The organism is Runella aurantiaca (assembly GCF_003339505.1).
Lineage (GTDB): Bacteria > Bacteroidota > Bacteroidia > Cytophagales > Spirosomataceae > Runella > Runella aurantiaca.
In genome coordinates this window covers 1-90,298 of sequence record NZ_QPIW01000028.1, presented here as the reverse complement: position 1 = coordinate 90,298, position 90,298 = coordinate 1, and the positions used below count along the sequence as shown (strand labels likewise).

Genomic DNA, 90,298 nt, shown 5'->3' with positions numbered 1-90,298 from the left:
GATGAAAAATTTGTAAATGTTGTATTATTCTGTGGTAAGTTAATCAAAAGTTAAAAACCCCAGCAATAGTTAGCTGGGGTTTTTAAAGAAAAACAAAGTCCAAAGTAATTTCCAAGGGAAGCCTACAATACCTTATTTTTCATATAGCATCGGCATAAAAAATCCCTGCACATACTTGGGCAGGGATTTTTTGTAAGGGGTTAGTGAGTTTAGGGTACAACCTTTTCGACGGCATGGCCGCCAAATTCATTCCGCAGGGCCGCCACCACTTTGCCCGTGAAGGTGTCGTCTTGCTGCGAACGATAGCGCATAATTAGCGAAAGCGCAATGACAGGAGTAGGAATACCCATGTCAAGGGCGGTTTCAAGCGTCCATTTGCCTTCGCCCGAAGAATGCATTACTCCTTTGATGGTATCTAATTTCGGGTCTTTTGAGAAAGCACTTTCGACCAGTTCCATGAGCCAGCTCCGTACGACCGAGCCGTGGTTGAACACCCGTGCCACCTGTTGCAGGTCGAGGTCGTATTTGGATTGCTCCATCACTTCAAAGCCTTCCGCAATGGCCTGCATCATTCCGTATTCGATGCCGTTATGCACCATTTTTACAAAGTGACCGCTTCCGGGGCCACCTGCGTGCAAATAGCCGTTTTCTACTGAAATATCTCTAAACACAGACGCGCAGTGGTTAAACACTTCATCTTCGCCGCCAATCATGGTACAAGCACCGTACAAAGCGCCCTCAACTCCCCCGCTAGTGCCACAGTCTAAGTAGTCTATGCCTTTGGATTTGAGGTAGTTGTAGCGGCGAACCGAGTCGTTGAAATTAGAGTTTCCACCATCAATGATGATGTCGTGTTGATCGAGATGAGGAACGAGCAATTCGATACAATCGTCAACGGGCTTACCGGCAGGAACCATTAGCCAAATTACTTTTCGACCGTCTAACTGTTGACACATTTCGATGAGGCTGTAAGCAGGTGTTACGCCTTCGAGCGATATATTCTTAATGTTGTCGATTGCAACGTCGTAGGCTACCACTTCATAGCCATGACGATGCAGGTTTAGCGCCAAATTGAAGCCCATTTTGCCAAGGCCAACGAATCCGATTTGCATCTTATAAGTATTGAAAAGTTAGTATTGAGTAGATAGATTGGGTGGATATTGAATCGTTCGAAAAACAAAAATAGAATTCTCAGGACTCAATACCCACTACTCACTACTTAAAATTTATTTATCCCACCATACTTTGGTATCCAAATCATCGGCTCCCTGCCGACTAATGGCCTCTTTGACATTGGCGTTGTTGACCGAAATCTCTGAGTTAGGGTAAGTTAGGCGTCTGATGAAGTCGCCTTTGATGGCTTTTCCGGGAAACGGATTGGGGGTCAATTTCGGAAAACCGCTGCGTCTGAAATTGGCAAATGCTTCTGGCCCGTTGAGAAAAGAAGCAATCCAATATTGGGTATTGATTTGCTCAAGCGCAGTAGCTGCCACCAACGGATTTTCTTTGAGGTACGCATCAATGGCGGCGGTGGGTACGGCGGCATTGGCGTCAAAGGAGGCGAGTTGCTCCATGTGGGCTCTCACGCCATTGTTGAAATAGTCGGCCACCGCACCTGTTGTCCATCCGCGCTGGGCGGCTTCCGCCAGCAACAACTGGGTTTGGCTGGCGGTAACCAAAAACATGGGAGCGGTATTTTTTGCCATGCGGGTGCGGTCAACTTGGCTGAACTCATAGAAGCTCTTCAACCCCAATGTTTTAACTACGGTTGCGATGGAGTTGTTGTCGTAGCCAAAAGGCATTCCGATCTGTACGGCGGGGTCGGTGTTTGCCCGGGCGGCTACTTGTTCGGGGCCTGAAGCCGCGCCTACGTACCGAACGGCGATGGATTTTAAACGCGGGTCGTTGGTTTTAGTGAGATAATCGGCAAAAGGAGCCGCCAGATAAAAGTTGGCTGCCTCGGTAGAGTTCAACATTTGCCCCGGGCCGTTTACGTAATTGGGGTCATGCTTGATGGACGCATTGTCGGCATTTGAAGTAATGACGCCCCCCTGAATGGCTTTTTGTACCACCTGTTGGGCTTGGGCGGGGTCAACTTTGCTCAAACGCATCCCTGCTCTTAACAGGAGCGAATTGCCAAATTTTTTCCATTTAGCCACGTCTCCTGCGTAGAGTACATCCGCTCTTTCGATGGTTTTGGTGGCGTCGAGGCCAGTAGTAGCTTCGGTCAATTCCTTGATGATGTCGGTATAAATTGCCTGCTGGGTGTCGTATTTGGGAAGCACCACTTGGTCGGTAAAGCCTTTGCCCGCCTGAAGATAAGGGACATCGCCGTAGGTATCGGCCAAAACCATAAAGGCATAGGCCTGCGTGATACGCGCCATGTTCAACAAATTGGAACGGGTTGCATTTGCTTTCGTCAATATAATGACGTCGGCGGTATTTCTAACCACATTTCGATAGTAGCGCTGCCACGTTTGTTGGGTGTTGTCGCGGTTGTCTTGGTTAAAATTGGCCCCCGTCAAAACCCCAGAGTTGGGGCTTACCATTTGTTGCACAATCCCCATTTCGTAAATAACCACTCCGGCCGGAAACGATACGTTTACGAGGGCGTTGTTCAGAATAAAGGTCGGGTCAACGGCGGTCGCGGCGGTTTTATTGACATTTAGTTCGTCGAAACCCGAATCGCAGCTCCCGAGTCCCCAAACGGAGAGTGAAAGAACGACTGTTTTTAGTATATTTTTCATTTGCAATCTTAGTTTTTTAGACAATTATTAATCATTGATTGAGTACATTGACACGCAACTCAGGGACTAAAATTTAGCATTTAAGTTAAAGCCCATACTGCGGGTGGTGGGAAGCCCGGTAGATTCCATTCCGACGAGGTTGTCAGATGAATAACCGAAAGACTCAGGGTCAATGTTGTCAATCCATTTTTTCAACAACAAAACGTTGTTGGCGACAAAACTCAATCGGAGGGATTTGACGGGAGAGTTTTTAGGCAAGAACTTCCCAAACTCATACCCTGCCGTAATCTGGCGGAGTTTCCAATAGCCGCCGTCGTAGACCACGGGCTCAATCAGCGCCAATGAGCGCACCACTTCCCAATAGGGCTGTACGTTGGCTTTGACCGTGTTTGTTTCCCCTCTTTCGTTTACGCCTTCTCCTACAATCCCGCCTTCGGCCCGTCCGGCTACGGTCATTTTGTGCAGACCGTGTCTAGTAAGGTTAAAGTTGGTGCCCGAAAGCATCTTGTTGCCCAGTTTGAAATCAACCAAGAAAGCGAGGGTTACGCCCTTATAATTGAAGGCGTTATTGATACCGCCAATCCACTTAGGCAAAGCACTGCCAAAAGAAATTAGGTCGGTGGTTCTTAACGGAATGCCGTTTCCGCCAAAAATCTTTCTTCCCTGCGCGTCTCTGCGGTAGCCAAAACCGTAGATTTGTCCCATTTCCTGACCTACTACCTGACGCAATTCTCCGTTGAATACGTGTGTTCCTACGGTGATTCTTTCGCCGGGCGTGTCGGTGGTTAGGCTCAACACTTTCGTTTTATTGTAAGAAGCATTAAAGGTCAAATCCCACTGAAAATCAGTCGATTTGATGGGGACTAAGTTTAACAGCATTTCAAAACCGTTGTTCTGGCTTTTTCCGCTGTTGATAAGGGTCGACACAAAGCCCGAAGCATCCGAGATTTGGGCCGAAACAATCTGGTCGGTCGTTATTTTCTGGTATACAGCAGCGTCGAGCGACACCCGGTTGTTGAATAACTTCAACTCCAAACCGAGTTCTGTTTCGGCCGTACGCATCGGGCGCAGACCCGCGTTGGGAACCGTAGTGCCTGATGAACCGCCCACGGGCTGCCCACCAAAGAGGTTGGCATTGATGCCATAAAACAGGTTGTTGGAGTACGGAGACACGTCGGTATCGCTACCCACTTGGGCGTAAGCGGCGCGTATTTTGCCAAAACTCAACCAACTCGGTGTGCTATTAAAGGCTTGAGAGAATACAAAACTACCCGATACGGATGGATACAAAATACTTCTGTTTTCAGGAGAAAGGGTTGAGAACCAGTCGTTTCGTGCGGTTACGTTGACAAATAAATAGTTGTTGTACGATAATTCTGCCGAGCCGTATACGGAGTTAACCGCTCTTTCTGACAATCCATAAATGGGGTCTTTTACCCGGCCGTTCATGACGGTGTATAGCCCTCTCACCACAAAATCCTGCACCAATACGCTGTTCAGATCCGAACGGCGGTACATTTGGTTGCCACCCAAGTTGAAGTCTAGGCCGAATTTTCCGAATTTCTGCGTTCCTGAAATGAGGATGTCGGCGTTGGTTTCTCTGAATCTTCTGGATTCTTGGGTGTAGGTTCCGTTGACAAAACCTGCGGGTGCTGCCGCCAATGAAGCATGACCCGTGGGGAAGTTGTTGAAATCCTGATCGCGTGACCAGAAGTCTTGACCTACACGTCCTTGCACAAACAACCAAGGTAAAAGGTTGTATTTGACCGAAATATTGCCAAATATCCGGTCGCGGCGAATGTTCTGGAATTGTTCGGCGATGGTCCAGTAAGGGTTGGTGCGGTTTTGAAAACGAGAATAGATAAACTCATTGCCAGCGGCATTGTACTTCTTGGCCTCCAATAATTCCAAAGGCATGGAATTGGACAGGTTATAAAGTGCCGTGGGAATAGAGTTGTCTTGGTTGGCGATGTTTGGCGGGTTTTTGTTATATTCGTTCGAATAGTTAACGTTTCCTGAAAAACTCAACTTTTTTGATAAGTCATAGGCAAAGCCCAAGTTGATGGTTTTGCGGTTAAAGCTGTTGTTAGACACAATTCCTTTGCTGTCCATGTTGGCAAATGAAAGGTTAAATCCTCCCTTGTCGTTGGCCGACGACAAACTGACGGTATTGGTAAAATTGGAACCGTTGCGGAAAAACTTGCGAATGCGATTGTAAACTGGCTCATACGGAACCGTTACATTGTCAAACAGAACTTGTGTCATGCCGGGCTGAAATTTTTCACCAAAAGACCACTGGCCAGAAGTAGGGTTGGGGGCAGTAGGACGAACCCCGTTTTCTCCTTGCCCGTATTCGTATTGGTAGTCTGTAAAATCCAACGGCGTTTCGTTGGTGTAGTTGCTGTTAAAACTTACGCCAATGCCGCGTCCGGAGCCTTTGGTTTTGGTCGTAATCATCAAAACCCCGTCCTTGGCGCGTGAGCCGTAAAGTGCGGCTGCCGTTGCGCCTTTCAAAACGGTCATGCTTTCGATGTCGTCGGGGTTAATGCTCGAAAGACCATCGCCGCCGTCCGAGGTATTTCCTCCGCCGCGCACCCCGATAGAATTGTCGGCGCCAGCGTTGCCTGGGTTGGTTCCAAAGTTTGTATTATCAATCGGCACCCCGTTGATTACAATCAAAGGATTGTTTTGTCCCGAAATTGACGATTGACCACGAATACGAATTTTGGAGGTTCCGGCAGGGCCAGTACCCAATCCTGAGATGTTTACCCCCGCAATTTTTCCCTGAAGGGTATTCATGAAATTGGGCGTTCGGTTTTCGGTGAGGGCGTCGGAATTAATGGTTGTGGTGGCGTATCCAAGTTTTTTGGATTCTTTCTTAATCCCCAACGCCGTTACGACAACTTCTTGTAGGGCTTCGGCACTTTCGGCCAATGATACATCCACTTTGGTTTGGTTGCCGATGGCCACTTCTTTGGAACCGTAGCCGATAAAACTAAAAACCAATGTGGCACTGGAGGGTGCAGTAATAGCATAGTTTCCGTTTCCGTCGGTAGAAGTACCCGTGTTGGTTCCTTTTACAAGAACAGATACACCCGCCAATGGCGATTTATCGGCGGTGTTGGTAACGGTTCCGGTAACGCGCATTTGTGCCCGGAGCATAGGGGCTAGGGCTAGGAGAGCTGTCAATAGCAGGGTAGCTCGAAGCAAGAGTAATCGTTTTCTCATCTTTCTAAAGTAAGATTGTTTGTTCAGTAAAATTTAAGGGTATTGAACTGACTGCAAAAAAAACACAGAATTGTGCAAAAAGCTTCTACGATTAGACGATGTTGAATTTTGCAATATTTTGATGTTTTATTTAAAAAAATTAATAATGTAAGATTTGGTTAATGAGTTTACTAAACTGGCCCATTTTTTCGATGACTGAATTTCGGCATATCAAGGAATTGATACGGCTTAAAAACCCAACGGTGCGATTGGACGAATGGCCCGTACGGGTCAGGGGAGGGCTACAGATAGTATGTATTCTGGAAGGAAAATTTGAATGGCTGATTGAGCATCAACGCCATGTGCTATACCCAAACGACGTGGTCGTATTGTGCCCGTGGCACGGCTATGGCAGCCCGACCAATACCCTCGAAATTGGCAGTTTGGCGTGGCTTACCATTGAGCCTACGTCTTTCGAGCCATCTAAGGAGCTTTTTTTGGGTGAATGGTCGGCCATTGCAGATGCCGACCAAAAACTGATGGGTAGGTTGTTGGTAACCCAAGCTCCTATGGTTTTAAACAATTTTAAATGGGTCTGTGATTTGCTCCAGCGAATTGAAACGGAAGTAAAGCAGGCCGAATTTGCCTATCAAACCCGGGTGAATCAGCTCTTGGATGAACTTTTGATTACGATTGTGCGACAGCTCAGTCAACAACAAAATCAGCGACGTGATTTTCCGCAGGCTTTTGCCCAGCTGGAGCAACTACTTCGTAATAGCCTTGACCACCCTTGGACGGTCGAAGAAATGGCGGCGGTGGTGGGCTTAGGAAGTACGGCTTTTACGGAAAAAGTAAAAAGCTTTTCGGGCTTTTCTCCGCTCAACTACCTCATTAATATACGAATAGCCGAAGCGATGAAACAATTGAGACAAACGGCCAAAAGCCTGACTGACATCGCCTTGGATACGGGTTTTTATTCCTCACAACATTTTTCAACCACGTTTAAAAAACTCACTGGGTATACGCCTGGGCAGTTTCGGAAACGGGGTAATCAATAGCAAATGCAATAACGACAATGGTTTTTTAATGATTCACCCCCGTGCCTAAACAATGAAAGAGTTCAAATTACTAAATTATTCATTCACAATTCACAGCTTTTAACGAATGGATTGTATTGTAACCATAGATATTGGTACTACCAAAGTAAAAGTATCGGCTTTTGACCAAGCGGCCAATCTCATCGGTTGGCGTCAGGGAACGTACCCCACGTTTCACCCACAGCCCAATTACAGCGAACAAGACCCCGAACAAATTTTTCTGACGGTTTTGTACGCCTTGAAAAGCCTGTTGAACGATGAATTGACCAAAAAGCACAAACCCGTGGCGCTGGTTTTCGGGGCGTCGATGCATAGTGTGTTACCCATTGATAAACAGGGGGTTCCGCTTAGAAATGCCGTTATTTGGGCCGATAATCGGGGCCGTGACGAGGCCAATGCCCTCAAAAACTCCGACGAATGTCGGCTGATTTATGAACAAACAGGCACGCCGGTGCACCCGATGTCGCCGTTGATTAAAATCCGTTGGTTTCGTACCCATACGCCCGCTACGTGGTTTGAAAAAGTCTATAAGTTTATCTCCATCAAGGAATATATTATTTACCAATTGACGGGCCAACTGGTTGTTGATCAGAGTATTGCTTCTTCAACTGGACTGTTCAATATTCATACCCATCGATGGGAAGAGCGGGCGCTGAACTACGCGGGGGTACAACCGCACCAACTGTCGGAATTGGTCCCGATTGATTATTCTGAGTTAAAACTGAAGAAAGAGTATGTGCGCCTTTTTAGACTCACCAGCGCGGCCAAACTCATTATTGGCGCGAGCGATGGGTGCTTTGCCACCTTGGGCGCGGGCGTGGTTACCGAAGGCGATGCCACCATCACCATTGGGTCGAGCGGTGCTATGCGCGTGGCAGGAAAACAAGTTATCAAAGACCCTAAACAGCGGTTTTTCAACTATTTATTGAACGAAGGAACGTATATCTCAGGAGGGCCGACCAATAATGGCGGCGTTGTTTTTGAATGGTTTGTGCAGCAGTTTGGGGCTTCGGGCATTCATTTGGACCTGGAATACACCATTAATCAACTCTTGATTGAAGCCGAGCGCGTGCCTGCTGGCGCGGGAGGAATGCTGTTTTTGCCGTATTTATTGGGAGAACGTGCCCCGCTCTGGAACGCCAACGCCCGAGGGGCGTACATTGGCGTAAATATTACCCACGAGCGCAGGCATTTTATCCGCGCTACCGTTGAAGGAATTATTTATGAAATGCACAGCATCGGTAAGCTTCTCCAACAGTACCGTTCAATTCAAAACCTTTACATCAACGGCGCTTATGCTAGTTTGCCGCTTTTTGCGCAAGTATTGTCGGATGTGTTTGGCAAGAAAGTGTACGTCAATGACAAGCATGATAGTGCCAGTGCGGGTGCGGCTTTGCTGGCGTTGACGCATTTGGGCGTTTATCCTGATTTAGAAGCCGCCGCTAAAACCATTCGTTCGGTAGAATCGTATCAACCCAACCCAGAAAACCACGAACGGTATGCCCGTTTTACGGAAATATTCGACCGTTTAAGCCAAAAACTTGCGGAAGATTTTGATGCGTTGGTTGCCTTGCAATAATTTTGGCATGGTTTATGTGGTAAGGGTATTAATGTGATACTAACCACCTAAAATTATGTTGAGATTTGTGACGTTGTGGATTGTTGTTTTTATGGTTAGCGCTGTTTCATGGGCGCAAAATAGTGAAAATTCGTCGAAAATTTGGCGATTGAATGAGGATGGAAAGGTGCAATTCTCTCATAATGAGGGTAAAACGTGGGAAGGTGCTGACGCCAATGCAGAAGCTCGATTAAACGCCATTCATTTTGTGAATGCAAACGATGGATGGGCCGTAGGACACAACGCCACCATGCTGCATTGGGATGGGGAAAAATGGGGGGAAGTACTTATTTTCAGTACGGCCAATCTTTTATCCGTTTATTTTCAGGATGCTAAAAACGGATGGGCGGCTGGAAGTAACGGAACCTTGCTGTTTTGGGATGGAACAAGTTGGAATGAAGAGGTTTCTCCAACTACCGAAACGCTCATTAATGTAAAACGAGCCACCACTGGAAACCTGCAAATTACTGCGCAAAGCGGTGCTTTTTTTGAAAAAGAAAATGGACAATGGAAGGCGCACGCGTCACCGATAGCTCCTGTACTTTCGGCTTCATTGAGCAAACTGGAAGAATAAAGTCACTTTAAATATGCTCTTATTTCCTTGATAAGCGCCTTGTATTCAGCAAGTTCTTCGGCTTTTTTGTAATACAAGGTAGCTTTGGCACGGTCGCCAGCACGCAGCGCAATTCGAGCCAATCCTGCATAAGCAAATGCGTGGTATTCCTTGGTATATTCAGAATCAAAAGGCTGCCGGAGTGCCGCCTGATAGGCTTTGGACGCCGCGCCGTCGTGTTTGAGGTGTTTCTCTTCCACTATTCCTTCAAACGTGTGGGAGGCAATGGGAAAAAATTTGTCTGTTCTTCGTTTAAATCGTTCCAGAAACGGCTGTGCCTCATCATACTGCCCCAAAAGCAAGAGTGCTTCAATGTTTTTCATCAGAAAAATAGGATTATTGGGGTATTTTTGGGTCAGTGTAGATAAATAATTTGAAGCTTTTTCGTAGCGTAATTCATGTTTTAAAAAGATTCGAGCTAAGTAAAAAGCCGATTCTGTACGCGTAAAGATGCCTTTTCGGGCCGCAATGTCCATTTGGCGAAGTCCTTCTTCGCGGTTGCCATCTTTGAAGAAAAGAATCAGGGGTTTTACAATAGGGTGATCTTCGGGATAGCGAATCACGTAGTAATTATACAGTCCCGATGAAAAATAAAATTCGGGATTTCGCTCCATGTATTTAAACCCATCCATGACGTAGTTATAGGCCTTTTTTCCTTCGGAAGCTGCCTTGATTTTGTCGTCGTTGTAGTTGTGAATCAACGCGATATACCCGTGGCCAGCCATCGAAAAAAACGCCGCTTCGGGGCGCGTTTTTACATCCTTTTCCAGCACTTTTGCTTTATTTAAACACTCTTGCAGATAGCTTTGGTATTGCCCGCTCATGGCTTTATTGTCTTTGACGGGCAGGTATTGCCAATGCAATTGGATGGCCTTCAACAACGGATTGACGGGGTGATTGGGGTATTTTGCCCTGATTTGTCGGGCCAAAGGCTCAACCGCACCAAATTCATAATTGTAAATATGGTCGATGGCTTCCAAAACCAGATTTTGGGTGGGCGCATCGTATAAAAGTTGTGCTTTGGCAAAAGGGGTAATAAGTAAAAATAGAAAAAAAACAATTCGTTTCATGTAGCTGTTAACGGACAAACAAATAGATAGAATCGGCTAATTTTTGGCATTCAACTTGAAACCATTAGCTTTGTTCTTAACGTTAAATCACCAATAAAGAGTTTATTGATTTTTGTTTTTTCCGGGAAAGATTCACAGATTTTTACTCGATTCATTTATTTTTACCTGACTCCAGTTGCTAGACAATTGACTGTGAACTTATTACACTATGATACATTACGCGCATTTTACCCTTGACAACGGGCTGGAAGTTTACGTTCATGAAGACCATTCTACGCCGATGGCGGCAGTCAATATCCTTTACAACGTTGGTTCTCGCGATGAAGAAGAAAATCGCACGGGTTTTGCTCACCTTTTTGAGCATTTGATGTTTGGCGGTTCCCAAAATATTCCCGCTTATGATGAGCCGCTTCAGAAAGTTGGGGGCGAAAACAACGCCTTCACTTCGCCTGATATCACCAATTATTACATTACCCTTCCTTCGGTCAATCTTGAAACCGCTTTTTGGCTCGAATCCGACCGCATGATGAGTTTGTCGTTTGACCCGAAAGTTTTGGAAGTACAACAAAAGGTGGTCGTTGAGGAGTTTAAACAACGCTATCTCAACCAGCCCTACGGCGATGTATGGCTCAAACTACGCCCTTTGGCTTATGAGGTACATCCTTACCGTTGGGCCACCATCGGCAAGGAAATCAGCCACATTGAAAATGCTACTTTGGATGATGTGCGCCACTTTTTCTATAAATATTACCTGCCAAACAATGCGATTTTGGTGGTAGCGGGAGATGTGACCGTGCCCCAAATCAAAGCGCTGGCCGAAAAATGGTTCGGTCCGATTGCACCTGGAGAAAAATACGTACGAAATTTGCCACAGGAACCTCGTCAAACAACGGCTCGATTTGCCGAAATTGAAGCGAAAGTGCCGCTCAATGCCATCTATAAAGCTTACCATACCTCGGGCCGTTTTGCGGACGATTTTTACACCGTTGATTTAATGACGGATGTGTTGGGACGCGGAAAGTCGGCCCGTTTGTACCAAAAATTATTGAAAGAAAGGCCCTTGTTTGCTAATATCAACGCGTACACTACCTCATCAATTGACCCAGGATTGTTGGTAGTGCAGGGAAATTTAAACGAGGGCGTCACCTTGGAAGAAGCCGACGCGGCCATTGAAGAAGTGTTGCAGGAGTTGGTGGAAATTCAGTTGCCCGCGCAAGAGTTGGCCAAAGTGAAAAATCAGGCCGAGTCTACGTTGGCATTTTCGGAAATTGAGCTGCTCAACCGTGCCATGAATTTGGCCTTTGCGGCCAATGCCGGCAATCCAGAGTTGGTTAATCAAGAAGCGGAAAAAATACAGGCAATTCGGGTGGAAGATATTCAGAACAAAGCGAAAGAATTGCTGCGAAAAGAAAATTGTTCTACCCTGTATTACAGAGCGGCCACGGTTTAGGAAGAGAAATGGGTGAGAATGTAACAGATAATGGTTATAAAGAATGAAATTTAGAGTTGGTTCGGGATACGACGTTCATAAACTAGAAGAAGGTAGAGATTTTTGGTTGGGGGGCATTAAAGTGCCGCACACCCACGGAGCCAAGGGCCATTCAGATGCCGATGTGGTTTGCCATGTGATATGTGATGCACTGTTGGGGGCTGCCAATATGCGCAATATCGGCTATCATTTTTCCGATAAAGACCCGCAATGGAAAGGCGTAGACAGCAAGTTGTTATTGGCAAAAGTGATGGAAATGATTCGCGAGGCGGGCTACGAAGTGGGCAACGTAGATGCCACCGTTGTGTTGCAAGAACCAAAACTCAATCCGCACATTCCTGCCATGAAAGAGTGTTTATCGAGAGTGATGAACATTCCCGAAGAGGATATTTCTATCAAGGCCACAACCTCCGAATGGATGGGTTTTGTGGGCCGGAAAGAGGGCATTGCCGCGCACTGCGTTGCGCTGATTTATAAAGATTAATTCCTATTTATTAACCCTTTCTTAAATTCCATCTTATGAAAATACTGGCAAGCGGTGTTTTGTTTCTCGGAGTGCTGACGGGCATGGCCCAAACGATTGAGCCGCCCCTCGGATTTGAAGAGTACGATCCAGTCTCAACGCTTAAAGTAGCAGAGCACAAAGTTACCCGCTCTAAGTTTCCATTTATTGACGTTCACAACCACCAATACCGGATGAATTCTCAGGATTTGTCAAAGTTGGTGGCCGACATGGATGCCCTTAACATGGGAATCATGGTCAACCTCAGCGGTCGTGGATTTTCGCAAGAGTGGGAGGAAGGCACCGCTACCATCAACGGAGCCCTTGCCAATGCCCGTAAAAACTATCCGAAACGTTTTTTGGTTTTTACGAATCCCGAACTCAAAAACATCGGCTCGCCAGGCTGGGGCGCACGTGCGGCCAAACAAATAGAAGACGATGTAAAAGCGGGGGCCGTCGGTATGAAAGTATATAAAAATCTGGGTTTCAGTGGTGTAAAAGATACCGATGGTAAACGAGTGGCCGTCAGTGACCCGCGCTTAGATCCTCTTTGGGCTAAGTGCGGAGAGTTGGGGATTCCCGTTATTATCCATACCGCCGACCCGAAGTCTTTTTGGGACCCCATGGACCGTTACAACGAGCGTTGGCTCGAACTCAAAACCCACGCTGGACGTAAACGAAGCAATAACGATCCTGTGCCGTTTGACTCATTGATGCGCGAACAGCACGCCGTTTTTGCGCGCCACCCCAAGACTACGTTTATCAATGCCCACATGGGTTGGTATCCCAATGATTTGAAAAAGTTGGATAGCTTGATGCAGAAATTTCCTAACATGAACGTCGAAATCGGGGCGGTAATTGCCGAATTGGGCCGTCAGCCGCGTGCCGCAAATGCTTTTTTTACCAAATGGCAGGACCGAATTTTGTTTGGAAAAGATAGCTGGGTTCCTTCCGAATACGCCACGTATTTCAGGGTGTTGGAAACCGAAGATGAGTATTTCCCTTATCATAAAAAATATCACGCTTTTTGGCGGATGTACGGCATGGGGCTGTCGGATGAGGTGTTGAAAAAAGTCTATTACAAAAATGCCCTTCGGATTATTCCGGGTATTGACAAAACGCAGTTTCCTGAGTAGTTATTTAATGATTCCAGCAGTGATTTTGAGTAATTTTGTGAGAAGCGGTTCGAAATAAATACTAAAAATGGAAAATAGAATTTATAGGGTAGTAATGACCAAAGATGAGTCAGGAGGCTATTTGGCTGATATTCCAACGTTGAATCATTGCATCGCTTATGGTAGTACAATGGAGGAAGCAATGCAAAATATTAGAGAGGCCTTGGAAGGAGTTCTTTTAGTAATGGAAGGCGAAGGGCTACCTATCCCTGACGATAGTAATACGGTGGAGTATTCTATTTCGGTTCCTATTAATTCAGACGCTAATCCTTCTAAGCTCCTAATAGCATAACTTGATGAATCAGTCACCAAAGAATTTAATCAAGGTTTTAGAAGCAAAAGGTTGGATACTGAAACGGATTAACGGAAGCCATCATTTGATGTACCATCCTGAACGCAAACAAACAATGCCTATCCCTGTTCACGGAAATAAAGACATTCCTTTGGGATTGTTTTTGACCATACTTAAGCGAACAGATACGACTGCGGAAGAATTGTAATTTAATTTACGAATAGCTTAATTCTCATAAACCCAAAGAATGCCCCATTCACTTCCCTCCGTTCAGACCCTGCTTCAATCTCGTGGCTACATTGCCGACGAATACGTGGCTATGTCGGTGTATTTGGCAATGCAGCTCAATAAACCGCTCTTGATTGAAGGCCCTGCGGGGGTGGGTAAGACCGAGATTGCCAAAGTGATGGCTCAAGCGCTCAACACCGACCTGATTCGGCTGCAATGCTATGAAGGGCTAGATGCACACCACGCCATTTATGAATGGAACTATCAGCATCAATTGCTTTTCCTGAAAATGGGCGAGAATGATAAAGAAGGGCGTAATCAAGAAGCGTTGGAGAAGACGATATTTAGTGAAAAGTTTTTGTTGAAAAGGCCTCTTTTGCAAGCACTTACGCATTCTAAGTCGCCCGTGTTGTTGATTGATGAAGTGGACCGGGCCGATGAAGAATTTGAAAGTTTTTTGCTTGAAATGCTCTCCGATTGGCAAATTACCATTCCCGAATTAGGAACCATCAAAGCTACGCATGTGCCGCACGTGATTTTGACGGGCAACCGCACCCGCGAACTTTCGGAAGCCTTGCGCCGCCGATGTTTGTACCTGTGGATTGATTATCCGCCTTTTGAAAAAGAGCTCGCCATTGTCAAGTCGAAAGTGGAACAAATTGATGCAACTTTGGCGCGGCAAATCACGGCTTTTATGCAGGCATTGCGTGAACAACGACTCAATAAGGTACCGGGCATTGCCGAAACGCTCGATTGGGCGCAAGCCTTGGCGGGGATGCACATTACCCATTTGGAAAAATCATTGGTAGAATCAACACTCGGGGTTATCCTCAAAGATTGGCAAGACATCCGGGAAACCCAACTCAGTCTTTCGGAGCTGTTTGACAAAGTGGGCATAAAATCAAAATGGGAAGACGCCTAAAACAATGCACAGGAATTGTGCCTTTGTGTCGAACTGCTTACCATAAAGTTTGAAGTTGTTTGTAAAAAAGGCAATTTTGCACTCATATCTCACTTTTATGAAGTTGTCAAAGAAGCATATTCGCCAAATTCAAGATTATTTTAAGACCCAACCCGTCTTAAAAGCCTATCTGTTTGGCTCTTACGTGCGTGGGGAAGCGACCAAAGAAAGCGACGTAGATTTGTTGGTGGAGTTAGACTATTCTCAACGAATCGGCCTTCACTATGTCCAAATGATTTTTGATTTAGAAGAATTACTGCAAAAAAAAGTGGATTTGATTTCTGAAGGGGGGATGTCAAAATACATTCGTCCTTACATAGAAGCAGAAAAAAAACTTATTTATGAAAGGTCAATTGGGGGATAAAGCAAGGCTTCAACATATTTATGATGCCATTCTAGAGATAGAAACTTACACAAAAATGTTGATATAGAAGATTTTCTTAACAATTCTATGATGCGTTTTGCCTGTATCAAACAAATTGAAATTATTGGAGAAGCTGGTAATCATGTCACAAAAACAACACAACTGCAATTTAGTGAAATAGAGTGGCGGAAAATTGTTGGACTACGAAATATTGTCATTCACGAATACTTTGGGATTGACTTTGATGTGATTTGGGGAATAATTTTGAGTGACATCCCCGATTTGAAAGTAAAAATTGAAAACATATTGAATCAACTATAAGAAATGCAACAAAAGAAAATCGTTCGCGTAGGCGATATTGAATGTGGTTCCGACGAATTGTTCCTGATTTCGGGGCCATGTGTGATTGAAGACGAAAAAATCATGATGACCGTAGCCGAACGGCTGAAAGAAATTTCGGAGCGGCTGGGCATCAAAATCATTTATAAGTCTTCGTTTATGAAAGACAACCGCAGCAGCCTTGACTATTACATGGGCCCGGGTTTAGAAGCGGGTATTAAGATTTTGGCCAAAGTGAAAGAACAATTTGGTTTTACGCTTTTGACCGATGTGCATTATCCAGAGCAGTGCGCTCCCGTGGCAGAAGTGGTGGATGTATTACAAATTCCTGCCTATCTGTGTATGCAGACTACCTTGGTGGTAGCCGCCGCAAAAACAGGCCGCGTGGTGAATTTGAAACACGGGCAGTTTTTGGCCCCCGAAAACATGAAACACCCCGTCAAGAAAATTGAAGATAGTGGAAATGAGCAGATTATCCTGACCGAGCGTGGTTATACGTTTGGATACAATGACCTCATCGTAGACCCGCGCAGTTTTTATCACATGAACAAAACGGGTTATCCCGTCGTTTTCGACGTGACGCACGCGATTCGCAAATACGGAATCCCTTCCAAAGACAGCAAAGGCGGTGCGCGTGAATACTTGCCAGTACTAGCCCGTGCGGGCGTAGCGGCGGGCGTAGACGGACTGTTTGTAGAAGCCCATACTTGCCCGTCCGAAGCGTTGTGTGATGCCGCGAGTCAGTTGGATATCAACTACTTGGAAGAGTTTTTGAAGCCATTGATTGAACTCCACAACGTGGAAGTAAAATACCGCGCTACTGCTCAGGAATTGGGGTAGCAACGAGTTTTCCTAAAAAAAATAATATAAAAACCTCCTGCCTTTTGTGGTCATTCAACCACAAAACAGGAGGTTTTTCGGTGTATTTTATACTGGATAAACTTCTTCCAAAAACTGAATGACGGCGTGGGTGAAAGCGTGATTTGAATCTCCCGCCACCATGTGACCTGCTCCCGAAACCGTTAGACTTCTGACATGGGGCACGGCATCCAGAAACTCAGCCATCACGCGGTCGCTAACCACGTCACTCATGCCGCCGCGCACAATTAACGTCGGTGCTTTGAGGTTTTGGGCGGCTACAAAGAGACGCTCTTCATAGGCAATCTGCTGGTCGGGGGTGGCATCTTTCCACACTTTGAGCATGGTTGGGTCCCAATGCCAGTAATATCGTCCGTCGCGAAAACGCAGATTTTTTTCTAAACGAGAATAATTATCCTTTCTGGAACGTTGCGGAAGATAAGCGGCAACGGCATTGGCGGCTTCTTCCAACGATGCAAACCCACTTTCCAGGTGCGAACTCATAAAAGCAAAAATCCGCTCGATTCCTTTTTGCTCGGCTTTGGGAGCAATATCTACCAAAATGATGGCGGAGGTAAGTGATTCTATCGATTCTCCCTCTAAAACCAAGGCAGTTATTCCTCCCATCGAGGCACCGATGATGGCGGGTTTGCCGCCTACTTGATGAATGATGGCTTTTAAATCACTGACCAGCGCATCGACCAAATACGCTCCTTTCGACGACCAACTGCTGTTGCCATGTCCGCGCGCATCGTAGGTGATGGCGTACCAACCCCGCTCCGCGAGCCGCTGGGCGGTATCGCCCCAAGAGTGGTGGGTTTGGCCACCGCCGTGCAACAAAAGAATGGGTGGGGCGCTTGAATCACCCCACCCTTCGGCATGAATAAAAAAATCTGGCTCCGTTTCAAAACGAATGATGGAAGATTGCATCGTTGATTACAGCGCTGGAACGAGCTCAAGATAGACATTAAAAGTTAGCCCGTTGTAAGTGATTTTGTTTAACAAAACCATGCGCGAACGTTCTAACTTATTGATGGGAAATTGTCCTTTCAAATCTTTAATGTCAATGTCAAGGGTTTTTTCATTGTCCAGGAAACTCCAAGTGCCGCCGTTGATAACGGTTCGCGCAATGGGGTCAATAGCACGAACGGTTTTGTCATCGCTGAATTGGATATTGATGCCAAAAAGCGCCTTTGATTGTTCTGGTAATGAAGCGGTATTGATGACATTGCCGTTCAAATCCGTAATTTTGTCCACTTTCCAGGGGTTGGTCGTCAGTACCCTGACCGTTGCCTCATTCGTGGGTTCGTCGGTTGTTGTACGGTCGCAGCTCACCAAAAAGAAAGTAAGAAATAGAGAATAAATGAACGTCAGTTTTTTCATAGCTTGTGTTACGAATTAAATTTGTACTCAAAATTAGTATTTTTATTATTTCATGTCCTAATTTATCAGCCCTAAAGTTAAGCGTTATGAAAAAGGGAGTGGTTCTTTAGTGGTTGATTATTAACGAATAATGTATTTTTTTATGCGACAAAATTGGTGTTGGTTGACGGGGTTGATTGTCTTATTTTTTAGTTCGTCCTTTGCGCAAGAGTGCGTTGCTCCTTTACAATGGACGCCCGTGCAGAGAAATAACGCGATTGAGTGGGAAAAATTTCCAGATTTTTCACTTCCTTTTACGATTATTTATGAAGGGCCGCGTTTTGGCGACACAGAATCTTGGCCATTACGACGCGGATTTAGCCATTTGGCCAGTTTTTCAGGCAATGAAAGTGCCACTCTTCCCGTAAACAAAAGGGCCATCACTTGGTATCATATTGCCACCGACGCCAATACCCAACCTTGGTCAGAACGAAATCTGGAAAGCCCTTGGGCCAATGATTTGGGACTCTATCGGGATACTTGGAACAATCAATTGCGAAACATGGCGGGATTGTTCGACGATTCTCGGGGCAGTGACCGACCTGCTTATGATATTATAGCCCTTGATATTGAGCGAATTCACGATACAGATCGCGAAATCCTGACCATTAAAAACAATCCGCGTGTTCCTGAAAATTATCGTAATCTAAGTGATGCCCAGTTTGTTGAACGCTACAAACGAGATATTCAGCGCCTGTACGCGGCACCCGCCGATTACGTCAGGGAGCGCACGAGCGAATCAACCCAATTTGGGAGTTACAGTGATGTGTTGATTCGGGGGAGTTTCAATAATTGGCTTGGAATGACGCTCACGCCATGGAGTGATTGGACTACCGACCCCAGTCTGATTTTGCACGTAATGCGGGATACCCTTTCGGGAAAAGTGGGCGGCCCGTTTCATAACAACCTCAACTTTCTGACGCCTTCGTGCTATTATTACTACGATTACAATACTTCTCCTTTTGGTAAAGATTATTTGGCCTATATATTATTTGTCATCGAGGTGAATCGAGCGTGGTCTACCAAGCCCATTATTCCTTTCGTTTGGTTGCGTTACCACGACGCTTTTAACCCTACGGTTCCGTTTGTACCCAATTTCGTGGCCGAAGCCACCGCGATATTTCCTTTTTTCTCAGGGGCCAAAGGTTTATGGTTGTGGGATGGGCCAGTTGACCTCGGGCGACAGGATAACTTTGGAACGTATGAATATTTTATTGCGGGACTGCACCGGTTGTCACAATTTAAAGACTTCTTTGAAGGTGATAATGAGTTGGTTATCCCGCAGCCAGCCGTTGAGTCTGCCAAAAATAAATCTCCTATTTGGCGCGGTGTAATTAAAGGAAATGAGATTCTAATTGCCGCCCAGAATCCCTATGCCACCTCCGATACCCAAGAGACCGAAGTGAGGATGACGCACCAAAACTGGCAAAAAACCATTACGTTGAAAGGACGCGAGGTATTTTTGTGCAAGTTTGACTACAACACCATTTCGTCAATTCCAAATGTATCTTCTCTGTTGAATCTCAAAGTGACGCCCAATCCTGCCACCGACAAAATTGTGTATAGCTTTGAAAGTATCACGGGCATGTTGGGCCATGCTCAATTGGTGGATATGACTGGGCGTACATTGGCGCAGGAGGAATTCAACGTGAATGTAGGCCTTCAAAAGCACGAATTTAAAGTCAACCACCTCCCGTCGGGGTCGTATATATTACAGGTACAGGCGGGTAAATATCGAATGAGTGAACGGGTGGTTGTTGTTAGATAACCCATGAAAAAGGGGCTGTTGATGCAGCCCTTTTTTTACGATTTGTTACACCTTACCACCAAAGGGTTGCCCCGTGCGGACGAGTGCCTCAAAAACTGCTTGTTGACGAAGTGCAAAGGCTTCAAACTTATTATACAAATTTTTGGGTTGAGCGCCTTGAAAATAAGTGATAATATATTCAAAATTGATAGTGTTCATGGTCTTAGTTTGTTGATGAATCTAATGCAAAGTTCGGAATAATACAACATATCGCCAAATGCACAATAAGAATAGTACAATTTATGGTGGAGGTAATCCCAGAAACACCCTAAAGTTGTTGTGTGGGTACAGCAAGTTCTTGAAATAATTACACGCTATATTGTCTCAAAAATGACTTAAAACAAGGGTTTGTATGGTAATATTGAATTAAAAATTCGCTAAATTTTGCCTTTAAAATGGATGAAATGCGTCTTGCTTGGGGATATGTTTGATTAAATTCCGAAAAGTACACAGTAAGAATCCTACCAATACTCGTTTGTTTTCCAAAAAACTATCCTTCATCTCCACTTATCACGTATGCAAAGTTTAAAATCAGGTCCTTTCGAAATCGGTTATCAAAATGGGTTTCTACGTCAAATCAAACATCAGGGCGTCGAAGTGCTGCGCATGATGTATTTCGCCCTACGCGACCATAATTGGGGCACTTTTGCTCAATTAATTACAAATGAAGTTATTGATAGTCAAGAAGATAGTTTTTCGGTTTCGTATACTTGTACCAATATTGACGAAGCACAGAGACCCATTTTTGAGTGGAATGTGCGCATTCATGGAGATAACGACGGGACAATCACCTTCGAAATTCAAGGTGAGACGTTGCAGGCAGTTCGGCGAAACAGGGCTGGTTTTTGTATTCTGCACCCTATTCAGGGAACGGCGGAGCAACCCGTTACGATTTTTCACGAAGAGAATGCTAAAACTGAAACGTACTTTCCGCGCTATATTGCCGCGCAGGACCCTTTCTTGGATATTCGGGCCATGCAATGGCAGGCGGGCAACGGTGGTGAATATCGTCTTGATTTTGAGGGAGATATATTTCAAACGGAAGACCAACGCAATTGGGGTGATGCATCGTATAAGACGTTTTGTACGCCGCTGTCACGGCCTTTTCCCGTGCAATTGAAGCCAGGAGATAAGGTTTGGCAGCGCGTTACGTTGCGCCCGATTTCAATTCCTGCGGCTTCTTCGTTACAGAAGTCGGAAGAGAAATCATCTCGCAAGAAATTTCAATTGGGAGTTGCTGCTTCGGTCGAAACCGAGCGTTTGTCTGAAAAAGCCGTGGTATTGCTCAAATCACTGAATTTGGGTCACTACCGCATCGACTTGGCCCTTTTAGACCCAAATTGGATTACAAAATTTTCAAATCACTGTGAAAAGGCCGCCTTGCTGAATTTGCCACTCGAAATTGCGCTTTTTTTAGCCGATGCTTTTGAGGTTCAATTGGCCGATTTTATGGGTGTTTGTGAGCAGAATGGCCTTAAAATCAAACACCTACTTTTATTCTCCGCCCAACAGTTAGTGACGCCGCAGCCGTTGATTGACTATATCCCAAGCCTAAAGCAGCAATTGCCCAATACGAAAATTGGCGTTGGTACCGACTATAATTTTACTGAGCTTAACCGAAACCGATTTGACGTTGGCGAGGCCGATTTTGTAAGTTTTTCGTTTGACCCGCAAGAACACGCCTTTGATGATTTGTCGCTATTAGAAAACACCGAAACCGTGCAGTACTCGGTAGCAAGTGCCGAAAATCTATATGGTAAACCAGTACATTTGTCATTTATTGCGTTACGCAAACGCTCGAATCCTTACGCGACCAATCCAGCCGATTTTGTGTTACCACTTGAAAAACAAATAGATAGCCGCCAAAAAAACAACTTCGCAAAGGAGTGGACCGCAAAAGTGTTAACGCATTTATCCCAAACCAATGTTGTATCGGTCACGATGTTTAGAACGGTGGGTGAATTGGGAATTATGAATGAAAGTGCGGAGGCGTATCCTGTTTTGGAGGCGTTGATGCAGCGCTAAAAAAACTGACCCCACGCTTGATATTTCTAGGAAACATCTTCGCTACAAACCTCTGGCGTGGGGTCAATTATTTTCTTTTGGTTTTTTAGGAGATTTGAACCTCGTGTTTTTTGCTTCGCAACCATTCTGGGCGATTGGTCCGAACGCGGGCGCCGAGTTCGTTGAGCATCGAATAAAGACCAAAGTAGGTACGGTTGATGTACAAACCGTCTTTTGAGCCCCGCGCTACTTTAGAATTACGGATTTCTTCGACTTTGGCCAATTCATCGGCAAAAGCATATACGGTATCAAAATAAGAATGATCGCCAAAATCAAATTCTTCGGAGGCGAAGGGCTGTCCTAGCAACCGAATCATCTGTTTGAATAAATCGGTGAACAACGCTTTTTCGCGTGGGCCGTCTTCTTTTACCAAAAATTCGAGGTTATAAAAAATCTTTTCGATGAGCGCGTCATCATCAACCGTATCTGGATTGATGAGCGTAAAATAATTGTCGTAGAAATAGTCAGGAATAACCTTAACGCAGCCAAAATCAATCACGCCCATCGTACCGTCGGCCCGCATCAGGAAATTTCCAGGGTGGGGGTCGGCGTGAACCTGCCGCAGTTGGTGCACTTGATGGTCATAAAAATCCCACAATAATTGCCCGATTCGGTCACGTGCTTCCTGCGTTGGGTTGGTTTGTAAGAAATCCTTCAAGTGAAGCCCTTCGAGCCAATCCATGGTCAAAATGCGCTTTGAGGACAATCGAGGGTAGTATTTTGGGAAAATAAGTCCCTCGATGTGGCTACATGCTTCCGAAATCTCGACGGAGCGGCGCAGTTCCAGCTCATAGTCAGTTTCTTCCAATAGCTTGGTTTCTACTTCTTCGGTGTAGCGCTCTACATCTTTTTCATTTAATCCAAACAAGGTGACTGCCAATGGTTTAACCATTTTTAGGTCAGAGCTGATACTTTCGGCTACGCCCGGATATTGGATTTTGACGGCCAATCGCTTACCGTCTTTTTGCGCCTCGTGTACTTGTCCGATAGAAGCGGCATTGATGGCGTTGATGTCAAAGCTGTCGTATAGTTCATGCGGCGCTTTTCCAAAATAACCGCGAAATGTTTTGACCACCAATGGACCCGAAAGAGGTGGTGCGGAGTATTGCGACATCTGAAACTTATCAACGTATTGACGCGGCAACACGCTGCGGTCCATGCTCAACATTTGGGCTACTTTGAGGGCGGAGCCTTTCAGTTCACTCAATGATTCATAGACATCGGTAGCGTTGTCCTGATGTAGTTCGTCGCGCGTCATGGAGGGATCCATTATTTTTTTGACGTTGTATTTCAGGTAGTTGCCGCCAATTTTGGCGCCCGTTTTCAAAAATTGGGTGGCCCGTGCTACTTTGGAGGTGGGGATACTGTTTTGTTGTTTCATATTACAGAATACGAATACTTATCTATTTTGATAGACAAATTTGGCTAAGTCAACGACCGTATCAACGAGGGATCTTCCCATGAGGTCAAAGGCGGTGTTAACGGTTTTTTCGATGGCGGTGTCGGTCAATTCAAAATTGCGGCTTGTATCTTTTACCCAAAAGTCCAAAAGATATAATGTATTGAGCCAAACGGCTTCCGGATAACGGTTTGATACGTAGGGGCGGACCACAATCTCGCGACTTTCGCGGCCTTCATACATCAAATCGTGGGCGTAAGTGATAAAAGCTTCCTTAAAAGGACGTAATTCTGGTGGGTTTTTGGTGGCGATGGGCTGCGGAAGTTTGCGATAACTGTAGGTCACAAAACTGCGGTTTGATTTTAGCACTTCTACCCAGGTGTAATAAAAGGCCAATAGTTTTTCGCGTACTGAATAGCCCTGATACGTAGGGTCATTTTCGGCGTTGGTGCGGGCTTGTTGAAAGAAAGAAACCCACAAATCCATGTCGATGGACTCAAACGAAGTATAAAATTCGTACAATTCCCCCTCGGTCATTTTGAGTTTTTTGGCAAAGGCATAAAAAGAGGCGGGAGGTTGACCGTGGTCGAGCACGTACTCAACGTATGTTTTTCGGATTTTTTCGGCTTTTTCCATGAAAAATGAAGTCTGTTGTCGTGGAGAAGGATTAACCACACTGTTTTGTTGAATGATCAATCTATTTAACTTAAACAACGAACTGTGCCTAAAAAAGGTTTGTAAAAAACTGGATTTTCGTCCTTTATTGATGGATAAACGGAAATCAACTTTTGGTTTTTTTGCGTGGAAAAATGAGCAACAAAAAACCCCGCCCAAAAGGAGCGGGGTTTGGGTTTAAAATGGAATGTTTTTTTTAGCTGCATTGTCCCAATACATACCAAAGTACAATGAAAATGAGGACAGTACTGAAACAACCGCCGCCTAATTTTTTTGCGCCGTACCCGGCCAGTAACCCCCTGAAGATATTATTCATTTTGCGTATAGATTGATAGTGAAAGATACTCAAAGATTTGTAAAAAAGCAATCCATTCGCTCTTTCGAAGTCATTGGGGAATAAAGTACGCAAAGTGGGGATTGTCGAAAGGCCCATTTGCGCGGCATTACCCAGTTTGCTATCTTTAGAAATATGTGCTGTTCAAAACGTTGGCTTTGTTCATAATTTGGCTATGTTAGAACTTTCTTTGTTTTATTCTTGCAAAAACGCCCAGTGATTATTACCAATTTATAGCCTATATGATTCAGGAAAATCTATTGTTGATTGTTTCGCTTCTTTTTGCGGTTTCGATGCTCTCGATGTTGAGCGAGAAACTTAAAATTTCGTACCCCATTTTCTTAGTTATTATGGGTTTGCTGATTGGTGTTATTCCTGGCATACCTCACGTAAGCCTTCATCCCGATATTGTTTTTCTGCTTTTTTTACCGCCTATTTTATACGCGGCGGCTTGGAACACCTCATGGCGAGATTTTTGGGCGGCACGTAGGTCCATCAGTATGTTGGCCTTTGGATTGGTGTTTTTTACATCGACGGCCGTTGCGTTGATAGCACACTGGCTTATTCCTAACTTCCCTCTCGCTTTGGGCTTTTTATTGGGCGGTATTATTTCGCCGCCCGATGCCGTGGCGGCTACGTCGGTTTTGCAAGGCATCAAGGTTCCTAAGCGGGTAGTAACGATTTTGGAAGGCGAAAGTCTGATTAATGACGCCTCGTCGCTCATTGTTTTCCGTTTTGCCCTCGCTGCTGCGCTGACGGGGCAGTTTACGTTTGCCAAAGCCACCACTGATTTTTTTATGGTGGCTGGGCTGGGCATCGCCATTGGTCTCGGCATTGCTAACGTACTGTATTTTGTCCATAAATATTTGCCTACTACGCCAAGTATCGACACCGCTCTCACGATTATTTCTCCTTATTTGATGTACATCGCCGCCGAACATTATCATTTTTCGGGGGTGATGGCGGTGGTGAGTGGTGGGTTATTTCTGAGCTTTCGTTCCCACGAAATTTTTACGTATAACAGTCGTATTCAGGCGTACTCCGTTTGGGAAGCGCTGATTTTTATGCTCAATGGGCTGGTATTCATTCTGATTGGCCTGCAACTCCCCCAAATCATCACTGGTCTGGAACAGTATACCATCATTGAGCTGGTTTTCTATGCCTTGATTATCAGTGTTGTAACCGTCATCGTGCGGATAGTTTGGGTGTTTTCTGGGGCTTATCTATCTTGTCGTTTGTCTAAAAAAGAGAAAAGGATGAAGTGGGAAAACGAATTTCTGATTGCTTGGAGTGGTATGCGGGGGGTAGTTTCTCTGGCGTCGGCGCTTGCCGTGCCGTTGACATTGACCAATGGATTAGCGTTTCCCCACCGTGACTTGCTCCTGTTTATCACCTTTGTGGTTATTTTGTTTACGTTGGTATTTCAGGGGTTAAGTCTCACTTCCATTATTAAATGGCTGGATATCAAGGAGGAAGAAGGCGATGATAAAGAGCAAGAAATCGTGATACGTTTGCGTTTGGCCGAAGCCGCGTTAAACCATCTTCAAACCAATTACCCCGACGAGCTCAATTCCATTGACGCCTACACCCGCATCAAAGACCGCTACGAACGCATGGTCGAAATTGCCAACCGCAAGCTGTTGAAGGAAGAAAAAGAATTAGCAACTCCGCATTTTTTGCCCAAATACCGTCGGATGTTACTGGAGCTCGTCGCCATTCGCAGAAGCGAACTCTATAAACTACGCAATGAAAAACACTACTCCGATGAGTTGCTCAGGAACAAAGAATACGAACTAGATTTGGAAGAAGCTAGGTTGAATGAGTGAAGTAGATACGCTACCACCAAACTTTCGCTTCGCCGATTATGTCTGTTTTAAAACTTAGTTTTTGTTTTTTAAAATCATATTGAAAAGAGACTTCTTTTCTACCTAAGGTTATCTTTTTAGGTCGCTCAGGAGCATGAATTGTTAATATAGAAGGGAGCTTTTTGCCCTTAAATTGTAAATTTAATACATTGGCTTGTTGGTTTACAATCAGCGTCGTAGGCGTCTGGTCTTTGGTGTCGTAAACCGTAAATTCACTTTTTCCTTTGGGATAAATGAGCCATGTGAGGTAATTGGCCGCGGTAGAATCGCCAATGCCCGTATAGGCGCGTTGGATGTGGAGTGGAATAATGGCTCCTTCTTTTACGTATACAGGAAATTCTTCAAGGGAAAACTTTTTAGTAAACGTTTTTGGCCCCGAGATTACTTCTTTGTCGTCAAACCAATACCGCCATTGCCCTTCTGGCAAATGGATTTCATTTTCTAATTCATCTTTGTAAATCGGTGCAACAAACAGATTATCACCAAATAAGTAGTGGTATTTCCCCTCAATCGGTCGTTGGAGTCGCGTGCCACCGCGATGCGCCGAGACTACGTAGCTGTACATGTAGGGTACTAATTCGGTATGCAGCCATGAAAAACGGCGGATGATTTCGAGTTCTTGAGGGCTTCTTTTCCAAAGCGCCCGTTCGCCATGTCCGCCGTTGAGAAACAATCCGCAAAAGGTGGAAAATTGCGCCCAGCGAATGTACAAGCGGGCGGGGATAGAATCTCCCGAAAAGCCCGCCACGTCAGAACCAATAACACTGTACCCTAACTTGGCGCTTTTTAAGATACTTTCAATCGCCGATTCAAAGCCCTGTACGCCTTCCAACGCAATGTCTTTTTGAGCTTCGCCCTGGGCGGGTGTTTGACTTTTACTTTTCCAATGATGCTTTTGGTCGCCTACCCAATTGACGGGTGAAGCATCAATGGGCGCAAATCCTTCGGGATGAAACCCTCGGTCCATGGCACGGGCCAAGGTCACAAATTCAGGGTTGGTTCGTAGGCCGTTGGCGTATTCTTCGCGGTAGTACAAGTCCATGTATTGGCGCGTAGTCAGCCAACCAGAATGGGCTTTTTGGTATAGAAAAGGAATGGGGCCGAGTTGGTTCCGAAAAAGGGTAGCGGTACCGTCCAATTTCCAACCGTCGATGCCGTATTTTAGGACTTTTTGTTGCATGTTCTGCCACCATTGTTTTGCCTCAGGGTGGGTATAATCAATAAACCCGCCTTTGCCTTTCCACCACTTGATTTCGTTGCCATTTCCCACCAAATAGCCATTCTCTTTGGCAGTTTGGTAAAATTCTCCTGATTCTTGAATTTTAGTGTCTTTGCTGTAACTGTCGACCATAGAAGTCATCCATAACACCACTCGATAGCCTTGGTCTTGCAAGCCCATGAACCATTTTTTGTGATTTGGATAACGGCTTGTATCTGTCTCAAAATCATTGTATCGGAGGCTCCAAGGGCTATCAATCAACAAGGTACGGACAGGAATATCGTATTTGCGGTAGCCCGCAAGTAGCGAATCGGCGTAGGCGGCCGTGTTTTGGTCATCCTCCCACAACCAACATTCCAACGCCCATGCAGGTGTCAGAGGTGGGTTGCCGTGCCGTTGTGCATTGAAAGGCATTCCCCAAAAAGGGAGAATAAAATAGAAATAGCCAAAGACCGCTAAAAAGACCAATGCATAGGCCAAAAATTTGGCGACTTTTTGTAGTACTTTTCTCATTCGTCTATTATTTGTCAAACAAAGGCGCAAAGAAATTAAAAACCCCGCGCCTTTGCCCATTTGCTTCTCTGCGTGATTATCTTAGTTAAATATGAAAAAGAAATTCTGAAGAATTAACCAGTGCATGTACCAACGCCGCATAAAAGACGCTGTTGGTTTTCATGTACGTATACCCATAAGCCCAACCGGCGATGCTGGCCAAGCCCACAAAAAGCAAAGAGCCCGAATGAAAATGAACCAAGCCAAAAAAGATGCTCGTAATGGCCAATGAAGTGTAGAGGCCTTGAATACCAGCTTGTTGCTTCTCAATAAGATACGCTGCTATAAAAACTAACACCGTTATAAGTACGGGAAACCAAGCCATTTTGAGTTGAACAAAATAGCCCGTTACGAACGACAACACGATAAAAAGGGCAAATCCCCACTTCCAGTACATAGGCCATTTTCCGCTTTGTGTTATCTTTTTCGAAAGCATATTTTGAAGTAAACCACGCAGAAACAACTCTTCAAACAACGCCGTACCCACAAAAATACGCACGAAATCTTTGACCCATTCGTAAGCAAATTCAGTGGATAGGAGGTCGTGCCCATCGAGATTTAGAAAATTTCCAAAATAGCCCAAAAGCGCGACCAACCCCACAAAAGCCAACCATACCCAAAGTGCCGTAAAGAGAGATTGCCAACGGAAGCTCGGATAAAAGCCCACATCGGGGAGGTTTCGGATGTAATTGAAACTATACACGGTCGAAATCATAATCACTAAACGCATGGCGTTGCTGAACCCCGAGCCATTGAAAGGCAACGATGTCCCCACTCCAAAGGACATACTTGTGGCGGGGATAACAATCAATAATACAAATACAATGTCGAACCAAGTAACGGGTAGGGCTGTTTTTTGGAAGGCTAAAAACCCCAGCACTGGAAACAACAAATAGAAAATGAACAAACCCGCCGAACCTTTAAAAGGTGTATGTCCATGAACCATTAAATAAGTGTAGAGTACCCCGATTAAAATCAGCGGAAAAATAACCGCCTTTTCGGGCTTTTCTTGGAGCGATTCTTTCCAGTACGTTACAACATTCGGCTTGCCTACGGTAAAAAGCATGAAATAAATGACCAAAAAGTAGGGACTTGAGAGCATCAACTCCTTGACCGAAAGTTTCCAGTTGGTCAATAAAAAAAGCCCGAAAAGCAGCAGTGTTAAGGCAGCACTACGCAAGAGGGCTTTGGGGTAAGAAGCAGAGGTTTCTTTCATGAATTGATTTTCAGACAGTACTAGTACTACTGGAAAATCAATTGGGCTATTGGTTACCTAAAAAATCTCAGCTTTAGCTTATTGCTATTTTGAAGATACCCGTTTCGAGCGTTAGCCCTGGCCCGAAAGCACAGCTGAAAATATGTTTGCCCACCTCTTTTGGGGTGCGTTCCTGAAGCAATTTTTGTAAAACAAATAAAACCGTACACGACGACATATTGCCGTAATCGTTCAAAACCTCGTAGGCATAACGATTGTCTTCTGGGGTGAGTCCGAGCTGGCTTTCGGCGGCTTCCAGAATGGCCCGCCCCCCTGGGTGAATAGCGTAAAAATCAAAGGCGGGTAATGCGGTATTTTTTTGCAGTTGACTCATTAGTTCCCCAAGTCCACCTTTGACCAAACGTGGTATGTACGAACTCAGCACCATTTCAAACCCAAAATCACCGACGTGCCAAGCCATGTCATTGCGGCCTTCAAATAGTAAATCACAATGGAAAGACTGCATCTCTAGCGACAGCTGTTTAGGCTGTCCTTCAATGATAACAGCGGCGGCTCCGTCGGCAAATAGGGCATTGGATAACAGGTAGTTGTCGTCGATTTTTTTCTGAAAATGCAGCGTACACAATTCAATACAGACCAATAAAACTTTGGCTTGCGGGTCGGCCTGCACAATGGTGTTGGCCATTTTGAGCCCGTTAAATGCACCGTAGCAGCCCATGAAATTGATGGAGGTTCGCTGGACTTGTCGAGATAAACCCAATGCATGAACCAACTCAATGTCCAATCCTGGAGCGTATAAACCTGTGCAACTTACGGTAATGAGGTGCGTAAAATCAGGGGTCTTTAAAACTTCATTGCTGTGCGTTAATGCGGCTTTTACGGCTTTCAGGGCCAGCGGCAGGGCATGTTGTCGATAGGCCAACATCCGTTGAGATACACTCGGAAATGGCTCTAAGTCAACGGTATTAGGGTAAAAGTCAAAGTTTTCGGTTTTGCCGTAGTCGTTCAATACGGAATAGCGTTTCCTGATTTTAGTGCTTCGATACAATACCCTGAGTTTACGTGCCTCATTTGCATCTAACTGCGAAGCCCGAACCATAAAGTCAGCAATGGAAGATTGTTCGATGCAGTTTTCAGGGACAGCTGTTCCGATTGATGTGATGTATGATGGCATTCGTAAAAGTGATAATTGTACAAATAAAAAAGAATAATTCCGTGCTAAAAGTCAGCTAACCGACCGTTTGATAACTTTTCAGTAGAACACGTAGTTTTACGCTAAAGAATGTAAAAAAAAGGTGGCTCCTTTGCAGTGCAAAACCCCAAAAAACCATTCCACAGGTTATGAAAACTCAGAAAATCTACCGCATGCCCTCTAATGAGAGGAGAACTCCACTGTTTCGGGACCAGAGTCTTTGGTTAGCCGCTTTAACACTCCTTGTCATGGTGTACATCGTATTTTACTTTATTTATCCAATGTTCAGCAAAGGACTTTTGTTCTAACTTACTAACAGCCGTGAAACTATTCTTAAAAGAGCAGGTGTAAGCCTGCTCTTTTTTATGGTTGAATTTTTTATTGTGCCCATAAAAAAAGTGTTAGAATCGTTTCTAAAATTTAATAAACGACTCAAACACCCTAAAAGATTTTTGTAACCTACCAATAAAACCACTAAAGGGCTTTATTGTTCTAATTTCGTTCCTTCGTCAACCGTAATAATGTACGGAATTCCTCCTTCCCGTCGTATGGCATCGGCTACTTCTTCGGCACAATTGGGTGCGTACATAAACATGCAACCACCACCACCAGAGCCGTTTATTTTTCCTCCCAAAGCGCCAGCGTTCATGGAGGCTTCTACCATTCGATTTATTTTTTCGGTAGAGGTGCGTTTGTGGTCACGGAGGTTTTGGAAATGCCGGTAAAGTAATTGACCAAAAGCCGCATCAATGTCGTTGGTTTCTTGGGTAGAAGTGGCCGATTGTTGGAGTAACTTCTTTCCTTCCACCAACAGGTCACGGTCTTCCAAATTGGCTTTCAACAGCCCAAGTTCATCCGTTGACAGCAAAGAAGCATAGTCGGAAGCCTGAACGAAGGGCGTATGGAAAATTGAAAATGAAGGGTCGTATTCCGTCACTTTTTTGATGATAGCTTCCATCCCAAACCGACAGCGGGCCAAAATACCGAGTGTATCTTTAGGTTGTTGGGAATCTCCCAAAACGAAAGTGCCCAAGGTGGGGTGCAATGCTTCTACGTAAATTTTGGGCGTGGATTCGAGGTAAATCACATGGCCTATGGCTGTTGAATAATGGTCCATCATGCCGCCGGGTTCCCCAAATTCCAACACTTCGGCTTCGTTGGCGATTTCTCCAAGTTCTTTGGAGGAAATAACGGCGGGATTGTCGGCGTTTCGACTTAAGAAATTGGCCCATGAAACGATGAGCGCCGACGAACTCGATGTACCCGAATTGATGGGAATATTGCCGTGAACTTCACATTCTAGCCCTCGGCTGAACACAAACCCACGCCGGCGTAGTACGTTGAGCGTACTGCGAAAATAATCCCGGTCTTTGACGTACGTCGATGCGTTGGAGAGCGTAAAAGTTTCCTGTGCATTGATGTCTGGCAATTGAATGATGATTTGCTCATCCGCACGATGCCTCCCTTCGATGCTGATTCGGCGCGAAATAGCGGCGGCTACCGTTGGCAATCCTAAATAATCTTGATGTTCGCCAAACAAACATATTCGGCCGGGTGTACTGATTTTCATATCTAAAAAAATTCCCTCTCTTTTTGGGAAAGAGAGGGCGGCAAAAGGCCTGTTTAAATGAAATTACCAACTGCGTTTTTTGTAGCCAATAAAAGCATAATAAAGGATAAACAAATAGAGAGGCATCATTACCCAATAAGCTTGTTGGGTGCTGTGGATGGAATCGGCTATGTTACCATAAATCAATGGTAAAACGGCACCTCCCGAAATCCCCATAATGAGCAACGCCGAGCCGATTTTGGTGAATTTGCCCAGCCCGTCCAAAGCCAAAGGCCACATTGCAGGCCACACAAGGGCGTTGGCAAAACCCAAAAAGGCAATAAATAAAACGGAGGTAAACCCATCTGTGGTAACGGCAATGACCGTGCCCACGATACCAAGTATGGCAGAAGCACGTAAACATGTAACTTGAGAAACATATTTGGGAATAAGGACGATGCCCAAGCCGTAAGCGGCAAGCATTGACCAAAGTGTGTAGGTACCAAAGGTACTGGCTTCACTTTCGGGAAAACCCAGTGAGACGCCATAACTGATAATTGTATCTCCTGCAATCACCTCAACTCCTACGTAACAAAACAGCGCAATGACGCCTAATACTAAGTTTGGAAAAGAAAAAACACTGTTACGGGTTACTTTAACTGCGTTACTGGGCACTTCTTCTTGTTCTTCGCTTACCTCAGGTAGCCCTTTTGAGAACCAAATGACCCCCGCTAACACGACCAAGACCGCCGTTAGAATCAAATAAGGAGTTTCTACTTTTTGAAGTTCTTCTTGGGGTGTAGTGGCGGCACCGCCTGCCAATAAAAGCCCACCGAAAAGGCGTTGGCTGAATATTCCCGCTAATTTGTTGGCAATTCCTAAAAAACTAATCCGTTGGGCGGCGCTTTCGCGGGGGCCGAGGATGGTTGCGTAGGGATTGGAAGCGGTTTGCAACAGGGTTAGACCGATACCGATGGTAAAAAGACCGACCAAAAACAAAGGATACGATGCGATTTGTGCGGCAGGGATAAAAATCAGCGTTCCAACGGCCATAATTCCCAATCCAAGCGACATCCCCCGCTTAAAACCTGTACGTTTTAGCACTTCCGAAGAAGGAATGGCCATGACCGTATATGAGATAAAAAAGGCAAACGTTACGAGGTAGGAGCTGGTGTTGTCGAGGTTAAAGGCTTTCTTGAAAAAAGTAATGAGCGTGCCGTTTACCCACGTGACAAATCCGAATACGAAAAATAATAAACCAATGATAATCAATGGTCCAACGTAGCTTTGTTTAGGTTTTGACATGGTTAGTGTTAGGAGTTAGTAGGTCATTTAGAAGCCGAAAAAATGAATTTTTTTTCGCACTTGAAAGTTTTAAGGCGTATTTTTTAAATTTTTTTAAAATTAGCTCAAAATCCATAAACGGCAAAACCGCCATCGACGGTTACAATGTTGCCCGTAATGTAGCTGGCAGCGGGCAAACAAAGAAAGGCGATTGCCGACGCGACCTCTTCGGGCTGCCCGACGCGTTTCATGGGCGTACGCGATAGGATGTAATCGAGGCTTTCTTTGTTGGAAAGTACTGACTCGGTCAAAGGAGTTTCGATGTACCACGGCGCTACGGCGTTGACACGTATGCCGTCGGCGGCCCATTCACAGGCCAAATTGCGGGTCAATTGATTGAGAGCAGCCTTGGTCATGCCGTAAATAGAGCCGCTTTTCAGGGAGGTTAATCCCGCTACCGAGGTAACGTTGACAATGCATCCTTGGGCATTTTTTAACAATGTATATAATGCCTGCGACAATGAAAATGCCGAGGTTAAGTTGGTGGCTATGATTAAATTAAATTCTTCAGCTGTGTAACTAGTGGTAGGTTTTCGGATGTTAGTTCCTACATTATTGACCAAAATGTCTAATTCCCCCCAACGTAGGCTAATGTGTTTGACGAGTTCAGGGATGTTGTCATGGTTGCTCAAATCGGCCACAAAACCCGTTGCTTTCAAACCTTGTGCTTCATAATCGGCAAGCTGACGCTCAATCTCACCTTCATTGCGGGCAACGATGATTACTTCGGCACCCAGTTGCAGTAATGTTTGGGTTGTGGCCTGTCCAATTCCCTTGGTTCCACCCGTCACTAGCGCAACTTTACCCGCTAAATCCCACTTTGGAAGCATATTTTTGATAATTAAAACTATACAATAAAAGAATACGTTAATATAAGCACAAAACAAGCATAACCTAACAAAGATGAATCGCCGTATTTTCATTCGCTCACTTGGAGGAGTAGTATTGGCCGGACTGCCGGCGCTGGCCCAACAGCAAAGCCAGGAATTGAAACGGGTTGTAAAAACGGACGCGGAGTGGAAAAAACTGCTAACCCCGATGCAGTACTACGTGACCCGACAGAAAGGAACAGAACGCGCTTTTACGGGACCTTACTGGAACAACAAAGAAAAGGGAACGTACAAATGTGTATGTTGCAACACTCCGCTTTTTAGTTCCGATACAAAATTTGAATCGGGTACTGGCTGGCCGAGTTTTTACGCTCCGCTCAATAAAAAAGTCTTGAAAGACGAAAAAGACAAAAGCTTTGGCATGGAACGCGATGAGGTCATTTGCGCCGTTTGCGACGCCCATTTAGGCCACGTGTTTGACGATGGCCCGCGCCCTACGGGCTTACGCTACTGTATGAACGGTGCTGCTTTGGCTTTTCAAAAAAAATAACCAAGTAAATGGCAACCAATCTAAACTGTTTGGTTGCCATTTCTTGAAAAGAATTCAATCCAATATCCATCGGGGTCTTGGAGAAATATCTGTCGTACACCATCGGGCCGAAATTTGGGAGGGCGGTAGGTTGTATTTGTTGCCTTAAAATGAGCCTCCCACGCATCCAAATCACTTACTTCCAGCGCAAAATGATTGCTTCGAGAGCCTGATACAACAGGCTCAGTGCGTATGCCTATGATGTGCAACTCTTGCGCGTCTCCGATTTTAAACCAGGCGCCCGGAAAGTCGAAGGCTGGGCGGGCCAAGGAAGTTAATCTTACAATTTTTCCGTAAAATTCAACACTTTGGGCTACATCTGCTACGTAGATGGCTACGTGGTTAATTCCAATGATTGTTAACATTTTTTTAAAAAGATTACAACTAATAAAAATAAGACTGCGTCTTGTGATTGTAGACAGACACGGTGTTTGTCGGATAAAAGTATTATTTATTCTTGCCATGAAAAAAGTAATCTTATTTGCATTTCTAACAGCCATGGGTTGCCAGTCTGAAAAAATTGACGCTGAGCACCAAAAAAACAACGAAAAAGCGGGAGTAAGAGAAGAAATCAGCTTAAAAATCAAACAAAACACGCAAGTGGAGGGGATTAAACTTTCATTTGACGCAGTCGCTGATAGTCGTTGTCCTGCCAATGCGATTTGTATTCGTACGGGGGAAGTAGTCGTTGATTTGGCCGTAAACGACACCCAAAAAATTCAAATGTGCTTGGGGGATTGTCAACAAGTGCAACCCACCAAATACAAAAGCCCTGTGAGTCAGGACTCTCTGGAAGTGACGGTTAAAAATGAGAAATATCTGTTTGTTTTGAAGCAGGTATCGCCTTATCCAGGAACTTTAGAAGATGCCGATGCCCAAAAGAACTATGAAGTAAAAATGGAAGTAGTAAAGAAGTAAACAAATTGTGTTGTTGAAACCTGACAGGAATCCCTGTCAGGTTTTTTGTTGTTAAAACGGTAAATCATCGTCACCACTACCGCCAAGATCTGACGAAATCGGCTCGGCGGGTTTGGGTGCAGGTGCCGGGCGGCTTGCTTGGGTAGCTACGTTGGATTGTGAAGATTGTTCGTTACTATCTCCTCCTCCGCTGTTTCTGCCTCCTACCAACTGCATCGTATTGGCCCGTACGGTTTTTCCTTCACGCTGTTTCCCTTCTTTATCCGTCCAAGTTTCGGTACGCAGTTTTCCTTCAATATAGACGGTATTGCCTTTGCGAAGGTATTGTTCGGCGATTTTGGCCAAATTGTCCCAAAGTTCAATTCGGTGCCACTCCGTTTGCTCTACCCGTTCTCCACTGCGATTGGTGTAGGCTTCCGAAGTAGCAATGTTGAAGCGTGCCACCGCTGAACCATTTTCGAGGTGACGTACTTCTGGGTCGCTGCCCAAATTGCCCAATAGAATTACTTTGTTTACTCCTGCCATTGTATTATATAAATGTTTAAAGTTACGAATTTGAATAAGCTCACCACTAAAATCAGGTAAAGTCTCTAACGAAAAATGAGCATTTTAATTCCCGATTTTGGGTGTTTTTTCGGGATTTTCAATCACAAAAATACTCAAAAAAAATGCTCTTTCCAATAAGACGTAACCAAGACAGGTTTGGGTACATTCTCTATTTCTTCTTCCGTTAAAAAAGCCAATTCGGGGGGTAGATTCAAGGTAACTTCGAGGGGAACTTCAAGTACCCAAAACTGCGCCTGAATACGTTGATGGGTGAGAATATGCGTAAAAATACGGCTTGGGGGACTAATTGTTGTTTGAGAGAAAATAGAACTAATTATCTGATTGTCAGTAAATTCGTCGATGCTTTGAACGGTTGCGTCTGTTTCAATTAGGTAAAAGTCAAACAACTTTTGCCAGACATCTTTGTCGGTTCGTTGTCGCATGGCAATCCGTCCATTTTGGACAATGACAAAATAGTTAAAAAAACGCTCTCGCACCTTGGTTTTCTTGACTTTAACGGGCAATAAATGAATCCTTCCAGTGGCAAAAGCAACACAATGGGGCTGAACAGGACACAACAGGCAGTCAGGGGATGACGGAGTACACTGAACGGCCCCAAACTCCATGATGGCCTGATTGTAGGTTGCGGGTTGCTCACGAGAAATAAGTTCATTGGCCAAATTGGCAAATTGCCGTTGCCCGTCGCCGCTGGTAATATCGGTATCAATCCCAAATACCCTCGACAGTACCCGGTATACGTTGCCATCTACTACCGCTACGGGTTCATCGTAAGCAAAAGATGCAATGGCGGCGGCGGTGTATGGGCCGATTCCTTTTAGTTTAAGCAATCCTGCATAGGTTGTCGGAAACGCACCGTTGAGTTCTTCGACGATGTATTTGGCCGTTTGATGCAGGTTGCGCGCCCGGGAATAGTAACCTAAGCCCTGCCAGAGTCGAATGACCTCTTGCTCAGGAGCATTGGCTAAATCAATGACGGTGGGGTAGGCTTCTACAAAACGTTCATAATATGGTAATCCCTGCGCGATACGGGTTTGTTGAAGAATAATTTCTGAGAGCCAGATATAGTAGGCGTTGCGGGTGCGTCGCCAGGGTAAATCTCGGTGATGATACTCATACCATTTAATGAGCTCGTTGGCAAAAAACTTGTTATTCAATGGTTTTCGAATGTTTGTTTTGAAATTAAGGCGTAAAAGATTTTCGCATTTTGTTGAAATTATACTACTTTTGTGCGCTCAAAATAAGCCGATTGTAAAATAGATTGGCTCCGCAGGATTTTGAAACTAATATTACAAAGAATAACAGTTTTATAACCTTAAAGTTTAAAAAAGTGACGAAAGCAGACTTAATTGCAGCAGTTGCCGATCAAACCGGCATCGAAAAAGCACACGTTTCTGAAACAGTTGAAGCGTTTTTCACAGTAGTAAAAGACTCATTGGCCAAAGGTGAGAACATTTATGTTCGTGGTTTTGGTAGTTTTGTTAACAAAAAACGCGCTAAAAAAGTAGCTCGTAACATCTCTAAGAACACTGCAATCGTCATTGACGAGCATTATGTTCCAAGTTTTAAGCCTGCTAAAGTATTTGTTGAGCAAGTAAAAGGCTCAGAAAAGTAATTTCAACGGCACGAAGGAGCTGCCTGAAAATGTTATGAACCGTTCAATCCTGATTGTTATTTTATTGGCTACTGTACTCATTGGTGGGCTTTATAGTTTGCCAAAAGTTGTTGTTAAAAGCCAAGAACGAGAACTTTCGGAGGGTAAAGACAGCACTCAGGCACCTGCATCGGGCCAAGCCGAAACAACTTCGACCGCTGCGGAAACGCACATTGAGCCATTGACTGCCGAACAGCAAAATTCGGTCGCGGCGCTATCTCAGCAGTTGGTTTCTGCCCGGGATTCAAAGCAAAAGGGAGGAGCGGCACTAAAGCTTTCTGATTTTTATCTGAACATCAGAAAATTTGACAGCGCCGCAAAGTATGCAGAAACGCTTGCTTTGTTGGAGCCTGCCGAGCCTAACTTGCTTCGTGCTGGCGACCGTTATTATGATGCATTTAGTTTTGCAGTTGACACCAAAAAGTCCTCAGCATTAGGTGCTAAGGCGAGAGAATGGTACCAAAAAGCGCTTGATAAGAACCCTGCTCTTCTCAACGCCAAAGCCAACATGGCGATGACCTACGTTTCTACGGAAACACCCATGCAGGGAATCTTGTTGTTGAGAGAAGTTTTGGCAAATGACCCAACCAATGAAGTAGCTTTGTTTAACTTGGGACTTCTATCGATGCGTTCAAACCAGTACGAAAAAGCGGTGGAACGTTTTCGTCAATTGTTGAAAGGAAACCCCATGAATTCAAAAGCTCGTTTTTATTTGGGCGTTTCATTGGCTCAAACGGGAAAGAATAAAGAGGCGTTGGAAGAACTGTCGGTCGTGAAAGGTCAGGAGAAAGACCCTACCATTCAAGCGGCGATTACTGAGTTGGAAAAAGACTTAAAATAAAACCGTTATTCGCGGTACTCACAAACGAATAACATGCGGTACATGACCGCTGTAACATACTAATTAACTTAAAAATTGTAAAGCTATGCCTTGCGGAAAGAAAAGAAAAAGACACAAAATCGCTACTCACAAACGGAAAAAGCGCCTCAGAAAAAATCGTCATAAGAAGAAGTAATTTTATCCCAAAACCAAGGTGCTTTTCAACCTTGGTTTTGGGTTTTATATGCTTCGTCAAATGCCTTTTTGACTATGTAGTTGTTTTGAACCATTCGTAAGGTTTACGGAATGGTTTTCACCTTAGATCCTTACAAAACATTGAGTAGCGAATTAATCATCAGTGCCTCACAAAAAGGGACACGCATAGCGCTTTTGCAACAAAAGCGCCTTGTGGAGTACCATGTGGAGGAGTCGGAAAACAGTTTTACGGTCGGTGATATTTATTTAGGAACTGTTCGGAAACTCGTTACTGGTTTGAACGCTGCTTTTGTTGACATCGGATACGAAAAAGATGCTTTTCTACATTACCATGATTTAGGTGCAAACGTCCAGTCGCTTAACAAATTGACCAAAGAGGTCATTGCGAAGCGAATGAATTCCGGCAAATTGAATAACTTCAAAATGGAGCCGGAAATTGACAAACTTGGAAAAATTGACAAAGTGTTGGGCAAAAATCAGCCCATACTCGTCCAGGTTGTCAAAGAGCCTATTTCTACCAAAGGCCCCCGTCTATCTTGCGACATTTCTATTGCAGGTCGCTACGCGGTGTTAGTTCCCTTTTCAAATTCAGTCAATATCTCTAAAAAAATTACGGATAAGGCTGAACGCACCCGTTTACACCGATTAATGACCTCGGTGAAACCCGCTAACTTCGGGATTATTGTTCGCACCGTAGCGGCCAATAAGGAAGTGGAAGAATTGGATAGAGATATTCAAAACTCCATTCAAAAGTGGGAAAACGGAATGAAAATGCTCACCGAAGCAAAACCCCGTGACCGAATCATCGGGGAGATGAATCGGGCGTCGTCCATTATGCGAGATCTACTAAACGATACTTTTGATAGTATCACGGTGGATACCAAAGAGATGTACGACGACATCAAAGGGTTTATTCACACGATTGCGCCTGATAAAGAGAAAATTCTCAAACTATACAGCGGCAAAAATAAGCTGTTTGAGCAGGTAGGCCTTGAAAAGCAAATTAAATCATTGTTTGGACGCTCGGTAAGCCTTCCGGGAGGTGGGTATCTCATCGTAGAACACACCGAAGCACTCCACGTGATAGATGTCAACAGCGGTAACAAGTCCAATAACGAGGAAAATCAGGAAGACACGGCACTGCACACCAACATCGAAGCGGCGAAAGAAATTGCCCGCCAATTGCGCTTGCGCGATATGGGCGGAATCATTGTGGTAGACTTCATTGATATGAAGAAAGCCGAGCATAAAAAGCAGCTATACGACGAAATGAAAGCCGAAATGAAGGCCGACCGTTCGAAGTTTACGTTGCTCCCGCTGACAAAGTTTGGGTTGATGCAGATTACGCGCCAACGGGTTCGTCCAGAAATTAACATTGTGACCCGCGAAGTGTGTCCAACGTGTAATGGAACTGGTACGATTCAGCCCAGTATCCTGATTTCGGATATTATTGAAAATAACCTTGAATATCTCCTTACCCGTCAAAATGAACAAAAGGTGTCGGTAGCCCTTCACCCGTACTTGCACGCGTACTTTACGGCGGGATTCCCGTCGCCCCGACTCAAGTGGTTGTTTAGATATAAATCGTGGGTTAAACTTTTGAAAGACAGCTCTTTGGCTGTAACTGAGTTTAAATTCTACGATAAATACGGTGAAGAAATAGAAATCGCAGCAACTTGATTTCTTTAAAACATTGATAAAGGGTTAAGAGTTAGAAATTAGGGGTTAATGCAAACCTTTAATTTTTGACTTTTAACCCTTAACTTTTTAACTATGAAATTTACAACTTTAGCCATCCGCACGTGGCGTTTTTTTTCAATGATTGCGGTGTTTGGTACATCTATTTACAGTTATAGTCTTTTTAGTGCTGATGTCGGTGTACACTTTGACGCCTTCGGTAAAGCCGACGAATTCATTGGGAAGTCAGATGTTTTCTATATTCTGGTCGCACTGATTGTGGCCAACAATGTTCTTTTTCCCGCCTTGGGCCGCCAACTCATTAAATTGCCGAGTCATCTACTGCCTATTCCGAACCAAACCGAATGGACCGCCCAACGCGATGACCTCAACGAGCATATTCAAAACTGGATTTTTAGCTTGGTCGCCATGATTAATACCATTATTGCCATGACGGTATTTGTTCTTGCCACGGTCAACAACGAATTTACCTTTAAAATCGGCGATTTTGAAGGGTTGTTCTATCTAATTGTGATTTTGTTGTTAATCATCGTTTTGGCATTGCCCATTCGGTTGATGATAAAACCAAAAGTAGAGGAGCTTTAGTTAGTTGAGGGTCTGTTATGCAAAATCTCCCCGAAATACCACTCGCGGATTATCATTACGACTTACCCGATGAGCGTATTGCCCGCTTTCCTGTTGAACCTCGCGATACTTCAAAACTGCTTATTTTTGACAACGGTCAAATCCAGCACGAGCATTTTTATGATTTATCGCAGTTTTTGCCGCAGCATACTTTTCTGGTTTTTAACAATACCAAAGTAATTCCTGCGCGGGTCTTTTTTCAGAAAGCAACGGGAGCAACCATCGAAATCTTTTTACTGCATCCAGAAGCGCCTTCCCGCATTATCAATGACATCATGCAGCAAACCCAGTTTTGCGTTTGGAGTTGCATGATTGGGAATAAGAAACGTTGGAAAGCGGGAGAAAAACTCAGTATTGAGTGTGTGGTGCAAGGAACAAAGTGCAGTGTAGAGGCCGAACTGATTGATAACGAAAAAAATTGGGTTCATTTCAGTTGGTCGGGGGGCTTGTATTTTGCCGACGTGATTCGCGCATTGGGCGAAATTCCGTTGCCGCCTTATTTGGGGCGTCATGCCGATGCGCATGATTCGGATACGTATCAAACCGTGTATTCAAAAGTAGAGGGAGCCGTAGCGGCCCCCACGGCTGGGCTTCATTTTACGGAAAATGTATTTCAGCAACTTTCCGATAAAGGCATCCACCACGATTTTGTAACCCTGCACGTGGGGGCGGGCACGTTCCAACCCGTAAAGGTTCAGAATGCGGTGGAGCATACCATGCATTCGGAGCAGGTGGTTTTTAAGAAATCCTTTATTGAAAATCTTCTTCTGAACATTGAGCAAGTGGTTGCCGTTGGCACCACCTCCATGCGCTCATTAGAAAGTTTATACTGGATTGGGGTCAAATTGCTGACTTCGTCTTTAGGCCAAAGAAATGACGGTGAGCATTTTTTTATTGAAAAGCTGACTCCTTACTTGGATTATCCCTTCGAACCCACACCTCAAGCGTCTTTAAAGGCTATTTTGGCTTACATGGCGGGTGCTCAGCTAGAAGAATTGGTGGGGGAGACGGAGATAATGATTTTTCCAGGATATCGTTTCAAAATATGTAAAGGACTGATTACGAATTATCACCAACCGGGCTCAACGTTGATGCTGTTAGTGGCGGCGTTTTTGGGTCCACAGTGGCGTAGCGTTTATCAAGCGGCTTTGGCCAACGATTATCGTTTTTTGAGCTACGGAGATTCTTCGCTGTTGTGGAGAGTCGATTAGAAAATTCAAATTTGGTTATACACACAGAAGGGTTGAAAGTCAGACTTTCAACCCTTCTGTATATGAGTGACTTATAAAAGAGTTTATTTCCCGCAAGCTTTTAAGACGTTGGTATGGTTTAGGATGTAGGCCCCATCGTTGGCTTTTTTTGCCAGTTCTAAGCCTTTTTGGGCATCAGCGATGGCTACGTCGCATTTTCCGATTTTAGCGGCAATTTTCCCCCGCAGGTAGTAGGTCCAGTATTCTTTTTCTTTCTCGACCACTTTATTGGCCCATTCGTAGGCTTTGTTCAAATCGCGGTTGGTGTCGTAGTAATAATTTGCGGCGTCTGAGTACGTACCTTCAGTGACCGTAGGCGCGTTTATTTTTTGTTGAATCTCCGCCATGATTTGCGCATCGGGGTCGTGCGAAATGCTGAATTTGGCCTGTAAATTCTCCCAACGAATGGCGATTTTGGCCGAATTGGGCGTAAAGTCGGTAAATTCAATCGTGAAATACTCTTCCGTTTTCGCCGTTTTTTCGGCTTTTACCTTAAACCTGAGGAGGTCGTCGGTTTGTTTATAACCATACGCTCCCCATTGATTGGGGTTTTTGCTCAGAATAATCGTCCATTCGGTCTCGGTCGGGATGGTAAACAAACCATACGTGCCCGCAGGTACTTTTTGTCCTTCGAGGGTCATTTCTTGGGATAAAATCAGGTTAGGCACTTTGTTGGCGCCCGTTCTCCAAACTTGACCGTAAGGGGCCAGAGGGGTGCCGAATAACTTACGGCCTTTCAACGCTGGGCGGCTGTATTCTACGGTTACATTGGCCAAACCGATGCTTTGTACCGCCGTGGCGGAGGGGCTGGCAGCGGGGGTTTTGATTTGGGCGTGCGCCATTCCTAGGCTTAGACAAAGGAGGAGCGTGCTTACGGAGGAGAAAAGTTTCATTGCAAATCGTGTTTTTGAGTTGTTAAAGAGACTGTAAAACAACAAAAACCTTTTTCGTAGAACAACTCCCTCCGACTGAATCGTCAAAAAAACGGCCTGAAAGGTTAATTCCAGCGCGGTTTGGTAATAATGATCATGAGCATAAATAAAGCATACAGTAGCCCGGGTACGGCCAAAATAGCCAGAACGATCTTGGCTATACGGAGATAGTCATTTGATTTTAGCCACAGACTCCCCAGCATAATGGCGCCGATGCCCAATAAAATCATGACCCATAAGCCCATATTGAAGGAGGAGACGGAGCCATCTACTAAGCCAATGAAGAAAAAATACAGCACCACCAGCGATATTACAGCGTCGATGCCCCAAAGAACCCAAAAAAGTGTCATTGTGTCTATTGTCTAGCGGTTGAATGTCAATTTGCTATTCGTGTTGTTATTATACTTTATAGCTAACGGTTGTTGGGGATTGGGGCCTTATTGCCAAACTGCTATTGTGCGTTCGGCTTTCTTTTCTGTCAGACAAGTTTAACAAAGTTGTCTTCGAGTTTTACATTAAAGTTTATCTCTGCTTTTAATGCTTTAAATACTTTCAAAATAGTGCCAACTGTTGCACTGTTTGCACTGCTTTCAAGTTTGGAAATTTGGGCTTTCTGAACTCCTACAAGTCTTCCGAGTTCTTCTTGTGTCAAATGGCGTTCTTGTCTTGCTGTTTTAATCATTTTTCCCAAAACGTCCATACGAAGTTCATATTCGTATTCGTCACGGTCAGCAGTACCAACTTTACCGATATACTTGTCCTTCATTTCGGCAAGCGAATAAGTCTTGATTTCTTTAGTTGCCATTATTGCCTTGTTTAATGCCATAAAGGTAGTAGCCATTGTTTCCAAATATAGAAACAGTGTTATTCGAGTTTGTTACCGATGGCGGCCTTTTATGCTGATGACTAATGTTTCGGGTCTTGGATAAGTGACTGACTTCCATCGCTACTGTTCATTCGAAGCATGTCAGCCCATAATAACGGTTTTGCTTTATTATGGGCTGGTTTTTTATTCTGCTGTCTGTTCTGAATAGTCATATTCAGTTTTGAACAATTCAATTTCTTCGCTTGTAATTACTACATCTATACCTGCAATTATGGCTTCGTCAATAATTGGTGTCTGCTCAATAATGTTTTTTAGGTTATTCTCTAACCAATCAGAATTCCAAATTTGCAATGCAGGAACATTTACCTTTTCACAGAGCTTTTCTGAGTATTGTCTTTGCCTGTCAAGTTTAATTGTAAGTCTTTGAAGCCAAATCTTAATGTGCCCAGTATTTGGTATTTTTTCAAACCGTTGGTAAATAAGATTTAGTAAATCGTTCTTTTTATTGTTGTCAAGAATAAGTGAAAGTAGTTTGCTAAGAATCGCGGAAGCTATTGGGTATGTTCTTGGGTTCTTAAACATTATGTCAACCAAAATGCTTACCAAGACTGTTATATTTTGATAGGTTTCTGATATGCCTTTTATTCTATTGTAAAATTTACTCAAAGCTTTTGATAAACTTCCAGAATTCGGGTGTTCTTCGGATAGCTTGTGAATAATCAATAAATGTTCTTGAATACTTTTTGCGCCCTTTTTTGAAGAAATCCAATATAATTTATCCGACTTTAAAGAGTTTTTAATGACATTGTTTGATACAATAGTTTTTTGTGCGTTCAATCGCATTCCAAGCTCTATCAAAATTTCTGTCAATAGTTTTGTTATGTGTTCAGCAGTCTGTGGATTATTTGAAAAAATCCGATAATCATCTCGATACCTTATTATTTCATAATCCTGTATATTGTCTTGCTGAATTTTGTCCGAAAGTTCTAAATCTGTAAAACCAAGAACCATTTCAGCGATAAAGTCCATCAAAACACTTCCTTGGGGAATTCCATTTGTCTGTCCGTAAGACATATCTTGTAAATGCTTGTCAATTACGTTTCCAACAAGTTGAAAATTTTTCCGTTGTGCTTTAGCTGTTGTTTTCGTATGAATTGCCCAAGGAATGGAATGTGTATAAATAGAACCGTAACAATCCGATATATCAATATGTAAAACGTATTCATATTTTAGTGCCAATTCCAAGGATTGTTGTTCTATTGTTTGCCACCATTGTCCTACCGATGTTGCTTTGTCTGATTGGTCTGTGTCAGAACGAATAGGAATGCTGTAACATCTTATTTTGGGGTTTGCTTGAAATTGAGTAAATCGACTAATGATAGCATTCCAATTTTCTTGCTCCGTGATTTTATTGACGAGTGAAACGTAAAGAGCTGGGTGAATTAGTTGAAATGGTCGCCAAGCAAATTTTCCGTCTTTGTTATTAAGAAACTTGTAGTTTACGTCTTCATATTCTGCTGGGAAATGCCTTGTGGTTTGTCCGCCTTGATGAGTTGTTGAGTAAAAAGTTGAAATGCCTTGCCCGTTGAGTTGATTAGAAACCAATTGAAGTAAATTTCCAAAAACAAAATAGTGGGGTAAGTCAAAGTTGAAATAACTTTCTTCTTTGAGAAAAAACAGCCTTGCGTCTGTATAATTAAGATCTAAAACTTTCGTCATTGGTTACTTTTGGATTTGTCGGGTGTTGTCTTTTAAGCTTGCCACAAACTGAGGGCAGATTGGTCTAGTATGGGCTACAAATCGCTACTTAACTTTGCCAAAATCAGCGGCAATCTGATTGATTTTGTCGTCTGATAGTGTCTCAGAGGCAATCACGGTGCGGTAACGGAAGGTGGTTGACTCGCCGTTTTTGAGTTGGAGGTTCATTTCTTCTTTTCCTTGGCTGAACACCTTCATTCCGAGGGGGTTGGCCGCAAAAAGCCCGTAACCCCGGGCGTGCCAGTAGGTAGGATAACCCGCGTTTTTGGGGTGGTCGAGGATTACTAGGTTAACGGTTTCGTTGCCCATTGTTCCGCGCAAATTACACCAACGGGCGCGTTTGCTCCATACCTCTTCGCCTTCAATGCCCTCGCTGTTGCGGTAACTGCCCGATACGCCAGTGTTGTCCATCACCGGTACTTTTGTGGCCACTCCCGACGCATCCGTAAATACCTCGGGGCTTTTGGAAGGATGCTCCAATTGACGGGCCACCCGAATCGCAAACATCCCATCTTTCACGTCTTTGAAAGTGACAAGGTCAGTTTTGGCCGTGAGGGTGGTGATGCGATCCACGGTGCGGGTGGTGGCGTCGCCGCTGAATACGTAGGTGGTGGTTTCGGTCAGCATCAGGCCGCCGTTTTTGTCAAGCCAGTCGGCCGTTACGGTCAATTCACCCTGTTTTTTGCCACTTTTCAGGCTTTTGATGCCCGTGTGTACTATCGTGCCGTAGGTTCCTTTTGAGCTGGGAGGGGTCAGAGAGTTGTTCCAGAAATCGTGCCCGTTGACGGCTTCATAGTTGAGCCACATGCCTACGTGGTGAGGGTGGTCAACGCGCTCACCCGGACGAGGGTCAAGCGGCCATCCGCGGGTAATGTTGGTGCCTTGGGCCGTGAGTAGAGGATACAATACGGCTTTTTTGAGGACGGAAGGGCCAGGGTAAAAATAATTCGTGAACGGTTTGCCATCAATGGAGACTTCCACTTTTTTATCCGCAGATTTGTCCGTCAGTACAACTCCCTTTTGGGCATAAGCGCCAAGGGATAAAAAGGCTAATGCAGTACAGAAAATAGATTTCATGTAGGTTGTGCAGTGGTTAATTTTCTTTCGTTTGGTAGTATAGTGTACGAACGAACACTAAGAATAGACTACGATTAAAAGCCCATATTCACTTTTTTTACCCGCACTTTTGTAAGTTTGTGGCATGGCTAAAAAACAAAAATATTATGTCGTGTGGGAAGGACGTAAACGAGGTGTGTTTACGGACTGGACCGACTGTGAGGCCCAAATCAAGGGTTTTCCTGAAGCTAAATTTAAGTCATTTGACACCATTAAGGAGGCAGAAGAAGCCCTGAAAGAAAATTATTGGGCTTTTATTTCACCCAAAACGGCCAAAGCACCGCTCAAAGAAGCCCCTGCCAACATTGGCAATCCCAACCTTGAAAGTATTGCGGTAGATGCCGCTTGGAACACCGCAACGGGCGATGTAGAATACCAAGGGGTGTACCTCCGCACGGGACAAAAAATATTTCATCAAGGCCCGTTTCGGGATGGAACGAACAACATCGGGGAGTTTTTGGCGATTGTCCACGGGCTGGCCTATCTACAAAAACACCAAAGTAATCTACCGATTTATTCGGATTCTCGCACTGCTATCAGTTGGATAAAACGTAAACATGCCAACACTAAACTTGAAGTAACCCCCGCCAACAAGCAAATCTTTGAACTGCTCCAACGCGCCGAAGAATGGCTCTCCAAAAATAAATTTACCAATCAGATTTTGAAATGGGAAACGGAATATTGGGGAGAGAATCCGGCAGATTTTGGGCGCAAGTAACCGCCTAATCACCCATGCCAAGAACTCCTGCTCCCTATTTTCGATTTAAACAGTTTACCGTTTGGCACGACCGCAGTGCGTTGAAGGTCTGCACCGAAGCCTGTATTTTGGGTGCATACGTAAAGGTAACGGGGGCGACACGCGCTTTGGACATTGGGACTGGAACTGGTCTGCTGGCGTTGATGGCGGCCCAACGAAACCCTTTGATGCGCATTGACGCGGTAGAAATCGAGGAACAAAACTACTTGCAAGCCGTTGATAATGTGGCGCAAAGCCCTTTTGTAGAGAGAATAGCGGTGCATCATACGGCGATTCAGGATTGGCCGAGGGAAAATGAAAATCTGACTTCAAACTTTTCAGACTACGACCTGATTATCAGCAATCCTCCGTTTTTTGCCAATCATCTACGGTCGCCGTCGGCCGCGCGCAATCGGGCGTTGCATACCGATACGCTTTCTTTAGAGGAGTTGGTGGATTCGGTGGCGCGGTTATTGGCAGTAGAGGGACGTTTTGTGGTACTTTTACCCGCGTATGAAACCCAATTGTTGACGGAGATTGCCGCGAGTGCAGGACTCTGGCCGACCCGTCAATTGCGGGTTTTTCAACGGCCCGATAAGCCGCTTTTTCGAATGATTACTACTTTTGAGCGTCATCATACCGAATCTATTCTCGAATCTCTCTATATTCACCACCTTGATGGGAGCTATTCTGAAGAGTTTCGAACTTTATTGAAAGAATACTACTTGATTTTTTAGGAGTTAATCAAAACCACCCCAATACTACAATTCATGCGCGATACGATTGCCACTTACTTTCAACATTTACAAGATACGATTTGTCAAGCCCTCGAAACCGCCGACGGCTTGGGGAAATTCAAAGAAGATAAATGGGAACACCACAGCGGCGGTGGCGGTCGCTCACGGGTGCTCGAAAATGGAAACATCATCGAAAAAGGAGGCGTTAACTTTTCGGCCGTGCAGGGCCAAACTTCCGAAGCACTCATGCGCCAGATGAACCTGACCGAGCAGGCCGATTACTTTGCCACGGGCGTATCGATTGTGATGCACCCAAATAGTCCGAAAGTGCCGATTATTCACATGAATGTGCGCTATTTTGAAATGTCAAACGGGGTGAGTTGGTTTGGCGGAGGCATTGACCTGACGCCGCATTACGTGGTGGAAGAAGATGCCCGTTGGTTTCACCAACAATTGAAAGCCACTTGCGATAAACATGACCCTCATTACTATCCTCGATTTAAAAAATGGGCGGATGATTATTTCTACATCCCCCACCGTCAGGAAACGCGTGGCGTGGGAGGTATCTTTTTTGATTATCAGAAGTCGGAAGACAAAGAGAGCCTTTTTCGTTTTGTGCAGGCCGTGGGAGAAACCTTTGCTCCGACGTATACGCACCTGATGTTAAAAAATAAAGACATCCCTTTTACCGAAGCCGAAAAAGAATGGCAGTTGGTACGTCGGGGAAGATATGCCGAATTTAATTTGGCATGGGACCGAGGTACAAAATTCGGACTGGAAACGGGCGGCCGTACGGAATCTATTTTGATGAGTTTGCCGCCTTTGGCGCGTTGGATTTACGATTATCACCCACTGCCAGACACTCCTGAGGGGCAAACAATTTTATTGCTTAAAAAGGGGATTGAGTGGGTCTAAATTCAAATTTTAACGCCTTTTTTTTGTATATTTACGTTTTAAATTTTTGTGATTTGCGGGCAATTCCGTGGGGAGAGCGGAAGATAAGAAGCCATTTTTTTGCAAAACCGAAAACCCCAAATCACGCAGTAAAAGACAATGAGCGAAATCAACGAAACCTTACCTGAAGACAAACGCCCTAAGAAAGATGCCCTCCATACTCAGTCGGATGTGGGGGATATGTACCAAAATTGGTTTTTGGATTATGCCTCCTACGTAATTCTGGAGCGCGCAGTGCCCGCAATTGAAGACGGCCTTAAACCGGTTCAGCGGAGAATTTTGCACGCTTTGCGGGAAATGGACGACGGGCGCTTTAACAAAGTGGCCAACGTCATCGGAGCCACCATGCAATACCACCCACACGGCGATGCCTCCATCAACGAGGCCATCGTCAATATGGGTCAAAAAGAATTGATTTTTGACACGCAGGGAAACTGGGGGGATATTCGTACGGGCGACAGTGCCGCCGCTCCTCGTTACATTGAAGTAAGGCTTTCGAAGTTTGGTAATGATGTTATTTTCAACGATGACACGACCGAATGGCAGTTGAGCTACGACGGTCGTAAGCGCGAACCCGTCACGCTACCCGTTAAGTTTCCATTGCTTTTGGCAACGGGGGTGGAAGGAATCGCGGTAGGGCTTTCGACCAAGATTTTACCGCACAACTTTATTGAATTGGTAGAAGCCTCGATTGCGTTGCTCAAAGGCCAACCGATTCAGTTATACCCCGATTTTCCAACGGGTGGGCAAATTGACATTACGAATTACAACGACGGCTTGCGCGGTGGTAAAGTGCGGGTGCGGGCCAAGATTGAAGAGCTGGATAAGAAAACGCTCATTATTCGCGAAATTCCGTTTAGTACGACCACAACCTCCATCAAAGACTCCATCATCAAAGCCAATGATGAAGGGAAGATTAAGATACGGAAAGTAGAAGATTTGACCTCGAAAGACGTTGAAGTATTGGTGCATTTGGCCCCCAACGTCTCGCCCGATATTACCATTGATGCTCTGTACGCATTTACGGAGTGTGAAGTGAGTATTTCACCCAACGCCTGTATCATTATCGCGGATCGACCGCATTTTGTAACGGTATCCGAAATATTAAGTGTTTGTAATGACCAGACCGTAAATCTACTCAAAAGGGAGCTGGAAATCAGGCGCTTTGAGTTGAAAGAAAAGCTGCTTTACAGCTCGCTGGAGAAAATTTTCATTGAAAACCGAATTTATCGTGACATTGAAGAATGCGAGACTTTTGAGGCCGTCATTCAAACCATCGACGCTGGCCTGACGCCTTTTAAAGCCGATTTTTACCGTGAAATAACCGAAGAAGATATTTTGCGGTTGACTGAACTGCGCATCAAGCGGATTTCGAAATATGATGGCTTTAAGGCAGAAGAAGCCATGCGGAAGCTGGAAGAGGAACTGAAAGAAGTAGAGGATAATCTGGCCAATTTGACGCGTTTTGCCATTGCCTATTACAAAGACTTACTGAAGAAACACAGCAAAAACCGCCAACGCCGTACCGAAATCCGTTCGTTCAATACCATTGCCGCGACCGTTGTGGCGGCGGCCAACCAAAAGTTGTACGTAAACCGAGAAGAAGGCTTTGTAGGCTATGGCTTGAAGAAAGATGAGTACGTGATGGATTGCTCCGACATCGACGACGTGATTATCTTCCGTCGCGATGGAAAATACAAGGTCGTACGCATTACCGAAAAAGTGTTTGTCGGAAAAGACATTATCTACGTGGCTGTGTTCAAGAAAAATGATGAGCGCAAAGTATACAATGTCACTTATTTGGACGGAAAATCGGGGGCTAGCTACGCCAAACGTTTTGTGGTGACGGGAATCACCCGCGACAAAGAATATGACGTGACCCTCGGAACGCCTAAATCTAAGATTACCTATTTTACGGCCAATGACAACGGCGAAGCAGAGGTGATTACGGTCAGCCTGACGGCGCAAAGTACGGCGCGTATCAAACTTTTTGATTTTAATTTTTCCCAACTGGCGATTAAAAACCGCTCGGCCATGGGAAATGTGTTGACAAAGTACCCCGTTCGTAAAATAGCCTTTAAATCGGCGGGAGCATCAACCCTTGGTGGCGTAGATTTATGGTACGACAGCGTGTTGGGACGCCTGAATCGCGACGACCGAGGTCGGTATTTGGGCAATTTTGACAACGGAGATTTGATTTTGGTTTTATACAAGGAAGGGACGTACGAGCTGACGACCTATGACCTGACCAACCGGTACGAACCCAAAGACATTCTCCAAATTGAGAAGTTTTTGCCCGACCGTCCCATCACGGCGGTTTATTTTGAAGCAACCCAAAAAAGCTATTTTGCCAAAAGGTTTAAAATTGAAACGAGTACCGTTGACAAGAAGTTTTCTTTTATTGGAGATACCAAGGGCTCGAAGCTTATTTTTGTTTCGCTCGATGCCCATCCGCGGATGGAATTGCTGATTGAAAAAAGCAAAACCGAAACCCAAAAGGAGATTGTGGTACTTGATGCCTTTGTGGACGTGAGGGGGTGGAAAGCATTGGGTAACAAAGTGTCGGGCCTAAAAGTAAAAGAAGTAAAACAAATCGACTCATTGCCAGAAGCTGAAAAAGCGACTATTACGATTTTAGAACCTAAGAATGAGCTTGAAGAAGAAACTGATGCCCCTGACGAGGCATCTTCGACCGACGAAAATGGACAGTTAGGTTTATTCTAACCAATCAAATGAAAGAAGGATTGCTGCATATTAACGCGATACGACGCTCCAAAAAGCTGCAAGTCTCACTGGTGAAACAACTCATCAAGGGGGGCTTCTGGAGTGTGTTTTCCGTCGTTGTGTTAATATTGTTATGCAACTGGATTGTAGTAGATACGACGCGTTCGAAAGTCTTTTTTGATATAAACACCTTGCCTTCCAACGATGTAGGTTTGGTGCTCGGTACAAGCAAGTACGTAGCCCGTGGCAAAGAAAACCTCTTTTTTCGGTATCGTATGGAGGCTTCGGCGCGCTTATTTAAAGAGGGGAAAGTAAAATACCTGATTTTGAGCGGCAACAAAGAGGCCGAAACCTACGACGAACCCAAAGCCATGAAACAAGCCCTGACCAAACTTGGGGTGCCCGAAGATGCCATGCTGTTGGATACGGCGGGGTATCGTACCTACGATTCGGTGATTCGCTGTCGGGAAGTTTATGGCCAAGAACGCGTAACGGTTATTTCGCAAAACTTCCACAATGCCCGCGCTCTTTACCTCGCCGATCATGAAGGATTGAATGCCGTTGGGTTTGCCGCGCAGGATGTCCCCAATGGCTATTCTATTAAGACCTTAATCCGTGAATACTTGGCGCGTCCAAAAGCTATGTTGGACGTGTACATTTTGAAACCAGAAGCAGGGGTCAGAGAAGGGGCTTCCCAAAAAGAATGAATGGCTATTCGTTTTTGAAGTTGAATGGATAAATACCAAAAAGCGCGAAAAGGACAATCCTCTTCGCGCTTTTCTCTTTTAGTAATAAGTCCTTAGATGGAAAGTTTCTTCATCCATTCGGCATCTACTTTCATGCTTTCGATGGAGGAAACGGGATATTCTTCCTGCTCTACGATATAATACTTGATACCAGCCTTTTTGGCGGCCTTGAGGATGGTTGGATAATCGACGGAGCCTTTTCCGAAATCTTTTTGAACTACTTTGCCACCTTCTTTGACCATGTCTTTGATGTGAACGAGTTCATAGCGATTTGCATACTTGTTGAGGTGAGCAACGGCATCTTGGCCCGAAGCGATAACCCAGCACAAATCCAACTCAAACATCACTTTTTTAGGGTCGGTGTTGGCGAGTAAAACTTCGTGTGGAATTTGTCCTTCGAGGGGTTTAAACGAATAATCGTGGTTGTGGTAGCCAAATTTCATGCCTGCTTTGGTGACTTTTTCGCCCACTTCGTTGAACAAGTCGGCTTTTTTCTTCCAAGCATCGATGGTTTTTTGCGCACCGATATACGGGCAAAGCATGTATTTGAGCCCTGCCTCGGCACCCCGCTCAATATTTTTGTCCAAATCTTTGTTGATGTCAAAGTGAGTACTGATCATTTTGACACCCAAGTCGCCCAAATAGGTTTTGCACTCCGATGGACTCATGCCCCACAAGAAATCAGGCCCTCCGTAGCTTTCAAATTGCGTGTAGCCCAGTTCGGCGAGTTTTTTCATTGTCCCTTTCGGGTCTTTTGGCATCAGGTCGCGGACGCTGTATAGTTGAACCCCAAAGTTTTTTAGTTTTTTAGCTTCGGCAAAAAGGCTTGGTGCCAGTACCAAACCAGTACCCAAAACGGCAGATTGTTTAATAAAATCCCGACGATTCATGAAATTAATATGGTTAGTTGTTTCCAAGATAAAAACGAAAAGCCCTCTTTCTACTTGTTTTGGGGGACGTATATTTATGCAAAATGATGCAGAAAGATGCTTTAATTATTCTTATATCCCCCATCTTTGCGTAAAATTCCCCGTAATGATAGGCAAATGGTGCTTTCATCCGAGGGTGTACATTAAATTAAATCAATGATTTTTCCGCAAATAGTTCTCAAATCAAACCGTGACGAAGCCGTTCGTCGTTTTCATCCGTGGGTATTTTCAGGGGCCATTGGCTCAATGAAAGGTCAACCAGCCGACGGCGACATCGTAGAAGTAGTAGATAATCGCAATAAATATTTGGCTACGGGCCATTATCACAATGGTAATATTGCGGTGAAGATTTTTAGTTATGAAAAAATACTGCCTGATGTGGCTTTCTGGAAGCAAAAACTCCAAAATGCGTTAACTGTTCGGAAAGTCATTTTTGCGAATCAACCCGACAATCTAACCAATTGCTACCGGTTAATCCACGGCGAAGGGGATGGGCTTCCGGGTTTAATTATTGATTATTACGATGGTGTTTTGGTGATTCAGGCCCATTCTATTGGAATGTATCGCGTGCTGGAAGATATTTCGTTGGCGTTACAGGAGGTTTATGGCGGCGACTTAAAAGCCATTTACCACAAAAGTGCAGATACTTTGCCCGAAAATTTTGCCAAAAACGTGCAAAATGGCTATTTGTACGGCAGCTGTGCCGTACCTCATCCCGTCAAAGAAAATGGACATACATTTTTGATTGATTGGGAAACGGGTCAAAAAACGGGCTTCTTCTTAGATCAGCGCAACAACCGTGATTTGTTGGCGTATTATGCCAAAGGCAAAAAAGTCCTCAATGCGTTCTGTTATTCGGGAGGTTTTTCGATTTATGCACTGGCGGCTGGTGCCGAAAGGGTAGATTCTGTGGATGTTTCTAAAAAAGCCATTGACCTGACCAATCAAAACGTACAAGCCAATTTTGGCGATATTGCTACTCACCAGTCGTACGCCGAAGATGTCATGGCATTTTTAAAACAAACTTCCGATACCTACGATGTAATGGTACTCGACCCTCCTGCCTTTGCCAAAAGTATGGCCGCCCGTCACCGGGCTGTTCAGGGCTATAAACGACTGAACGCCGACGGCATCCGACATTTAAAATCGAACGGGATTTTGTTTACTTTTTCGTGCTCTCAGGTTGTTGACCGCGAGTTGTTTTATAATACCATTGTCGCCGCCGCGATTGAAGCAGGACGGCAGGTTCGGGTATTGCACCAAATCACGCAACCACCCGATCACCCAGTAAATTTGTTTCATCCTGAAGGAAGCTATCTGAAAGGACTGGTGCTTTGGGTAGAATAGCAAAAAAAACAGGGGCAAGTAATTTTGCCCCTGTTAACCTTCAACTATCCAACCTCTATGGTAATCTATCTCAATAGTTTACCACCCTCTTACTGGATAGCTGAATACTATTTACCTACAATTTGTCCCTTTAGTCCACCCAATACTCCTAAAAGCTCTCCTTTTTCGGTGGCGGGTACTTTGAATTTGTCTAGTGCAAGTACCAGGTCATTAACCAACGAATTGAATTCAGTTTCGGTAATGTTCATGCCTGCATGAGCAGTTACCATGTCTTTGCCTTTGTACATTTGAGGCCCACCGCTGGCTTGGCCAATTTGGTCGATTAAGTTGTTACGAAGCGCAGTCACGCGGGCAGTATTTCCTTTGCCTACATCGTCCAACAATGGTTTGAAGGTGCGCACCATGTTGGGGTCAGCGGCTACGTTTGCAATAAATTGGTCAACCACGGCTGAGATGGCGGTTACTCCGCCCAAACGGTCATACAACGAAGGCGCTGGTGTTTCTTCCTCTTTTTTACAACCGCTCAAAACTGAAATAAGGGCGAATGATAGGACAAGAATTCTCTTTTTCATGTGTGTGTAATTGATTTAATTGATATATAAAATAGATTAAAATTGCTCTTTAATGTTCAAAGTAGGAGTGTGTTGCTGTTCAAGGGGGTTATTTTAGCGGAAGCAAAGCGCGTATTTTACTTTTTCAAACGCCATGATGTATTCTTGCGGAACAGGGCATTGGGGACTTGGTGGCCCATCGGTTTTAAACACCGCTGCTTGTACTGGCCGACCTGTGATATTGCCTACCAATTTACGAAGTGAACCTTCCGAAGTTTGGTCGGGGTCAAAGGTGATGCTGACCAGTTCACTCACAGGGTTTGCCCCGCAGGCGGTTACCCCGTCGTGTAGCGACACTTTTTCTTTTACTGAATTTACCTGCTCAGGGCTGGTCAGTCCGTCCACCTTAAAAATGGTCATGCTGATGGGCTTAACGTACGAGTGCATAGGGGCAGGTTCAAGATTTGCATATACCACAAAGGCCAAAAAGAGCCCCAGGAGAGTATATCCAATCCGCTTGGTTGCTTTTATGAATGTGTTTTCCATAATTGAAGTTGGTTTTGCTTCTACTTACGGGAAAAGGATTTACAATAGATTTAGATAGTTCTTATTTTTTTTTGATATTGCAATCATTAAAAAAAGTAAAACCTAAGTCCATTTTCGCAAGTTGAGTGTATATACTCGAAATATTAATAAGGTCTTAACCGTACTATATGGGATTAAAATTGCCTAAATACGATGAAGGCGAACTCGTTGAAATGCTTCGACAACAAGATCGAAAAGCATTCAGCTACCTCTATGATAACTATTCCGATGCTTTGTACGGGGTAGTACTCAAAGTAGTTCGCTCAGAAGAAACGGCGCAGGATTTGCTACAGGAAATCTTCGTTAAAATCTGGAAGAATATTGCTCAATACGATGTAGGTAAGGGGAGGTTGTTTACGTGGATGCTCAACATTGCACGCAATACGTCCATTGATTATCTACGCGTCAATCGGCCGGAAATCCAAGACATTGAATCCGCCGTATATTGGGTTGAAGAGCATCAGGAGATTTATAACGAACTGGATGCCAAAGAACTGAGAGAGGTGGTCTCTCAGCTCAAACCGGAGCAGCAAACGCTGATTGAAATGGTATATTGGGGAGGTTATACCCACGAAGAAACGGCTCAGCGGCTAGAGATGCCGCTTGGTACCGTCAAAACCCGTGTGAGAAGCGCCCTTAGGGATTTAAGAAAATATTTTGGTACATGATTGACACAAAAGCATATATCGAATCGGGGATTTTGGAGGACTACCTTTCCGGGAATGTAACAGACCAGGAACGGCGGGAAGTAGACTGTCTTTCAAAAATATATCCTGAAATTAAAACTGAGTTGAATCAACTCGGGGAAGCCGTCGAACGTTACGCATTTGCTCACCGGGTGGCGCCGCCTGCTGGGCTTAAAGATAAAATAATGGCGCAATTGGAATTTGCCGACGATGTAAAGGAGGTTTCTTTGAATGACTTGCCTGCAAATGAAGCCACTGAAGAAGAGGCTGATGAAACGCCTGTCTACAAACTTGATTCGCGGCAACCGTCGTTTCAGTGGGGATGGGTAGCGGCGGCTTCAATTGCGGCACTGGTAGGCTCAGCGGTTTACTTCAACGCCCGTTTGGATTCCCTGAATACTTCGTTGGCGCAGCAAAACGTTGAACTGAATCAAAAAAATGAGCTGATTGCGAATCTAAATAACGCCGATAATCAGTTTGTTACCTTAAAGGGAGTTGATAAGTCGCCCAATAGTGCGGTACGGGTGGTTTGGAACCCCAAAACGCAAGAGGTCCAGCTGAATGTTCTTTCATTGCCCGCTCCAGCGGCAGGAAAGCAATACCAGCTTTGGGGACTTGTAGGCGGAAAACCCGTTGATTTGGGGGTTTTTGATGTCAATGGAGTGATGCAAAAAATGAAAAATGCACCGCAGGCAGAAGCATTTGCCGTAACGCTCGAACAGAGTGGCGGAAGTCCAACCCCTACTTTGTCTGAAATGTATGTGATGGGCAAAGTATCAAGTTGATTACTTGCTCATTACTAATCCATAAAAAAAACGCTGCTTTTCCAAGCAGCGTTTTTTTTATGGATTAAAGTTACTTCTGAATGTTGGCATCGATTACCAATTCCTTTTCCCAAATAGCCTGATTTTCTTTTACAAACGCTTGGTATTTAGGGTGGTTCTGAAAAGTCGTGATGTCATCTTCTGTTCTGAATGTCAAATAATGCATGGCGTCATATTCTGACTTGCCAACTACACTAAGTGTTTTTCCACCGCTGTAAGCAACCATCTGGGGAATTTCACGTCTCAACTGAGCAAACTCATTCATGTGGCGTTCTACGTCAGTAGTTGGAGTGCCCGGTTTGAATTTGATGCAAACGATTTTTTGGATTTCTGCTTTTTGACTGGGAGTGTAGGCTCCGTAAATGATGAGCATAAAAACGCAAAGTCCAACGATCGGTTTAAAGTATCCTATTATTTTCTTCTTGTCCATGGTAAGTAACTATTTAAAAGAGTGCTGTTGACTTAAAAAACTGATTTTTGAATACGATGCAAAATTAACGAATGTTGCATTAAAATTGTATATTTTTTATAAAAAATTGTAATAATTCTGTTAAAATGTAATTTTGCCAAATCATATTATGAGACTATTTCCAAGTGCAAAACAAGCTTAGGAGGCCCGTTTGGCATAGTATTGTACTTTCTGATTGTGTTTTAACCATTTTTGCTGAGGGTTAAGGATTTAGAAGAACTAATTTTTTCACTTTTAACAATTTCAAACACTTTTAACCGCCATTTTAAATGCTACTAAAGTCTATTTTGCAAAATTTCAGATTTAAGGCTTACAGAATAATATTTTGTGTAAGTGAGGTGTTTAAACATAAAAAATGGGCCGTTAAATCAATTTTTATCTTTTTGTTTCTGATTTGTCCCCCCTTAATAGCCTCTAATTCGCCGATTGTGTGGGGTTTTTGGGCGCACCAACGCATCAATCGCTTGGCTGTGTTTTCGCTTCCGCCCGAAATGCAGGTATTTTTTAAGAAACACCTTGACTATCTTACCGAAAACGCCGTCAACCCCGACAAGCGGCGTTATGCCGTCGTGGGGGAAGCGCCAAGACATTATATTGATGCAGAAGCCTACGGCGATAGTGCTTTGTACAAGTTGCCGCTGTACTGGACTGAGGCTGTAAAAAAGTACGGCGAAGATACATTGGCGTTAAATGGCACCGTTCCGTGGGCGATTCAACAGTACAAATCGCAATTGACGGAAGCCTTTCGACAAAGAAATCCGCGACGTATTTTACGCGTTGCCGCAGATTTAGGTCATTACATTGCCGATGCCAATGTTCCATTACACACCACCCGAAATTACAACGGACAATTAACGGGGCAAGAAGGAATCCATGCGTTTTGGGAAACGCGTTTACCTGAGTTGTATGCTGAAGAATACAACATGTTTTTAGGCTCGGCAGAATATGAACAAAAAACGGCCTTGCGCGCTTGGCAGGCGGTTAGACAGGCCAATGCCGCCTTGGACAGTGTTTTACAGTTTGAAAAAAATGCATCATTTCAGATGAAATCCGAACTGAAATATGCGTTGGAGGATCGCAATGGCGTGGTGATTAAAACCTATTCGCGCGAGTTCGCTAAGAAATACCATCAAATGCTGGACCGACAGGTAGAGCGACAGATGCGCGCTTCTGTAAAAATGGTGAGTGATTTCTGGTTTACTTGTTGGGTGGATGCAGGTCAACCCGATTTGGGGCCTTTAGCTTCGTTTGAATGGGATAAGGCTGAAAAAGAGCAGGAGGAAAAAGAAAAACAAAATTGGTTTCAAAGACTTTTTAAGGTGAGGTCTGAAAATGATAACTAACCTACCTGATTATATTCGCGGTTGCTCGGGCTTTTACCATAAATTATCATAACCTCATGCCTGTCATATGGAGCAATTTGCCCGCGAAAACTTAGCCGAGTGGAAACGTATTTTGGCCTATTGGGAAAAATTTTCGCCTGATTATCAGCGTGGAGGCTTTCATGGTCAGGTAAATTATGACAATCAGCCAGTTTTGGATGCTCCGCGTTCCATTATTCTGGTCAGTCGTATCTTATGGACCTTTTCGTTGGCGTATCGGCATTTCCACCGTAAGCGCTATTTGGTCCTTGCCGATAGGGCGTACCATCATTTATACAACCATTTTAGAGATGCCAAAAATGGGGGCGTGTATTGGTCGGTCACGGCGGCGGGGACTCCGCTCGAAACCCGAAAACAACTCTACGGCCACGCCTTTGCGATTTATGGATTGAGTGAATACTATGCCGCTTCAAAATTTACCCCTGCGTTGGATTTTGCGCAAGAGCTTTTTAAAACCGTAGATAAACACGGATATGATGCCGACAAGGGCGGTTATTTTGAAGCGTTTGGGCCGAGTTGGGAACCTGTCGATGATCTGATTTTAAGCAGAATGCCTTGGAATAAATCTCAAAATACCCATTTACACATCATCGAGGCTTTTACCAATTTATACCGCGTTTGGCCCGATGCTACGCTTCGTCAGCGCGTTGTGCATTTGACAGACGCCTTTATGGAGAAATTGGTCAGTCAGAAAACCTACCGTTTACGTTTGTTTTTTGACCAAAACTGGAATCCCAAGGACGAAACAATTTCGTACGGCCATGACATTGAAGCTTCGTGGTTGTTGTGGGAAACGGCCGAAGTGTTGAACGACCACGAACGGAGCGAAAAAGTGAAGCAATTGTGCATCAAAATGGCCGAAGCCGCCTGTACTGGGTTGGGAGCAGATGGTGCGTTGGATTATGAATTTGACCCCGCCACCAATCACCGAAACCACGAGCGTAGTTGGTGGGTATTGGCCGAACAAATGGTAGGATTTTACAATGCTTATCAACTGACAGGGGAGGAGCATTACAAAGATAAGTCGCTCAAAAGCTGGGAATTTATCAAAAAATACGTGCTAGATACCCAGAAAGGAGATTGGTTTGGAACCGTTAAACCCGACTTGACGCCCGTTAGAAACGCGAAGATAAGTTTTTGGAAATGCCCCTATCATAACAGCAGGGCGTGTTATGAAATCGTCAGACGATTGGAAAAATAGACAGACAGGAGAAAATCATCCTCCTGTCTGCCCATTATCAATTATTTATTTTCCTGCAAGACAAGGACGTCATGTCCAACGGCGCGTTTACCGTCTTTTTCATCAAGCGTAAACTGCACCCGATCACCAATCACGAGGTCATTAAAATCATAATCCCGTAGGCTGGTATAGTGAAAAAAGACATTGTTGGGGGGATACTTTATAAATCCAAAGCCTTCTTTGAGGGATAAAATAAAGCTCTCCTTGCGTTCTTCATCGTTGAGCAGCGCAGAGTTTGACTCTTCAATGGTATTTTCGGAGGGTTCTTCCCCTTGTTTTGTAAATACTTTGCCTTTATTACGAGGGACAAACAGGTTGCTGTTGAGGGTTTCGCTTCGGCTGTTTATTATATCTTGCATAGCCACTGGATAAGTCACTTCTGCCAACAAATCCTGAGAAGTACGCGTATAAAAACGACTACCTTCTTCATCGGTATATTCAAAATCCCAGCCCAAAACCATTACCCGCGTACCAAGGGTGTTTAATTTTCTCACCAAGGGGACATAATCGCCGTCTGCCGCGATAAGTACCAACACATCGAACCGTTTGTAGAAAGCCATTTCAAATGCTTCTAGCGCCAGCCAAACGTCAATACCCTTTTCATGTTTTTTGCCCAAAGTACTCCTTACGGGTAAATAATGGGTTGTAACCCCCTCCGACATTAGAATATCGTCAAAGACCCGTTCGTAGTAGAGCAAATCGCCGCGTTGACTAGCTTCCCCCGCCGTGAGTCGACCCCTGAAATAATGAGCGTCCACTATTTGGCAGAGGCGTGGCTCATTTTTCTCCACTTCTGCTACTTTCTGTCGTATAAAATCATGCAAGCCATTAATGCTGATGCGGCTGCGGCGTTCGTGCGTGTAGTTATAGTAATTGCTGACGTGCAAGAAATAATTACCATCATAAAATACACCGATACGAGTTAAACTGTTCGGATTTCTGTGATTCATAGGTTCAAATAAAATTTAGGTAGGGTAGGGATGCTATATGAGTATTGTTGGTGATATATGTAATTTCTTTATGCATTTATTTATTTAATTAATTCAGAATGGGTTATATATAATAAACTTCATGCTAGGGAGAAAGGCGTTCAATTTTCCACGCATTATCGGTGTCGATTCGGTAACGAATGCGGTCGTGTAAGCGACTGGGGCGGCCTTGCCAGAATTCAATTTCTTTGGGAACAACCCGGTAGCCTCCCCAATGAAGTGGTCTAGGTACAACTTGATCCAAAAATTTTTGTTCCAACAGGGATAGTTTTTTTGTTAAAACGTCCCGATTCTCAATGACTTCGCTTTGTTCAGAAACCCAGGCCCCCAATTGACTGTTTCGGGGGCGAATGCTGTAATAAGCGTCGGATTCAGCGTCGGAGACTTTTTGTACATCCCCAAAAATACGAACCTGACGTTCCAATTCTGCCCACCAGAAGGTAAGTGACGCCACGGGGTGGATGGTCAAATCTATCCCTTTGTGACTGTTATAATTAGTATAAAACACAAATCCGGCTGAATCTACCTCTTTGAGAAGTACTACTCGGCTATGCGGGTAGCCATCAGCGCCCAGCGTGCTGAGAATCATTGCATTTGGTTCGATTACCTCGGCTGACTGGGCTTCTTCAAACCATTTTTCAAATTGATTGAAAGGATTTGCTAAAACATCCTCTTCGGTTAATCCGTTTAGACTATAATCTTTTCGTAGATCAGCCAGTTTTTTACCTGCCATTTTGGGTTAATTTAGATTTAAAATTGAAAAACCGGTTTTGAAACATCGAAAAACGGTCATTATTATTATTTTTGCAAATCTAAGCGATGACTACCACATTTACGATGATTAACGACGGAGCAGAATTAAGCGAAAGCGAACAACTCACTCAGCAGAGTGTTGCAGCCATGGAAGAACTTGACGTGGTTGAAGAACAGTCAGTTGATTATACTCAACTTGATAAGAAGGGGTTTGTGAATTTATTAGAAAATCAACTGGTAACTGCCAAAAGTGAGGGGGCCAAACCCGCTGATTTTAAGCGAACAGACGAAATTCTCAAAGAAGTAAAAGTGTTCTTCGACCAAATCAAAAAGACAGAACGTGATGAGGCAGAACAACGCTATATTGCTGAAACAGGCTCAGAAGAAGGCTTTGAGTTCAAACCAGATGAATTAAGCCTACGTTTTGATTCCCTATACCGCCAAATTAAGGACGTTAAGAATCATTACTTTCAGGATTTAGAGAAATCGAAAGATAAAAACTTTACGGTTAAGACTCAACTCCTCCAACGCCTGCGTGAATTGGTTGATGCCGATGAGGCAAACTCCATGAATCCCGCAACGAGTTGGCAAGAATTTAAGAAAATCCAAGACGAGTGGAAATCGGCAGGAAACATTGCGTCTCCCCACAATAGCACGCTTTGGGCCACATTCCACGCGTTGATTGATCGATATTACAGCAACCGCAACATTTATTTTGAACTTAAAGAACTTGATCGCAAGAAAAATCTGCAACTCAAGGGCGAACTAGTTGAAAAAGTGGAAGCCCTAGCCAAAAGTTTGGAAGGGAAAGCGCTTAGCCGGGGTGTGTTGGAAGAAGCAAACGCGCATTTTGAAGAATACAAACACATCGGGCCAGGACCCAAAGCGGAGCAAGAGTTGCTTTGGCAACGTATGAAGTCGGCATTGGATGTTTTATACGATGCGCGCCGTGCCCAAACGGAAGATCAAAAACAGTTGCTTTCCCAAAATTACGAAATCAAGTCTAAGATATACGAGGCTTTGGTTCCGTTTACGGCATTTACTTCCAGCAGCATTAATGAGTGGAATGAAAAGACCAAAGAAGTGGTAGCGCTTCAAGAGCAATGGGTCAATGCCAAAGGACAGATGTTGCGCGACGAAGGTCGTGAGTTGAGCAAAAAGTTTTGGGCGACCCTCAAAACGTTTTTTCACAACAAAGGTGAGTTCTTCCGTCAATTGGAAGCTAAGCGCGAACAAAACCTGAAACTGAAAACAGAGCTTTGCGAAGCAGTTGAAGGAATTTTGGCAGGAGGTGAAGATTCCTCTTCCAATACCGACAAGGTGATTGCGCTTCAAAAACAATGGAAGCAGATTGGACAAGTTCCTGAGAAATTTAAAGATTCTATTTTTGACCGATTCAAGAAAGCCTGTGACGCCTATTTTGACCGCAAGCGGGCTAAGAATTCTGAAGTGGAGAAGGAGTTTGTTGAAAACCTCACCAAGAAACAAGCACTTTGTGATAAAATTGAGTCAGGTGCAAAAGCGGGCGAGGCAAGCTTAAGTGATTTGAATGCATTCAAATCAGAATGGGCAAGCATCGGATTTGTACCAAAGAAAGATATGCAGGCCATCAACAAGCGTTATATTGATGCAGTCAATGCGTACGTGAGTGCTATCGGCAAACTCTCTTCTAAAGAGCGTGAGCAGGTTATCCTTGAGAATGAAGTGTCGATGGTTGCCGATGGCGAATCATCACGCAGTCTTCAACGCAAAGAAATGGACATCCGCCGTCGCATGACTCAAATTGAAAACGATTTGACGATTTGGCAAAATAACATCGAATTTTTTGGCCGTTCTAAAAATGGCGAGAAAGTTCGTGCGGAGTTCGTGAAAAAAATCGAAGTTGCTCAAAAGCAACTGGCTGATTTTAAGCACCAATTGAAAATTATTCGCGAAGCTTTGTAAAAAAAAGCGAACTAAATTTGTGTGAAGTAGTAGAAAATACTACTTTTGCACCACGAAATATGAATGTCTTTAACGCTCACCAGTTGATTCATTAAAGATTTAATATTCGTGAAAATATTGCCTCCATAGCTCAGCTGATAGAGCAACTGACTTGTAATCAGTAGGTCGCTGGTTTGATCCCGGCTGGGGGCTCCAAAGTGTTACTATTTACACTCTAAACAAATAGAAAAAGCCTCCATAGCTCAGCTGATAGAGCAACTGACTTGTAATCAGTAGGTCGCTGGTTTGATCCCGGCTGGGGGCTCCAAAGCCGATACGAAAGTGTCGGCTTTTTTTATTACCCATTTCAGGCGACAAATGCTCTCTTATAGAGCAACTGCTAGGAGCGCCCACCGCTGTAGTAGGTTGCTGCGGGGTCGTCCTTACGATTTGATCCCGGCTGGGGGCTCCAAAGCCGATACGAAAGTGTCGGCTTTTTTTATTACCCATTTCAGGCGACAAATGCTCATCTGATTTTGAAATTGCCCATTTTTATAAGCGCCTTTCTGATGACTTTTTTGTACTTTCACTTCTAATAAAGGTGACCCATTTTAAAACATTGCTTTAAAATGAATAAAAAGCTGTCCATTTTGTTGGTATTGATGTGTGGTTTAGGGGTTGGAGGATGTTGGTATCGTCAATGTCCAATCAAAGGCTGCAAAGTGCGTCATGAGCATAGTCATGGCAGGAGTATTGTGCGTGGGAGAGGCACTTTTCCCAAGCCCCATTTCTTCGGAAAGCCGAGGACTGCGGCCGAAAAAAGAGAGCAGGCAAACGAAAGACGGCGTAAGCGGAGCTAGTTTTGCCATTATAAAGTATTTGGTGTATTTTTGTACAAAAGCATTTAATTTTTGTTTATGTCAGAAAACACCGGTAATATTATTCCTATTAACATTGAGGATGAGATGCGTACGGCTTACATTGATTATTCAATGTCAGTCATTATTTCTCGTGCACTCCCTGATGCCCGCGATGGATTAAAGCCTGTTCACCGTCGGGTGCTTTATACAATGTTTGAATCGGGCTTTTTGCACAATCGCCCCTATAAAAAATCGGCCCGTACCGTCGGTGACGTGATGGCCAAGTATCACCCCCACGGCGACGCTTCAATCTACGATACCATGGTGCGTATGGCGCAACCTTGGTCACTTCGTTACATGCTGGTTGATGGTCAGGGGAACTTTGGTTCCTTGGATGGCGATTCGCCCGCTGCCATGCGTTATACCGAATCAAGGCTGAAACGTATTGCTGAAGAGATGTTGCAAGACATCAATAAAGAGACCGTTAACTTTCAGCCTAACTACGATGACTCTGATGAAGAGCCAACCGTATTGCCCGCCAAATTACCCAACTTACTTTTAAACGGTTCTTCGGGTATTGCCGTAGGTATGGCCACCAATATGGCCCCTCACAACCTTACAGAGGTCATTGATGGAACCATTGCTTACATTGACAATAATTCTATCACTGTTCAGGAATTGATACAATACGTCAAAGCCCCTGACTTTCCTACGGGAGCTATTATCTATGGCTATCAGGGAGTTAGGTCTGCTTATGAGACAGGAAGAGGACGGGTTGTGATGCGTGCAGTGGCTACTTTTGAGCAAACAAAGACAGGACGTGAGCAAATTGTGATTACGGAGATTCCGTACATGGTCAATAAGGCCGACATGATCAAACGGATTGCTGATATGGTCAATGACAAACGTTTGGATGGGATTTCTGCCATCCGAGATGAGTCAGACCGGGACGGAATTCGCATTGTTTTTGAGTTGAAAAAAGATAGTATTCCCAATATTGTTTTAAATCATCTTTATAAGTTTACTCCCCTTCAATCATCATTCAGTATCAATAACGTGGCCTTGGTAAAAGGGCGCCCTGCGTTGTTGAACCTGAAAGATTTGATAAAATACTACGTGGAGCATCGGGTGGAGGTAATCACCCGCCGTACCCAGTACGACCTACGGGAAGCGGAAAAACGGGCCCATATTTTACAAGGATTACTGATTGCCCTCGATAACCTAGATGCGGTCATTAAATTGATTCGTAGCGCCCGTGACCCCGAAACCGCCCGAAATGGTTTGATTGAACAATTCAGTTTGAGTGAACCCCAGGCTCGGGCTATTCTGGAGATGCGTTTACAACGCCTTACGGGAATGGAGCGCGACAAAATCATCGCCGAATTTGAGGAATTGATGAAGCTCATTGCTGATTTACAGGATATTTTAGCCAACGAAGTTCGTAAATTCCAGATCATCAAAGACGAGCTTACTGATTTGAGAGCACGCTACGGTGATGCCCGCCGCTCAAAAATTGAGTACGCCGCCGAAGAGTTTGCGGATGAAGACATGATTGCGGATGAAGAAATGTTGATTACCATTTCGCATCAAGGATACGTAAAACGTACCCCAATCGGCGAGTACCGTACGCAGGGCAGGGGAGGAGTTGGCTCAAGAGGAGTTACCACCAAAGATGATGACTTTACGGAGCATTTGTTTTCGGCAACCATGCTGAACTATCTGCTGATTTTTACGGAATTCGGCAAGCTATTTTGGCTAAAAGTATACGAGATTCCTGAAGGCTCAAAAACGGCCAAGGGGCGGCCCATTCAAAACCTCATTAATATTGAGTCGGGTGATAAAGTAAGAGCCGTAATCAATGTTCGTACTTTAAGTGATGCTGATTATATCAACAATAATTACATCATCATGTGTACTGAAGACGGAACCATCAAGAAAACATTGTTGGAAGCCTATTCGCGGCCACGTGCCAATGGTATTGCGGCAATTACAATTAATGAAGGTGACCGTTTGTTGGATGTGGCACTGACCAATGGCGACAACCAAATTATCATTGCATCAAAACAAGGAAAAGCCGTTCGCTTCCATGAAAGCCGGGTTCGTCCAATGGGTCGTACGGCGGCTGGTGTGAAGGGTATCGAATTGGGTGATGAAGGAACCACCAACAAAGCGATTGGAATGCTCTGCGTCAGTAATTTGGAAAAACAATTGATGGTAGTTTCTGAAAATGGATACGGAAAACGATCGCAGATTGAAGATTATCGTGAGACCAACCGAGGTGCAAAAGGGGTAACAACGCTGAATATTACGGAAAAAGTAGGAAATCTGGTGGCAATCAAAGAAGTCTCGGATAGCGATGATTTGATGATTATCAATAAATCAGGAATCGCGATTCGTATGTCAGTCACTGAAATTCGCGTTGCGGGCCGAAACACCCAGGGAGTGCGCTTGATTAAATTAAACGATGGCGATGAAATTTCATCCGTTACCCGTATAGAATCAGAAGAAGCAGTTATTGATGGAAGTGAAGAGGGAGGTGCATCAGCAGCCCCTGAACCACCAATCGAAGCCTAGATTGGATGAAATATGTGTGATAAGAAAGTAGATTTTAGGGTATAATTTTGTTATTTATCCAACAATCTGCTCTCTTATCCTTTTTTTTAAATTTATTCAATCAACAATAAGTCAATTTTTATCCCGTTTTTTGCTCAAATTTTAAACTTAATAACTTACCTCAAAATGAAAAAGTTGATCGTAACATCTGCTTTTAGTTTTTTTGCTATTTCTGCCTTCTCTCAGGTAGACAAATTAGTACTTGAACAGAAAAAGAAAGAAAAAGAAAAAAGCGACAAAGCTATCACAGACCCCAAAGCAGGTGCAAAATCAAGCACTTGGCTAGATCGGGGCAAATTGTATGACGAAATCGCCCGTCTCTATACTGAAATGGACTCAAGCGCCGCTTTAGTAGCTTATGAGTCTTTTAAAAAAGCAGTAGAAGTAGATGCTGCAAAACCGGGTAAAGTGACCAAAGAAGCTCAGAAGTTTCTGACAGGTGGAACGGACGAGAGCGGGGTAAATTTGGGAACGGCACTTGTAAAACAAGGTGCCGAGAAATTCCAGACCAAAAAGTACGATGAAGCAATTAAGTTTTTCAACATTGCCCAAGAAGTAAATCCAAAGGATACGCTGGCACCTTTATACGGAGCTTACAGTGCAATGCAGAGTCAAAAAAATGACATTGCGGCGACCATGATGGAGCAATACATCGAAAAAGGAGGGAAGGATGCTGGGAACTTCGCTTTGTTAGCCCAATTGTACCGTATCGAAAAGAAGAACGACAAAGCACTCGCAATCTTAGATAAGGGAATGGAGATATTACCAGCAAGCAAAACTTCGTTTAAGGCTGAGCGTGTCAATGTGCTTTTGGACACACAACGTTTAGAAGAAGCGAAAGTTGGTCTGAATGAATTAATCGACTTAGACCCCAAAAATGCGCAGTATGCACTTAATTTGGGTATTTTGAACGATAATGAGGTACAACAAATTACGGCAGAGATCAGAAAATTAGCCGAAACATCTAAAAAAACGGGAGGTGTTGACCGTAAGATAAAGGAAGCTGAAGAAACAGATAAAGTTTTTGCAGACGAAGTAAAAAGGATTTCTGGACTGATTGCTAAACAACCAAAAAATGCGGATTTGAAGCGTCAAAAAGCAGAGGTTGAAACAAAGCAGAAAGAAAACAAAGTTGCTCTGGAAGAAGCTAAAGCAGAGTTAGTTAAAACAAAAGAAGAAATCGCAAAACTAGGAGATACTTCGGCTAAAATTGCTGAACTAAATGCAAAGCTTACGAAGGCTCGTGAAGGAGCAAAATCAGCCTATGACAGAGCGCTAAAGGCTGACCCTAACAATTACGATGCACTTTTTAATATGGGTGTATTTTATTTCAACGAAGCAGTTGAAATGAAAAGAGAAGTAGATGCGATGGATATGAAGGATTACAACGCAAAAGGAAAAGACGTTGAACCAAAAGTATGTGGCAAATTCAAACAATCACTGCCTTATTTTACAAAGGCTAAGGCGATTAAAGAAGAAGAAGCCGTTGTCGAAACACTGAAACAACTGGATGTCATTTTGAAAGAATTTGAAGGAAAGAAAATTGTTTGTGAAGAAACAAAATAGGAAAATTAGGAAAATAAAGAGTGGGTTCAACTCACTCTTTATTTTTAGATGTTTTATTTAACATAATGTAAATTATAATACATTTGTTTTTGTGTTAATTCTTCCTATTATATAGAGAATTAAGCGCCATTAAAAGAAAAAGAGCAACGCTGAATTTGCCCCAAGGATTCGATTATAGACAAAAAAGAAATCAAGAAGGTATAACTGGCAAATAAGAAAGATAGTCGTTCTAAGAAGAAGAAAAGTGCGTATACAAGATTTGTAAAGTTGATTCTTTTACATTTCTCGTTTGCCTCAACAGACTCGGTATGAAAGCATCAATTATTTTAGGTAAAATGAAAGCCAGTCCATTTCTTTTTTAACCCACTGAATACTAGATGATTATATATTCACGTGGAACATCGTGAAAAACTTGTGAAACATTGATAGTTAAAGTGTTAACAGACAGATTGTTGAGTGTATAAAAACGTTCCACAGGAAAGTAGCTGTATTGACTACCTGAAAATGTTTATTTCGTTGTCATGTATATCTGATTTTACTGTTTATAATAATTCAAGCCCACTCCTACTTTTTTTATTTAATCAGTATATCCCTATAAAATCTATATTTTCTATCATTTATATTATATAATAAAAAGTATACTATTAATATATGTTAAGTGTGGAATTTATTTATTAAATAGATTGATTTTTTGTTACGACTCAGGTTGTAATTTGATGATTTGAGTAAGATATGTTAATACCTCAAGATTCCTTTTGAGAAGCGTATCAATTACAGAACGAATAGTACAAAAAGCGCTCTGCCCTGTTTTAAATTGTCCAGATACCTTCTGTTTAACCTTGACATTACGGATAGCCCTTTCTGAACCATATCTGCCAATGGGCAATGCTAAACCTTTTTATGCAATTTATCTCTGAGTCGTAACGATTTTCCTGCAGGTTTTTATTGCCCCAAAAATTGATTGAACTTAGAATTTGGATCAACAGGTATGACTTGAGAACTACCGTCATCATAAACAATGGTTATGAGTACCGCACGACGAGGTTTTAACTGTTCGAGAGAATGATTTGCGGTCACTTCGGGCTTGTTTTGAGCGGTTCGAGATTCTGCTGAGTTCGATACCTTGGTTATGTGGTTTCTTTCACGCAAATCTGGTGTCGTTACATTACTCACTTTTGCCCCTCCATACCCTTGATTTTCAATTAGTTGGGTGATAATCTGCGCTTCTTCTGGGGACTGGGTTCGAAACCATTCTAAGTTGTATTTTTCATTCCATGCCACAATTTTCTCTAAAATGTCATGACTTGGCCGATTACGATAAGCCAAAATGTGTGAAATGGTTGAACGCTGTACTTTTATGGCATCCGCAAATTGAGAAGCATTCATATTATTCTGATGAAGAATGACGCGAATCTTATTATTCTTGAGGTAACGAATATCTGTAAAATCTGAAAATGTTGCCATGTTGTAAACATTAAGGATGATTTTACAAAGGTAATACTGGTTACATAAATGGCAAAATGTTTACAGATAAAATTTTAATGTTTACATATGTTATTTGGGCTGTATATATGTAAACTACATATTGTTTACATATGAATACACTATGTAAATTTGTGTAAATAGCATATATTGTTGATAGTTAGCTAGTTACAGTATTTTAATAGGATTCTTTGAATAAGTACCATCCCTTGCTCTATTAAAAATTGAACAATGTAATTTTTTGTAAATAATTTAAATTTTGTTTGGAGTTTACAAAATCTTTTTGTTACATTTGTATAAGTCAAACAGAGAAGCACAATATTTGGTCAGATAGTGAAAAGGATTGTGAAGATGTTAAGCCGATTTGCTCGAAGATTTGTGGTTTGGCTTAAGTCGGGTTTTTCCGATAAGACAGTAATTTTATGGGGTAAATGAAGCACGTAAAAAAGCCACTCGATTGAAGTGGCTTTTTCGTTTTTAATATTAATTGCTTTTAAACTGCTACGTTATTCTCGCGTAGTGCCTCATTAAGTGAGGTTTTTAGATCGGTACTGGGTTTCCTTTTTCCGATTATAAGAGCACATGGCACGTGAAATGTCCCTGCTGGGAATGATTTAGGATAACTTCCTGGAATGACAACGCAATCATTAGGTACGTATCCTTTATATTCGATGACCTCCTCTCCCGTCACATCCAGGATTTTGGAGCTACCAGTAATTGTGACTCCCGCACCTAGGACTGCTCGCTTACCTATGTGTGCTCCTTCAACAACGATACAGCGTGAACCAATGAATGCGCCATCTTCAATGATCACTGGCGCTGCTTGTGGTGGCTCTAGGACTCCTCCTATTCCAACTCCTCCGCTGAGGTGTACATGTTTGCCTATTTGGGCGCAACTTCCTACGGTAGCCCAAGTATCAACCATGGTACCTTCGTCTACATAAGCACCGATATTGACATAGGACGGCATTAGTATGACTCCTTTTGCTAAGTAAGCTCCGTGCCTTGCTACAGCTGGAGGTACAACACGCACACCAGATGCTTTGTAGCCGGTCTTTAGTTTCATTTTATCATGGTATTCAAAAATCCCTATTTCTTTTAGTTCCATTTGTCGGATAGGGAAATAAAGCAGGATAGCTTTCTTAATCCAGTCGTTGACAATCCAGCCGTCGTCTGTTGGTTCAGCAACTCTGATTCTACCTTCGTTCAATGCGTCTATTACATTCTCAATAGCTTGAATGACTTGTGGCTCTTTGGTGAGTTCTCTATTGTCCCAAGCGGATTCTATTTGTACTTTTTCGTTCATTTGTAATTAAAGTAAAACTTGATTTATTTTGATTTAATGATATGATTACAAGACTTTTAGATTTAAAGAAATGCCTATTTTATTTTAATCCATAAAATGTATTATTATCAGTATACACAATGTTCTGTTTCTTATATTAATGATTTAGCCTATTTCTTCTCTATGATGTGTTTCTATTTGTATTGTGGTACCCCTACTCTATTTTGTGCGTATTGAGGTTAAATTCGTTTTGTATGTAATATTACTAATTTATTGGGAAATCATGTACTGTTTAATGTATTTATTGTACTATGTTCTTCTAAAGTCCACTATTGTTTGTTTAGTATACAGCATTCATTATTTATTTAGCAATACAACAACAGTTTAGCTTTGTTTTAGTAAATATACTAATATAATGCGTTATATTTTAGCTAAAAGGCAGCGACAATACTAAATAAAATGTCAAATATTAGTAAAATGTACTAATTGAGCTAACAAAATACTAAACAAATACTCCATGTTTACTAAATAACAATGCAAACGTATGCCTGCTGTAAATAAAAAATATATAGTATCTTTGCCAATGAATTAATGATGTTCCATTAAACCACCAAAAAATACCCATGACAAAAGTAAAAGTAGCCATCAATGGTTTCGGACGAATTGGTAGACTTGCCTATCGCCAAATTTACAACATGCCAGACATTGATGTAGTAGCCATAAACGATTTGACCAGCCCATCAGTATTGGCTCATCTTCTAAAATACGACACTGCACAAGGACGATTCAACGAAGAGGTAACTTCAACCGATAATAGTATTGTTGTAAATGGTGATGAAGTACGCATCTATGCACAGAAAAACCCAGCTGAAATTCCCTGGGGAGCTCACGAAGTAGACGTTGTACTCGAATGTACAGGTTTTTTTACCGATAAAGATAAAGCTGCTGCTCACATTACCGCAGGTGCCAAAAGAGTCGTTATCAGCGCTCCTGCAACCGGCGATCTAAAAACGGTTGTTTTCAACGTAAACCACAGCATTCTTGATGGTAGTGAAACCATCATCAGCTGCGCAAGTTGTACCACAAACTGTCTTGCACCCATGGCCAAAGCCCTTAACGACGCTTTTGGCATCGAAATAGGCAGCATGACCACGGTACACGCCTATACAAACGATCAAAATACCCTTGATGCTCCTCATGCGAAAGGTGATTTAAGACGTGCAAGAGCTGCTGCCTCAAACATCGTTCCTAATAGTACTGGTGCCGCTAAAGCAATCGGATTAGTATTGCCCGAACTAAAAGGCAAATTGGACGGTGGCGCTCAGCGTATTCCTGTTATCACTGGAAGTTTAACCGAATTAACCGTTATTTTAAATAAAAAAGTAACGACCGAAGAAGTTAACGCCACCATGAAAGCAGCAAGTAACGAAAGCTTTGGTTATAACGAAGACGAAATCGTAAGCAGCGACATTATCGGAACTTCATTCGGAAGCCTCTTCGATGCTACCCAAACGAAAGTTGTCAACGTTGGCGATAAACAATTGGTCAAGACTGTAAGCTGGTACGATAACGAAATGAGCTACGTAAGCCAACTCGTTCGTACTGTTAAATACTTTGCACAGTTAATCTCTAAATAAATAAAACTAGGTAAATATTTAATTTAAGTTTTTAATACTGAAAAAGGCACTAGTGATAGTGCCTTTTTCTATTACTCCTCTCCCATTACAAACACCATTAACTTATTGATAACTAGATATTTATATTTATAATGAAAAACAATTCATTTATGAATATTTATTCATTTATATATTTATTTACAAGAAACGGCCCCTTAAATAGTGAACAGGAAAGCCTTTTTCAGTAAAAATTTGCTCAAAACGCGTCTGAATTCCGTGGTGATCATCATGCATTTTGGATTGGTAAAGGTCAAAAGTGGCTTCTAAATCCTTCACCCCAAACTGCGAAAGCTCTTCTAATGTAAAATCAAACAGCTCCCGATTGTCGGTTTTTAAATGCAACAAACCCTCTTTCTGCATCACAGCACGGTATTTTTCCAGAAAATGCGGGTGGGTTAATCGCCGCCGAACCCGTTTTTTGAGATTGAAAGGATCGGGAAACGTAATCCAGATTTCAGCCACTTCCCCTTCTTCAAAAAAGTTTTGAAGAAACTCAATGTTCGCCCGGAGAAAAGCAACGTTGGTGAGGCCCAGCAGTGTGGCCTGCTGACTGCCCGCCGCTAGTCGATCCCCTTTGACATCAATGCCAATAAAATTCAAATTGGGATATACTTGCGCTAATCCGACCGAATACTCCCCTTTTCCGCACGCAAGTTCAAGAACGATGGGATTTGTATTCAAAAAGTAACTTTCATTCCACTTTCCTTTGATGGTTTCGTAGAGGGGTTTACCAACCTCTAATACATTGTCTGCCAGTGCATTACTTGCAAATTTAATCAGTTTCTTACGGCTCAAGGTTTTAATAATTTTGTTAAGACAGTAATTAGGTACAGGATATTCAAATCTCAGACAGTTCAGAAACCACAAAAGTACTTCCCCCGACGTAAATAAAATCATACGTGGAGGCTTTTTGTCGGGCTGCGTTCAATGCGTCGTTTACATCTCTATATTCCCCGCCATTTATACCAACTTTATCTGCTATATAGACTAATTCGTTTGAAGGCAATGCCCTTGGTGAATCAAAGCTGCAGAAATAGAAATGGGCATTTGTTGGAAAAAGCCCCAGTACCCCTTTTATGTCTTTGTCTTTGACAAATCCTAGTATAAAGTGGAGTTGGTCGAAATCATACCTTTTGATTTGATTAAGGGTTTCGCTCAATCCTCCATAATTGTGGGCGACGTCGGCAACGGTCATCGGCGATTCACTCAATACTTGCCAACGCCCTTTGAACGAGGTAAGGGTTGTGCAATGCGCCATTCCTGATTTTACCGCCTCTATTGGAATAGAAAAGCCTTGCTCTTTTAATAATTCAACACTTTGCCATACCCCCGCCACATTTTTAAGCTGATAGTTCCCGACCAAATCCAGCGCTATTGTATTTGATGATAGGGAACCCTCTTTTTTACTTTCTATCGTTACGACACGCTTACCTTTTTCTACCGAAAGGGAGTTGACAAGGTACTGTTGGTCGGCGAAATAAATCGGAGCGTTCATTTCTTCGGCTTTTTGAAAAAAAACAGGCGCAGTCTCGGGCTGGGTTTCCGAAATGACGACGGGGGTATTTGCCTTAATAATGCCCGCTTTTTCAAACGCAATTTTTTCAAGGGTATTACCTAATAAGTCTGTGTGATCAAAACTGATGTTGGTAATGACTGACAGAAGCGGAGAAATGATGTTTGTGGAATCCAAACGTCCCCCCAAACCTACTTCAATGATGGCAATATCCACGTTTTGCTGGGCAAAATAATCAAATGCCAAAGCAACACTGATTTCAAAAAAAGACGGCTCAACCTTTTCGATGAGGCTCTTATGCTTTTCGACAAAGTCGACCACTACCCTTTCCTCGCACGGCTGGCCATTTATCTTAAAACGTTCAGTATAGGATTTCAAATGCGGCGACGTATGCAGGCCTACGTTATACCCCGCTGATTGGAGAATGGCCGCCAACAAATGAGAAGTACTCCCTTTTCCGTTGGTACCGCCAACGTGAATGCTTTTAAACCGCGTTTGGGGGCTTCCTAACGCCTCGCAAAGCGCAATAATATTCCCTAACCCAGGTTTCAGCGCAGCGGCTCCTACGCGGTGAAAAACGGGCAATTTCTCGTACAAATACGCAATGGTTTCAGAATAGTTCATGACCGATTTTAAATGAAATAAAGGCAAAAATAAAGCGCCAAGAATTAACTTCCTGACGCTTTGCGCAATGATTTAAAATATTTTACAAAATCGTATCCTTATCGGGATTTGATATTGAACGTAATCGTGCCTTTGGAGGTCGCTGGTACATTTTCCGATTTAGGCACCAGCTTCATACGACTTACCGCCCGTTTGTATAGGTCGACAATCGATTGGCTCACTGTCGATTCTTTGACCCGTACGTTTACAATGTCACCTGTATCGTCAACCGTTATTTCAAAAACAATACGGCCCGATTCGTCAGAATCATCTTTCACCTGCGGGCGAGCACCCATCCCCCAGCCTGAAACGTTAAGTGCCAATCCCGTTGCTGAGCCGCCTGGTTTACCGTACAAACTTTTGGCGTCAATTTTACCGTTGGGGTTTCCTTGATCTCCTACGGTTCCCGGTTTGTCGCCATTATTATTCCCCCCCGTTCCCGAGGCGGTCCCTGTAGTCCCATTACTGCCTTTTCCACTTCCTGATGACTTTTTAAATAGCGCATTCTCATCCACTTTTTTAGGTTCAGGAGCGGGCTTTGCGGGGGTAACGGGCGCAGGAGTCGTTGCTTTGGATTCGGTTTTAACGGGTTTCGTGTCTTCTTTTACTTCAACCGGACTTTCTACCTTACTCGTAACGGGAGGTTTGACAGGCGCCGTCTTGACGGGCTTCGGGGTTTCTACTTTGGTTACGGGTGGTGGCGTCACTTTGGGCGTGGGCGTTGCCTTCACTTTGGGGGTATCGTCCGATTTTTTGACATCCTCCGCCCGGGGTGAATCACTGGCTTTATTATAAGTTTGAACTTTTCCATAGCCCGCCGCGTCGGTTCCAAAGTTTACTTCTACGTATTCAATGGTTTCTACTTTAGGAATGGTTTGGTATAATTTCACAAAAAATAAAGTCACAAACAGCACCGACGTTACGATTGTCGAGCCGGCAAAGGCAACCATTTGGTGTTCGCGATCTTGAGGGCTGGTCACTAGCATTGGTAATTCTTTGATTGATTTTGTCTAATTAACGCAAAATAAAGGGAATTTGTATACTGACAAAAAAAAAGGGGCTAATTGCCCCTTTTTACTATTATTCGATAAAAGTAATTCCTTATTGACGAAATACGTAAGCATTGGCTCCCGAAAGAAAACTTACACGGGCTAACTGTGATTTTGCTTTTTTAGAATTCTCACACCCAATGGCCGCCACAATGATTAATTTACCTTCGGTGGGTTCAGGGTTGAGAATGTGGGCGTTTTCGTATCCGTTACGCTGCAATTTTTGTTCAAGTTTACGAGCGTTTTCAATGTTTGAAAACCCACCAGCAATCACCAAAAAGTCAGATTTCTCGTCTGATTTATATGAAATTGGTGCGGCTACCTTGGTGATAGGTGTTTCTATAACTTCTTTTTTTACGGCAATGGTTTCTTTCACTTCTATGGGCGTAACTGCTACGGCAGGAACCGATTCTTTAGGCGTTAAATCCTCATTTTCAACGGGTAACGTCGCTATCTCTTTTGGGACTGAGTGCTGTTTTTTAACGCTGTTAGATTTTATATCAGTTGAAAACCACGCCTTCACGGCAGGTACAAGGTCAAAGGGATTGAGGCTTGACTTTAAACTTTCGGAAGGCAACTGGGTAATTCCCGCTACCAACGCGCAACCTGCAATCAAAAGACCTCCTATGTACATTCCAACGCGTGAACGACGACGACGGGGCAACTCATACGTCAACTCCTTAGCCGCACGGTCCGTCTCAATCCAGTTGTAGGCATCCGCAGTTTCGGCAATTTTCAACGTTGGGTCTACCTGATTAACATGAATAGATTTCAAACCATAGCTCTCGGCGTAAAAATTAACCAAGGTCAAAGGCTCAAATTGAAGTTTACCTTCCTCATTATTGGCCAGACTTCCAATGCCCTCCAACATAAAACTACCATTCTCCTGAATGGACTGTTTGATGTCTTCCACAAATTTCCGAATTCGTTTCTGTGCTTCTTCGCGGGAGATTTGCTCGTTGATGGTCAGGTAATGCGCCAATAATCCATCGTCCAATTTGAGCGCTTCGTTAAAGGCTACCCTTTTTTGGGGTGCGTGGTAAAGTGCATTTTGCTCGCTGTAAAAAGCGTGGCTAAAGTACACTAAAAACCCGCCTAGGTCAGGCAGAACAACACAGTCGTGTTCGAAAAGCAATTTTCGGGTATAATCCAATACCGATATCATATCTTTCATCAAACCGTTTATGGGGAATTGGGTACTAAGGTACACATTCAAAAAAAAAAAAGCAATAGTCCGAAGACGATTGCTTTTTAAATTAAAAGAGAAAGATGGCTAATTGCTTCTTATAGAACACTCTGACGCATCTGCCATTATAAAAGTTTTTTTATCTCAGAACTGGAGCGATAATCCAGCTAAGAAATTAAGGCCCTGTTGCGGATAATACAAATACCGCTCGTAGCTTTTGCCCAGTAAATTGTTGACCGAGGCAAAGATTGAAAAGTTGCGCGTCAGCAGATAATCCACCTTCAAATTCAAATCCACAATGGGTTTCAAGGCTACAGTTTTTCCCGTTAGGAAGTTCCGATTTTTGATTCCGCCGATATAATAGGCGTCGATGGTTGCGAACATTTTTTTGCTGAAAACAAAGTGGTTATTCCACGTCACCGTGGTCGTTGGACGCCCCCAGGGCTGTTCGAGACGTTTGACCCCGTAATCATAAAAATCACCGCGCAGGGTAGAACGAACAATGTTTTGGTATTGGTAGCCTACCTGGGCCGAAACCGTCAGCACGTTGATGTAGTCGGCATCATACACGACGGCAAACTTTGTCGAATCAAGCCAATCGTTGTTGAATCCGTAAAAATTCTTAAACAACGCGTAAGATACTTTTCCTTCAAACTGAAACGACGGCCCCACTTCTCCTTTTAACCCACCGTAGATGTCTCGGCTTCGTTCGGTATTGGCTATGATCACATTGGGGGCTAACCAACGGTTTTCGCCCAATAATGAGCGGAGCGTGTTACGGGTCATATCTCCCCCGTAACCCGCGAAGATGTGTACTCCGTTGAAAGGAACGGCATCTACTTCCAATTGTGGGAACCCGACGGTACGGTTAATTTTAAGTCGGTCGTCGGTTTCGTTGACGGCTTTGAATGCCGCCGTTACCGTGAACGCATTATAGGCAAATTTGAACGCAGGCTTGATGCTGAACATGTTACGCTTAAAAGTTTCGGCATCGACCCGCTGCGAAACAAAGGCATCGGCGTTCAGCAGCGCAAAGATGTTTTCTGTAATCGGAATAGAACCCGAAAAATTGGTTCCCCAGTCGGTTTCGCCCGCATTGTAGCGGTCACTCAAACGATACAAAGAGGTTTTGAGGGCATAGTCAATGAATTTATTGTTGTCAATATTTTCAAATCCAACCTGAAGACCAAAGGTGTTGAGCGTTTGACGTATGTTTGCCTTTTGAACTTCGGCGTTGGGTTGGTTGCGGTTTGCGTAGAAATAATAATTGTCGCGGTCATAAAAAAGCGTCCCCCCCAACTTAAAAGTACTACCCAAATACTGCCCGTTGATTTTCAAGCGGTTCTCACTATTGGCCGAATTTTTCCCGTCTACGGGTCCAGTTTGATTAGAAAGATGTTTAAAGTGAACATCATACCCTAAGTCTTCGGTATGGCCCCCCATGAATCCTTCGCCGTACACCTTACCGTAATTGCCCCCGCCGAGTTTTACGTAATTTTGCAGGTTACCGTCTTCTTCGGGTTTCTCATTTCCGTTGACGGGCAACACATTGGGGGTCATCTTTGGGGCACCAAGGGTAAGTTTGGGCGCGCGAAATTCATAATTTAACTTTCGGTCGTCGTCCTCGTTGGTAAACGGCTGTAATTTATTGTACAGGCGGTTGGCCGGTGGCAATTCAATTTTTTTCTTTTTCTCAACTTCAAACGTCTGACTGTCAATCTCTCCCGTTGGTTTTTGGGCCAAAACGTCTTGGGAAAGAAGGGTATATAGTGACTGGCTGACTAAGAGCGATACGAGTATTTTTTTCATCGTTTGTCCGTTTCGATTGGGTTATCCGTTTCCTATATGTGCGGTGTGGGTTATTGTAATGCGGCCAATTTTGCCTTGGCCAGTTCGAGGGCCTGGGCATCATCGGTGTTTTCAATCACTGATTGAAGCGTAGCTTTGGCCTGATCGGGGTCTTTCAATCCCACATATACATCGGCCAATAAGATAAAGGCCCTTACCCGCCACTTTTCATAGTCGGCAAATTGCTTATTCAATTCCATCACCGACGCCTGTGCTTCTTTGTATTTTTGCTGGCGATATAAGGCGTCGGAGGCCCAATACTTCGCTTCTGCCCCGAACTCATCCTTGGAAACCGCCAGAATTTTCTTCAATTCGGCATCGGCGGTCTTGTAGTCTTCTTTTTCGATGTACACTTTCGCGGTTTGCATTTGGGCTTTTTTGGTTGAACCTGGAATGACGTCTCCCGCGTTAATCACCTCACGGGCAAAATACAGGGTCGAATCGTATTTCTTCATCACAAAGTAGGTATCCATCAATCGCATCAATCCCGTTACCCGGTCGGTTTTACTGTCCGACTGCGCAAACACGACGTAATAATTACGCACGGCATTGGGATAATTTCCCTGTTGGTTTTCAATATCTCCCGCCCGTAACGCCGCTTTGGGGGTAAACCGCTCGTCTGATTCCCCAATGACCATGTTAAACAGTTTGATGGCATTGGGAAAATCATTGGAACGGTAAAAACTTTCTCCCGCCAAATACCGTGCTTCCGTGGCCGAGCCGCTATTGGGATAATCCCGGATAAAACTTTGCAGGGCTTTGAGCGCTTGGGGATACTTACCGTCGGCGTACAATCCTTTGGCAGTTTCAAATTCCAATTTTTCGGTTTCGGTACTTTGCGGATTTTTGCGTTTGTAATCAGAAAGTACATCCGACATTTCCTCGGTCCGTCCCGCATTTTCGAGCGTAGATTGAAGTCCCAACAAGGCTTCTTTGGCCGCTGGAGCGTCTGAATACTCACTCAAAATACGTTTATAATCGCGCACAGCCTCTTCGTACACCTGAATGTTATTGTAGGCCAACGCCCGTTTCAAAAGCGAAGGCGGAATCAGGTAGCTACGTGGTTTGTCTTTGATCAGGCGGCTGTAAGCACGAATGGCAGCTTGGTAGTTTGCCCGTTCCATGTCAATGTTGGCCGATTGAAAAAGGGCATCATCGGCGTACCGCGACGTTGGGAATTGGGCAATCACCTTATCGAATTGAGCCTTGGCTTCTACGTCTTTTTCCTGATACGTTAGAATCAAACCTTTCTGATACAGGGCATAATCGCGGTCTAAACGGCCTTCACTGAGCGCTTTATCGTACATGGCCATGGCCTGTGCGTAGTTCTTATCCGTCAGGTAAGAATCCGCGATTCGAATCGTGGCGTCTTCGAGGGTCTGGGGGTCGCCGACGGTTTTTCCTTTGGCAACGTATTGCTGGAAATTAGTCAGGGCAGATTTATAGTCTTTGGTGTTGTAATAAGCGTACCCTAACGAATAAAGGCTACGAATGCCATAAGGAGAACCCGAACTGCCACGAACCAATTGCTGATAAATGGGAATGGCTTCGCCATAACGATTCATGGCCGAAAAAGCCTCCCCTTTTTGAAAATTAGCGGCTTGTTCAATGTCACGGTCGAGGGGATATTTAAGGGATTTATCGAAGTTAACGATGGATTGGGCATAGCGCTCGGCGTTAAAGTCGGCAATACCCAAATTCATGGTTTGACGCTGATAAGCGGCTTTGGTTGCCTCGTCCAATTTCTTCAGTTTCTCAATGTACGCCACCGCCGCCGCACTGTTGTTGGATTTGGTCAGCGACAAAATGGACAGCTTAGTGGCTTCTTCTTCAAAGCTACTATTGGGGTATTTTTTCAGAAACTCCTGTAATTCAGTAAAAGCGGCCGAATGGTTATTCAGTTCAAGCTGCACTTTGGCGTGGTTGAAGGTCGATTCTTCCTGAATGTTTTTATTGAACGCCAATTTGGATGAATTATCCAGCGCCGTCAACGCCGCCTGCGGATTTTTGTTTTGTAAATGACTGATTCCGATGACGTAAGATGCAAACTGACCCGTCGTATCTTTCCGGGTCGAAACGCTTTTTAACTGGTCAATGGCACCCGTATAGTTGCCCGTACGAAAAAGGGAATGACCATACCGAAACTGAACTGGCGCGGGGGCTGCGGTTTCTCGTCCTTTCAATTGCGAATACAAGGCGTAATTTTTGGCAGCTTCTGCATAATTGCCTTTCCCATAATACACCTCGGCGGTGTAAAGTGCCACGTCGTTGAGTTTGACCCCTCCCCCTTGCTGACGGCGCAGCAACGGCTCCGAATAAGCAATGAGTTCGTCATAACGCTCCGCTTGGTACAGCGAAGCCACAATCCAGTTGGGAATATCAGCTTTGAACTGCGGATTTGTCTCGATGCTTTTGAAACTACGATACGCATCCATGTACTTCCCGTTTTGGTATTGAATCACCCCCGCATAATACGACGAAGGGGCAAAATAATCGCTCGTAGGGTCGCGTTGTACTTCGGCAAAGTACTGCAAGGCCGCATTGTATTGTTTTAAACTGTAATACGACAGGCCCAACTTATAGCGGGTTTCGGCGGCGGCGTAGTAATTGGCACTGCGTTCGAGTGCTTTTGTCAGGTAGGTAACGGCGTTTGAATAATCGCCCCGGTCAAAGTAGTATTTCCCTAAATCGCTGTAAATCACCGCCGCTTTGGGATGCTCGGGGTGGTTTCGCACAAAACGATCCACGGCCAACTCTGCTTCTGGGGCATCGGCATACAATGCGCACAAGGTCGTGTAATATTCGGCATTTACGGCCGTGTAGTCGTTGGTATTGAGCAACGCGGGCCGTTTCTCTAAATAATACCTGAACTCTTGTTTGGCGGCCGAATAATTTGATTTTTCGAATAGCTCTACGCCATTACGATAATGTACGTCGGCCTCGGTATATCCGAGGGTATTTTGGGCATTTACCCGGATAAATAAAAGGAAACAAATGGATAGTGGAAGAACGCTGCGTCTTAAAAGCATGATGAGGGAATTAGGTTTCTTCAGTTACGCAATACTAATAAGTTATTCTGATAATTTTGCCAAAGAACGAAAAACCACGCGTAAAACGTATACAATGGCCGTTTTATCTACCAGCGTTGGGGCCAAAAACAAACCCAAATTTGGGTCGATAATGAATCGTTTTACACCCGCGTAGCGCAGGGGCAACTTATCCGTCCAAATATTTCTATTTCTGAGAAAAGAACTTACACCCCACTATATAATGCCCTGGAAAAATCCGCCACCAACCAATGAGTGTTACCAGCCATCGAAACCTTCCTAAGGGCGTTAACTCTAGCTGGGAGGAATACCCTCTGATAAAATGCTTAAAACAATTTCAGGCCACAAATTTCAATAAAAACTTGTTTTTTTAGATGAGAGGCTGTATTTTTGCACTCCTTTTGTAGAAATCAAGACAATATATATTTTACAATAAACCAATGGCAAATCATAAGTCAGCATTAAAGAGAATTCGGGCCAACGAAACAAAACGCCTTAGAAACCGTTACCAACACAAAACAACCCGTACCATGGTTCGCAAACTGCGCGATACCAAAGACCAGGTTGTGGCATCAGAACTTTACAAAACGGTGTCATCTATGTTGGATAAATTAGCGAAGAAAAACATCATTCATAAAAACAAAGCAGGTAACCTCAAATCGAAGTTAGCAAGATACGTAAACGGTCTTGCAGCCACTGCTTAGTTCTTTTTTGTTTTATAAAAACCTTCAAAGCGAGTAGTTTTGAAGGTTTTTTTGTATTTATGCAAAATTAACTATTGAATCTAATCGTTGTATAACCTGAAACCACTGTAAAATTCCATGAAAAACTTGAGTGCAACATTGGGTATGGCGTTGTTGAGTGTGACCACTGCCCTGGCCCAAAAACCCACCATTGAGTTTAATGCCCGCGGTATCCTTGCGCTGTCTGACGGCGACATGGCCGCCTCGGCAAGTGTAGACGGCAAACTATTGAAACAAGTTGGCGTAAAAGATGCATTGACGGTTTATCCCCTCCCGCTCAAACTAGGTCAGGATATAGGCTCATCGCCCGTGCCTAACTCCGCTTTTGGATGGACCCGCAACGCCACCATTACTTCGGATGGTCGGTATGCGTACGTGATTGAATCGCGGGCGCAGACGACCGACAGTTTAAAAACCGTCAAAAGTATTGCTGAGTTGCCCTCTGGCATTAACATGTACATCGTGGACATCTCAAACTTGGCCAAACCTTCGGCCCGCAAAGTGCCCGTCGGTAAAAATCCAACGGCCGTTGATATGCTGGGCAGCAACCTTCTGATTACTTCGGAAGAAACCGGTAAAGAATTACGATTATTTGAAATCGGTGCGGGCGGCCTTCCTACCCGGAACGTGCCCATCGCGTTGAACCTCCAAAATGCCCGGGCAACGGACGTTACGTGGCACCCCGACGGCGAATTTGTGGCCATTACGGTCGAAGAGACCAAAGAAATCTGGCTTTTCAAGGCCAAGCGTAATGCGCAAAACAAAATTGCTACGTTTGAGCCCTTCGGTACTCCCGCAAAAATTACGGGGAAACCCGGCCCTGGTGCGTTTACGCCCGATGGCACCTTATTTATTGTTTCAGATTTGAAGGATGGCTCAGCCGCCAGCGAGTTGACGGCCATTCAGTTCAATACAACCGCCGAAGACCCAAAAACCGCCGAGCATAAAGTCCTCGGTTCAACGGCCGTAGGAATCGGCGCTGAAAGCTTTAGCATCAGCCCCGACGGAACCACCATCGTAACAGCCAACAAAAATGCTTCGGCTCAACCTTGGGAAGGCAGCGTTGGCAAAGCAACCCTTTCGTTGTTAACCTTGGCAAAAGACGGTAAAATGGCAAAAGTAGCCGATTATGACTTGGACGGCATTGCCCCTGAGAGCGTTATTTTTGATAAAACAGGCGATAACCTAGCCGTTTCGTTATACGAATATTTTGACTACGGCAATCGTGATGGTGGAATTGAGTTTTTTAAAGTCACCAAAGGAGGAACCCCTGCCCTGACCAAACAACTCGCCAAAATCAGCGCCCCTAAAGGTTGCTATACCGTAAAAATCATTCCTTAATCAAGGATATTAAAACCCTAATAGGGAAGTCGTTTCTTGATGAAGCGGCTTCCCTTTCTTATTTTTGCCCATTCTCATCCCCTTTTTTCCATGACATTACAACAAATACAGGAAGCCACCGAATTTCTTCAGCAACATACGCAACACTTTACGCCAACCACCGGAATCATCTTGGGTACGGGTTTGGGGGCTTTGGTACAAGACATTGACATTGCGTACAGTATTGACTACGACAACATTCCTCATTTTCCCGTCTCAACCGTCGAATCGCACAAAGGGCGTTTACTCTTTGGGACGCTGGTCGGGAAGAAAGTAATTTGTATGCAGGGGCGCTTTCACTATTACGAAGGCTATTCCATGCAACAAGTGACGTTTCCCATCAGGGTCATGAAATTGTTAGGAATCCAGCAATTAATCGTTTCAAATGCCGCGGGGGGACTTAATGAAAACTATCAGGTAAGCGACTTGATGATCATCAACAACCATATCAGCCTATTCTTGCCTGAAAATCCGCTCATTGGCCCCAATCTTTCCACCCTCGGTGACCGCTTTCCCGACATGAGTGAACCCTACGAAACGACGTTGGTTGAGAAAGCACTCCAAATTGCCCAAGCCAACGGAATCCGTGCACACGCAGGCGTGTATGTTAGTGTAACGGGTCCACAACTAGAAACCAAAGCCGAGTACCGGATGCTGCGATTACTGGGAGCAGATGCCGTAGGAATGAGCACCGTACCAGAAGTGATCGTGGCCCGCCACATGGATTTACCAGTGGTTGGCATTTCAGTCATTACGGATATGTGCATTCCTGAACAACTTGAAAAAGCCGAAATTCAGAAGATATTGGCCGCCGCTTACAAAGCCGAACCCTACATGACCTTCATCATCAAAGAATTAATTCACGCCTGATATTTTACCGTCCAAAAACATATTTGTATTTAAAACACCCTGCCCGTTTTGACTGAAAAAACCTCTAAAGTCTCATTTTGAGACAATCAAAAGGCATTGGTTTAATTTTTACGAATTTTTATCGTTTTTTTTGGCCACTTCTTGCATTTTTAAAAAATATCATTTTATCTTTACACCCAAGTTCGATGTAAAAGGGACAAAAGAAAATTTAACAATACGTAATATTGAGAGAACGTTTTACTACAGTCATGAATTTAAGTGTGTCGAGGTTTAGTACAGTAGTTATACTTATCATAGTAGCTGCACTTTCTCGGATAGTACCCCATCCGTTCAATTTTACTCCTATCGGAGCAATTGCCCTATTTGGTGCTGCACAGTTTAATCGCAAATTATTTGCATTCATGATACCGGCCGCTGCCATGCTATTGAGCGACACCCTGCTTGGTAACCCATCTCTCCCAACCTACCTTTCTTTTGCACTTATTACCGTTTTTGGTATAGTTTACTTAAAAAAAGTGACCGTTAGCCGCCTGTTTGTTTCAAGTTTGGTTGCTTCCGTTTCGTTCTTTTTAATAACAAACTTATTTGTTTGGTTCGGGGGTAGCATGTATCCACAAACGGGGCAGGGATTAATTGCCTGTTACACCGCAGGATTGGCCTTTTACCAACAAACCTTATTTGGTAATTTGTTTCTGAACACAATCATGGGAGACTTATTTTATACTTCCTTGCTCTTTGGCTCATTTTATCAAATCAATAAAATTGCTTTCAAGCCCACCGTGGCATAAAAATATTTGTTTTCATGGCTGTTAATAGGTAGACAAATAGCTCCGATCTTCGGAGCTATTTTCTTTTGCCCTGTAGCCCTCCCGAGTGTAAAACCACAACGACATCTCCTTGGTTAAAATAGCCTTTTCGCACCAAGTCCACGACCCCATACATCATCTTTCCCGTATAAACCTGCTCTAAGGGTATGGTGGTTTCCTGCTCAAAGTCGTCGATGAACTGGTTAAGTTCTTCGGTTTCTTTTCCGTACCCCCCAAAATGATAGTCCGTAAAAATCTCCCACGTTTTGTCGTATAGCGGAACAAATGCCGCTAGGTGTTCCTCTACGTCTCGCTTTTCAATTTTCAAACTTGAAAAAACCAGTACTTTAGCCGATACGGCGGCCGATAGCAATCCCGCCGAGGTTCCGCCCGTCCCAAAAGCCGTACACAAATAATCAATCGGGGCGAAAAGTTGGGACTGAATCTCTGCTACCGCTTCTCCTACTCCTTTTATTGCCAATTGATTGGAGCCGCCTTCGGGAAGGATGTACGCATCAACCCCTAAATGCTTCACCAACCGCTCTTTGTCCCGGTACTCGGTCCGGCTGACAAATTGCAGTTGCATTCCGCATAGAGACGCAAATTGTAAGGTTTGGTTTGAGTCGGCATGAAGTTCGTCGCCCCTGATAATCCCTAGCGTTTCAAAACCCATGGCCTGACCCGCCGCCGCAACGGCCGCAATGTGATTGGAATAAGCACCGCCAAAAGTTACAAGCCGCTTAAAGCCCCGTCTTTCTGCTTCCAGAAGGTTGTATTTTAGCTTACGCCACTTATTCCCCGATACGAATGGATGCAGCAAATCATCTCTTTTTATATACACCTTCACCCCACGCTCGATGAATAAAGGCAATTGAACGATTTGAAGGGGAGATTGGGCGGCATTTTCCCAAAATCTATCTACTCTACTCACAATAACATTTGGTTTTATGTACATTTGTTTGTTCCAAACGCAAGTTTTAACACTTTTCACTCATCATAATATACTCATGAAAAAAATATTTTCAACCCTGCTCTTTTTTGGGGTCATGCTCAATGTATCGGCACAGGATACCCCTACCGCCGACGCCATCATTGATAAGTACCTTGCGGCCATTGGCGGCAAAGACGCCATCGCTAAAATCGAGGACCTGACCATCGGAACCGCCGCCGAAACCCAACGCGGCACCATGGAATCTGAAATCAAGGTCAAGAAACCCAACAAATTCTCATCGGTCAGGTACATGATGGGCAACGAGGTAATGCGTTCCACCAGCGACGGGGCAAAGGTCGAAACCGTGCAGGGATTTGGCGGCAATACAAACAATCGGGTAGCCGAGGGCAAAGATGCCATCGCCCAGATTTTACAAAATGTTCCCTTTCCTGAATTGCTTTATGCAGAATATGGCATTATAAAAACAGTTGCTGGCAAAGAAGCCGTAAATGGCAAAGACGCGTGGAAAGTAGACTTTGAAATCCCTGAAGGAAGAAAATGGAGCGAATTCTTTGACGTTGAAAGTGGCTTAAAAGTAAAAAGAATGGCCAATATGGAAGGAATGAGAGGCGGTGGCCAACGCCCACAAGGACAACCAGGCGGGCAAGGAACCGGTCAAGGACAAGCACCCGGCGCTCAAGACGGGCAGCGACCTGGGGGCGGGCAGCGCGGTATGGGCGGCGGCATGATGAATGTTACATTCAGTAATTACAAAGAAATTAAGGATGGCAACGGGGTAAAAATTCCGTACACCCGCGAACAGGGCAACGGGCAATTCTCGTCGAAAGAGGAAGTGCAATCCGTAAAAATCAACAAAGGCATCAAAGAAAGCAATTTTGTAATCAAATAGGCCTTATCAAAAACGAAAGGGCGCTGGATTCTGGAAAATACATTCCAAACTCCAACGCCCTTTTTCTATTATCGTTTTCCTATTCTTTCTTAAAATGCAAGGTATTGATTCGGTAGTCTTTTTCGGTGACTCTCATCAGAATATATACCTGAAATTTACTTCCATTGACCGCCTGATAAGTTGCAGTGCAATAACGCACTTTCGAAGCCGTACCTTGAAAACCATACTTAAAGTCCTTTGGGGGATATTTTTTAAAGAAATTTTTCAGAATCAGTTCCGCTTGCTCCTCACCTACCCGACGGAAATCCACCCGTTCGGCATCAATCACTAATTCTAGGCTGCGCTCAAAGTGATCCGCCAACGTATGGGCATTCCCGGTTTTGATTGAGCCTTTGATTAGCTCGGCAATTTCCGCCTCTCGATTCCCGATTGACGTAAATCCACACATTGTACCTCCAATGAGTAGCACCAAAAATATATTTCTGAAGATTTTCATAATGAATGAGCCATTTGAGTTTGATTTCAGGTAGTAGTTGGCTAAAATTGTGCCAAACTCAAATTCAATATCAAAAAAAGCATCAACGCAAAATGTCCATGCATAAAACAATCCTTTCGTCCGACCAAACGATCCAAAAAATCAAACGCATCGCTTTTGAGATTTATGAAAAAAATTTCGAGGAAGAAAGCGTCGTCTTAGCAGGGATCAAGGGAGAAGGATACGAAATGGCGCGGTTGTTGGAAGTTTTCTTAAAAGAAATATCCCAATTGAAGGTTCATCTTATGCAAATTGACCTCAATAAAGACCATCCACACACCAGCCCCGTTCAGTTTGATTTAGATAAACAACTCCTGAGCAGAAAGGTCATCATTGTAGTCGACGATGTGCTGAATACGGGGCGCACACTAGCTTACAGCCTTTCGCCCTTTCTTGGGGTATCTTTAAAACGCCTTCAAGTAGCCGTGATGGTCAATCGGGCGCATCATTCTTTCCCGATTTTTGCCGATTATGTGGGCTATGCGATGAGTACTACCCTGAACGAACACATACACGTAAAACTCACTGGCGACGAAATCGGGGTTTATTTAAGCTAAGCTTTCATTCACTTTCGGGGGAATTTTTTCTTTTCCCCGAAAGTGATGTTTTTTTAAAATTGCTGAATTTTAGACCGTTCTCAATTAGGCTTCCCTTTAAAGGGTTAAGATATTAAATATCAGTACTTTGCATCAAAAAATAATCCCCGAATATGCGCGTATTTGGCATAATTCGGGGATTTTCGTATTTTAGTTGTGCTAACAAACCTA

General features: G+C 43.9%; 82 protein-coding genes and 2 tRNA genes. 44 read left to right on the top strand and 40 right to left on the bottom strand.

Going from position 1 to position 90,298, the window contains the following annotated elements:
- Positions 1 to 209: 209 nt before the first annotated feature.
- From gnd to DVG78_RS24510, 3 genes are all read right to left on the bottom strand, one after another.
- Entirely contained in the window at positions 210 to 1,112 is a 903-nt protein-coding gene (gene gnd / locus DVG78_RS24520) for a phosphogluconate dehydrogenase (NAD(+)-dependent, decarboxylating) (protein WP_114463659.1), read from the bottom strand.
- A 114-nt stretch (positions 1,113 to 1,226) separates the two neighbouring features.
- Entirely contained in the window at positions 1,227 to 2,747 is a 1,521-nt protein-coding gene (locus DVG78_RS24515) for a SusD/RagB family nutrient-binding outer membrane lipoprotein (protein ID WP_114463658.1), read from the bottom strand.
- 66 nt (positions 2,748 to 2,813) lie between these two features.
- Complete coding sequence (locus DVG78_RS24510) at positions 2,814 to 5,975, bottom strand: SusC/RagA family TonB-linked outer membrane protein (protein WP_114463657.1); 3,162 nt, start codon at positions 5,973 to 5,975, stop codon at positions 2,814 to 2,816.
- Between the two features lie 161 nt (positions 5,976 to 6,136).
- On the opposite strand from DVG78_RS24510, the gene DVG78_RS24505 reads away from it, so the two are divergent.
- From DVG78_RS24505 to DVG78_RS24495, 3 genes are all read left to right on the top strand, one after another.
- Positions 6,137 to 7,012, top strand: a complete 876-nt coding sequence (locus DVG78_RS24505; protein ID WP_114463656.1) for an AraC family transcriptional regulator — start codon at positions 6,137 to 6,139, stop codon at positions 7,010 to 7,012.
- A 106-nt stretch (positions 7,013 to 7,118) separates the two neighbouring features.
- Entirely contained in the window at positions 7,119 to 8,630 is a 1,512-nt protein-coding gene (locus DVG78_RS24500; protein WP_114463655.1) for a gluconokinase, read from the top strand.
- Between the two features lie 55 nt (positions 8,631 to 8,685).
- On the top strand, positions 8,686 to 9,243 hold the full coding sequence (locus DVG78_RS24495) for a WD40/YVTN/BNR-like repeat-containing protein (protein WP_114463654.1): 558 nt from the start codon (positions 8,686 to 8,688) through the stop codon (positions 9,241 to 9,243).
- 2 nt (positions 9,244 to 9,245) lie between these two features.
- On the opposite strand, the gene DVG78_RS24490 is transcribed toward DVG78_RS24495, so the two are convergent.
- A complete protein-coding gene (locus DVG78_RS24490; RefSeq protein ID WP_114463653.1) occupies positions 9,246 to 10,352 on the bottom strand; it encodes a tetratricopeptide repeat protein in 1,107 nt (368 codons plus the stop codon).
- Positions 10,353 to 10,560: 208 nt separating this feature from the next.
- On the opposite strand from DVG78_RS24490, the gene DVG78_RS24485 reads away from it, so the two are divergent.
- The 9 genes from DVG78_RS24485 (at position 10,561) to kdsA (ending at position 16,542) form a co-directional block, all read left to right on the top strand.
- Complete coding sequence (locus DVG78_RS24485; RefSeq protein ID WP_114463652.1) at positions 10,561 to 11,802, top strand: M16 family metallopeptidase; 1,242 nt, start codon at positions 10,561 to 10,563, stop codon at positions 11,800 to 11,802.
- A 43-nt stretch (positions 11,803 to 11,845) separates the two neighbouring features.
- The gene (gene ispF / locus DVG78_RS24480; RefSeq protein WP_114463651.1) at positions 11,846 to 12,325 is read left to right on the top strand and encodes a 2-C-methyl-D-erythritol 2,4-cyclodiphosphate synthase; all 480 of its coding nucleotides are present in this window, start codon (positions 11,846 to 11,848) and stop codon (positions 12,323 to 12,325) included.
- Positions 12,326 to 12,360: 35 nt separating this feature from the next.
- Entirely contained in the window at positions 12,361 to 13,479 is a 1,119-nt protein-coding gene (locus DVG78_RS24475) for an amidohydrolase family protein (protein ID WP_114463650.1), read from the top strand.
- A gap of 67 nt (positions 13,480 to 13,546) precedes the next feature.
- Complete coding sequence (locus DVG78_RS24470; protein WP_114463649.1) at positions 13,547 to 13,810, top strand: type II toxin-antitoxin system HicB family antitoxin; 264 nt, start codon at positions 13,547 to 13,549, stop codon at positions 13,808 to 13,810.
- Between the two features lie 4 nt (positions 13,811 to 13,814).
- Positions 13,815 to 14,018, top strand: a complete 204-nt coding sequence (locus tag DVG78_RS24465; RefSeq protein ID WP_114463648.1) for a type II toxin-antitoxin system HicA family toxin — start codon at positions 13,815 to 13,817, stop codon at positions 14,016 to 14,018.
- Positions 14,019 to 14,057: 39 nt separating this feature from the next.
- Complete coding sequence (locus tag DVG78_RS24460; RefSeq protein ID WP_114463647.1) at positions 14,058 to 14,960, top strand: AAA family ATPase; 903 nt, start codon at positions 14,058 to 14,060, stop codon at positions 14,958 to 14,960.
- Between the two features lie 97 nt (positions 14,961 to 15,057).
- Positions 15,058 to 15,363: a nucleotidyltransferase family protein gene (locus DVG78_RS24455; protein ID WP_114463646.1), complete on the top strand. Its 306-nt coding sequence runs from the start codon at positions 15,058 to 15,060 to the stop codon at positions 15,361 to 15,363.
- Between the two features lie 87 nt (positions 15,364 to 15,450).
- Positions 15,451 to 15,684: a HepT-like ribonuclease domain-containing protein gene (locus DVG78_RS24450; RefSeq protein WP_229598309.1), complete on the top strand. Its 234-nt coding sequence runs from the start codon at positions 15,451 to 15,453 to the stop codon at positions 15,682 to 15,684.
- 3 nt (positions 15,685 to 15,687) lie between these two features.
- The gene (gene kdsA, locus DVG78_RS24445; RefSeq protein WP_114463645.1) at positions 15,688 to 16,542 is read left to right on the top strand and encodes a 3-deoxy-8-phosphooctulonate synthase; all 855 of its coding nucleotides are present in this window, start codon (positions 15,688 to 15,690) and stop codon (positions 16,540 to 16,542) included.
- Between the two features lie 87 nt (positions 16,543 to 16,629).
- On the opposite strand, the gene DVG78_RS24440 is transcribed toward kdsA, so the two are convergent.
- Together DVG78_RS24440 and DVG78_RS24435 are read right to left on the bottom strand one after the other, a co-directional pair.
- Entirely contained in the window at positions 16,630 to 17,490 is an 861-nt protein-coding gene (locus tag DVG78_RS24440; protein ID WP_114463644.1) for an alpha/beta fold hydrolase, read from the bottom strand.
- 6 nt (positions 17,491 to 17,496) lie between these two features.
- Positions 17,497 to 17,943 carry a hypothetical protein gene (locus tag DVG78_RS24435; protein ID WP_114463643.1) on the bottom strand — a complete coding sequence of 149 codons (447 nt, stop codon included), beginning with the start codon at positions 17,941 to 17,943 and terminating at the stop codon, positions 17,497 to 17,499.
- Between the two features lie 142 nt (positions 17,944 to 18,085).
- On the opposite strand from DVG78_RS24435, the gene DVG78_RS24430 reads away from it, so the two are divergent.
- Positions 18,086 to 19,750 carry a T9SS type A sorting domain-containing protein gene (locus DVG78_RS24430; RefSeq protein WP_158550086.1) on the top strand — a complete coding sequence of 555 codons (1,665 nt, stop codon included), beginning with the start codon at positions 18,086 to 18,088 and terminating at the stop codon, positions 19,748 to 19,750.
- A 45-nt stretch (positions 19,751 to 19,795) separates the two neighbouring features.
- On the opposite strand, the gene DVG78_RS30115 is transcribed toward DVG78_RS24430, so the two are convergent.
- Entirely contained in the window at positions 19,796 to 19,948 is a 153-nt protein-coding gene (locus DVG78_RS30115; RefSeq protein WP_158550085.1) for a hypothetical protein, read from the bottom strand.
- A 357-nt stretch (positions 19,949 to 20,305) separates the two neighbouring features.
- Between DVG78_RS30115 and DVG78_RS24425 the strand changes: the two genes are divergently transcribed.
- On the top strand, positions 20,306 to 21,814 hold the full coding sequence (locus tag DVG78_RS24425; protein ID WP_114463641.1) for a D-apionate lactonase family protein: 1,509 nt from the start codon (positions 20,306 to 20,308) through the stop codon (positions 21,812 to 21,814).
- Positions 21,815 to 21,899: 85 nt separating this feature from the next.
- Here DVG78_RS24425 and DVG78_RS24420 read toward each other — a convergent pair whose 3' ends face one another.
- Both DVG78_RS24420 and DVG78_RS24415 read right to left on the bottom strand, forming a co-directional pair.
- Positions 21,900 to 23,234, bottom strand: coding sequence for an ABC1 kinase family protein (locus DVG78_RS24420; protein ID WP_114463640.1), 1,335 nt, complete (start codon positions 23,232 to 23,234; stop codon positions 21,900 to 21,902).
- Positions 23,235 to 23,252: 18 nt separating this feature from the next.
- Complete coding sequence (locus DVG78_RS24415) at positions 23,253 to 23,888, bottom strand: TetR family transcriptional regulator C-terminal domain-containing protein (RefSeq protein ID WP_114463639.1); 636 nt, start codon at positions 23,886 to 23,888, stop codon at positions 23,253 to 23,255.
- Between the two features lie 615 nt (positions 23,889 to 24,503).
- On the opposite strand from DVG78_RS24415, the gene DVG78_RS24400 reads away from it, so the two are divergent.
- Positions 24,504 to 26,087, top strand: a complete 1,584-nt coding sequence (locus DVG78_RS24400) for a Na+/H+ antiporter (protein ID WP_114463636.1) — start codon at positions 24,504 to 24,506, stop codon at positions 26,085 to 26,087.
- 10 nt (positions 26,088 to 26,097) lie between these two features.
- Here the strand turns inward: DVG78_RS24400 and DVG78_RS24395 are convergent, their stop codons facing one another.
- The 6 genes from DVG78_RS24395 to DVG78_RS24370 form a co-directional block, all read right to left on the bottom strand.
- On the bottom strand, positions 26,098 to 27,858 hold the full coding sequence (locus DVG78_RS24395) for a TIM-barrel domain-containing protein (RefSeq protein WP_114463665.1): 1,761 nt from the start codon (positions 27,856 to 27,858) through the stop codon (positions 26,098 to 26,100).
- Positions 27,859 to 27,943: 85 nt separating this feature from the next.
- Complete coding sequence (locus DVG78_RS24390; RefSeq protein ID WP_114463635.1) at positions 27,944 to 29,113, bottom strand: CPBP family intramembrane glutamic endopeptidase; 1,170 nt, start codon at positions 29,111 to 29,113, stop codon at positions 27,944 to 27,946.
- A gap of 73 nt (positions 29,114 to 29,186) precedes the next feature.
- Positions 29,187 to 30,287 carry a type III polyketide synthase gene (locus DVG78_RS24385; RefSeq protein WP_114463634.1) on the bottom strand — a complete coding sequence of 367 codons (1,101 nt, stop codon included), beginning with the start codon at positions 30,285 to 30,287 and terminating at the stop codon, positions 29,187 to 29,189.
- Between the two features lie 502 nt (positions 30,288 to 30,789).
- Positions 30,790 to 31,875: a mevalonate kinase family protein gene (locus tag DVG78_RS24380; RefSeq protein WP_114463633.1), complete on the bottom strand. Its 1,086-nt coding sequence runs from the start codon at positions 31,873 to 31,875 to the stop codon at positions 30,790 to 30,792.
- Positions 31,876 to 31,938: 63 nt separating this feature from the next.
- The gene (locus DVG78_RS24375) at positions 31,939 to 33,159 is read right to left on the bottom strand and encodes a sugar MFS transporter (RefSeq protein WP_114463632.1); all 1,221 of its coding nucleotides are present in this window, start codon (positions 33,157 to 33,159) and stop codon (positions 31,939 to 31,941) included.
- A 104-nt stretch (positions 33,160 to 33,263) separates the two neighbouring features.
- On the bottom strand, positions 33,264 to 34,028 hold the full coding sequence (locus DVG78_RS24370) for an SDR family oxidoreductase (RefSeq protein WP_114463631.1): 765 nt from the start codon (positions 34,026 to 34,028) through the stop codon (positions 33,264 to 33,266).
- Between the two features lie 73 nt (positions 34,029 to 34,101).
- Between DVG78_RS24370 and msrB the strand changes: the two genes are divergently transcribed.
- Positions 34,102 to 34,578, top strand: coding sequence for a peptide-methionine (R)-S-oxide reductase MsrB (msrB, locus tag DVG78_RS24365; RefSeq protein WP_114463630.1), 477 nt, complete (start codon positions 34,102 to 34,104; stop codon positions 34,576 to 34,578).
- A 20-nt stretch (positions 34,579 to 34,598) separates the two neighbouring features.
- Here msrB and DVG78_RS24360 read toward each other — a convergent pair whose 3' ends face one another.
- A complete protein-coding gene (locus tag DVG78_RS24360) occupies positions 34,599 to 34,982 on the bottom strand; it encodes a VOC family protein (protein ID WP_114463629.1) in 384 nt (127 codons plus the stop codon).
- A gap of 97 nt (positions 34,983 to 35,079) precedes the next feature.
- Here DVG78_RS24360 and DVG78_RS24355 point away from each other — a divergent pair, with 97 nt between their 5' ends.
- Positions 35,080 to 35,535, top strand: a complete 456-nt coding sequence (locus DVG78_RS24355) for a hypothetical protein (protein ID WP_114463628.1) — start codon at positions 35,080 to 35,082, stop codon at positions 35,533 to 35,535.
- A gap of 51 nt (positions 35,536 to 35,586) precedes the next feature.
- Here DVG78_RS24355 and DVG78_RS24350 read toward each other — a convergent pair whose 3' ends face one another.
- On the bottom strand, positions 35,587 to 36,060 hold the full coding sequence (locus DVG78_RS24350; RefSeq protein WP_114065639.1) for a single-stranded DNA-binding protein: 474 nt from the start codon (positions 36,058 to 36,060) through the stop codon (positions 35,587 to 35,589).
- Positions 36,061 to 36,194: 134 nt separating this feature from the next.
- A complete protein-coding gene (gene mutY, locus DVG78_RS24345; RefSeq protein WP_114463627.1) occupies positions 36,195 to 37,256 on the bottom strand; it encodes an A/G-specific adenine glycosylase in 1,062 nt (353 codons plus the stop codon).
- A 173-nt stretch (positions 37,257 to 37,429) separates the two neighbouring features.
- Between mutY and DVG78_RS24340 the strand changes: the two genes are divergently transcribed.
- The 5 genes from DVG78_RS24340 (at position 37,430) to DVG78_RS24320 (ending at position 42,322) form a co-directional block, all read left to right on the top strand.
- Positions 37,430 to 37,714 (top strand): HU family DNA-binding protein, encoded by a 285-nt coding sequence (locus DVG78_RS24340; RefSeq protein ID WP_114070131.1) that lies wholly within the window; start codon positions 37,430 to 37,432, stop codon positions 37,712 to 37,714.
- Positions 37,715 to 37,748: 34 nt separating this feature from the next.
- Positions 37,749 to 38,594 (top strand): tetratricopeptide repeat protein, encoded by an 846-nt coding sequence (locus DVG78_RS24335; RefSeq protein ID WP_114463626.1) that lies wholly within the window; start codon positions 37,749 to 37,751, stop codon positions 38,592 to 38,594.
- Positions 38,595 to 38,909: 315 nt separating this feature from the next.
- The gene (locus DVG78_RS24330; RefSeq protein ID WP_199563292.1) at positions 38,910 to 40,469 is read left to right on the top strand and encodes an Rne/Rng family ribonuclease; all 1,560 of its coding nucleotides are present in this window, start codon (positions 38,910 to 38,912) and stop codon (positions 40,467 to 40,469) included.
- Positions 40,470 to 40,562: 93 nt separating this feature from the next.
- A complete protein-coding gene (locus DVG78_RS24325) occupies positions 40,563 to 41,072 on the top strand; it encodes a hypothetical protein (protein WP_114463625.1) in 510 nt (169 codons plus the stop codon).
- A gap of 17 nt (positions 41,073 to 41,089) precedes the next feature.
- Positions 41,090 to 42,322 carry an S-adenosylmethionine:tRNA ribosyltransferase-isomerase gene (locus DVG78_RS24320; protein WP_114463624.1) on the top strand — a complete coding sequence of 411 codons (1,233 nt, stop codon included), beginning with the start codon at positions 41,090 to 41,092 and terminating at the stop codon, positions 42,320 to 42,322.
- An 83-nt stretch (positions 42,323 to 42,405) separates the two neighbouring features.
- On the opposite strand, the gene DVG78_RS24315 is transcribed toward DVG78_RS24320, so the two are convergent.
- From DVG78_RS24315 to DVG78_RS24295, 5 genes are all read right to left on the bottom strand, one after another.
- Positions 42,406 to 43,254 carry a DUF2911 domain-containing protein gene (locus tag DVG78_RS24315; protein WP_114463623.1) on the bottom strand — a complete coding sequence of 283 codons (849 nt, stop codon included), beginning with the start codon at positions 43,252 to 43,254 and terminating at the stop codon, positions 42,406 to 42,408.
- A gap of 104 nt (positions 43,255 to 43,358) precedes the next feature.
- Entirely contained in the window at positions 43,359 to 43,643 is a 285-nt protein-coding gene (locus DVG78_RS24310) for an osmoprotectant transporter permease (protein WP_114463622.1), read from the bottom strand.
- Positions 43,644 to 43,771: 128 nt separating this feature from the next.
- Positions 43,772 to 44,134 carry a helix-turn-helix domain-containing protein gene (locus DVG78_RS24305; RefSeq protein WP_374755730.1) on the bottom strand — a complete coding sequence of 121 codons (363 nt, stop codon included), beginning with the start codon at positions 44,132 to 44,134 and terminating at the stop codon, positions 43,772 to 43,774.
- A gap of 168 nt (positions 44,135 to 44,302) precedes the next feature.
- Positions 44,303 to 45,838, bottom strand: a complete 1,536-nt coding sequence (locus tag DVG78_RS24300) for an RNA-directed DNA polymerase (RefSeq protein ID WP_114463621.1) — start codon at positions 45,836 to 45,838, stop codon at positions 44,303 to 44,305.
- 84 nt (positions 45,839 to 45,922) lie between these two features.
- Positions 45,923 to 46,954 (bottom strand): DUF6807 domain-containing protein, encoded by a 1,032-nt coding sequence (locus tag DVG78_RS24295; protein ID WP_114463620.1) that lies wholly within the window; start codon positions 46,952 to 46,954, stop codon positions 45,923 to 45,925.
- A 124-nt stretch (positions 46,955 to 47,078) separates the two neighbouring features.
- Between DVG78_RS24295 and DVG78_RS24290 the strand changes: the two genes are divergently transcribed.
- From DVG78_RS24290 to DVG78_RS24270, 5 genes are all read left to right on the top strand, one after another.
- A complete protein-coding gene (locus DVG78_RS24290) occupies positions 47,079 to 47,711 on the top strand; it encodes a ribonuclease H1 domain-containing protein (protein WP_114463619.1) in 633 nt (210 codons plus the stop codon).
- A 14-nt stretch (positions 47,712 to 47,725) separates the two neighbouring features.
- The gene (locus DVG78_RS24285; protein WP_114463618.1) at positions 47,726 to 48,466 is read left to right on the top strand and encodes a tRNA1(Val) (adenine(37)-N6)-methyltransferase; all 741 of its coding nucleotides are present in this window, start codon (positions 47,726 to 47,728) and stop codon (positions 48,464 to 48,466) included.
- Between the two features lie 33 nt (positions 48,467 to 48,499).
- Positions 48,500 to 49,381 carry an oxygen-dependent coproporphyrinogen oxidase gene (gene hemF, locus DVG78_RS24280; RefSeq protein WP_114463617.1) on the top strand — a complete coding sequence of 294 codons (882 nt, stop codon included), beginning with the start codon at positions 48,500 to 48,502 and terminating at the stop codon, positions 49,379 to 49,381.
- Positions 49,382 to 49,519: 138 nt separating this feature from the next.
- A complete protein-coding gene (locus DVG78_RS24275) occupies positions 49,520 to 52,144 on the top strand; it encodes a DNA gyrase/topoisomerase IV subunit A (RefSeq protein ID WP_114463616.1) in 2,625 nt (874 codons plus the stop codon).
- Positions 52,145 to 52,152: 8 nt separating this feature from the next.
- Positions 52,153 to 52,851, top strand: a complete 699-nt coding sequence (locus tag DVG78_RS24270; protein ID WP_199563291.1) for a SanA/YdcF family protein — start codon at positions 52,153 to 52,155, stop codon at positions 52,849 to 52,851.
- 92 nt (positions 52,852 to 52,943) lie between these two features.
- Here DVG78_RS24270 and DVG78_RS24265 read toward each other — a convergent pair whose 3' ends face one another.
- Positions 52,944 to 53,780 carry a sugar phosphate isomerase/epimerase family protein gene (locus DVG78_RS24265; RefSeq protein WP_114463615.1) on the bottom strand — a complete coding sequence of 279 codons (837 nt, stop codon included), beginning with the start codon at positions 53,778 to 53,780 and terminating at the stop codon, positions 52,944 to 52,946.
- Positions 53,781 to 53,975: 195 nt separating this feature from the next.
- Here DVG78_RS24265 and DVG78_RS24260 point away from each other — a divergent pair, with 195 nt between their 5' ends.
- On the top strand, positions 53,976 to 55,166 hold the full coding sequence (locus tag DVG78_RS24260; protein WP_114463614.1) for a class I SAM-dependent rRNA methyltransferase: 1,191 nt from the start codon (positions 53,976 to 53,978) through the stop codon (positions 55,164 to 55,166).
- A 107-nt stretch (positions 55,167 to 55,273) separates the two neighbouring features.
- On the opposite strand, the gene DVG78_RS24255 is transcribed toward DVG78_RS24260, so the two are convergent.
- On the bottom strand, positions 55,274 to 55,738 hold the full coding sequence (locus DVG78_RS24255; RefSeq protein ID WP_114463613.1) for a group I truncated hemoglobin: 465 nt from the start codon (positions 55,736 to 55,738) through the stop codon (positions 55,274 to 55,276).
- Positions 55,739 to 55,831: 93 nt separating this feature from the next.
- Positions 55,832 to 56,263 carry a heavy-metal-associated domain-containing protein gene (locus DVG78_RS24250; protein WP_114463612.1) on the bottom strand — a complete coding sequence of 144 codons (432 nt, stop codon included), beginning with the start codon at positions 56,261 to 56,263 and terminating at the stop codon, positions 55,832 to 55,834.
- 167 nt (positions 56,264 to 56,430) lie between these two features.
- Between DVG78_RS24250 and DVG78_RS24245 the strand changes: the two genes are divergently transcribed.
- Both DVG78_RS24245 and DVG78_RS24240 read left to right on the top strand, forming a co-directional pair.
- Positions 56,431 to 56,970, top strand: coding sequence for an RNA polymerase sigma factor (locus tag DVG78_RS24245; RefSeq protein WP_114065657.1), 540 nt, complete (start codon positions 56,431 to 56,433; stop codon positions 56,968 to 56,970).
- Positions 56,967 to 57,773 carry an anti-sigma factor gene (locus DVG78_RS24240; RefSeq protein ID WP_114463611.1) on the top strand — a complete coding sequence of 269 codons (807 nt, stop codon included), beginning with the start codon at positions 56,967 to 56,969 and terminating at the stop codon, positions 57,771 to 57,773. Before DVG78_RS24245 ends, DVG78_RS24240 begins: the two co-directional genes overlap by 4 nt.
- A gap of 70 nt (positions 57,774 to 57,843) precedes the next feature.
- Here DVG78_RS24240 and DVG78_RS24235 read toward each other — a convergent pair whose 3' ends face one another.
- A complete protein-coding gene (locus DVG78_RS24235; RefSeq protein WP_229598308.1) occupies positions 57,844 to 58,185 on the bottom strand; it encodes a Dabb family protein in 342 nt (113 codons plus the stop codon).
- Positions 58,186 to 58,652: 467 nt separating this feature from the next.
- On the opposite strand from DVG78_RS24235, the gene DVG78_RS24230 reads away from it, so the two are divergent.
- Both DVG78_RS24230 and DVG78_RS24225 read left to right on the top strand, forming a co-directional pair.
- On the top strand, positions 58,653 to 59,624 hold the full coding sequence (locus DVG78_RS24230) for a zinc dependent phospholipase C family protein (protein WP_374755731.1): 972 nt from the start codon (positions 58,653 to 58,655) through the stop codon (positions 59,622 to 59,624).
- Between the two features lie 67 nt (positions 59,625 to 59,691).
- Entirely contained in the window at positions 59,692 to 60,864 is a 1,173-nt protein-coding gene (locus DVG78_RS24225; RefSeq protein ID WP_114463608.1) for an AGE family epimerase/isomerase, read from the top strand.
- A gap of 41 nt (positions 60,865 to 60,905) precedes the next feature.
- On the opposite strand, the gene DVG78_RS24220 is transcribed toward DVG78_RS24225, so the two are convergent.
- Both DVG78_RS24220 and pdxH read right to left on the bottom strand, forming a co-directional pair.
- Positions 60,906 to 61,853, bottom strand: a complete 948-nt coding sequence (locus DVG78_RS24220) for an NYN domain-containing protein (RefSeq protein ID WP_114463607.1) — start codon at positions 61,851 to 61,853, stop codon at positions 60,906 to 60,908.
- Positions 61,854 to 61,977: 124 nt separating this feature from the next.
- Positions 61,978 to 62,625, bottom strand: a complete 648-nt coding sequence (pdxH, locus tag DVG78_RS24215) for a pyridoxamine 5'-phosphate oxidase (protein ID WP_114463606.1) — start codon at positions 62,623 to 62,625, stop codon at positions 61,978 to 61,980.
- 86 nt (positions 62,626 to 62,711) lie between these two features.
- Here pdxH and DVG78_RS24210 point away from each other — a divergent pair, with 86 nt between their 5' ends.
- The 3 genes from DVG78_RS24210 (at position 62,712) to DVG78_RS24200 (ending at position 64,896) form a co-directional block, all read left to right on the top strand.
- Positions 62,712 to 64,589 (top strand): DUF349 domain-containing protein, encoded by a 1,878-nt coding sequence (locus DVG78_RS24210; RefSeq protein ID WP_114463605.1) that lies wholly within the window; start codon positions 62,712 to 62,714, stop codon positions 64,587 to 64,589.
- 119 nt (positions 64,590 to 64,708) lie between these two features.
- Positions 64,709 to 64,784, top strand: a tRNA-Thr gene (locus DVG78_RS24205).
- A gap of 36 nt (positions 64,785 to 64,820) precedes the next feature.
- Positions 64,821 to 64,896, top strand: a tRNA-Thr gene (locus DVG78_RS24200).
- A gap of 343 nt (positions 64,897 to 65,239) precedes the next feature.
- Here DVG78_RS24200 and DVG78_RS29935 read toward each other — a convergent pair.
- On the bottom strand, positions 65,240 to 65,437 hold the full coding sequence (locus tag DVG78_RS29935) for a hypothetical protein (RefSeq protein WP_147277168.1): 198 nt from the start codon (positions 65,435 to 65,437) through the stop codon (positions 65,240 to 65,242).
- 48 nt (positions 65,438 to 65,485) lie between these two features.
- Between DVG78_RS29935 and gyrA the strand changes: the two genes are divergently transcribed.
- Complete coding sequence (gyrA, locus tag DVG78_RS24195; protein ID WP_114463604.1) at positions 65,486 to 68,002, top strand: DNA gyrase subunit A; 2,517 nt, start codon at positions 65,486 to 65,488, stop codon at positions 68,000 to 68,002.
- Positions 68,003 to 68,167: 165 nt separating this feature from the next.
- A complete protein-coding gene (locus tag DVG78_RS24190; protein WP_114463603.1) occupies positions 68,168 to 69,607 on the top strand; it encodes a tetratricopeptide repeat protein in 1,440 nt (479 codons plus the stop codon).
- 942 nt (positions 69,608 to 70,549) lie between these two features.
- Here DVG78_RS24190 and DVG78_RS24180 read toward each other — a convergent pair.
- A complete protein-coding gene (locus DVG78_RS24180) occupies positions 70,550 to 71,071 on the bottom strand; it encodes a helix-turn-helix transcriptional regulator (protein WP_114463602.1) in 522 nt (173 codons plus the stop codon).
- 511 nt (positions 71,072 to 71,582) lie between these two features.
- Positions 71,583 to 72,395: a 2,3,4,5-tetrahydropyridine-2,6-dicarboxylate N-succinyltransferase gene (locus DVG78_RS24175; RefSeq protein WP_114463601.1), complete on the bottom strand. Its 813-nt coding sequence runs from the start codon at positions 72,393 to 72,395 to the stop codon at positions 71,583 to 71,585.
- Positions 72,396 to 72,997: 602 nt separating this feature from the next.
- Between DVG78_RS24175 and gap the strand changes: the two genes are divergently transcribed.
- Entirely contained in the window at positions 72,998 to 74,011 is a 1,014-nt protein-coding gene (gene gap, locus DVG78_RS24170) for a type I glyceraldehyde-3-phosphate dehydrogenase (RefSeq protein ID WP_114065669.1), read from the top strand.
- Between the two features lie 177 nt (positions 74,012 to 74,188).
- On the opposite strand, the gene trmB is transcribed toward gap, so the two are convergent.
- The 6 genes from trmB to DVG78_RS24140 all read right to left on the bottom strand — a co-directional run bounded on the left by trmB (position 74,189) and on the right by DVG78_RS24140 (position 83,338).
- On the bottom strand, positions 74,189 to 74,845 hold the full coding sequence (gene trmB / locus DVG78_RS24165) for a tRNA (guanosine(46)-N7)-methyltransferase TrmB (RefSeq protein WP_114463662.1): 657 nt from the start codon (positions 74,843 to 74,845) through the stop codon (positions 74,189 to 74,191).
- Between the two features lie 43 nt (positions 74,846 to 74,888).
- On the bottom strand, positions 74,889 to 76,187 hold the full coding sequence (locus tag DVG78_RS24160; protein ID WP_114463600.1) for a bifunctional folylpolyglutamate synthase/dihydrofolate synthase: 1,299 nt from the start codon (positions 76,185 to 76,187) through the stop codon (positions 74,889 to 74,891).
- A 98-nt stretch (positions 76,188 to 76,285) separates the two neighbouring features.
- Positions 76,286 to 77,212 (bottom strand): hypothetical protein, encoded by a 927-nt coding sequence (locus tag DVG78_RS24155; protein ID WP_114065671.1) that lies wholly within the window; start codon positions 77,210 to 77,212, stop codon positions 76,286 to 76,288.
- A gap of 115 nt (positions 77,213 to 77,327) precedes the next feature.
- Entirely contained in the window at positions 77,328 to 78,449 is a 1,122-nt protein-coding gene (locus tag DVG78_RS24150) for an HU domain-containing protein (protein ID WP_147277167.1), read from the bottom strand.
- Positions 78,450 to 78,605: 156 nt separating this feature from the next.
- Entirely contained in the window at positions 78,606 to 80,270 is a 1,665-nt protein-coding gene (locus tag DVG78_RS24145; RefSeq protein ID WP_114463598.1) for a TonB-dependent receptor, read from the bottom strand.
- Positions 80,271 to 80,320: 50 nt separating this feature from the next.
- Positions 80,321 to 83,338, bottom strand: a complete 3,018-nt coding sequence (locus DVG78_RS24140; RefSeq protein ID WP_114463597.1) for a tetratricopeptide repeat protein — start codon at positions 83,336 to 83,338, stop codon at positions 80,321 to 80,323.
- Between the two features lie 458 nt (positions 83,339 to 83,796).
- On the opposite strand from DVG78_RS24140, the gene rpsT reads away from it, so the two are divergent.
- The 4 genes from rpsT to DVG78_RS24120 all read left to right on the top strand — a co-directional run bounded on the left by rpsT (position 83,797) and on the right by DVG78_RS24120 (position 87,137).
- A complete protein-coding gene (gene rpsT, locus DVG78_RS24135) occupies positions 83,797 to 84,060 on the top strand; it encodes a 30S ribosomal protein S20 (RefSeq protein WP_114065675.1) in 264 nt (87 codons plus the stop codon).
- A 117-nt stretch (positions 84,061 to 84,177) separates the two neighbouring features.
- The gene (locus tag DVG78_RS24130) at positions 84,178 to 85,440 is read left to right on the top strand and encodes a lactonase family protein (protein WP_114463596.1); all 1,263 of its coding nucleotides are present in this window, start codon (positions 84,178 to 84,180) and stop codon (positions 85,438 to 85,440) included.
- Between the two features lie 90 nt (positions 85,441 to 85,530).
- Positions 85,531 to 86,349, top strand: a complete 819-nt coding sequence (locus DVG78_RS24125; RefSeq protein ID WP_114463595.1) for a purine-nucleoside phosphorylase — start codon at positions 85,531 to 85,533, stop codon at positions 86,347 to 86,349.
- Positions 86,350 to 86,573: 224 nt separating this feature from the next.
- Positions 86,574 to 87,137 (top strand): DUF6580 family putative transport protein, encoded by a 564-nt coding sequence (locus DVG78_RS24120; RefSeq protein WP_229598307.1) that lies wholly within the window; start codon positions 86,574 to 86,576, stop codon positions 87,135 to 87,137.
- 55 nt (positions 87,138 to 87,192) lie between these two features.
- Here the strand turns inward: DVG78_RS24120 and DVG78_RS24115 are convergent, their stop codons facing one another.
- Positions 87,193 to 88,110, bottom strand: coding sequence for a 1-aminocyclopropane-1-carboxylate deaminase/D-cysteine desulfhydrase (locus DVG78_RS24115; protein WP_114463661.1), 918 nt, complete (start codon positions 88,108 to 88,110; stop codon positions 87,193 to 87,195).
- 52 nt (positions 88,111 to 88,162) lie between these two features.
- Here DVG78_RS24115 and DVG78_RS24110 point away from each other — a divergent pair, with 52 nt between their 5' ends.
- The gene (locus DVG78_RS24110) at positions 88,163 to 88,996 is read left to right on the top strand and encodes a hypothetical protein (RefSeq protein ID WP_114463593.1); all 834 of its coding nucleotides are present in this window, start codon (positions 88,163 to 88,165) and stop codon (positions 88,994 to 88,996) included.
- Positions 88,997 to 89,075: 79 nt separating this feature from the next.
- Here the strand turns inward: DVG78_RS24110 and DVG78_RS24105 are convergent, their stop codons facing one another.
- Complete coding sequence (locus tag DVG78_RS24105; protein ID WP_114463592.1) at positions 89,076 to 89,492, bottom strand: DUF4783 domain-containing protein; 417 nt, start codon at positions 89,490 to 89,492, stop codon at positions 89,076 to 89,078.
- A gap of 98 nt (positions 89,493 to 89,590) precedes the next feature.
- Here DVG78_RS24105 and DVG78_RS24100 point away from each other — a divergent pair, with 98 nt between their 5' ends.
- On the top strand, positions 89,591 to 90,088 hold the full coding sequence (locus tag DVG78_RS24100) for a phosphoribosyltransferase family protein (RefSeq protein ID WP_199563290.1): 498 nt from the start codon (positions 89,591 to 89,593) through the stop codon (positions 90,086 to 90,088).
- Positions 90,089 to 90,298: the final 210 nt, after the last annotated feature.

Bases quoted from the DNA above. Each gene is read 5' to 3' on its own strand.
- gnd (WP_114463659.1), bottom strand. From the start codon at position 1,112: ATGCAAATCGGATTCGTTGGCCTTGGCAAAATGGGCTTCAATTTGGCG.
- DVG78_RS24515 (WP_114463658.1), bottom strand. From the start codon at position 2,747: ATGAAAAATATACTAAAAACAGTCGTTCTTTCACTCTCCGTTTGGGGA.
- DVG78_RS24510 (WP_114463657.1), bottom strand. From the start codon at position 5,975: ATGAGAAAACGATTACTCTTGCTTCGAGCTACCCTGCTATTGACAGCT.
- DVG78_RS24505 (WP_114463656.1), top strand. From the start codon at position 6,137: ATGAGTTTACTAAACTGGCCCATTTTTTCGATGACTGAATTTCGGCAT.
- DVG78_RS24500 (WP_114463655.1), top strand. From the start codon at position 7,119: ATGGATTGTATTGTAACCATAGATATTGGTACTACCAAAGTAAAAGTA.
- DVG78_RS24495 (WP_114463654.1), top strand. From the start codon at position 8,686: ATGTTGAGATTTGTGACGTTGTGGATTGTTGTTTTTATGGTTAGCGCT.
- DVG78_RS24490 (WP_114463653.1), bottom strand. From the start codon at position 10,352: ATGAAACGAATTGTTTTTTTTCTATTTTTACTTATTACCCCTTTTGCC.
- DVG78_RS24485 (WP_114463652.1), top strand. From the start codon at position 10,561: ATGATACATTACGCGCATTTTACCCTTGACAACGGGCTGGAAGTTTAC.
- ispF (WP_114463651.1), top strand. From the start codon at position 11,846: ATGAAATTTAGAGTTGGTTCGGGATACGACGTTCATAAACTAGAAGAA.
- DVG78_RS24475 (WP_114463650.1), top strand. From the start codon at position 12,361: ATGAAAATACTGGCAAGCGGTGTTTTGTTTCTCGGAGTGCTGACGGGC.
- DVG78_RS24470 (WP_114463649.1), top strand. From the start codon at position 13,547: ATGGAAAATAGAATTTATAGGGTAGTAATGACCAAAGATGAGTCAGGA.
- DVG78_RS24465 (WP_114463648.1), top strand. From the start codon at position 13,815: ATGAATCAGTCACCAAAGAATTTAATCAAGGTTTTAGAAGCAAAAGGT.
- DVG78_RS24460 (WP_114463647.1), top strand. From the start codon at position 14,058: ATGCCCCATTCACTTCCCTCCGTTCAGACCCTGCTTCAATCTCGTGGC.
- DVG78_RS24455 (WP_114463646.1), top strand. From the start codon at position 15,058: ATGAAGTTGTCAAAGAAGCATATTCGCCAAATTCAAGATTATTTTAAG.
- DVG78_RS24450 (WP_229598309.1), top strand. From the start codon at position 15,451: ATGATGCGTTTTGCCTGTATCAAACAAATTGAAATTATTGGAGAAGCT.
- kdsA (WP_114463645.1), top strand. From the start codon at position 15,688: ATGCAACAAAAGAAAATCGTTCGCGTAGGCGATATTGAATGTGGTTCC.
- DVG78_RS24440 (WP_114463644.1), bottom strand. From the start codon at position 17,490: ATGCAATCTTCCATCATTCGTTTTGAAACGGAGCCAGATTTTTTTATT.
- DVG78_RS24435 (WP_114463643.1), bottom strand. From the start codon at position 17,943: ATGAAAAAACTGACGTTCATTTATTCTCTATTTCTTACTTTCTTTTTG.
- DVG78_RS24430 (WP_158550086.1), top strand. From the start codon at position 18,086: ATGCGACAAAATTGGTGTTGGTTGACGGGGTTGATTGTCTTATTTTTT.
- DVG78_RS30115 (WP_158550085.1), bottom strand. From the start codon at position 19,948: ATGAACACTATCAATTTTGAATATATTATCACTTATTTTCAAGGCGCT.
- DVG78_RS24425 (WP_114463641.1), top strand. From the start codon at position 20,306: ATGCAAAGTTTAAAATCAGGTCCTTTCGAAATCGGTTATCAAAATGGG.
- DVG78_RS24420 (WP_114463640.1), bottom strand. From the start codon at position 23,234: ATGAAACAACAAAACAGTATCCCCACCTCCAAAGTAGCACGGGCCACC.
- DVG78_RS24415 (WP_114463639.1), bottom strand. From the start codon at position 23,888: ATGGAAAAAGCCGAAAAAATCCGAAAAACATACGTTGAGTACGTGCTC.
- DVG78_RS24400 (WP_114463636.1), top strand. From the start codon at position 24,504: ATGATTCAGGAAAATCTATTGTTGATTGTTTCGCTTCTTTTTGCGGTT.
- DVG78_RS24395 (WP_114463665.1), bottom strand. From the start codon at position 27,858: ATGAGAAAAGTACTACAAAAAGTCGCCAAATTTTTGGCCTATGCATTG.
- DVG78_RS24390 (WP_114463635.1), bottom strand. From the start codon at position 29,113: ATGAAAGAAACCTCTGCTTCTTACCCCAAAGCCCTCTTGCGTAGTGCT.
- DVG78_RS24385 (WP_114463634.1), bottom strand. From the start codon at position 30,287: ATGCCATCATACATCACATCAATCGGAACAGCTGTCCCTGAAAACTGC.
- DVG78_RS24380 (WP_114463633.1), bottom strand. From the start codon at position 31,875: ATGAAAATCAGTACACCCGGCCGAATATGTTTGTTTGGCGAACATCAA.
- DVG78_RS24375 (WP_114463632.1), bottom strand. From the start codon at position 33,159: ATGTCAAAACCTAAACAAAGCTACGTTGGACCATTGATTATCATTGGT.
- DVG78_RS24370 (WP_114463631.1), bottom strand. From the start codon at position 34,028: ATGCTTCCAAAGTGGGATTTAGCGGGTAAAGTTGCGCTAGTGACGGGT.
- msrB (WP_114463630.1), top strand. From the start codon at position 34,102: ATGAATCGCCGTATTTTCATTCGCTCACTTGGAGGAGTAGTATTGGCC.
- DVG78_RS24360 (WP_114463629.1), bottom strand. From the start codon at position 34,982: ATGTTAACAATCATTGGAATTAACCACGTAGCCATCTACGTAGCAGAT.
- DVG78_RS24355 (WP_114463628.1), top strand. From the start codon at position 35,080: ATGAAAAAAGTAATCTTATTTGCATTTCTAACAGCCATGGGTTGCCAG.
- DVG78_RS24350 (WP_114065639.1), bottom strand. From the start codon at position 36,060: ATGGCAGGAGTAAACAAAGTAATTCTATTGGGCAATTTGGGCAGCGAC.
- DVG78_RS24335 (WP_114463626.1), top strand. From the start codon at position 37,749: ATGAACCGTTCAATCCTGATTGTTATTTTATTGGCTACTGTACTCATT.
- DVG78_RS24325 (WP_114463625.1), top strand. From the start codon at position 40,563: ATGAAATTTACAACTTTAGCCATCCGCACGTGGCGTTTTTTTTCAATG.
- DVG78_RS24320 (WP_114463624.1), top strand. From the start codon at position 41,090: ATGCAAAATCTCCCCGAAATACCACTCGCGGATTATCATTACGACTTA.
- DVG78_RS24315 (WP_114463623.1), bottom strand. From the start codon at position 43,254: ATGAAACTTTTCTCCTCCGTAAGCACGCTCCTCCTTTGTCTAAGCCTA.
- DVG78_RS24310 (WP_114463622.1), bottom strand. From the start codon at position 43,643: ATGACACTTTTTTGGGTTCTTTGGGGCATCGACGCTGTAATATCGCTG.
- DVG78_RS24305 (WP_374755730.1), bottom strand. From the start codon at position 44,134: ATGGCTACTACCTTTATGGCATTAAACAAGGCAATAATGGCAACTAAA.
- DVG78_RS24300 (WP_114463621.1), bottom strand. From the start codon at position 45,838: ATGACGAAAGTTTTAGATCTTAATTATACAGACGCAAGGCTGTTTTTT.
- DVG78_RS24295 (WP_114463620.1), bottom strand. From the start codon at position 46,954: ATGAAATCTATTTTCTGTACTGCATTAGCCTTTTTATCCCTTGGCGCT.
- DVG78_RS24290 (WP_114463619.1), top strand. From the start codon at position 47,079: ATGGCTAAAAAACAAAAATATTATGTCGTGTGGGAAGGACGTAAACGA.
- DVG78_RS24285 (WP_114463618.1), top strand. From the start codon at position 47,726: ATGCCAAGAACTCCTGCTCCCTATTTTCGATTTAAACAGTTTACCGTT.
- hemF (WP_114463617.1), top strand. From the start codon at position 48,500: ATGCGCGATACGATTGCCACTTACTTTCAACATTTACAAGATACGATT.
- DVG78_RS24275 (WP_114463616.1), top strand. From the start codon at position 49,520: ATGAGCGAAATCAACGAAACCTTACCTGAAGACAAACGCCCTAAGAAA.
- DVG78_RS24270 (WP_199563291.1), top strand. From the start codon at position 52,153: ATGAAAGAAGGATTGCTGCATATTAACGCGATACGACGCTCCAAAAAG.
- DVG78_RS24265 (WP_114463615.1), bottom strand. From the start codon at position 53,780: ATGAATCGTCGGGATTTTATTAAACAATCTGCCGTTTTGGGTACTGGT.
- DVG78_RS24260 (WP_114463614.1), top strand. From the start codon at position 53,976: ATGATTTTTCCGCAAATAGTTCTCAAATCAAACCGTGACGAAGCCGTT.
- DVG78_RS24255 (WP_114463613.1), bottom strand. From the start codon at position 55,738: ATGAAAAAGAGAATTCTTGTCCTATCATTCGCCCTTATTTCAGTTTTG.
- DVG78_RS24250 (WP_114463612.1), bottom strand. From the start codon at position 56,263: ATGGAAAACACATTCATAAAAGCAACCAAGCGGATTGGATATACTCTC.
- DVG78_RS24245 (WP_114065657.1), top strand. From the start codon at position 56,431: ATGGGATTAAAATTGCCTAAATACGATGAAGGCGAACTCGTTGAAATG.
- DVG78_RS24240 (WP_114463611.1), top strand. From the start codon at position 56,967: ATGATTGACACAAAAGCATATATCGAATCGGGGATTTTGGAGGACTAC.
- DVG78_RS24235 (WP_229598308.1), bottom strand. From the start codon at position 58,185: ATGCTCATCATTTACGGAGCCTACACTCCCAGTCAAAAAGCAGAAATC.
- DVG78_RS24225 (WP_114463608.1), top strand. From the start codon at position 59,692: ATGGAGCAATTTGCCCGCGAAAACTTAGCCGAGTGGAAACGTATTTTG.
- DVG78_RS24220 (WP_114463607.1), bottom strand. From the start codon at position 61,853: ATGAATCACAGAAATCCGAACAGTTTAACTCGTATCGGTGTATTTTAT.
- pdxH (WP_114463606.1), bottom strand. From the start codon at position 62,625: ATGGCAGGTAAAAAACTGGCTGATCTACGAAAAGATTATAGTCTAAAC.
- DVG78_RS24210 (WP_114463605.1), top strand. From the start codon at position 62,712: ATGACTACCACATTTACGATGATTAACGACGGAGCAGAATTAAGCGAA.
- DVG78_RS29935 (WP_147277168.1), bottom strand. From the start codon at position 65,437: ATGGCAAAACTAGCTCCGCTTACGCCGTCTTTCGTTTGCCTGCTCTCT.
- gyrA (WP_114463604.1), top strand. From the start codon at position 65,486: ATGTCAGAAAACACCGGTAATATTATTCCTATTAACATTGAGGATGAG.
- DVG78_RS24190 (WP_114463603.1), top strand. From the start codon at position 68,168: ATGAAAAAGTTGATCGTAACATCTGCTTTTAGTTTTTTTGCTATTTCT.
- DVG78_RS24180 (WP_114463602.1), bottom strand. From the start codon at position 71,071: ATGGCAACATTTTCAGATTTTACAGATATTCGTTACCTCAAGAATAAT.
- DVG78_RS24175 (WP_114463601.1), bottom strand. From the start codon at position 72,395: ATGAACGAAAAAGTACAAATAGAATCCGCTTGGGACAATAGAGAACTC.
- gap (WP_114065669.1), top strand. From the start codon at position 72,998: ATGACAAAAGTAAAAGTAGCCATCAATGGTTTCGGACGAATTGGTAGA.
- DVG78_RS24160 (WP_114463600.1), bottom strand. From the start codon at position 76,187: ATGAACTATTCTGAAACCATTGCGTATTTGTACGAGAAATTGCCCGTT.
- DVG78_RS24155 (WP_114065671.1), bottom strand. From the start codon at position 77,212: ATGCTAGTGACCAGCCCTCAAGATCGCGAACACCAAATGGTTGCCTTT.
- DVG78_RS24150 (WP_147277167.1), bottom strand. From the start codon at position 78,449: ATGAAAGATATGATATCGGTATTGGATTATACCCGAAAATTGCTTTTC.
- DVG78_RS24145 (WP_114463598.1), bottom strand. From the start codon at position 80,270: ATGAAAAAAATACTCGTATCGCTCTTAGTCAGCCAGTCACTATATACC.
- DVG78_RS24140 (WP_114463597.1), bottom strand. From the start codon at position 83,338: ATGCTTTTAAGACGCAGCGTTCTTCCACTATCCATTTGTTTCCTTTTA.
- rpsT (WP_114065675.1), top strand. From the start codon at position 83,797: ATGGCAAATCATAAGTCAGCATTAAAGAGAATTCGGGCCAACGAAACA.
- DVG78_RS24130 (WP_114463596.1), top strand. From the start codon at position 84,178: ATGAAAAACTTGAGTGCAACATTGGGTATGGCGTTGTTGAGTGTGACC.
- DVG78_RS24125 (WP_114463595.1), top strand. From the start codon at position 85,531: ATGACATTACAACAAATACAGGAAGCCACCGAATTTCTTCAGCAACAT.
- DVG78_RS24115 (WP_114463661.1), bottom strand. From the start codon at position 88,110: ATGTACATAAAACCAAATGTTATTGTGAGTAGAGTAGATAGATTTTGG.
- DVG78_RS24110 (WP_114463593.1), top strand. From the start codon at position 88,163: ATGAAAAAAATATTTTCAACCCTGCTCTTTTTTGGGGTCATGCTCAAT.
- DVG78_RS24105 (WP_114463592.1), bottom strand. From the start codon at position 89,492: ATGAAAATCTTCAGAAATATATTTTTGGTGCTACTCATTGGAGGTACA.
- DVG78_RS24100 (WP_199563290.1), top strand. From the start codon at position 89,591: ATGCATAAAACAATCCTTTCGTCCGACCAAACGATCCAAAAAATCAAA.